The sequence below is a fragment of the Cronobacter sp. EKM101R genome (assembly GCF_963888145.1).
GTDB lineage: Bacteria > Pseudomonadota > Gammaproteobacteria > Enterobacterales > Enterobacteriaceae > Cronobacter > Cronobacter turicensis.
Genome location: NZ_CAWPHW010000006.1, coordinates 1 through 115,343 on the forward strand (window position 1 = coordinate 1; position 115,343 = coordinate 115,343).

The window sequence follows — 115,343 nt, forward strand, 5'->3', positions numbered from 1 at the left end:
GGAATTGGTAGACGCGCTAGCTTCAGGTGTTAGTGTCCTTCGGACGTGGGGGTTCAAGTCCCCCCCCTCGCACCACTTCTTTTATCAGTTCTTCTGCTTCCCTGTGCTTTTCCCTGCTTTTATTTCTCGTTGTTCCTCAACCTCTTCCCGTGCTTGTCTTAATTCAGCGCCAGATGCAGATGCGATACGATCAGCATTAATCCGCTGGCGAAAGCGATGCAGGACGGCAGTAACACATAATGTCGCAGGCGTGGATGATAGAGCATGCCGACAGTCGCCAGCAGCGCCAGTACAATAATGCCGCGCCACGCCTCCCAGCTCAGTTCCTTCCAGGCCAGCATTGCCACCAGCGTGCCCGGCAAAATGACGGCCCAACCACTTTCCAGTCGCCTGTACAACATCGTTTCGCCTCTCGTATCGATAATGATAAACAATATCATATGATATAAATTCTCATTTGTCAGCGAATATAAGTTTAGCCCTGCTTTACTTGAGTTAAGAAGTAATGACATACCGGAATGAAGGTGATAAATTAGCCGCCCTGGTTAAGAAAATTCTTACTCCCTGTTTCGCGGTATAATAAGCCTCTTTTTTATCCGGCTTTTATAAAAACCTGACAGCGCTAAATAAGTCACCAATGGATATGACTGCAAATAACTGGCGAGCCCTGACGGAAGAAAAATATCAGCTCTCACTGAAACTCTTTCTGTTTCTTAATCTTTTTTCCGCGCTGTTTAATCTCGTGGATCCGCTTTACCACTATCCGCATATTCCCTGGCCTGCCCTGGGTGTCATCGCGCTCTGCGGCGCGCTGCTACTGCCCGCGAGAACGCGCGTTTTTAGTCTGAAGGCGATTTACCTGACAGCGCTAATCACGGGCGCGTTATGGTCGGTAAATATCTGGCTGAAAAGCCCGTGGCGCGTTTTTCACGACGGCACCTGCCTGCTTATTACTTTACTCGGCACGCTGTTTATTGCGGCACTGTCCTTTATAAATATGCCCGGACCGTTTATCGCGTTTTGCCTGCCGGTTACCGCTACGATCCTGTGGCTGGATAAAGCCCAGCATCCTGTTCTTTATGCTTATACATTGATCCTGCCCGTTGTAGGGCTGGTTATCCGGCACTTCATCGCCAGTCGCAGCGATATTTCCGCCCGTAAAATGGTGCAAAAGCTAATAGACGAAAAAGCGACCCTCAACGATCTCAGCATGATGGATCCGCTGACCGGCCTCTGTAACCGCCGCGGCTTTCAGAACCGCTTCGATAATCTGCCGCCTGACGCCGGACAGCTGTTCGTACTGCTGATGGATATCGACCATTTCAAAGCGTACAACGACCATTACGGCCATATGATGGGCGACCAGGCGCTGACGCGTGTCTCGGCGGCGATCCGCGATGCTGTGCGCTCGCGGGATATTGTCACCCGTTACGGCGGCGAAGAATTTATGGTGTTGTTAACCCAGGCGGATGAAGCGCGCGCGCGCCTTGCAGCCGAGCGCATTCGCCAGCGGGTTTACGATCTGCGTATTCCGCATATGTTTAATGAAAGCGTGGCGACCAACGTCACCCTGAGCATCGGCATCGCGCCGCTGGAAAACGGCGATATTGACGACGCGCTGCGCCGCGCCGATGAAGCGCTCTACGCCGCTAAAGACCAGGGCCGCAACCACATTCTGTACCACGACGCCCGTCGCGCCGCCTGAACTCAGGCGCGGCGGCACCGGGTTTCTGGTCAAAGAACTTGCTATCGTTTCAGCCTATAGTTAGGATTGGCAATCATTATCATTTAGATTTGCTATTCAAAAAACGCTATGGCTTATCGCTCTCTTCATTCTGTTGATGAATTACTCTGGCGCGCCCCGCTGCATCGTCCGCCTTCGACGCTGGCGTTGCGTCTGCGTGACGCGTTTACGACGCACCGCGCGCATTTTCACGACATCATGAAGCTGGACGAAACGCCGCCTTCTGCGGCGCTGAGCTTTAGCGAATGGTCGCATCCCGCGACACTCACAAGCTTAATGGCGCTCTACTCCGATCACATCTACCGCAATCAGCCGGGCGCGGTACGTGAAAATAAACCGCTGAAATCGCTCTGGGCGCAGTGGTATCTGGGCTTGCTGGTGCCGCCGTTAATGCTGGCGCTGTTGACGCAGCCGCAGGCGCTGGATCTGAGCGAAGAGAATCTCGCGGTCGAGTTTCACGAAACAGGCCGTGCGGCCTGCTTTTATTTGACGGTGGAAGAAGATGCGCGCGCCACTCCCCTTTTAGCGCGCGAACGGCTGGAGACGCTGCTGCTGGACGTTATAACGCCGGTCGTTGAAGCGCTGGAAGCCTCCGGCGATATCAATGGCAAGCTTATCTGGAGCAATACCGGTTATCTCATTAACTGGTGTTTTGGCGAATGGCGCGACTGGCTCGGCGAAGAGACCGTCAGCGCGCTGCGCCAGAGCTGCTTTTTCGACAAAACCTTACTGAATGGCCAGCAAAATCCGCTGTTTCGCACCGTGGTGCTGCGCGAAGGATTACTGGTGCGCCGCACCTGCTGCCAGCGCTATAAGCTGCCTGACGTGCAGCAGTGCGGCGACTGTACGCTCAAATAGTCAACGGCGGGTCTCCCCGCCGTGTTCTCATCAGGCGGCCTGTTCGCCGGCCCCTTGCGCCTCCTTCAGCGCCTCTTCCGCTTCCTGCGCCAGCAACTGTTTCTCGTAGACTTTAAAGAACGGGAAGTAAATGATGGCCGACACCACCGCAAGCACAATCACCAGCAGCGCGGCGCGGAAATCCCAGCCCAGTGCCCAGGCCGCGCCGATCGGCGCAGGCGCGGTCCACGGCACTACAGAAATCACGCGTCCGATTAAATCAAATTTCATCGCCGCCCAGGCCAGCACCGCGTTCAGCATCGGGGCCAGCAGGAACGGAATAAAGAAAACCGGGTTCATCACGATGGGCGTGCCGAAAATCACCGGCTCATTAATGTTGAAAATGCTGGGCACGATACTCAGACGCCCTATCGAGCGCAGATGCGCGGAGCGGCTTCGCAGATAGCAGAACACCAGTCCCATCGTCGCCCCGGAGCCGCCAATCACAATAAAGAAGGTCCAGAACGCCTCCATAAAGATGTGCGGCAGCGGCGCGCTCTGCGCGAGCGCCGTCTGGTTAATCCCGAGGTTGGTCAGCCAGAACATTTGCAGCATGCCGGAGACAATCGCCGCGCCGTGAATACCCGCAAACCACAGCAGATGCCCAATCAGCACCGCCAGCAGAATAGCGGGCAGCGAATCGGCCGCCGAGACCAACGGCTTGAAGATAGCCATGATCGCCTGCGGGATCAGCAGGTCGAATTGCGACTGGATAAACAGGCTCAACGGATAGAGCGTCAGTACCACCACCAGCACCGGGATCAGCAGATCGAAGGAATTTTTAATCATTGGCGGCACCTGATCCGGCAGGCGTATGCCGATGTTATGCGCCTTCAGAAAACGCATCATCTCCACACAGTAAATCGCTACCAGAATCGCGGTGAAAATCCCCGTGCCGCCGAGGCTGTCTACTGGCAGCGTCCCTTTGGTTTTCGGCGCGGCCACCAGCATAAACGCCATCAGCGACAGCATGGCGCACATGAAAGGGTCCAGCTGATGCGACTTCACGTAGTGTTTGCCGAGGTTATAGGCGATAGCGGCGCAGATGTAGATAGACATGATCCCCATCGTCATATCAAACGGCGTGAGGATCTGCCCTTCAAACTGTTTCGCCAGATCCAGCCACGCGCGGGCAAAGCCCAGCGTGGTGTCCGGGGAAAACGGCGGGTAGGCGAACACCAGTAAAAACGAGCCGACAATCATAAACGGCATGGCGGAGATAAACCCGTCGCGAATGGCCATGACATGGCGCTGCGCGGAAATGCGGGAGGCTATCGGGCTGACATAGTTTTCAACAAAGCGAAATATCACATCAAAGGCAGCATGGTTGGCAGACATGGCGGTCTCCTGTCAGGCAATCAACGTGAATACGCGGCGAAAAGCCGACGCGCATCATCCCATAATCCATTGAACTGAAAACCGTAACCGGGTGTGTGTCTCTGCTTCCTGCGCAGTGAAATCTTCCGGGCTGCAACGGTGGTTAACTGCCTTGCCAGCGGCGTAACTGAGAAAGAAAGGTTTCATAGACGGCTCTTATTATTGGTTACAGAGGGAGGTTACTTAACCAGTATTAATCCGCTATGGCTGCTCTGCAACCGGTTACAGTAACCGGTTTCTTTGATTGTGAAGGAGATCCAGAAAACGCCGGATAGCCGCAGAAAAGCGCTTTTCCGATAATTTACAAAACCTGGTGCGGTATGCCAGATTAGGACAGCTATTTTCAGGAGAAATAAATGAGTCTGGAATCCGTGCGGCAATTTTTTGTCGAAAACGCCCCCGATATTGAAATCATTGAGCTTAACCAGAGCACCGCCACCGTCGCGCTGGCCGCCGCCGCCCATCAGGTTGAGCCAGGACAGATAGCCAAAACGCTTTCGCTGAAGGTGAAAGATGAGGTGATTCTGGTGGTCGCCAAAGGCGACGCGCGGCTGGATAACAAAAAGCTGAAAACCACGTTCGGCGCAAAAGCTCGCATGCTGAGCTGCGATGAAGTCGTCACCTGGACCGGCCATCCGGTCGGCGGCGTCTGCCCGTTCGGGCTGGAAAACGCGCTGGCTGTCTATTGCGATGTTTCACTTCGCCAGTATGACGAAGTGCTGCCCGCTGCGGGCGCCATTCACAGCGCCGTGCGTATTTCGCCGACTCGCCTGGCGGAGCTGACCCAGGCGCAGTGGGTGGATGTCTGTCAGTAAATGATGACTGTGACGCCCGACCGGCGCCCGTCGCGCCGTCAGGTTTGTCTGCGATGACGCACCTGCCGCAGGCTTAAAATAAGCCTGCGCGGTGCAAAAGAATATCCGCCGCATTCAGCAAGCCGGCATCGGTATGTACCCCGAGCTTGAGCATCGCGTTGAATTTATGTGCGCGAATGGTTTTGATATTGCGCTCCAGACGGCAGGCAATCTGCGACACCGAATAGCCATCCGTCAGGTAGCGCAGGATAATCCGCTCGGTCGGGCTCAACAGCCGCGATCCCTGGCTGGCGTACCAAATTTTATGAGGTGACTCGCTCACCCGGGCCGAATCGCTCATCGCGGACATCAGTTCATCGGTAAAGCGCGACAGCGTCTCAGATTTATCAATAATCCCCTGTAGCGGCGTCGGAGAAAGCTGGCTTATCAGTTTCGCCTCATTCACGTTATTGACCATCACAATACGTTTCATACGCGGCCAGGCTTTCGCCATTTCACTGACAAACTGCAAACAGTCACGTCGGTGCTCACGCGTACCTTCTAGCGAAAATATGACAGTGGAAAAGTGGCGGTATGTCAGCGCCTGAATAAACGCATGATGGTCGGAGAATATTTCCAGGCGGCATGACGTCGAATTATTTACCTGCAACAGCGATCGTATTCCTTCGCCGCTCATTACGCATTTTTCAATTAGCGCAACGTTTCGTTTTTCGACTCCGTGTTCCATTCAGCCTGTTCCTTATGTAATGAAAGCAAATTTAATTCCTTTAAACCCTGCAAGCTGCTTATCCATGCATACATTTCTGCATTGCCGCGCAACGATAAGCGCCGCATGGCACTGTTTTTCTGCGCGCTGATGGTTTTATTGCTTTTTTTCAGCATCTGGGCGATTTGATTTATTCCCCAGCCTTTACCGAGCAGACGTAATACTTGTTTTTCCGAGGTAGTCAGCATCGCGGCTGCCGCAGGTTCTTTTTCCTGCGCCTGACGCGGCGTCACTAACATCTGGCTTACCCGTTCGGCTTTTTCACGTCCGAGCTGGACTGCGTTAACGACGCCTTCCACCGGTTCCGCCGTGGAAAGCAGCGTCGTCTCCGGGCGCATCAGCAGTTGCACCGCCATACTGAACGACGCGGCGGGCACAAGGAAAATCCAGTGTACGCCAGGCGCCTGCGCCACCAGCGAATAGTAAGCCTCACATTCGCGGCGGGCCTCCTCCGGCGCGCAGGGCAATTCGGCCAGCACCATATCGACCGGGTTAAGTAATGGCAGCGTTATCTCCGCGCTGCTGTTGTAATGATAAAGCTCGGTTTCCGGAAAATGACGACTCATAATGGCCGCCAACCCGGTATGTACAACGGGGATCTGGCTAATGATAATGCCTTGTTTGCAACGTCCTGGTAACATATTTCCTCCGGTTATATCCTTCCGGCCAAACATATTTAAAAATCATTTATGAGATGATATAAAAATAAACCTCAACCTCTAAATAAAGAAAAAACAGCGCAGACAGCGTATGCAGATAATGTATATAAGTGGACAAAAAGAATTTCCCGTCCGGGTAAACATCGGCATTCTATGAACCCTTTATTTTACTGTCAACGACAAAAAAGGCGAAAAATACGCCGCCAGTGATTAAAGGATATTCTCATAGTAAAAAGATAAAAAATGTCTATTTATAGACACCATGTTAATATCGGTTAAATTAATTTCACCGTGCCGCCAGCGTACTTTTAATTAATCGCGTAAATAAGGATGCGGACTGCCATCCCCTCTTAAACTAGCGCCTGTGTTTGCCCATCCGTGCTCCGTGCGCCCATAAACCGTGCTGCAAAATGCAGCAAGCTTGATCTGCCTCCACGGCCGCGCCTCGCGTCGCATGTTAATAATGGACACTCCTGGCGCGCGGGCGCCTTTTCTTACCAGGACCGAATATGGAAGCGGATGCTTTAGCGCAGCGGGACGTGACCCGTTTGTGTATTCAGTGCGGGCTTTATTTATTACAGCATGGCGCGGAAAGCGCATTGATTGAAGAGCTCACCACACGGCTTGGCCGCGCGCTGGGCATGGACAGCGTGGAGAGCTCCATTTCCGCCAACGCGATTGTCCTGACCACCATTAAAGATCACCACTGCCTGACGACGACGCGGAAAAACATCGATCGCGGCATCAACATGCACATGGTGACCGAAGTGCAGCACATCGTCATCATGGCCGAACATAAGCTGCTGGACCGGCACGACGTGGAGAAACGCTTTTCGCAGTTGAAGCCCCTGCGTTACCCGCGCTGGCAGGTGGTGCTGATGGTGGGTCTCTCCTGCGCCTGCTTTTGCAAAATGAATAAAGGCGGCTGGGACGGCGCGCTGGTCACGTTTATCGCCAGTACGCTGGCGATGTATGTCCGCCAGACGCTGACGCAGCGCCACCTCCATCCGCAAATCAACTTCTGCCTGACGGCCTTTGTGGCGACGACTGTCTCCGGCCTGCTGCTCGCGCTGCCGCCGTTTGCCAGCACCTCCGCCGTGGCGATGGCCGCCAGCGTTCTGCTCCTGGTGCCAGGGTTTCCGCTCATCAACGCGGTGGCGGATATGTTTAAAGGCCATGTGAATACCGGTCTCGCCCGCTGGGCGATGGCGAGCCTGCTGACGCTCGCCACCTGTATTGGGGTGATTATGGCGATGGCGTTATGGGGGCTTCGGGGATGGATGTGATTCGTATTATTACGCTGATGCTGGAAGATATGCTGCTCTCCGCTATTCCGGCGGCGGGCTTTGCGATGGTGTTTAACGTGCCGCGCCGCGCTCTGCCCTGGTGCGCGCTGCTGGGCGCCGTCGGTCACGGTTCACGCACCGTGATGATAATGATGGGGCTGAATATCGAATGGGGCACGTTTCTCTCGGCGATGCTGGTTGGCTGCATTGGCATCCAGTGGTCGCGCTGGTATCTGGCGCACCCAAAAGTGTTTACCGTCGCGGCGGTGATCCCGATGTTTCCCGGCATCTCGGCGTATTCGGCAATGATCTCCGCCGTGAAAATCAGCCACTTCGGTTACACCGATGCGTTAATGATCTCGCTGGTGACTAACTTTCTTAAAGCCGCCTCAACCGTCGGCGCGCTCTCTATCGGGCTGTCGCTGCCAGGTCTGTGGCTCTATCGAAAACGCCCGCGGGTATAACGGCTATCATAGCGACAGCTAAAAACTAACTTGCAATTAAATCGTGCACTACTTATATTGAAAGCATGAAGACGACACAACAACAAGGCGCGGCCGGACTCACGCTGGATTTAGACAACCAGCTCTGCTTCGCGCTCTACTCGACAAACCTGGCGCTGCATAAAATTTACCGCCAGTTACTGACGCCGCTTGGGCTGACTTACCCGCAGTATCTGGTCATGCTGGTGCTGTGGGAGCAGGACGACGTTACGGTTTCTGAGATTGGCGAGCGGCTGTATCTGGACTCCGCCACGCTCACGCCGCTGTTAAAGCGGATGGAAACGGCAGGGTTTTTGATGCGCCAGCGCTCGCGCCAGGATGAACGACAAGTAATAGTGACGCTCACTGACGCAGGACGGCAGTTAAAAGCCGAGGCCCGCAGCATACCGGGTTCGGTGCTCTGCGCCACTGCATGTGACAAAGACACCTTGCTGGATCTTAAAGCTCAGCTCGACGATTTACGCCGTAATCTGCATCAGTCGTAAACGCCATCTCCGGATGGCGTGAAAGCACCAAATAAGTAGCACGCGATTAAATAGCCTAAAACTTAAATAAGGAATATTGCATGTCTTTAGAAAACGTCATCTACCGTGCCAAAGCAAAAGCTACCGGAGGCCGCGACGGCCGCGCCACCTCGTCTGACGGCGTGCTGGATGTGAAGCTGGGCGTACCGAAAGAGATGGGCGGCATGGGTGGCGACGTCACCAACCCTGAACAGCTATTTGCCGCGGGCTACTCCGCCTGCTTCCTGGGCGCGATGAAATTCGTTGCCGCTCGCGACAAAATCGCGATGCCGAAAGACGCGTTTATCGAAGGCGAAGTCGGGATCGGCCCGCTGCCGACCGGTTTTGGCATCGAAGCGAAACTGAATATTCACCTGGCTGGGATGGATGCGGCGGAAGCACAGAAACTGGTCGATGCGGCGCATATTGTCTGCCCGTACTCTAACGCGACCCGCGGCAATATCGACGTCACACTGAACATCATTGCCTGACGCTATCCCCGCTAACGGGGAAGCTTAAAATAAAAAAACGAAACTGCCCTCACCAGGGGACGCGGAGCGCGCCAGATGTCATGGCGCGCTCTTTTTTTACGTGCGTTTCCGCGCGCCAATAAGCTCAAACCCCGCCTCTGACTATGCTACTATGAAAGAATTATCGCCTCTGCTGGCCATTTATGCGCCAGTGTCTGATAACGCTTTGATTGAGAACGCTTTATGTCTTCCAGAATCCTGACCCCTGATGTCGTTGATATTGACGCCTTCCGGCGCAATCCCGGCAGCGCGCTGGCGCACGCCGAACGTGGGGCCGTGGCGGTGTTTGATAACAATGCGCCCGCATTTTATGCCGTGACGCCGGCGCGCATGGCGGAACTGCTGGCGCTGGAAAAACAGCTCGCCGCGCCCCGCTCCGATGTCGCGCTGGAAGCGCAATTTTTTGACGAAGGCAACGACGTCGCCCAGCCTGTCCCGGTGCCGATGGGCAAATTCGCCATGTATCCGGGCTGGCAGCCCGATCCCGAATTTCAGCGTATGGCCGCGCTCTGGGGCATCCCGCTGGCGCAGCCGGTGACCAGCGAAGAGCTGGCCTCGTTCGTCGCCTACTGGCAGGCGGAAGGCAAAGTCTTCCACCATATCCAGTGGCAGCAAAAGCTGGCGCGCAGCATTCAGATGAACCGCGCCACCTTTACGTCATCGGCCCGACGCGACGTCAACGCCATCGCGCAGCCGGACGACCATATTCCTGACGGCTTTCGAGGGTAAAGATGAAAAACGTCACTGACCTGATGATGCGCCTGAAGCGGCTGATGCCGCCCGACGTCACGCCCGCCTTTAAAACCGGCGAAGAGCTTATCGCCTGGCAGCAGGAGCAGGGGCGGATCCGCTCAGAGGCCATCGAGCGTGAAAACCGCGCGATGAAAATGCAGCGCACCTTTAACCGTTCCGGCATTCGTCCGCTGCATCAGAACTGCTCTTTCGATAACTACCGCGTCGAAAACGACGGGCAGATGAACGCCCTCAGTAAAGCGCGGCAGTATGTCGAAGCCTTTGACGATAACATCGCGAGCTTTGTCTTCGCAGGCAAACCGGGCACCGGCAAAAACCATCTTGCCGCCGCCATCTGTAATGAACTGCTGCTGCGCGGCAAATCGGTGATGATCATTACCGTCGCCGATATCATGTCCGCCATGAAAGACACCTTCAGCAGTCGCGAAACCAGCGAAGAACGGCTCTTAAAAGATCTGAGCAGCGTTGATCTTCTGGTGATCGACGAGATCGGTATGCAGAGCGAATCGCGCTATGAGAAAGTGATCATCAACCAGCTGGTGGATCGCCGTTCATCATCCAAACGCCCGACCGGCATGCTGACCAACCAGAATATGGATGAAATGACCAAACTTCTGGGCGAGCGCGTGATGGATCGCATGCGCCTTGGCAACAGCCTGTGGGTGAATTTCAACTGGGACAGCTACCGCAGCCGCGTCACCGGTAAAGAGTACTAAACCACGCCGTTTTTACGGGGCGCATTTTCTGCGCCCCGGCACTCCCTTTCCTGCCGTCTCGCTTGCGTTTTAATGCTTCTGTAGTGAAATCTTCGCTGTCATAAAATTTTCATAAAAGAAGCTGCTTTTTACCGTCTCCGCTTCCTGTCCATGACTAAACACCCTTTTCCGACTCACGCTCTGCGCCATGCCGCGCCACAGGCGTTGAGACACGGTTCAAAAATTTGCATTTCTAAACCTTGTCTGAACTGATCCACAGAAAGATGACGCTAAAATTGTACGAATATGACAGTAAAGTTATATTTCGCCCTTAAAAAAGCGGTTTAATGTCAACGGGCCTGGCGCCTTCGCTGCGAGGATGTGGTGTTGTCAGAGTGGCTTTCGGTACTTTTCTTTATCGCCTCCGTGGCGATTTACGCCTATAAGGCGGGTCGTAACACCTGGTGGTTTATCGCCACCCTGGTGGTATTAGGGCTGTTTGTTATCCTGAATCTGACGCTGCTCGCCAGCAACTATTTCACCGGCGACGGCATTACCGACGCGGTGCTCTATACCCTGACCAGCAGCCTTACCGGCGCGGGCGTCAGTAAATACATTCTGCCCGGGATCGGGCTGGTCGCGGCGCTGCTGGCGGTCTTCGGGCTACTGACGTGGATTTTGCGCCGCCGTCGCCATCTGCCTTATCACTTCGGCTACAGCTTCGCGGCGCTTTTACTGGCGCTCGCCTCGGTGGACGCCAGCCCGGCGTTTCGCCAGATAACGGAACTGGTGAAATCCCAGACCGCCGAGGGCAGTCCGGATTTCGCGGCGTACTATAAAGAGCCGCAAAAGCGTATCGAGAACCCGCAGCTCAATCTGGTCTATATCTACGGCGAAAGCCTGGAGCGCACCTATTTTGACGACGAAGCATTCCCGAACCTGACGCCGGATCTGGGCGCGCTCAAAAACGAAGGCATCGATTTCAGCCACACCGCGCAACTGCCCGGCACCGACTACACCATCGCCGGTATGGTCGCCTCCCAGTGCGGCATTCCGCTCTTCGCGCCCTTTGAGGGCAACGCGTCCGCCTCGATGTCGAGTTTCTTCCCGCAGAACGTTTGCCTTGGGGATATCCTGAAAAACTCCGGCTATGAGAACTACTTTATTCAGGGCGCGAACCTGCGTTTTGCCGGAAAAGACGTCTTCCTGAAATCTCACGGTTTCGATCATCTCTACGGCGCCGAGGAGCTAAAAGGCGTGGTGGCGGACCCGGCCTATCGCAACGACTGGGGTTTCTACGACGACACGGTGCTGGACGAGGTCTGGAAACAATACGAAGCCCTCTCGAAAGCGGGTAAACGCTTTTCACTCTTTACGCTGACGGTCGACACGCACCACCCGGACGGTTTCGTGTCGCGCACCTGCAAACGTAAAAGCTACCCGTTTGAAGGCAAGCCGAACCAGTCTTTCAGCGCAGTGAGCTGCAGCCAGGAGCACGTCGCGGCGCTTATCAACAAAATCAAAGCCTCGCCCTATTTTAAAAACACCGTCATCGTGGTCTCGTCCGATCATCTGGCGATGAACAACACCGCGTATAAATATCTCAGCAAGCAGGATCGCAATAACCTGTTCTTCATTCTGCGCGGCGACCAGCCGCAGCAGGATGTGGTCGCGGTGAAGCGCAACACGATGGATAACGGCGCGACGGTGCTGGATGTTCTCGGCGGGGATAACTATCTTGGGCTCGGGCGCAGCAGCCTTTCCGGGCAGTCGCTCTCGACGGTGTTCCTGAACATGAAATCGAAAGTGCTGGCGTGGAAGCCCGATATCATCAGCCTGTGGAAATTCCCGTCGAAAATAGACAGCTTCACGGTCGATACGCAAAAACAGACCATCGCCTTCTCCGGCAGCCATTTCCGCCTGCCGCTTTTGCTGCGCGTGTCGGATAAGCGTATCGAGCCGCTGCCGGAGAGCGAATACTCCGCGCCGCTGCGCTTCCAGCTGGCGGATTTCGCCCCGCGCGATAACTTCCTGTGGGTGGATAACTGCTACAAAATGGCGCGCCTGTGGGCGCCCGCGCTGGCGCTCTCTACCGACTACTGCGTCTCGCAGGGCCAGCTTGGCGGCGAGCAGAAGGTACAGCGGGTGGATAAAGCGACGTGGCAAGGCAAAGCGGCGTTTCGCGACACGGTCATCGACGCCGGGCGCTACCAGCGCAACGTCGAAACGCTCAAAGTGATGGATAACGACATCCGCTATCAGGCCGACAGCTTTATCTTCAACGTGGCGGGCGCGCCGGAAGAGGTCAGACAGTTCTCCGGGATTTCCCGCCCGGAATCCTGGGGCCGCTGGTCTAACGCGCAGCTCGGCGAGGAAGTGAAAATCGAATATAACCAGCCCCTGCCGGAGAAATTCGATCTGGTCATCATCGCCAAAGCGTTTGGCCCGAACGCCGGGAAACCGGTGCCGGTAAAAGTGGGCGACAGCGAACAGACGCTGACGCTCGGCAATGAGGTGTCCACCACCACGCTGCATTTCGAGAACCCGACGCGCAGCAACACGCTGGTGATTGTGCCGCCGGACCCGCAGTCAACCAACGAAGGCAACATTCTCGGCCATTCGCCACGCCGTCTTGGCATCGGCATGGTATCCATCAAGGTGATTAACGCGAGCGGGTGATCCCGCTCGTTACTCGATCCGCTTTCTGCGCTTCTCGGAATACATGACGTTGTCGCTTTCTTTGATCATCTCCAGCAGCGAATCGTAATTCCCCGAATCGCGATGCAGCATCCCATACGAGTAGTTGATGTTGTAAGGCTTACCGGCGCGCTGGTTATGCGCGTCCAGGCTCGCGCGCAGATTATTCAGAAACGGCTGCGTGTCGCGCTCGCGGGTCAACAGCACGGCAAATTCATCCCCGCCCAGCCGCCCGGCGATATCTTTCGGCCCCAGATGCTGGCGCAACTGGCTGGCGAACACTTTCAGCACCTCATCGCCCTCCGCGTGGCCCCACAAATCGTTGATGGGTTTAAAGCGGTCGAGATCGAAATAGAGAATGCTGAATGGCTCGGTGTTCTCCTGTAACGCGCTAAACCGTTTTTCACCGCTGCGGTAAAAGCCGCGGCGATTCGGAATGCCGGTCAGGCTGTCGGTCATCGCCATGCTGATCACGTGAAACTCATCTTCGACGATAAACGCCAGGTCTTTCAGCGTGGCGATATCCTCGTCGCTGAAATCGCGAGGCGTGCCGTCAATAATACAGAGCGTGCCGACCACCGCGCCGTCCGGCAGGCGCACCGGGTATCCCGCATAAAAACGGATAAACGGCTCGCCGGTGACCAGCGGATTATCATGAAAGCGCTCATCGAGACGGGCATCATTCACGATAAACGGCCCCTCCTGCAAAATGGCATGCCCGCAAAACGAGACGTCGCGCGTGGTTTCGCGCGTGTTCAGCCCCTGACACGCCAGCAGCCACTGGCGGTCGCGATCGAGCAGGCTAATCAGCGCTACCGGCACCTGAAACAGCTTTTTCGCCACCCGCGTTAAACGCTCAAAACGCTCGTCATCCCTGGTATCGAGCAGGTCCATCATATACAGCGACTTCAGCCGCTCTTCTTCGTTTTCCGGGATACCAGGAAATTTCATGTACTCTCTCCGCGTCAATAGCAGCGCGCCCGCCTCTCAAAAAGGGCATTCTGCCAGAAAATATATCGTGGTAAATGGATGAGTATAGGAAGGAAAAGGGGGGGTTTGCGAAACAGCGGTCCGCGCGCCGGATAATTCGCGTAACATTTTTCAACGCACGCGCGCCTGCGCCAGCCTTTGCGCGGCGTGAAATTCAGACTAACCGCAGCCGCGCCCTCAGGCGCCTGGCTTGAGCCGGTTCGCCACCACAATACGCGAGCGGCCCATCTCTTTGGCAAGGTAGAGCGCGATATCAGCGTTTTTCACCAGGCTTTCGCGCCGTGCGTGATCGGGCCAGGTGGCGAGGCCAATGGAAACCGATACCGGGCCAATCTCCTGGCCGTTATAGCGCAGCGACAGCTCGCTCACCTGCGTCAGCATGCGGGTGGCCAGCGCATGGGCCTGCGCCTGCGCCATGCCGGGCAGCAGCACCAGAAACTCTTCGCCGCCGTAGCGAAACACCTGCGCCGTATCGCCCGGCACCGCGCGGATAGTCCGCGCCACCTCTTTCAGCACCGCATCGCCCGCGTCATGACCATACTGGTCATTGAGCGCCTTGAAGTAGTCGATATCGATCATCAGACAGCTCACCGGCGAGCCGGTCGCCTCCGCCTGGCTGATACAGGCGTGCAGCGCATCTTCCAGGTGATAGCGGTTGCGCAAGCCCGTCAGCGAATCAAACATCGCTTTTTCGGTTAACTCATCTCGCAGCTTCTGGTTGGCGAGCGCCAGCGCCAGCGTCTCGGCCATCAGCTCCAGATAGACGTAAGGCGGCTCCTGCTCCTCACTGATTTTTTCAAACGACAGCAGCCCGATGGTTTCATTCTGGGCGATGAGCGGCACGCAGATAGCCCGTAAAGCGGCCGCGGGCGGCAAATGCTTACAGGGAATATCGACCAGATCGCGGCCCGGGCTGTGCGTCTGTCCGCGCCGTAGCGCCCAGCATTCATCCGGCGTAAACGCCGTGTCGCCGCCGGAAGCCTCAAGCCAGCGGGCGGCGCAGAGCATCAGATGGTCGCGCGCATCGAGCACATAGAGCCTGCCCGCCAGTCCCGGCGCGATTTGCGGCGCAAACAGCCGCACCAGCTCAATTATATCGCTGCGCGACTCGCTGCCCTGCAGACGCTGGGTCATACGCGACAGCAGCCGCCGGATGGCCCAGTCGGCGTCGCGCTCCTGCTCCAGACGCTGGCGCACCAGGCCATTTTCACGAAACACATGGATAGCCTGCGCCATGTCGCCAATCTCATCCACCTGCTGCAACAGCGGCGCTTCCACCGCGTAATCCTGCGTCGCCAGCCGGTTGACCACATCGCTCAGCTTCACCACCGGCTGCAGAATACGGCGCTTGAGGATAAACCCGAGCACAAAGAGAAACAGCAGCGCCGTCAGCGCCACCATGATTTCTGAAAGCGTGCGGAGCCGCAGCGAGGCGTCCGTCGCCGCCTGGATGGTCGCGCCGGCGCGCTGGTCCAGCAGGCTGCGGAAATGCGCGAACTGAAAATCTACCCGATCCAGCTCACGCTCATAGTTCACGCCAAACATCAGTTGCAGGGCGCGCGCGTTATCGCCTCGCGCCACCGCCTCCACCGCCTGTTGCTGTTCATCCTCAAGCTCGCGCGCCAGCGCGATGCCCTGGCGTAAATGCTCCAGCTCCTCAGGCGCGGCGCCAAGATCCCGCAGCCGCGCCAGATGCGCTTCATCTTTATCGTTCTGCGCCTTTTTCGCCTGCCAGACGGCGAGATCTTCCGGCCTGCGCTCCACCACGTAGACACGCGCCAGCTCGGTCAGCGCGTAAGTCTCCTGCTCCACCGTTTCCGTCAGGCTGTCATAGGCCGCGCTTTGACGCACAGCCGCCCGCTCCGCCTTGTCGGCGCTGGAGGCCATCATCAGCACCACGCCGGAAGCGAGGGTCAGCGCGACCGTCGCGCCATAGGCAATGTTGGTCATCGTTGCGATGCGCACAGAGGATCCTGTTGGTTAAAAAGAGAGCTGAACATGACCTGGTCGGCCTTAACAAAGAGACGCCCCGGTTTCGTTGTTTGTCTGAACAGATAAATTATAGAAGTCGTTAACCGATTCTTAATATAAATGCATGGGGCCAGGCGCACGTTTTCCAGGGCGCGTCTGCGCGCGGAATATCAGCCATAAAAAAAGCCCCCGCCGCGTGAGCGACGGGGGCTGATGACATGACAACGCTTAGAACGTTTCCCAGTTATCGCTGCTATGCGCAACGGCGGGCTTCTGGGTAACGACCGGCGCGGCGCTTGCCAGAACCGGGCTTACGCTACGCGGCTTGCCCTGCGCGCTCTGGCTGATGCGGAACACGGCGACGGACTGCGTCAGGCGGCTCGCCTGCTCTTCCAGCGCGCTCGCGGCGGCGGCGGATTGCTCCACCAGCGAGGCGTTCTGCTGGGTGACGCGGTCCATCTCGGCGACGGCCAGGCCCACCTGGTCGATACCGCGGCTCTGCTCGTCGGAGGCAGAGGCGATTTCGCCCATGATATCGGTCACGCGGGTGACCGCGCTAACGATCTCGCCCATGGTTTCACCGGCGCTTTCCACCAGCGTCGAGCCCACGTCCACTTTGCTGACGGAGTCTTCGATAAGGCCTTTAATCTCTTTCGCCGCCTGGGCGCTACGCTGCGCCAGGTTACGCACTTCGCCTGCCACCACGGCGAAGCCGCGGCCCTGTTCGCCCGCGCGCGCGGCTTCTACCGCGGCGTTAAGCGCCAGGATGTTGGTCTGGAAGGCGATGCCGTCAATCACGCTGGTGATATCGGCAATCTTCTGGGAGCTGCCGGCGATGTCGCGCATCGTCTGCACCACGTTATCCACCACTTTGCCGCCTTTCTGGGCGGTTTCCGATGCGCTCAGCGCCAGCTGGCTCGCCTGACGGGCGTTTTCGGCGTTCTGTTTCACGGTGGCGGTCAGCTCTTCCATGCTGGCGGCGGTCTCTTCCAGAGACGCGGCCTGCTCTTCGGTACGGGAAGAGAGATCGTTGTTACCGGCAGAGATTTCGCTCGCGCCGCTGTAAATCGCATCCGCGCCGTTACGCACTTCACCCACGGTACGCACCAGTTCGCCCTGCATATGCTTAATGCTGGCGGCCAGCTGGCCCATTTCGTTCGTGCCGTCGACTTCAATCTCACGCGCCAGGTCGCCGCCCGCAATATGGCGAATACTGTCGATAAGACGGTTCAGCGGGGTGATAAGGGTATTCTGGATACCGAACCAGACGCAGACAATCACGCCCAGCACGACGGCCAGCACGCCGACCAGGATCCAGATAGCCATGCTGTAGGAGCTGTTGCTGCCTTCCACGGCGATGTCATACAGGCGGTCGTTCTGCGCCATATATTCGGTGTAGGCTTTTTCGAAACCGTCCTGATATTTCTGGGTCGGCTGGTCGAAGAATTCGTTGATTTTCCCGGCCGCGAGCAGCTGAATCAACTCCGCCAGCGCACCGTGATAGATGTCGTAGTTACGCTTGATCTCCTGCGCGGATTCTTCGCTCTGACGCGGGTCGCGCGGCAGGGCCTGGTACTCCGCCCAGTGCGTTTCCGCCTGTTTCAGCGAGCTGCTGGCAATCTGCATCAGCTCCTGCACCGTGGCGCCGCTGCCAATGTTGCTCGCATCCATCATGTGACGGATACCGGCGCGGTTTAAGGTGTTACGGGTCTGGATCAGCGCGACCCAGCTACCGTTCAGCGTGGACTGCTGCTGGCGGATAGTTTGCAGAACCGTAAAATTTTCCTTGTCACTTTTGATGGCATTAAAGAACAGGCCACCGGAAGCCATTTGCAACAGACCGAACAGGGCCAGAACAAACAGCAAACTGGTTACAACTTTTATGCGGTTTAACATGGTTTCTCTTCCCGATACGACAGATGGAGAGAGTTTCGGCATGAAAACCAAAAACTTTATAAGGATAAGCACCGGTGCAGACCGATTTTTGTACTAACTTTGGTGGGGAAATCACCATAAACACGCAGTGTGTGACGCAGGTCATATTGCCGATGGCGGGAATACAAATTAAGCCGCGCTTAATTTCGGATTTAAGTATGACGAAATCGCGCCTAAGCGCAAAGTGTTAGCCATTTGCTCGAAAGTGGGGATAAGGGAAATTTATTTCGTTATCAGCTATGACTCATCGCTTGATGATTAAAGAAAGTTATAAATCAAATAGTCACACAACAAAATCATTTGATTTAAGTTTTAGTGGTTCCTCTACCTGGGGCTAGGAATATTCTTATTATATGGGTGTTCAAATGACGTTTCTCGGTAAAAATGTTACAAACATCAGGCTTTTTAGCGCTCATCATCACAATACACGTATTATTAAATTCGACACCAGGATTACTGATTTTAGCGTTCAGGATAGTATCGAAGGAACACTTCATGGAACGAATCATTGTTGCGCATACGCCGCTTCCTCCAGAAACCCTCTTATTCAAATCCTTAAGTGGGACAGAACAACTATCAACGCTCTACGAATTTGATGTTGAATTATTTAGTCCTCTGAATAATATCGATATAAAAGCTTTATTAGGAAAACCTGTTACAATAGAAATCCGTAATAGCTCACTGACGCCGCGCTTCCTTACAGGCGACATCACTCGCCTGTCTCTGGACGGCAGGGATGACACTGGCGACCGCTATTACAGTTATAAAGCTACTCTCTGCCCTGCGCTTTGGTATTTAACACAGAATCGTGATTTCCGCATCTGGCAGGAAAAGACCGTTCCTGAAATTATTCGGTATTTGTTGGATGAATACCAAATCCCATACGAACTTCAATTAAGTAGCGACTATCGTAGCTGGGGATATTGTGTTCAGTATAATGAAAGCGACTTTGATTTCATAAGCCGTTTAATGGAGCATGAAGGTATTTATTACTATTTCCGTCATGAAAACGGAAGCCAAACGTTAGTTGTGGCTGATTCCCCTTTCAAACATCAGCCACTTGCTGGTTATGAGGATATTCACTGGAACATTCCGGCAGAAACAGGTTCTATAACCGGAGAAGGAATACATAGCTGGTGTGTAAGCGGCGCTATCACCCCCTCACTTTACAGTCACGATGATTACGATTTTCGTAAGCCTCGGGCGCGTTTGTTCGAAGCAAGAGAAAATCCACGGTCATTCGCGGCTAAAAAAACTGAGATCTATGACTGGCCGGGACGTTATACCGAGCATCAGCATGGACAAAATTATGTGAAGGTTCGACAGCAAGAGCTTGAAACTAAACACGAGCAAATGAGTGGTAAAGCTACGTCCTTAGGTATAGCACCTGGCTTTACTTTTCGTTTTGCAGGCGCGCCGCGTAAAGAAGATGAAGGCGAATATTTAACGGTGCGGGCCACCTATCTTCTGACTGAAAGCCCTTATGCAAGCTCAGCAGATATGCCTGCAATACATCAGATTGATTTCGATGTGGCTTCTGCTGAGCTTAACTGGCGACCACAACGCAAGACGCCATGGCCCAGGACTTATGGGCCGCAAACAGCCGAAGTTGTCGGCCCGCAAGGCGAGCCTATATGGACAGATAAATATGGTCGTGTAAAAGTAAAATTTCGCTGGGATCGCTATAGCGAAAATGATGACTCATGTTCATGTTGGGTACGCGTTTCCAGCGCCTGGGCAGGCTGGAAATATGGAGGGATGCAAATTCCTCGCGTTGGTGAAGAGGTTGTTGTTGATTTTATCAACGGCGATCCGGATCGTCCCATCATTACCGGACGCGTATATAACGAAGAGAGTATGCCTCCATGGAATTTACCTGCTGATGCAACGCGAATGGGCTTCATGTCACGCAGTAAAAATGGTAGTCCGGATAATGCCAACTATCTGTTCATGGAAGATAGGCTGGGACAGGAAAGCTTTGACATGCATGCAGAGCGCGATATGAACATGTCCGTTGAAAATGACTTAAATGTGCATATCGAAGGGAACCGCAATCTTACTGTAGACAAACATGATAGCCAAACCCTTAAAGACAGTAGTGACATTACCGTTACGGGGTATTTAAATAAAACCATAACCCAAAACATGGTTACAAATAGCTCTGCCACTATCAGTAACGGCGCTAAAAATATTATGTTCTCTGCCTCGGAGAAAATCATATACGGGCAAACTGTAGATAAAGAAAACAAAGCTTCTATTAGCGCTGCACCTTCCGATGCAAATGCCAAAGTTTCACATATTAGCAAACCCGGTACATTTTTACCGGCTACAGCCTCGTACAAGAACCCACCGCCAGGTAGCGATGTGATTTATCGTAATGGCGTTGCAACGCATATCGAGGGGTATGAAAAGCGAACCATTGATAAAAATCAGGTTATTGAAGTAAAACAAGATGCCGTTCGTAACGTTAAAGGTGATTTGGTAGAAACAGTGGAAGGTAATATTAGCAGGTTGACGAAGGGAACCTGGAAAGAAACAGTACTGGGAGAAATAACGATCACTTCTCCAAAAAAAATTACTATCAAGAGTGATGTTGAAGTTAATATTGATGTCCCTTATTGGAGTAGTAATGCCAAGATGTTCTCAGAAAGTTATGCATTAAACTCTTTAACTATGAATGGTTCCTCTGAAACAATAGGAACTCTTTCGTTAGGCACGAATGCTATTAATGTAAGCTACAATCATATAGACGGTGGCTTTAAGCATATTGACCTGACCAAACAAAATATTCAAGTAGCAATGAATGCAAAAATCCGGCTTCTGTCAGGAGCTATATCAACATTAGCAAACAAACTTTTGATGGTTTTTTAATATGACTAAATTACTTATTGTAATAGGATGGCTCGCATTTGTTGTCGTTGCATCCTTAGGTGCCATTTTCATGTTTACGTTAAAATCAAATCAGTTACGCGAAAATGGTATCAAAGCTGAAGCGGAGATAATTAGCATGAAAGAAATCGGTCGCTCTGATGGAGGAAATATTCGATTTCTTTTCACAGTTAAGTTTACAACTCAGAAAGGGACTATAAGTGCTACTGGAAAGCAATTTCTCAGTGCGATGGATTTAATCTATGTGAAAGAGCATAAAACAATCCCTATTTGGTATGATAAAGAAAACCCTCAAAAAATACTTGTTTCCCCTGTTGATATACCTGACCTTTTAGACCAGTAACCATACTAAGGGCGTGTTACTCGCGCCCAATGCCGTCTCATAAATTAACCAAGGCTAAATTATATAAATCGAGGAAATTATAACATGACGCTGTGCTTTATAATATTTGGCGCTATCCTGTTACTTGTTTTTATTTTTGGAGGGATAGCGTTTAAAGTTACCAAGGAACAAAATTTCAAAGCGTCAGCAGTTAGAGTCGATGGTCATATCATTGATATGAAACATTCCGGTTCATCCGATACTGGAAATATACTTTATAAGATTACCGTAAAATTTAACACACCAAAAGGTGAGGTTACAGCAGTTGATACTGCTTTCTTAAGTCCTGAGCATATGATGTACGTTAAAGATCATAAGTCGATACCGACTTATTATTCCAAAGAAAATCCGAAAAAGATTCTTATTGCAGCCGAAGATATACCTAATGTGTTAAATCAATAAACTTAAATAATATATGTATGACTTAATTCAACTAAGCCATAATAGTGAATATGGGAAATATATGTTCAACTTTATTATATTTTTTACCGTTGGTATCAGTGGTACGCTTTTAGTAGTTTGGTTCATCCTCTTTGTTGTTTTTAAAGATGATGAACTTTATGAAACGGGTATTAAAGTTGAGGCAAAAATCATCAGCATGAAGGAATGCGGGCGTTCAAATGGCGGAAACATCCGGTTTACGATGATGGTAGAATTTAAAACTGAAAACGGAACCGTGAAGACCACTGCAAAACAATTTCTTAGTGTAATGGATTTAATTTATGTGAAAGAACATAAAACTATACCAGTCTGGTATGACAAAGAGAATCCTCAACGAATACTTATCTCACCTGTTGATATACCAAATATCCTGGAGCAGTAAATTTACAAAGGGCGAGATACCGCCGCTCTTTACATCACCCTAAAATTAACTAAGACATAAATCACACACACCGGGCGACTTATAACAGGGTGCTACTATTCTTATTGCGTTCGAAGTCATACATAGTGTATCAGAGCTGTAGCTTTAGAAGATGTTGAAAGCGTGTTGCATCCATCAGGCTTTCCGGGGTCTGTGAAAAGGAAACTAATAATGGCTGAGTTTTTTCTTACTCTCGCCGGCGCTGTGCTGGTGATTATCGTTATTTATTGGATCATCTCATTTCAAATGGCAAGAGAGGCAAAGTTTAAGGCCGCTGCCATCCGGGTCGATGCCCGCATCCTCGAAATGAGATACTCCAGTTCCTCGGACTCCGGAAGCGTGACGTACAAAATGAAGGTCACCTTCATGACGGAAAATGGCCCGGCGACGGCCGTGGGTTCTGCGACGTTATCGCCTCCAGGCATGATTTACGTTAAGGACCACAAAACCCTGCCGACGTATTACTTAAAAGACAACCCGCAAAAAATATTAATCGCCACGGATGAGATCCCCGACCTGCTGTCGCAGTAATACCTCCCAATAATAAAGGCGCCCTCCATGGCGCCTTTATTCATTACCGCAAGCGATGCCGGTTTATCAGAAGTTCCAGCTAAAGCCTGCGTTCACGCTGTTGTCCTGATAGTTCTCGGAAATTAGCCCGCTGTAGCCGAGCGAGAGATGCGCGTTGCGGTTCACCGCGACTTCCGCGCTCGCTTTCAGCACGGTGCCGTCGCGCGAGGCCGAAACGCTGTTGGTCACAAACGGCGTGCTGCTGCCCTGGAACTTCAGGCCAGTGGCGCGATCGAGCTCGCCATACTGATGCTGCCAGCCCACTTCGCCGCGCAGCGCCACCGTGGTTTCTGCTGTGGCGTCCCACTCCAGGCCCGAACGCAGGCCTAGCGTGGAGAACGTGGCGTCGGTGTGCTGCTTGTCGCCATGCAGCGCCGTCGCCCCGCCCTGCTCGCGGATGCGGTTGTTTTCAAAGTTCACGTAAGAGACGTTTGCAAACGGCTCGACGCTTACCATGCCTGCGGCCAGCTGATAACCGGCCTCCGCGAAGAACTGCTCGGTACGGGCGTTATATTTCGCGTCGCTATGGTCAGACTGCGTACCAAAGCTGACGGAACGGCTGGTGTCGAAACGGTGCCAGGTGTAACCCGCACCGGCGCGCAGCGCCAGCTCGCCCAGCTGTTTACCGCCGTAGACCGCCAGATGGTAGTTATCGCTGTCTGCATTCGCGCCGTAGCCGCCGTCAAGCGAGGTGCGGGTGTAGCCGGTCGCCACCCCCATGCGCCAGTCGTCGGCATACGCCGAATCAAGCCCCAGCAACACGCCGTAGGTTGATGCCTGATACCCGGTGGCGTTCGCATCGCCGGAGGCGTGATCCCACGCGCCTAACAGCTTCGTCCATGCGCCGCCGTCATCGGCCGCGACCGGCGAGACGCTGGTCAGCCCTTCCGCCTGACGCAGACGCTCATTCAGCGTATCGCGCAGATAGCGGCTGTCGTTAATCTGCGCCGAGGCGATATCCGCGTGGATCTGCCCGCCCAGTTGACGGAACGCCTGACGCGCCTGCGCCACCGAACCGGTCGAGAGCAGACTCTCATACAGCGGGTTGCCCGCGCCGAGCGTTTCCAGCGCGCCGGCGACCGCGCGACCATTGGCGGTATCCGCGACGCTCGCGAACGTGGTGTCGTTACGCGCCACATCCAGCGTTACCTGGCCGCCCGCGTAACCCAGCGAGGTGCCGAGGAACAGATAATCCGGCGCCACGCTGTCGAACTGACCGGTCACGCCGTTCGTCGCCGACAGGATGTTGTATTGCTGGCCCAGCAGGCTGCGAACCTCCGCCTGGCTCAGCAGATTGCCGCTGTTCTCAAGCGATACCGCGACTTCGCCGCCGTTCAGCGCGATAGCGCCCGTGGCGTTAATCACGTCGCTGCGCCCGTCCGGCGAGACTTCCACCGCGTAGCGCGAGCCTGGCTGGAACGTGACGTCGCCATTCACATTCAGCGTGCCGATGGAGTTGCCGGGGGCAACGGTGCCGCCGCGCGCCGCCGTGAGCGAACCGACCGTACCGTTACCCGCCAGCACGCCCTGCTGCTGCACGGTCACGTCGGAAGTGACGGAGCCGTTCACCACCAGCAGGCCGTCATTCACCAGTGTTGGGCCGGAATAGGTGCTTGAGCCAGTGAGCCACAGCGCGCCCGCGCCCTGTTTGGTCAGGCCGCCGTGGCCGGAGATATCGTTCGACCAGACATCCATCGCGCACTGAATATCGCTACAGGTGCGCGCCAGTGTGGTGCCCGCTTCCACTTCCTCGCCAATGCCCGGAATATCAGCGATAAACTGCGAGGAGCCGTAAGCCACGCCGTCCGGGTCCGGCACACGGAATTCTTCAGGAATATCGTCCACGGTGTAGAACATGCCCGGCCCGTGGATCGCCTTGCTGAGATCGATCATCCCCCAGCCATAAAGCGCGTCGATGCCCGGATCGCCCATATCCACCGTGGTGGTTTTCAGCACCTGGGCTATCTGTTCGCCGGTCATATACGGGAAGCGCTCCATCAGCACCGCCACGCTGCCCGCCACGTGCGGCGCGGCCATAGAGGTGCCGCTGTAATTGGCATAATCGGTAGTCAGCGTCTCAGGGCTGGTGCCCTCAATCACCGAGCTGTAAATCCGGCTGCCCGGCGCCGAGACGCAGAAACTTGCGGTGTAACCGCAGCGGGAGGAGAACGTACTGATGGTATACGGCACGCTGTTGGCGGAGGCTGGATCTTTCATTACGCTCGCGACAGACAGCCAGTTCGGCGCGATATCCGGCACAAAGTACGCGAGGCCTGCTATCGCATCCGGGTTGTTAAGGTTGTAGTCGTTACCGGCGGCGAAAATGGTGACGATGCCGCTGCGGGCCGCGTCGATAGCGCCCTGATACGCGCCGCCCGGTTTGGTGCCGAGGATCGCTTTGATCTGATCGAACTGCGCCTGCGCGTCGGCAACAGTGAAGTGCGGATACGCCGGATCTTTCCCGCCCTGATCGAATTTCTCGGTAATGCCGATACCCCAGCTGTTATTGATGATGCGCGCGCCGCTGTCCATCAGCGCATGCCAGCCCGCTTCATATACCGCGCCGTCATTGCCAAGAATAATCCCGTCTTCCGGGCCGGGGTCGCCGTTTTCAGCGCTGATGATCTGCGCGTTAAACGCGACGCCGTGCATCGGCCCACCGTCGCGGCTGCCTGCCGCAATACCGCCAACGTGGGTGCCGTGCGCGCCCAGCTCGCCATCGGAATCCACAGACGGCGTACCGTCATAGCGGAAAGGGTCGCCTTTTTTCACCGGAATATACGGGTCGGTATATTCGCGGATCCCTTCGGTGACGAGGTTAATGACCTTATCGGTGCCGGAAAATTCCGGGTGCTTTGCGTAAACCGGCTGATCGAAAATACCGAGCTTAATGCCTTTACCGGTATATCCCGCCGCGTAGGCTTCATCGGCGTGAATAGCGCCAAGCCCCCACTCCGCATTAAATTCGCTGCTGCGCCAGCTGGCGGCATCGCCCGCTTTGCCCTGCTCAATATAATTACTCGCGCCCGCCTGCCCGATACCGGCCAGACCTAACGCTATCGCCACCGCACTCATACGAATACGGCGCCCGCCCCGTATAGGCGAATATCCCGCCTGAACAGGTTCTGCTGCTCTGCTTCTGTTGATCATCCCAGAGACCATCCATTGATTGTGAGTTTGCAAGGGGCCAGACGCGCCAGCCCTTATTGTCATAGGTATTGCGCGCGGCCTCGGTGGCCGCTGCGAATATCAATGTTAAGCAGAATTTATTTATTTGCGCCAGTGCGGATAAAGAGGGTTGAAATTTAAAAAGGTGAGCTGCGTCATACTATTTTTCTATCGATTTCGCCGTTTCCGGCCTTTAAAAAATCCCGGTGCGGCGCTCGTTATCCCGCCCCGCGGCTTATTTGCCGCTTCGCTTATTTTTTTGCTTCTCAGAAAAGCATGTAAAATTAACCGATTACCACAAATGAACTATAAGCAGTAAAATAGTTATTTTTTGAAAATATAAACGCCGAAAACAAGCAAACATAATATTTACGATGCATTTCTCAATTATGCATAAATAAAAATTAAAAAAGCCTATGGCGCATTTTCAGCGTTTTAAGACGTTTCTTAAAAATGAATAAAAAATAAACGAATTGTTTTTATTCATGGAAATAACGCAGGTGAGAGATAAAAAAAGCGCCCGCAGGCGCTGATGAAATAAAGAGAGCAATACCGGTCTTGTTACGTATAGCGCAGCGTTTCCGGCTCACGGCGCAAAATCACCTTACCGTGGCGCACGGAATAACGCGCCTTCGCCTGGCGGCGCACCACTTCGTAATCATCCGGCGCATCCAGTATCACGAGATTCGCCGGTCGTCCTTCATAGAGGCCGTAGTTATCGCCAAGGTTCATCGCCCGTGCGCTGTTGTCGGTCACGAGATCCAGGCTGCGTTTGAGATCCTCATACCCCATCATGTGACAGATATGCAGCCCGGCGTCGAGCACGCGCAGAATGTTGCCGTTGCCGAGCGGATACCACGGATCTTTAATCGAGTCCTGCCCGAAACAGACATTCATGCCCGCGCGGTCCAGCTCCGCCACGCGCGTCACGCCGCGCCGTTTCGGCCAGGTATCGAAACGGCCCTGCAGATGAATGCTCTCGGTCGGGCAGGAGACAAAGCTTAAGCCAGCGCGTTTGAGCAGGCGGAACAGCTTTGAGCAGTAGGCGTTATCGTAAGAGCCCATCGCCACCGTGTGGCTCGCCGTCACCCGCGCGCCCATGCCGCGCACGCGCGTCTCTTCCGCCAGCACTTCCAGAAAGCGCGACTGCGCGTCGTCGGTTTCATCGCAGTGTACGTCCACGAGGCAACCAGTGCGCTCGGCCAGATCCATCAGGAATTTCACCGAGCTGACGCCCTGCTCGCGGGTGTTCTCAAAATGCGGAATGCCGCCAACCACATCCGCGCCCATCTCCACGGCCTGCTCCATCAGCGCCCTGCCCTGTGGGAAAGATTCGATACCCTCCTGCGGGAACGCGACGATTTGCAGATCGATAAGATGGCGCGCCTCTTCTTTCACTTCCAGCATCGCTTTCAGCGCGGCGAGCGTCGGATCGGTCACATCCACATGGGTGCGCACGTGCTGGATGCCGTGGTCGCGCAACATGCCGATAGTCTCATGCGCGCGGCGTTTGGTGTCCTCATGGGTGATGGTGGCTTTACGCTGGCCCCAGCGCTCAATGCCTTCAAACAGCGTGCCGCTCATGTTCCACTCAGGCTCGCCCGCCGTCAGGGTGGCGTCCAGATGAATATGCGGCTCCACCAGCGGCGGGATAACCAGCCCGCCCTGCGCATCCAGATCGTTCTCATTGGGGGCCTGCATCGCCGTCTGCGGCGTAATGGCTTTAATAATCCCGCCGTCCAGCACGAGCGTGAACCAGCCTTCGCGGCGGCGTAAACGGGCATTAACGATATTCATAACGGCTCCTTTGAGTAAGACGGTGAGAGCGGCTCACGGCGCCGCCCGCGCGCCAGGCGCACAAACAGAAGATAGCTCGTCGCCGACACCGCGATGCCCACCAACGGGGCGACCCACGGCGAAAAGTACGCGGTCAGCGCGCCGAGCGCGTAAGCGGCAAGCCCCGCATAGTTAAAGCGCGGCAGCCGGGCCTCGCTGAGCGCCGGGTAACGTCCGCGGCGGTGAAACACATAGTCGGCGATGATCACCCCGCCGACCGGCGGAATAATGCTGCCGAGCAGCACCAGAAACGGGATCAACAGCTCATACATCCCGCCGATGGCCAGCAAAATGCCGATGCCCGCGCTCGCGACGGTGAGCGTGCGGCGGCGCTCGCTGCGCAATAAATGACAGGCGGCGGCAGAAACGTTATAAATCGTCGGCCCCTGAATGGTCCACAAATTCAGACACAGCATGATGACCGCCGCCACCGACAGCCCCTGCAATGTCATGACCGCCACGATATCCGCTTGTTGATACACCACTGCGCACCATGCGCCCGCGACGACCATCAGCCCGTTGCCGATGAGGAAGCTAATCAGGCTGCCGGTAATAGCCGTGCCGCTGCTGCGCGCCATGCGCGTCCAGTTGGTGGCCTGGGTCGCGCCGCTCGCGAACGTGCCGAATACCATCGTGATGGCCGCCGACCAGCCCAGCGTTTCGGTGGGTTCAATGCGCTGCATCGCCTGCCAGCCGCCCGCGTGGCGGGTCGCTATCCACATCGAGGCCACCAGCAAAATAAACATCAGCGGCACCGAAACGCGCGAAAGCAGATCCAGCCCGCGGTAGCCCACCAGCGCCGTAACGCAGAACGCGAGGCCGAAGAAAACCATCAGCGGCGTGGTGAGCCATTCCGGCAGCGCCAGCAGTTTCACCAGCGTGATGGCGACTGTCGCGGTGCCCCACGCGTACCAGCCAAGCTCCGCGAAGCCGAGCAGGAAGTCAGAGAGCTTGCTGCCCTTCTCGCCAAAACAGAAGCGGCCCATTAATACGGTATTCAACCCGCTGCGGGCGGCTATCCAGGCAAGCGCCGCCGCATAGAGTGCCAGCAGCAGATTGCCGATGGTGGCAATCCAGAGCATCTCGACAATCGGAAAGGCGACGCCGAGCTTGCCGCCCGCAAACATCGTGCCGGTGAAAAAAGTAAAGCTGAACAGCACCATTGAAATAGAGAGCAGGCCTTTGCGCCCGGCGGCGGGCGCCTCGCTTAACGGGAATTCGGTGTTGGCTGACATAACGAGTCCTCTGCGAAAGATAAAACGCGGGTGGACAGAGATTCAGCAAGTTATGTGCCAGGAATCGGCGGGCGGAATGCGGGGCGCTTTTCGTCATAACGTAAAAACGACGCCCTGCGGTTGTGCAACGCGGCGCGCTTTGCACTGTTGGCGGGAGCGTAAAACAGACGCGCGCCGCTCTGAATGGCGGCGCGCTTTACGGTCTGAAGCTGCGATCAGTCGAGATCGGCGCCGTTACTGGCGATCACTTTTTTATACCACCAGAACGATTTCTTACGCTTGCGCTCCAGCGTGCCGCGGCCCTGGTCGTCGCGATCCACCCAGACGAAACCGTAGCGTTTGCTCATCTCGCCGGTAGAGGCCGACACCAGATCGATGCAGCCCCAGGTGGTGTAGCCCATCACCGGAATGCCGTCTTCAATGGCTTCGCGCATCGCGCGGATGTGCTCGCGCAGATAACTGATCCGGTAGTCATCTTCGATTTCGCCGTTTTCATTAAAGGCGTCTTTCGCGCCGAGACCGTTTTCCACCAGGAACAGCGGTTTCTGGTAGCGGTCATACATCATGTTCATGGTGATGCGCAGGCCCAGAGGATCGATCCCCCAGCCCCATTCGCTCGCCTCGATATACGGGTTTTTCAGCGATTTCACGATGTTCGCGGCGTTAGTCACCTGACTGTTCATATCCGCTGAGGCGCAGCGCGAGGCGTAGTAGCTAAACGAGACGAAATCGACGGTATCTTTAAGGATCTCGTCATCCTCCGGCCCTTTTTCAATCACGATGCCTTTTTCACGGAACAGGCGCTGCGTATAGGCCGGGTAGGCCCCGCGCGCCTGCACGTCGATAAAAAACAGGTTTTCGCGGTCTTTCTCCAGCGCCGCCCAGACATCCTCCGGCTTGCAGGAGTAGGGGTAGAAGTTGCCGCCCGCCAGCATGCAGCCCACCTGGTTTTGCGGGTTCACTTCATGTGCGATGCGGGTGGCGATGGCGCTGGCGATAAGCTCATGGTGCGCGGCCTGGTATTTTACCTGCTCATGGTTTTCGCCCGGCTCAAACGCCAGGCCCGCGCCGGAGAACGGGCTGTGCAGCAGGATGTTGATCTCGTTGAAGGTAAGCCAGTATTTCACCAGCCCGTCGAACGCTTCAAAGCAGGTGCGCGCGTAGCGGGTGAAAAACTCCACCATTTTACGGCTGCGCCAGGAGCCATATTCCGTCACCAGATGCATCGGCACGTCGAAGTGGCAGAGCGTCACCAGCGGCTCGATATTGTATTTTTTGCACTCGCTGAATAGCGCGCGGTAGAAGGCGATGCCCTCTTCGTTCGGCGTCTGTTCATCGCCGTTCGGGTAGAGACGGCTCCAGGCGATTGACGTGCGAAACACCGTAAAGCCCATTTCGGCCATCAGCGCGATATCTTCTTTATAGCGGTGATAGAAATCGATCGCCTCGTGGCTTGGGTAAAACTCATCGTCGCGCCATGCGACGCGCTTATCGAGCCCAAGCTTTACCGCCAGGCGGTTCGGGCCGTGCGGCAGCATATCGACCGTCGTGGGGCCTTTGCCGCCCTCGCGCCACGCGCCTTCCGCCTGGTTTGCCGCAATCGCGCCGCCCCATAAAAATCCTTCGGGAAAAGTGTTGTTATCCATACGCGTCCTCTGATTAATTCGGTTTTACTGCGGGCGCCTGCGCGCTGAAGTCCGCAGGCTGCGGGTTTTCGCGGGCGGGCTCGGGCGTTTCGACGGGAATATCGTCAAAGCCCAGCACCAGCGTCAGGATGAACGACAGCACCACCGCCAGCGCCATCACTCCAAAGACCCAGACGATCGTCATCGGGTGGGCCGGATCGAAAAACTGCACGCTGGTAAACAGCCCCGGCGCCGCCATTGAGTGGCTCGCAAGCCCCGCAAGGCCCGCCACCGCGCCGCAGACGAAGCCGCTAATCAGGCTCGCCACCAGCGGGCGTTTAAGCCGCACCGCCACGCCGTACAGCGCAGGCTCTGAAATACCCGCCACAATGGCGGATGCCGCCGCAGCCAGCGCCGTCTGGCGCAGTTCCGGGTTGCGGGTGCGCCACGCCACCGCCAGCGACGACCCGCCGAGCGACAGGTTGGCCCCGATTTCCGACGGCATCACCATGCCCTCTTTGCCGGTTTCGGCGATGGTCTGGATGATGGTCGGCGTAAACACGCGGTGCATGCCGGTCATCACCAGCAACGGCCAGAGCGCGCCCATGATCGCCACTGACAGCCAGCCCAGATAGTCATGGATGGTGTACACCACTGACGAAATACCGCTGCCGATCCAGATGCCCAGCGGGCCAATCAGCATGATGGCGATGGGCGAGGCGATCAGCACAATCAGCATCGGTTTCAGGAAGTTCTTGGTCACCGCTGGCGTGATGTTGTCCACCCAGCGTTCAATATAGGAAAGTATCCAGGTCATGCAGAGCGCCGGGATCACGGTATAGGTATATTTTACCGCCGTGACCGGAATGCCAATAAAATCCACCGGTTGCCCCTGCGCGGCTTTGGCCATCAGGTCAACAAAGTTCGGGTGCACCAGCACGCCCGCAATGGCGATCGCCAGCGACATATTGGTTTTGAATTTAATCGCGGCGGAGGCGGCCACCATGATCGGCAGGAAGAAAAACGCGCCGTCGCCAATCACGTTGAGAATGGTCAGCGTCGGCGCGCCCTTCTCCACCACGCCCGACATCTCCAGCACCATCGCCAGCAGTTTGACCATCGAGCCGCCGATGATCGCCGGGATCAGCGGCGACATGGTGCCGATCAGCGCATCGAGAATGCCCGCGCCGATGCGCCGCAGGGTGATTTTGTCGTTGCGCGGCAGCGCGCGCTCGACCCGTGCGCCTTCCGGCAGCAGTTTCAGGACCTCGGCATACGCCTGCGACACCGTATTGCCGATGATGACCTGGCACTGGTTGTCGCTGCGCACCACGCCCAGCACGCCAGGGATCGTCTTGAGACGGGCCGCGTCCACGGCGCTGTCGTCGTTCAGCACAAAGCGCAGGCGCGTCATGCAGTGCGTGACGGCCGCCACGTTACCGCCACCGCCAATCGCATCGACTACCGCGCGCGCCAGCGCTACGTAATTCTTTGACATGATGGTGAAATCTCTCGTTATCACACGCCGTAGCGTCAGAGCCGCTTCTGCGCGTTTATTATTTTAAATTCAGGTACTTGTCAGGCATCACGGCGTGAGACGCCGCGTCGCGCTGACAGGATGATGTAATAGGTAACCGGTTCCACATTAGAGTGGTTGCGGTCATAAAACAGATCAACTGAAATTTAATCGGGCTTTAAAATGTGTGATGGAGATCGCCATGAAGCAGCCGTAAGCGTGCGCGACATGTCTGCCGCTTTACGGGGAAATGTGTAGAATGTGCGGCACGTAAGCCGAGCCGGAGGGATAACATGTCGACAATGCAGGAAGTGGCCAAAAAAGCAGGCGTATCAAAGGCCACCGTGTCTCGCGTGCTATCCGGCAAAGGGTATGTGAGCGAGGAAACCCGCAAACAGGTATTCGAAGCCATCGACGCGACCGGCTACCGGCCTAACCTACTGGCGCGCAATCTGGCGACCAATACCTCCCAGTGTATCGGGATGGTGGTCACCAACACGCTGTACAGCGGCAGCTACTTCAGCGAAATCCTCTCACGCGCGGCGAAAAAGCTGGAAGAAAATGGCCGCCAGTTGATTCTGGTGGACGGTAAACACAGCGCCCGCGAAGAGCGCGAGGCGATTGAGTTTCTGCTCGATTTACGCTGCGACGCCATCATCCTCTACCCGCGCTTTCTCGGCGTTGACGACATCGACGACATCATCAGCCAGACCCGCCAGCCGGTGATGGTGGTAAACCGCAAGCTGCGTAAACATCAGAGCCACTGCGTCTGCTGCGACCACAAAGGCGCCAGCTTTAACGCCACCCGCGCGCTGCTTGAGCGCGGGCACCGCGAGATAGCATTTATTACCGGCTCTCCCGATTCCCCTACCGCGCTGGAGCGTCTGGCGGGCTACAAAGAGGCGCTGCGCCAGCACGGCGTCACGCCCGCGCCATCGCTGATTGTGGAAGGCAAATGGACGCCGGCAAGCGGCGCGCAGGCGGTGAATACGCTGCTGGAAAGTGGCGTGGCATTCAGCGGGCTTATCGCCAGCAATGACGATATGGCGGTCGGCGCGCTGAAAGCGCTGACGGACGCGGGGATTCAGGTGCCGCAGCAGGTGTCGCTGATAGGCTTTGACAACAGCCCCACCGCGCCCTTTCTCAGCCCGGCGCTCGCCAGCGTCAAAGACCCCGTCACCGACATGGTTCACGAGACGATAAACCGCCTGATCGCCATGCTCGACGGCGGTTATCTCTCACGCGACAACCTGTTCGTTTCAGAGCTTATCCTGCGCGATTCGGTGGGAAACGGGCCTTACTGTGCCCGCTCGTAAGTGGCGCTGATTTTTAACGGGAAATTCTCAGCCGTCGCGAAATGCGCGGTGAATACGCGGAGCGGACCGCCTTTAAGGCTCTGGAAATAGTAATACGCCGAATAGCGGGTGCCGGGGCGGTAACTGAAACCCAAATCGGGTAGACACTGCCCGCGCGCCACGCGGCGCCTTGCTTCGGGCAGCCGCGATTCCATTAAGGACTCTCCTTTCTCGCTGTATATCTCAACCGAGCGGATGACCTCATCAGGTTTATTCGTGACCAGTAAACAGACCGTATCGCCACGCGCCATTACCGCGGCTGGCTCTTCGAGAAATATCCTGTCCGCACCGGAAGGACACCCCGTCAGTAAACCGGTTAGCATCACTACAAGCAGGCGTTTCATCTTCCCTTTTCCTTCGCATTTCCTGATGCGCGAGAGTAACGCGTTGCTCGCGAAAGCGCCTGTCAACACGCCGAAAATCCGCCTTTTTCAGATTCGCATCAGGTGCCTTACGGCTCGCTTTTCACCACGTAACGGGTGGCGGGGAAGCGGTTTAAAATCAGGTGCACTAAAAACACCATCGTCAGCGTGATAAGCAGCGACACGGTGACGGAACTGATGCGGTAGAGATCGCTGAAAACCAGATCGGTGTCGGGGTGAAGATTCTGCCCGAACATGATGCCAAGCGTGGTGATGCTGGCGAACCCGACGCCCGCGCCGACTTTTTCCATCACGTGCAGCCGGGCGCTGAAGGCAAAGCCGAGCGCGATAAGCGGCATCATCAGCACCATATGGCTGCTGTGATCGTAGAGCACGAGCTGCACCAGCAGCACATAGAGACAGCCAATCACCACGCCGACCACGCGCCACAGCGAGCTTAACACCGCGCCGCGGTAGTGCATGGGAAAGAGGATCAGGATGCCCGCCATCAGCGCCGAGAGCGAGTCGCTCAAATCCGCCATCTGAAACACCACGAAATTGAGCGTCGCTACCGTACCGGAAAGCAGGTATTCATGGCGCACCCGCGCGGCGTCTTTTTCAATCAGCGGCGGCGGCTTGCGCGGTTCAACGTCCGGCAGCAGATAGTGCATCAGGGCGCTTAAGCCCACGGCCATGACGCTCGCTTCCATATTGGAAAACAGCAGCGTGTGCCAGTCGCTGGTCGGGTAGCTCATAAAGTTGAGCATCACGCTCTGGCAGACGACGCCCATCGAGCCGAAGAGAAACAGCGGCCCTTTGCTCATAAAGCGAAACCGCATTACGTAGAGCGCAAACACCACGCCGGTCATGATTACCGGCCATTGCGCAAGATAGCCGACAATAATTACCATTTCGACGCAGTTCAGCGCCGCGCTGAAGATAAACTGCTTCGCGACGTGGCGGTTAAATACTGGCACCAGTGACAGCAACATGATCGGGTAGATAACAAAAAAGACCCCGTAACTGGTGTTGTAGAAGCTCGAAATACTGAGCGCCGTGACACCCGCCACCATGATGCGCAGCGTCTGGCGAAAATCGTTCGCCGTGTAGACGATGTTGCCATGCGGGGTGAAGACCCGCGCCAACGTGTTAATGGACATGGTTAATACACATAATGCAGCAGGCTGATAAGGTGGATCTGTAGGCCCGAGAAGAAGCGGGCAAACGGACCTTCGCTGTTATAGAGCTGCACGGTGGCGCGCGCGCCGGTCGGCAGCGACACGGGCAACGGCTCGTCCAGCGCCACGTGAATACGCATACGGCGCGCGTCGCGCACCCAGCGGTTCGACTCCTCCGGCTGCGACAGCTGGCCGTTCACCGCCTCCTGGCCTGCCAGTATCCCGGCGTCGTGGCTGGTGACATGCGCATGGAACACCTGGCCTGGCAGCGCGTCGAACACCACCGCGGCGTCGGTGCCCACATGCGTGTGGCGCAGGCTCTTCTCGCGGAAATCCGCCACGATATCGGTGTGCTCGCTCACCAGCGCCAGCGCGGGCGTACCGGCGGCGGCAAACCAGCCTGGGCTTAATTGCAGATTGCTGACGGTGCCGTCGGCCTCAGCGCGGATCTGCGTCCAGCCGAGATTGAGCTGCGCGTCCTGCAGGGCGTTGCGGTATTTCTGTAGCGTGACGTTGCGGTTGTCGTCGCGTTCGCCGCGTTCAATGGTCAGTTCGTTAATTTTCGCCTCCAGTTGCGCCACCGCCTGTTCGCTGGTCTGCCAGGTGGTGCGCACCTTATCAAGATCCTGCTGCGAGACGTTTTGCAGCGCGCTCAGGCGCTGGTAGCGGTCAAAGGTCACTTTATCGTTGCGTGCCGTCAGGCGGGCGGTGTTGAGGCTAGCCCTGGCGGCGACAATCTGCGCGTCCAGTTGATCGTTAGTCAGCCGCGCCTGGCGCAGCGCGATATCCGCCGCCTCGACGCGATTGGTAAACGGCGCGGCATCCAGCTCAAACAGCAGATCGCCCTTTTTCACGTGGCTGTTATTGGCGACATGCACCGCCGCCACGTAGCCCGAAACACGCGAGGAGACGGGCGTCACCACGCGCATCACGGTGGAATCCGGCGTCAGCGGGATCCAGATATCGGCGAGAATGAAGTAAACGAACATCGCCAGGAAAGTGGCAATACTCACCCTTACCCAGCGGGCAAATTTTTGTTCCGGAGTCATCATAGTTATTGTGCGTTGTTAGCGTCTTCGTCGCGGATCGTGCGCAAATTACGCGCGATCTGGTTTAATGTGTCGCTGAAGATGTCCATATCCTGCGCGGGAATATTTTGTGACACGCGCGCCTGGTAGCCCTCAATCACCGTCGTGAGTGTGGCGAGCATCGCCCGCCCTTCGTCGGTAAGAGAAACCAGGCGAATGCGTTTGTCCCAGGGTGACTGACTGCGCACCAGATAGCCTTTGCTTTCAAGGCATGTCAGGGTACGCATGAGCGGCGGCAGTTCAATGCCCTGCACCTGCGCCAGTTCGCTGACCGATAGATTATCCCCCTGCTGATCGAGCTGCATCAGCACCGTCCAGCCAGACTGCGTCAGGCCGGTATCGGTAATCGCGCTATCAATAATGGCGCGCCATTGACGCACAATCATCGCCATACGCATGCCCATCGGACGGCGGGCGAACCGTTCATCTTCTGTCATCAGGGGCTCCCTTCAGTTAGCGGGAGGGCAACTTAATACTTATCAGGGTAAGTATCAAGAAACAGGCGGGAGAAAAGCATGGATTGCGAAACGAACGGGCCGCCGCTTACGCATCAGCGGCCCGTGGCGGGCGGGTTTACTGGCTGAGGCGGCTTGCGATAAGCCGCAGTTCATCGGCGATTTTGCGCATATCCGGGGTGTTGTCTTCACGCGGGCCCGTGGAGTGACGAATCACCAGCCGCGCCGGGAGAATGGAAGAGAGCCGCGAGGCGTCGCTTTCGCTCGCTTCAAGCAGCCTGCGCACCGCCTCTTTACCCTGCATATCGAGATCGAGCGACACGGTGGTCAGTGCCGGGTAGAAAAACGAGCTTTCGTAAGTGTCATCGTAGCCAATCACCGATTTCTGCCCCGGAATGGAGAGCTGCTGCTGATGAAACGCGCTCAGGACGCCTAGCGCCATCTGGTCGTTCGCCACCAGCACGGCGGTAAAATGCGGCGCTTCGCGCAGCATTTGCAACGCGCCCGCGTAGCCGCTCTGCGCATCCCAGTTGCCATGCAGTACGCTCACCGGCGTTAAACCGTAGCTCTCCAGCGTCTCCAGCCAGCTTTTGAGGCGCAGCCGGGCGGAAACCGAACGCTCCGGGCCCGACAACAGCGCGATATCGCGATGCCCTAACTCATATAAATACTTCACGCTCGCGCGCGTGCCGTCAGCCGGATTAAAAGAGACGTTAAATACCGAGCTGTACGGGTCCACGTCCAGGAACAGGCACAGGATGTCGTCGTTATCAGCGGCGATTTTCTCTGCCGCCTGCGTCTCCAGCGGTACGTTGATGATAACCTTATCCACCAGCTGCGACTTGAGTTCGTTGATGGAATCCTGAATGCCCTGGCTGACGTTCTCATCGATCATTGAGATCAAGACCTGGTAGCCATCCAGATTTGCGTAACGTTTCACCGCCGCCGCCACCTGCGAAGGCGCATGCAGCGCAAGCGACGTGGTGACCAGGCCAAGCGTCATGCTCTGCTTGCCGACCAGCTGCTGCGCCAGCCGGTTAGGCACGTAACGCAGATGCGCAATCGCCTCTTCTACCTTGCGGCGCGTGGCTTCAGAGACATTGGCAGACTTATTCAGTACACGAGACACCGTCTGGTAGGAAACCCCCGCGTGGCGGGCGACGTCTTCCAGTGTGGCGCTTTTAGACTTCATGTTCCGGTTCCTTTTTCGTGGGCTGCGCTGATTGTAACAGGGGCCCGCCGGAAAAACCTTTTCTGCACAAATCCCCGTTATCCTTCCTCTTGTTAAAGTACTACGTTCACAATACATAAAACTCGTGAGAAGCATCACCATTTGTTACAAAACTGCCTGATTTATTTGCACTGAGTCACAATTAATTAAGATCAAATTTGCCTGATATTTCGCAAAGGCGTTTTATGGCTGCGGTTATGTGAACGTAATACAAAACAATAAAAGAGGTTACTATGAACACTACGCTACGCACAGTGGCCGTTGCGTTAGCCGCCGCGCTGACTTCACCTTGCGTGCTGGCTGCGTCATCTTCTGTACCCATTGATTTTCATGGCTATTTGCGTGGCGGCGTGGGCGTCTCGCAGGATGGTGGCCAGGAAGAGTGGCAGAAAAACAAGCTGGGGCGTCTCGGTAACGAAACCGACACCTACGGCGAAGTGGAGCTGGGCTCTGAAGTCTACAAGAAAGATGAAGTCAGCTTTTATGTCGACAGCATGGTCAGCATGGTGTCCGACGGCTCCAACGACAGTGAAAGCACCCTTAACGACGACGCCCAGTTCGGCCTGCGTCAGTTAAACCTGCAAATTAAAGGACTGGTGCCGGGCGATCCGAACGCGGTGATCTGGGGCGGCAAGCGCTACTACCAGCGCCACGATCTGCACATCATCGATACCAAATACTGGAACATCTCCGGCTCCGGCGCGGGGATCGAAAACTACACCGTAGGCCCGGGCGCGGTCTCCTTCGCGTGGATCCGCGGCGACGCCAACGATCTTGATTACCGCGTGGATGGCGATAACGACGTTAACATTAACTATCTGGATCTGCGTTACGCGGGCTGGAAGCCGTGGACAGGCGCCTGGACGGAGTTTGGCATCGACTACGCCATGCCGAACCCGACCGACAAACAGAAAGAATACGGCGGCCTGTATGAAGCCGACAACGGCGTGATGCTGACCGGCGAAATCAGCCAGGACATGCTCGGCGGCTATAACAAACTGGTGTTGCAGTATGCCAACAAGGGTCTCGCGCAGAACATGGTCTCGCAAGGCGGCGGCTGGTATGACATGTGGAACTACGTCAACGACGCCACCGGCTATCGCGTCATCAACACCGGTTTAATTCCGATTACCGATAAGTTCTCGTTTAACCATGTGCTGACCTGGGGATCGGCGGATGACATCACCGCCACGACCGATAAATCGCGCCTCCTCTCGCTGGTAGGCCGCGGTCAGTATCAGTTCACGCAGTATGTGCGCCTCATCGGGGAAGTGGGCGGGTTTTACCAGAAAGAGACCTATAGCAATGGCACGCATGGCAAGCAAAGCGGCGAGAAATACACTATCGCGCTTGGCCTCGCCGATGGCCCGGAATTTATGTCGCGTCCGGAGCTACGCGTGTTCGCCTCTTATCTGAACGATTCGCAGCACAATAAAGCGTTACAGGATGGCACCGCTAACGATACCTGGAACTTCGGCGTTCAGGTGGAGGCCTGGTGGTAAGCAGACGTCCCTGACGCTAACAGCGCGTCAGGCGTCGCGGGCGGCGGCCCGAAACCGCCGCCCGCAGGCGTTGTCTCATGGCAGACACGCAGAAGTAAGCGTTGTATCTCTGAGTTATGGCACTGCCATCACGGCGTAACGGCCGCTGATGCACCCTCGTTGCCTTTTGCGGGATAACCTTTTATGCAGGGTTATCCCGTTTTTTTATCACTCGCTTCTGAAACGCTCATCCAGCAGTTTGCGCAGCGCGTCGGACTGTTTACCGAAAATCGCATGCACTTCCTGGCCGAGAATAATCACTCCCAGCGCCCCTTCCGCCTGCAACGCCTCGGTATCGACGCGGGTAAGCTCTTTGACTTTAACGCGCAGACGCGTCATGCAGGCGTCCACGCTTTCGATATTCTCCTGTCCGCCGAAATCCGCCACCAGACGCGCGATCTGCTCGCGCTCCGGGTCGGTTAACGCCTGGGTAGTGGCGGGCTGCGGGCGGGTGACGTGGTGCAGGAACGATTTCAGGCTAACCATAGCGGCTCCTTTTTCAGGCCAGATAATAAAAAAGCGCCCGTTCGGTTGAACGGGCGCGCAGGGAATAACTCAGGCGAGGCGGCGGCGCAGAATGCTGCAGCCCCAGGGGGCGAGCGACAGCTTGCCGCTCAGCGCGTCGCCGGTCAGCATATCGGCGCAGCCCTCCGGCAGCGTCACCGACTGCGGCGCGCCGGTGTAGTTTTCAACGAAGATAAACGCGGATTCGCCATCGTGGCGGGCATGCGCGGTGACGCCCGGCGGGAAATCCGCCGCCAGCGCGCGCGTCAGCGACAGCTCGTTAATGATGTTGCCGAAGAAATCGCGCTGGAAAGCGAGATCGTTACGTGAGGCCACATACCAGGCTTTGCCCGCGCCAAATGCGTTAACCGTCACCGCCGCGCGTCCGGCATAGAAATCGTCGCGGTAGGTGGCGAGCGCCGTCGCGCCTTCGGTGTGGATGAGGTCGCACAGATGACGCACCTGATACGGCCCCTGCAAGCCCGCCTCGTTGCCCGCCAGCCCCTGAATGAGGTTGCGTTCGCCGTCGGCGAGGCAGTCGATCTCTTCCGCCCAGATGCCCAGCAGCTTGCGCAGCGGGCCGGGGAAACCGCCGAGATGGCAGAGATCGGTCTCGTTGACGATGCCGCTCCAGTAGGTCGTCACGAAGTGGCCGCCCTGTTCGACAAAGGCTTCAGCGCGTGCGGCAAACCCGTCGCGCACCATGTAGAGCATTGGCGCGATAACCAGTTTATAGCCGCTCAGATCGGCGTCGGCGTTAATGATATCGACCGCGATACCCTGCTCCCAGAACGGCCGGTAGTGCTCGGCGACCGTCTTTTCATACTCCAGCCCCAGGTTGCGCGGGCCCTGCGCGTCGTCCATCGCCCAGCGGCTTTCCCAGTCGAAAATCACCGCCACCTGCGCGTCCACCCGCGCGCCGACCACAGGATCGAGCTGGCTTAAGATATCGCCAAGCTGCGCCACTTCGCGCCCGATACGGGTGTCGATATGGCCGACGTGATCCACCACCGCGCCGTGGAATTTCTCCACCGATCCACGGCTCTTTCGCCACTGGAAGTACTGCACCGAATCCGCGCCGTGCGCCACCGCCTGCAGTGAAGAGAGAATATGCATCCCCGGCTTTTTCAGCTTGCTGGTGGGCTGCCAGTTGGTCGTGCCCGGCGTCGATTCCATCAGCACAAACGGTTTGCCGTGCTTTAACGTGCGCATCAGGTCGTGATACATCGCGGTATAGCAGGCAAGCTCGGTTTCATCTTTATCGCGGTGCCACATCGGGTAGCTGTCCCAGGAGATAAAATCGAGCGGTTCGGCGAGCTGCCAGTAGTCGTAATCGTAGAAATACTCCATGAAGTTGGTGGTAGCCGGTAATTCCGGGTTCACCGCCTTCAGCGGGGCCAGTTCGTGACGACAGAAATCGGTCACCTGCGCAGTGTTAAAGCGCCGCCAGTCCAGATTCAGGCCGTGAATAGTGTTTTCGCCCTGCGGCGCCGGGGATTCAATCTGCGACCAGTCGGTAAAGGTGTGGCTCCAGAAGGTGCTCCACCAGGCCTCGTTGAGTTTATCGAGCGTGCCGTAGCGCGCTTTCAGCCAGCCGCGGAAATTCTCCTGGCACAAATCGCAGTGACACTCGCCGCCATATTCGTTGGAGATATGCCAGCCGAGCACCGCCGGATGGTGCGCGTAGCGCTCCGCCAGCAGGCGGTTGATAGTCGCGGTTTTGTCGCGGTAGACCGGTGAGCTCATGCAGTGATTGTGGCGGCCGCCATGCAGCGCCGGAACGCGGTCACGCCCGACGCGCAGCACCTGCGGGTATTTTTGCGACATCCAGGCCGGACGCGCGCCGCTCGGCGTGGCGAGAAAGACATGAATGCCGCCCTGATACAGCTTGTCGATAATCTCGTCGAGCCACTCGAAGCGAAACACGCCTTCTTCAGGCTCCAGTTTCGCCCAGCTGAAAATGCCCACCGACATCACGTTGCATTTCGCCTGCTGCATCATGGCGATATCGCTCTCCACCGTGCCGGGGTAGTTCTCCCACTGCTCCGGGTTGTAGTCCGCGCCGTGCAAAAGGGCGCTGACCTTCGGACTTAAAGGCGCAAATTTGTTCATTGACAGGCTTCCTGATACGGCATACCCGTCCGTTTTCACTCGCCAGGCGCGCGGCCTGCCAGGTGAAAGCATCAGGGTATAAATGGAATAAAAGGGATTAATTAAAGACTTTTACCGATGGCAGCACGTTGCCGTGGCAATCGAAAAACGCCTGGTTTTCGCGGGCGTTGCCGGTTTTCCATTCGTCATGGATATATTTCATGCCCGCAGGCGTCGCCCAGGTGTTCCCCGGTACGGCAATCCAGGCCGGCTCCCAGTAGAAAATGCCTTTGCCGCGATGGTTTTCGACGTTCGCCACGCTCTGCATCAGGTCATGCACGTAGTCGTACTGGCCCTGCACCGTCGCCGGGTAGCCGCCGTCTTTTTCTTCTTTCTGCTGGAAGCTGTTTTCGGCGTTGTCGCAGTTCTCCAGCGTGTACGCATAGGCGGCTTCCACCACAATCACATCTTTGTTGTAGCGCTTACTGATGTCGTCCATGTTGGCTTTAAGCGCGCTGATGGGGCCATTCCAGTAGGTGTACATGGAAAGCCCAATCACATCGAACGGCACCTTACGTTTGGTGATTTCATCGAACCACCAGCGGAAAGTGTCATTTTTGGTGCCTTCGGCCAGATGCAGCATGATTTTCACCTGCTCGCCCTGGGTCAGGTTCTCCCGCAGCCCGCTGATGGCGGCGTTCAGCAGGCCCGCGAGACGGTCAAACTCGCCGCCGCCCTGCCCCCAGCTTTTGCCTTCCGGCCACAAAATGCCGCCGTTAATTTCATTGCCGATCTGCACCATATCCGGCAGCACGCCCGCCTTTTTGAACTCAGCGATGGTGTCGCGGGTGTAGTCGTGGATCGTGGTTTTGAGCTGATCGTAATTCTGGTTTTCCCAGGCTTTCGGCTTGAACTGCTTGCCAGGGTCGGTCCAGAAATCGCTGTAGTGGAAATCGAGCAGCAGGCGCATCCCCTGCGCTTTGACGCGTTTTGCCAGCGCAAGCGTGGTGGCAAGATCGTTGCCGCCGCCGCCGTAAGGCGCGCCCGCGCTGTCTTTCGGGTCAACCCACAGGCGCAGGCGCACGTAGTTCACGCCGTTCTCGCGCAGAATGGTCAGCGCGTCCTGGGGTTTATGTTGGGCGTCGTAGAACTTCGCCCCCTGACGTTCCAGCTCCGGCAGCGTGGAGATATCCGCGCCCTTGATAAAGTCCGCCGGGAGGTTAAGCGGCTTCGGCGTTATCTGCGTCATATCGGCGGCGAAAGCGGAAAAACAGCAGGCCAGCGAGACAGCAAGCAGTGCGGGTTTACACAGTTTCATCAGATTATCCTTTGGTACTGCCGGAGGTCAGACCGGAGACGAAGTATTTTTGTAAGGCCAGATAGAGAATGGCGACCGGCACCGCAATCAGCACCGCGCCCGCAGCGTAAGTGGTGTAGCTCGCGCCCATCTTCTGCGCGACCAGGTTATAGAGCCCGATCGGCAGCGTGTATTTATCCGGCGTGCGCAGAATGGTGCTGGAGAGGATGAAATCCCCGAGCGGCCCGGTAAAAGAGAAGAGCGCCACCACCGCCACAATCGGTTTAGAGAGTGGCATGATGATTTCGATAAAAATCCGGAAGTTGCTTGCGCCGTCCATGCGCGCGGATTCGTCGAGATCTTTCGGGATAGCGTCCAGATAGCCTTTCATCAGGTAGGTGTTCATCGGGATCATCCCGGCGACGTAAATCAGCACCAGCGCCAGGTGGCTGTTAATCAGCCCAAGCAATTGCGAGAGCACGAAAATGGCGATCAGCGCGGAAAACTGCGGGATCATCTGCAACAGCAAAAACAGCATCAGCCCGTTCTGGCGGCCCTTAAAGCGAAAGCGCGAGAACGCATAGGCGGTGAAGCTGACGCTGATTAACGTCAGCACCATCGTCATAAAGCTGATTTTCATCGAGTTCCAGTACCAGGTAACGTAATTCACCTGGCCGTTGAAGAGATCGGCGTAGTGCTGGAACGAGAGGTTTTCCGGGATTATCGAGCTGCTGAGCAGGCTGTTGCCCGCGTTCAGCGACGCGCCCACCGTCCAGATCAGCGGATAGATAATGATTGTGCTGACCGTCAGGATCACCAGCCACGAGAGCGAGAGCCGCAGCCACTTTTCCTGTTTCATGCTTTGTCGTTTGGCCATGATGACTCCTTATGCCGTCTCGTCATTTTTGAACGACTTCGTGGCGCGGAACTGCCACAGCGCCAGCCCCACCACAAAAATGGAGAGCAGGATGGTTATCGTCGCGGCGATGGCGTACTGGGACGAAGACATCGTCAGCTTGTAGATCCACGAGACCAGAATATCGGTGCCGCCCGCGTTGGAGCCGGCCACCGCAGGCCCGCCGTTGTTAAACAGGTAGATGATGTTGAAGTTGTTAAAGTTGAACGTGTATTGCGTGATGATGATGGGCGCAATCGCGTAGAGCACCAGCGGCAGCGTAATGGTGCGCAGGCGCGTCCAGGTGCTGGCGCCGTCCATTTTCGCAGCCTCATACAAATCGTCCGGGATCGCCTGGAGCACGCCGGTGGTCATGGCGAACACAAACGGGAAGCCGAGCCACGTCTGCATCATGATAAGCGCCGTTTTGGTCCAGAACGGATCGGTCATCCAGGGCTTCGGCGCGATGTTGAAAAACGCCAGGATCGCGTTGTTAATCACCCCGAAACTGTCGTTAAACATCCCGGCGAACACCAGAATGGTGACAAAGCCCGGCACCGCCCACGGCAGAATGAAAATGGTGCGGATAAGCGGCTTAAAGCGCAGATCTTTCTGGTTCACCAGAATCGCCAGCAGCACGCCCACGGTGCACTGGAACGTGGTGGCGAGCAGCGTCCAGACCACCGTCCACTGCAAGACGTCAAAGAATGTCGAGCGCCAGATGGAGAGCGTGAAAATATTGACGAAATTCTTCAGCCCCACCCAGTCCACCAGCTTCGCGGGCGGCGTGTGGTAGAGGTTGTAGTTGGTGAACGCGATGGCGAAACCAAAGAGGATCGGGAACACCACCAGGAACACCAGCAGAATAAAACCGGGCGCAATCATCAGATACGGAAAGCCGTCCGAGAGCAGCAGCTGGTACTGTTTGCGCACGCTGTTAAGCGTCAGCCCTTCGTCGCGGCGCCTGCCGTTCACCCAGGCGTCGCGCAGCGAGAAGTAATAGACCGTTAGCCCAAAGCCCACCACCAGCAGGCTCAGAATGCCTTCCGCCAGCAGGAAGATGGAGTTGTCGCGCGGCACCTCTTCACCGAGCGTATAGAGCCCCCACAGCCCCACACGCAGGAAATCGTGAAACACCCCGAGAAAGCTTGCCAGCAGCACCAGAAAGGTGACGCCTTTTAGCCACTGACGGTTATAAAACTGACCCACGCCCGGCAACAGAGCGCAGAGCAGCGCGCACCAGGCGTGTCGGCCCGCCCCTCGGGCTACGGGCATCTTTTCGCTGGGACTGATAATCACACACGGCTCCTTCTGAAAACGGGAGGCGCCCCTCCCGCTTTTAACGGTTCATCCGGCGACGCCCGCAGACGCCGCCGGGTACGGCTTACTGATTACTGGCCTGCATCGCTTCGATCTGCATGGTTATCTGTTTCACCGCGTTATCGAGCGCGGTTTTCGGCTCCTGCTTGCCGGTGACGCTAAGCTCAAGCGCCGCGTTGGCAGGTGCCCACACTTCGCCCATTTCAGGAATGCCCGGCATCGCGCTGGCGCGTGCCGCCTGTACCGCCACCGCGCTGGCTTTCTGATCGCCCTTAATCACCGGATCGTCCATCAGCGCCACCAGCGGCGGGATCTCGCGCGTCGCGATATAGCGCGTTTTCACATACTGCGGCTGGTTGATGAACTCAATAAACTGCTGCGCCAGGGCTTTGTCTTTGCTCCAGGTAGAGACCACGTAGCCTTTCACGCCGAGGAACGAGCTCATCGGTTTGCCGTCCGGCAGCGTTGGCAGCGGCACCACGCCGTAGTTAATGCCTGCGGCTTCGTAAGGCTGGAACGCCCACGGGCCGTTAATTACCGCCGCCGCTTTCTTCTCGGTAAACAGCGAATCGATGGCGTTCAGGCCGTTATCGCCGATGATCCCCGCCGGGAAGACGCCGTCGGCATAGAATTTTTTCAGGAAAGTGACCGCTTCCACCGCGCCAGGCTTGTTCAGGCCGACATCCAGCGGGTTAAAGCCGCCTTTGTCGTGTTTCCCGAAGATGTAGCCGCCCATCGGGCCGATGGCGCCCCAGCTGTAGTAAATCTGATCGAACTTGGCGAGCAGGCCGTACTGGTTTTTCGCGCGTTGCGCTTTAGAGAAGTCATACCAGGCCTGGAGGCTGTCGAACGGCTTTTCCACCAGATCTTTGTTGTAGATAAGCACCAGCGTTTCGACGGCTTTCGGCACGCCGTACTGGGCGTTATCCATGCGGAACGCCGCAACGGAAGACGGCGTAAACGCGTCGGTCTGCTTTTTATCGAGCGTCAGCGGCGATAACAGCCCCTGCACCACCGCGCCGCCCAGCTGATCGTTTGGGATCACCAGCACATCCGGCCCGATCCCCGCCGGGCCATCGAGACGCAGTTTTTCGAGCTGCTGGGCGAACGGCATCTCCTGCATGTTCACTTTCACGTCGTACTGCTTTTCAAATGCCGCCACGGCATCCTTAATTCCGGCGGATTTTTTAATGTCTTCCCACACGTTAAGCTGTCGGGTCGCCGCGCTGGCGCCGGCGCTGACCATCAGAGCGGAGAGAACCAGGGCGGTAAGGATGTTCTTTTTCATTATCAACCTCATGTGAAGGTATAACAATTACGTTGTTTTTATTGAGTGCTTCACTTCTGCTTTAAAGCTCAATCGCTGTAACCATGCAGCCTGCAAAAGCCCACCCAGCGAATTTTCATTTTGTTATACGCTACGCTGACAACCCTGATAACTCTACAAAAAACTGTGCGTTGTGTGATCGTCGTTACAGAAATGAAAACCGGCGATAGGGGGCGAAATCCGGGGAAGTTATAGTCATGGCACTGATTTCAAGCCGTTGCGCATCACTCCGCTGAATTGTTACACGTAATACAAAAAAGACGTTCAGCACCCGTCAAAAACGCCAGCGGCCACCACGGCTTACACTTTCGAGGAACCCTGATGTCCAGCATAAGACTGAGGAATGTCACCAAACGGTTCGGGAAAACCGAAACCCTGCACAATATCAATCTCGATATTGCCGACGGCGAATTTGCGGTATTCGTCGGGCCGTCCGGCTGCGGAAAGTCCACGCTGCTGCGCATGATCGCGGGCCTTGAAGAGGTGAGCGACGGCGAGGTGCTGATTGGCGATGAGGTGATGAACGACGTGGCGCCCGCGCACCGCGGCGTGGCGATGGTCTTTCAGTCCTACGCGCTCTACCCGCACATGACGGTGGCGGAGAACATGGGCTACGGGCTGAAGGTCAATAAAGTGCCGAAAGATCAGATTCGTCATCAGGTGGAGATGGTGGCGAAAACGCTGCAACTCTCGCACCTGCTGGATCGCAAACCCAAACAGCTCTCCGGCGGCCAGCGCCAGCGCGTGGCGATTGGCCGCGCGATTGTGCGTAACCCGCAGGTGTTTATGTTCGACGAACCGCTCTCCAACCTTGACGCCGAACTGCGCGTCGAGATGCGTCTGCATATCGCGAGGCTCCATCAGGAGCTGAAAACCACGATGGTGTATGTCACCCACGATCAGATTGAGGCGATGACGCTCGCCGATAAAATCGTGGTGATGAACTACGGCAAAGTGGAACAGATGGGCTCGCCGATGGCGCTTTACTACAACCCGGTTAATAAATTCGTGGCCGGGTTTATCGGCTCGCCGAAGATGAATTTCCTGCCTGCCACCGTGGCGCGCTGGGAAGACGGCGCGCTGGACGTCACGCTCTCGCAGGGTAAAACGCTGCGGCTGGCCATTCACACCGCGCCGCTGAAGCCTGGCGATGCGGTGACGCTGGGCATTCGCCCGGAACATCTCTCCACCGGCGCGCAGTCGGAAGTCTCATTAACTTTTAACTGCGAAGTGGTGGAGCGCCTTGGCAACAATACCTATTTGTTCGGCCAGTGCTACGGGCATGACAATATGAAGATTTTGCTGCCGGGCGATGTGCACTTCAGCCCGTGGCAGGCGGTGGAAGTGGGCTTTCGCCCACGCGACTGTATGGTGTTTGACGCCGACGGCCTGCGCATCAGCGCCGACACCGACGTGCCGCACGCGCATTAATGTTCTCCTGCGTCGGCCTTAGCAGGCCGACGATTTTCCCGCCGCTTTTCGGATTTCACAAAGGTTCCTTCCCTTAATTACTGTATATAATACCAGTATTTTGCAGGCCAGCTTTGCTGCCCGTTTAAGGAGGAACTATGTCGACGTTATCCGTGCTCCCTGAAGTATTACCTGAAGTGCAGCCCGCGCCTGCCGCGCTCACCGAGCCGCGACGCATCCGCGTGAGCTACGCCAGCCGTTTTCATGACGGCGTCAATCTCGCCGCGCTGACGCTTCGCGGCAGATGGCTGGAGGAAGCCGGTTTCCCTACCGGCACCGATGCGGATGTGCGGGTGATGCCCGGCTGTATTGTCATCACGGCGCGCGCGCCGGAGCCGGAAGATCCGCCGCTGCTGAAATCCCTGCGCCGCGTTTGCAAGCTGTCGGTCCGCAAGCAGCAGCAGGTGCAGGAGTTTATCGAGGTGATCGCCGGCAAGCGTAAAAAGAAAGTGTGAATGCGCGCGGGCAACATGCCGCCCGCGCCGGAGGCTCAATACGTATCGTCGCGTCGCAGCCCGACATCGCGCAGCTGCGCCTCGTTCATTCTGCTGAATACTTTTCGGGTCTGCGCGCGCAGCCGCCAGGCTTTCCAGGCGCGCCAGATCAGTATGAAGCCAATAAACGGTCTGCGGGGTCGGTTCTCGTGAAATTCCATCGTCGCTCTCCTGTGTCAGGCTGAGCCTTATGATGGCCGGGATTGCCCGTAACAATACAGATTCACAAACTCTATTTGTTAGCCATACAGAAACGCGACATAAGCGGCTGAAAGGCGTATTGTGCCGTTATCTGTACCGGTTTGGTGATCTGTACTGTATCAAAGGAGCATACAGCATGACGCGTTATCAGCACCTCGCCTGCCTGCTGGCGGAGCGAATCGAACAGGGCCTGTACCGCCACGGTGAAAAACTGCCGTCGGTGCGCAGCCTGAGCCAGGAGCACGGCGTCAGCATCAGCACCGTACAGCAGGCGTATCTGGTGCTGGAGAATCAGCAGCTCATCGTGCCGCGACCGCGCTCAGGTTATTTTGTCGCGCCGCGCAAAATGCAGCCGCCGGTGCCTGCGATGACGCGCCCGGTACAGCGCCCGGTTGAGGTGACTCAGTGGGATGAAGTGATGACGCTCCTTGACGGGCGTGGCGATAAAAGCCTGACGACGTTCGGCGGCGGCGCGCCGGATATCACCCATCCGACGCTTAAACCGCTCTGGCGCGAGATGAGCCGCGTAGTGCAACACAATCAGCTGGACGTTTTTAGCTATGACGATCTGGCGGGCCGCCCGGAGCTGCGCCAGCAGATAGCCCGCCTGATGCTGGATGGCGGCGCGAACATCAGCGCTGACGAACTCATCATCACAAGCGGCTGCCACAACGCGCTCTCAGTGGCCCTGCTGGCCGTCTGCAAGCCCGGCGATATCGTCGCCGTGGAATCGCCCTGCTACTACGGCACCATGCAGTTGCTGCGAAGCCTGGATATCAAAGCCATTGAGATCCCGACCGATTCGCAGACCGGCATCAGCGTCGAAGCGCTTGAGCTGGCGCTGGAACAGTGGCCGATTAAAGGCGTGATCCTGGTGCCGAACTGCAATAACCCGCTCGGCTTTATCATGCCCGATGCGCGCAAACGCGCGGTGCTGGCGCTGGCCCAGCGCCACGACATCATCATTTTTGAAGACGATATCTACGGCGAGCTGGCGACCGACTACCCGCGCCCCCGCACGATAAAATCCTGGGATATCGACGGGCGCGTCATCTTGTGCAGCTCAGTGACGAAAACACTCGCCCCGGGTTTGCGGGTCGGCTGGATAGCGCCGGGGCGTTACCACGAGCGCGTGCTGCAGATGAAATACGCCGCCAGCGGCACCAACGTGCCCGCCACGCAGCTCGCGGTAGCGGCATTCATCCGCGACGGCCACTATCACCGTCACCTGCGCCGGATGCGCCAGCACTATCAGCGCCAGATGGAAACTTACACCTGCTGGGTGCGTGAATATTTCCCGTGCGGCATCTGCGTCACGCGCCCTAAAGGCGGGTTTATGCTCTGGATAGAACTGCCGGAGAGCGTCGATATCGTCTGCGTGGCGCGCCAGCTGACGCGCCTTAAAATCCGTGTCGCCCCCGGCTCGCTCTTTTCCGCCTCGGGCAAATACCGCAACTGCCTGCGCATCAACTGCGCGCTTCCTGCCAGTGAACATCACCGCGAGGCGCTGCAACAGATTGGCGAGGCGCTGCATCATGCGATGGAAGAGAGCTGAGACTACGGAGTTATCCCCTGTCGTAACCGCCGCATGGGTTATATGCTTAACGCATGGAAAAATTAGCTGAATTAAAGCGCGCCAAGCGTCTGGCGCTCGGCCTGCTGCTGACGGCGGCGGCGACCTTTGTCACTACCCTGTTTTTGCCGCCCGGTTTCTGGGTAAGCGGCGTTAAGGCTATCGCGGAAGCCGCGATGGTGGGCGCGCTGGCGGACTGGTTCGCCGTGGTGGCGCTGTTTCGCCGTGTTCCGATTCCTTTTATCTCGCGCCACACCGCGATTATTCCTCGTAAAAAAGACCGCATCGGCGAGAACCTCGGACAGTTTGTGCAGGAGAAATTCCTTGATACCGACTCGCTGGTCGCGCTGATCCGTCGCCACGAACCGGCGCAGCTTCTCGGCCAGTGGCTCAGCCAGCCTGCCAACGCGCAGCGCGTGGGCCAGAACCTGGTGCAGGTGATGAGCGGTTTTCTGGAACTCACCGACGACAGCCGCATTCAGGGGTTATTAAAGCGTGCGGTGCATAAGGCGATTGATAAAGTCGACCTCACCCAGACCAGCGCGCTGATGCTGGAGAGCATGACCAAAAACAACCGTCATCAGGTGTTGCTGGATGCGCTTATCGGCAAGCTGATTCGCCTGGTGCAGAAGCAGAGCACGCGCGACTTCATCGCCCGCCAGATTGTCCACTGGCTGAAGACCGAGCACCCGCGGAAAGCGAAAATTCTGCCTACCGAGTGGCTTGGCGAACACAGCGCCGAGCTGGTCTCCAGCGCCGTCAATTCCATGCTCGACGACATCAGCCAAGACCAGGCGCACCAGCTGCGTCAGGCCTTTGATCGCATCACCGTGGATTTCATCGAGAAGCTGAAAAGCGACCCGGAGATGGCCGAGCGCGCCGATGGTATTAAGGCATACCTGAAAGAGGACGAGGCGTTTAACCGCTACCTGGCGGAGCTGTGGGGCGACGTGCGCGGCTGGCTGAAAAACGACATGCAGGCGGAGGATTCCCGCACCCGTCAGCGCATCGCCGATGCCGGGCAGTGGTTCGGCGAATCGCTGATGGCCGACAGCGCCCTGCGCGCCTCGTTCAATGAACATCTCGAACAGGCGGCCACTACCGTCGCGCCCGAGTTCGCCACCTTTCTGACCCGCCACATCAGCGACACGGTAAAAAGCTGGGACGCGCGCGAGATGTCGCAGCAGATAGAGCTCAACATCGGCAAAGACTTACAGTTTATCCGCATCAACGGCACGCTGGTCGGCGGCACTATCGGGCTGGTGCTGTATCTGTTGTCGCAGATACCTCACCTGCTCTGAACCGTTATTACCGTACGAACACTTGCGCGATGCGCGGGGATTTTAAAAAGTACGGAAGCCAGCACGTGACGCCGATAAATGCCGACAGGACGCTGCGAATACTGCTGTTATCCCAGCTCGCGCCAAACAGGCTCACCGGCAGCACAGCGAACCACAGCGCGCTTACCACCCCCGCCAGATAGTAGATAACCATCGCGCGGGGCGTGTGCCGCTTACGCTGGAAGAAATGCCAGCTCGCATACGCGGTAATACTGATAAGCGCCGCTAACAGCACCACCGCGCCTGCGGCATACCACGTAATAATGCCCGAGCGGCTGAAGTACGCGCTTATCGCACTGACCAGATCAAAAAACTCTACTGGCAGAAAGATCAGGCTAAATATAAGCCCGGCGGCTGGCAAGTACAGTAATCCGTTAATTTTACTGGCTTCCGCTTTTTCGCAAGCGTGACATAGCCCCGACTCTTTGTTCGGCTCATTTTCATTGCACTGGATGCACTTCATTTTCTTTCCCTGTTAATTTCACTTAAATTAAAAAATGGCGAAGCAATGATGCGATACTGCGGGCAGCATAACGCAAGCGGAAGGCGTGGCGAAGGAGATTGATAAGTGAATGGATTAATGGTCTGACGTCGCGCAGTGTTAAAGAGAGTGATTTAAGCCATTCAGACGCGCTGAAATGAAAATAACCAATACTGAACTTAATGTCCTGAAAGTCATGACGGAAAAAGAAACCGACTGGACGTGGATAATGCTGGATCGCACGCTTGCGATACGCGGCGTTGCAGGGTTTAGCAACGTTGCGAACATCGTTACCGGCCTTGTGAATAATGGAATGGTTGAGGCTGTGTATGCCGAGAACACCTCAAAGCCTCGTTATCGCGTATCAGAACAAGGTCACCAGTTATTAAGGGAAAACAATGATAATTAACGAGACTGAACTCAGCATACTTACGCTATTAGCATCCAGAGCCGAAGTGAAATGGACCTGGTATAATCTCGATCGCGCCATGTCACAGCGAAAAATGGAGGGAGTGGGCAATATCGCAAGTCTTGTAAGGAATTTATACGAGGCCGGATTAGTCAACATAACGCCCTCAACGCCTGCGGGCATGGATCACTATCATATTTCAGCGCAAGGCATGAAATATCTGCAAGCCCTTCGTCAGAAAAGCTCAGCGCAAAAATAATTACGTATTCTGCCGGATGACGACAATTCCGTTTAATAAAAATGATTTAACGCGTTGAATTCCCTGCCCATAGGCGTGAAGCAATCGCGCCTCCTATAGATGTAGCGCAATAAACGTGCACGCCCCCGGCAGTAGAGTCAGAGATTGAGAAGTCTGAGCGAGACAAGGAAACACAGCAGGTTAACTCACTCACTGAAGGAGGAATGTTATGGATCGCATTATTCAGTCACCCGGTAAATACATTCAGGGCGCGGGCGTACTCACCCGCATCGGCGACTATTTAAAACCGCTGGCCGAACGCTGGCTGGTTGTCGGGGATAAATTCGTGCTCGGGTTTGCAGAAGAGACGCTGCGCCAGAGTTTCAAACAGGCGGAGCTTAGCGTCGAAATTGCGCCCTTCGGCGGCGAATGCTCACAAAATGAAATCGACCGCCTGCGCAACCTCGCCGACAGCGCCAGATGCACCGCTGTGCTGGGCATCGGCGGCGGTAAAACGCTCGATACGGCAAAAGCGCTGGCGCACTTTATGGCGGTGCCGGTCGCTATTGCGCCGACCATCGCTTCCACCGACGCGCCGTGCAGCGCGCTTTCGGTGATTTATACCGACAGCGGCGAGTTCGATCGCTACCTGATGCTGCCGCACAACCCGAATATCGTTATCGTCGACACGCAGGTTGTGGCGGGCGCCCCGGCGCGCCTGCTGGCATCCGGCATTGGCGATGCGCTGGCCACTTGGTTTGAAGCGCGCGCCTGCTCGCGTAGCGGTGCCACCACCATGGCGGGCGGCAAATGCACCCAGGCCGCGCTGGCGCTTGCCGAGCTGTGCTACAACACGCTGCTTGAGCAGGGAGAAAAAGCGATGCTGGCCGCCGAACAGCACGTCGTCATCCCAGCGCTTGAGCGCATTATCGAAGCCAATACGTACCTGAGCGGCGTGGGCTTTGAGAGCGGCGGCCTGGCCGCGGCCCATGCTATCCACAACGGGCTTACCGCTATTCCGGACGCGCATCATTACTATCATGGCGAGAAAGTCGCCTTCGGCACGCTCACCCAGCTGGTGCTGGAAAATGCGCCGTCAGAGGAGATTGAAACGGTTGCCGCGCTTTGCCACAGCGTCGGGCTGCCGATTACGCTCGCGCAACTCGATATTAAAGAGGATGTACAAACCAAAATGCGCCTGGTGGCGCAGGCAGCGTGCGCGGAGGGCGAAACCATTCACAATATGCCGGGCGGCGTGTCGCCGGAGCAGGTATATGCCGCGCTGCTGGTCGCCGACCAGTACGGCCAGCGCTTTTTGCAGGAGTGGGAATAAGCGCGGCGAGTGGTTTTGTTTTGAAGCGTATTGATTAAAGAAATCCCCGCTGCGGCGGGGATTTTTGTGAATTATTTCTGCTGGTTGTTTTTATCGGTATTAGCAGAACTGTTTTCAGGAATCACGAATGCAGCGTGAATAAGCTTCCGGAAGTCGTAGTCTTTATTATTCAGGCCATAATACAGCGTGTAGTTTTTGTTCGCTTTAAAGTGATATCCAAAAACAGGCAAGCACTGGTTACCCGCCGGATGAACCGGCTTATCGTTAAATACGTCATAGACGAAATCATCCTGTTCGCTACCAATCTGGACAGACGTAATATAGTCGCCTGGCGTCACCGGGTAGGTAATGCAAACATTGTTGCCAGAAAACGTCACTTGCGCAGGCACCTTATCCGGCAGGCGATCGCCAGGGCCAGGGCATCCTGCCAGCAGGAAAAGCGAAAATAACATTACACTTTTTCTAATCACTTACTCTCTTCCCGTTACGATTTTTCTATATAGCCGCGGTATGTCACGCAGGTTGTCTCTTCCGCAATACCTGCCCTGACGGTTTGGTGCATGAAAGCTTATCCATATACTGATTCTTTCTGAGGCCTGCATCCCTGAAAAGCCCTGACCAATACAACGAAAAACAGATTCAGGACTTATTCATATAACCAGCGGCCAGCTCTGGCAGAGGCGATCAACATCCCAATAGTAAAATCCGGCACCGGAATGGGTTCCGTTTTTTTAAAGATATTCCATGAGAAAGGCGAATCAGGAAAATAGGTTTTAATCGTAAACCCGGCGCGATCAACATTAAATGTCGTAAAAAAGGCATCCATCAAATCCTCTAGTTCAGCCTCGTCTATTTGCAGATCGGTATCTAAATCCGTTTCCGGCGTCAACGGGACTTCCTTCCCCGTGAAGAGATACGTACCGGCGTAAGGCCGAATGAGTTCGTAAATCTGCTTTTCGAGGTTGTCTACCATATTTTGTCATCTCCTCTGGCGATAGCGTTGTAATCGCGTATCGTACAGAAAATAATTTGTGAGACATCTGCCGACAAAATAATAACACCGAGCAAAGGAATAGTCCGGCCAATAAAAGGGGCGATATTGCGAACCATCACCCGGCGCGCTGCCCATGGCGTATAACCGCCTGGCCATGTAGATAATCTGACTGGCTATCATGAATATAATAGTGGTGCGAAGAGAAAACATAGCGGTGGTAAGAGACTCGCAACAGTTAATCAGCCATCTCGACCATATGGTATCAACCTCAAGCTACCCTTCTCATCCTGCTCCAGCGAGAATCTCGCAACATACGTCTTGCCCGGCTCAGTAGTGTTTTTTTCTATTTGATAAAAAGCCGCATACCTTTTTCCAGGCTTAAACTCAAAGCCAAAGGCGGGAAGGCACTCCCCCTGGACGACGACAGGTTGCTGCGCATAACGACCGAAAGTTTTATATATTTCCTGCCCGGCACCATTGCTTATATGTACAGAAAAGATCTTTTCACCCGTGCTGGCTGGAGTGGTGATACATACCTGATTGCTGATAATTCTGACCTGTGCAGCTTCCTCAACAGGAACAGCATCCATCGGACCCGGGCAGCCAGTCAACAGAAACACCATTGCAATTAATGTATATTTATTCATCCTACCCTCGTCCATAAATAATTTTTCTATAAAGCATTGGCACATCTTTTAAAGAGTCTATTCCCCTATAATTTCCTAATAGATTGGGCCCTTGATTATCACGCCATACCTTCATTCCATAGGTTAATAAAAACCAATAATCTGCGATAATTGCTGCCTGTTGTTCGAGGGTATAGTCTGTAATTTTCTCTTTATCAAGTCTGTACGAATAATCAGCAGCCCAGCTGAGCGACCCGCGTAATCTAACCCACCTGCCGGTCTGGTGCTGCCAGACATGTCCCATCTCATGAATAAATAAGTGCTTAGCGCCTGGAGTAACCGATGTGTCTGAGTAATCGGCTGCATATTTCTCTTTTCTGAACCACAATTCACCATTTGGCGTCATTGCAAACCTGGTACTCTGCAATCCAAAAGGTAAATAACTATCACAATGTATCCATACCCGGCTATACACAATACTGTGACCAAAAACACGCTTCGCCATCGCAATTTCACCAAGCGTCATCAGCCGTAATGATCCTTCTACATCGTTTTGCATCGTCTTGTCCCTGAAACGCAAATATGATTTTGCATTTAGTATTTACCAGACAAGAGAAGCAAGAAACGGGTGAGTGATTAGTTGATTCAATAAAAGAACTATTATAACAACTCGCAACCCATTATTAATCAAATGAAAACCCTATTGATTAGGTTAAACCTGAAGTTTTCATTTTCAGATAATTAATTAAGGGTTGAGTTAATTAAACTGAAAAAATTTATTTAATATGACTCAGGATGGCATTTTTAGCGTCTTGATCCAGCTGCTTCCAGCGGAGCAGCAACTCTGCAAGCTCATCGTCTTCAGTGTAAAAGTAAGCCAGTGGAACCGCTAAAGCGTCCGCCAGTTTGCGTGCGATTTCGATACTTGCCTGATGAACGCCCTTTTCGTAGCGGTTGATGCGCGCACTCGCGACGAACTCATCTATCCCGGCCAGGATGCCAAGCTTCTTCTGAGAAAGGCTCTTCGCTTCACGCGCCGTTTTCAGGCGTTTGCAAAAGACAGTTGGGATATTAGTGGTTTCGCTCATAACTACGATAGTCGTAGTTTTAGAATCATCGCGATACTACGATAAACGTAGCAACACGCCGTGTGTATGTTTCGTAACGGTTGCAGAGAAAATTGTGCTCGATCGCAAAGCTACGAATTACGTAGTTTTTACTGTTTAAACTGAACTACGAATAACGTAGCATCAATTTATAACGTACTCATTCATACAAACTCGTCAGGAGGGAATCATGACGACAGACTGGCATCCGGCAGACATCATTGCGGCCTTACGTAAAAAAGGAACTTCACTGGCGGCGCTTTCACGCGCTTCAGGGCTGGGTTCTTCGACGCTCGCCAATGCGCTTACCCGCCCCTGGCCTAAAGGTGAATATTTAATCGCTGAAGCGCTAGGCGTTCACCCTTCCGCCATCTGGCCGAGCCGGTATTTTAAGGATGGTGTGGTTATTTACAGTGTCAAAAAATAGCGTCACGCTGCATCCAAACTTCGGTCAATTAGATAGTCATCCGCGCCAATTTTTGTAAGCTGAGCTCGGACTGCACGACTAAATGGTGCATCAGCTCGAGTCTTCATTCGCAATTTTTCAATTTGGCGTTCTATAGTTTTCATTGGTGCATTATCGCCAAACTGCTCTAATTCTAAAGCAGACTGCTGAATAATTTCGAATAACTCCTTTGCATCCCTCATGACCTCAAATCGAGCTTCTCGCATCTTTTCCAGATTAAGTCCATAAAAAATAGCAGATTTTCTAACTCTCACCGCAGGGATTCCAACACAAAGTTGGCTTGGTTTAAATCTACCATTATCATTATAATCTATATAAGTTAGATCCGCTTCAATAACTGGGTCTAACAAAACGACCATTTCATTCTCAATACATCGATTATCCCATGAGGCTTTTGGACTACCTTCAATTAGTGGAAACCAACTACCTTTGCCGTGAGTTTCCCCAGAGTCGTCAGTATTGAGTCGATTACAATTTTGTGCAGAAAGTCTAAAATTATCCCAATCAAATGCCAGCCATGCATAGCCTTCTAAATCAACTATCTCTTCGGTTCTTTTTGCTTCAGCTTTAGGTCTGAAATGATCGACATCAAAATTTGCACCTGCATCCTTCGCCTCTGAATACCAACACTTTCCATAAGACATTTTTGCCAGATATTTTGAAAATCCTCTCCAAATATGTGACTTTTTCTTAATGAATTCTTTTCTTTTTTCAGGTGATAATTTCTCAAGCGCGCTTTGTGCTCGCAGGGCAACATCCAAAACCTTCTGGGGAATAAGAGCTGCATCACGTCTAATGAAAATCATGATTCATCCTTCTTAGTTAGCATCGCCTCAATTACTTTTTTCATCGCTAAGCGACGTTGAGCAGCCTTATCTGGTGTTAACAGAGGTTTGTCCGAATACCGTAAATCCTGCCAAGCCAAAAGAAAATCACTGTATAGAGGATCTCTGTTTTCAAACGAAAAGCCTAATCTATTCAAATGGTCATTAATTAGGTCAAGTTGATTGTTGTCATCCTCTGACCGATTTTCTATGTGGGCAAGTTCGTTTCTCTGATCCAGTAAGCTTTGTGTTTCTAGGTCTAATGTAGTGTTGAGACCGAAAATCTCAGTAAGAGTTGCCATAAATCCGGCACCACGAGGATCAATATAGGGCTCTTGTGAGTGGACTTTATAATCATCATCACGCCACATAACCTGTACTTGTTGTTTTTTTAGCTCTGCGACTGCAAGTGGATGATGCGTTACCATTAGCAAATGACTAGTTTCATGATTAGGTACGAACTCTCGCAAAAACTTGAGGTATTTAACAGCCCAAGACGGATTGAGATGGGTATCGGGTTCGTCCAGGAGAAATAATGAATCCTTACCACCAGTAAATTTGAGTAAACCCAAAACGGTAAGCAACTGTTGTTCGCCTTCACTTAATTCACGAAAGGTGAGTGGCTCTTCACTACTAGATACCCTAACCCGAATGCTGACTTCAGAAATAATTTCAGACAACAGTGTGCTCTCAAGCATTTTGAACAGTTCGTCAGCGCTGAGGTCCTTAGCGAAATCACGTAAAGCATATTGGTCAGGTAAGAAAAGATGCAAAAATTCATTACGAATATTACTTCCTGTTAATGAAGTATCTTCCTGTCGTGTAATTTTCACCGGTGATAGTGTGTATTTAATCAGCTCATCTAAAAAACGGCGTACCACGCCACGAGCCCCCCAAAATAACTCCCCCTTTTCCTTGGCCCAACCGGGCTGACGCATCACAAAGTGTATGCTGTCCAAACCGTCGATACCTAAATGCTCACGTAAAAATGCTTTTTCTTTGCTGTCTTGTTCTGATAAGAAAAAAGCCAGCAACACAAATTGACTATGATGAGGTTTGGCGTAGAAAAGTGGGCGAATATCCCCCTTTAAATCTAATTCATTTTTTAATAAGCTTCGATAAAAATCTGTTCTATGTTTTCTAAAATACTTTTCTAGCCTATCGCTAGGCCCAGAATAATAAGCAAAGACATATTTTGGAAGATAAGATGCACACCCCTCTTTGTCACGTTTAACCTTAGAAAAAGGTATAGTTATCCCTTGTGGTCTTTCAGCAAACATATCCGCAGGTGTTTCACCACTTAATAAGTCTAGAACACAAACTTCATATTGCTTCGCCAGAGTGCTACGAGTTGGGTCGGCATCGATGATTACCTCCAACCACCGGTCACTGGGTTGGTCTATACGGTGCGGCTCACCCAGTCTATAAACCAACTTATAAGAAAACGGTGGTGCCTCTCCTAAATCTAGATTGCGAAATATGGAAACCAATGCTTCTAACACATTGGATTTTCCCGAGCCATTACGGCCAACAATTACCGTCATTAGATGGTCTTGATCAAAGTCCACCGTCACGTTCTCGAGATTTTTAAAGCGCGAGCGAATGTGCAGTTTATCGACTTTCATAAGCCTACCTTAGAATTTGACGTTATTCATTAGAGCCCACCTCTGCCAAGGAAAACCAATCCTGACCATCTTCGCTACGCTCCAGTTTCACAATAGACTTTTCGACTATAAGCGCCTGACGGATATCGAGAAAGAACTTTTCTAGATCGTCTGTATTGCTATCGTCAGGATAGCCTGCAGCAGCTAACAATTGTTGGCCACTCAGAGGTTCACCTGCTTGTGTCAAGGCTTCGACCACTTTGATGATTTGTTTGCTCATGCGTTTACCTGTCTTTTTATTTATGACGGAGCGCTTTGGTTTAGGAAGTCTTTTTATAGCTTCCCGCTCGTCCTTAATTTTTTTCAGCAAAGCAGCCGCGCTGTTTTCACCGCTGATCAGATCCGGGTTTTCAGCACGCCACTGGGCGGTAAGCTCGCCGCGGAAGGCCTTCGCCAGGATCGACCGGGTGAGCTTGTTGACGCGGGTGAGAGCGTTGTTGACCTGTTTTTCAATGGTATCGGCGTAGGCGAAGAGTTGTTCGACGCGGCGGACGATTTCGTGTTGTTCTTCTAAAGGTGGTAGAGGAATTGCTAAACTGCGTATATCGTTCAGACCAAGACCAACTTTGGTAGCCCCTCTTTTAAGCGATTGAATTTGCTTTACCCCTATATTTTGTGCCGCAATACATAAAGCAAAATATTCGGAGTTAATATTATTATTTGGTCTCAATAATGCAAGGTGTTGATTAATATATGCCTCACCTAAGTCTTTATCTATTCTGGCAACGCGCCCAACATCCGCGGTAAGAGAGATAATCAAGTCATCAATTTTGACAAGTGAGCGTTTACCTTCCACATGGCTAGGAAGATTTACGAATTGCAAATCTTGTAGATCTAGTCTTGTTGTGTTGTAACGAACATTACTCATACGAAGAAAGAGAGCGCCTTCAGTAGAATAATAATTTGCCCAACCTCTTGAACCACTGGTGACATACTCTATTAAATGGGCGGATGGCACTATGCGCCAGCTTCGAGGTATATCCGGGAGAGATTGCTTAGCTTGTTTGAAAAGATTATCTGTTGGCTTATATTTGCTTACAACTAAATCTATTTCTTCTTTTGGAGTATAGCGCTCTCTCCATTTATTTGTTAAGCATCCACTTACTGCTGTAGAAAGCACTGCTTGACGAAAACGTTTCAGGATTTGCGGGATTTGCTCAAGACGTGCTTTGGTGTTGTGTACTTGTGCCAGCAGCGTATCGAGTTTTTCTGCGATGATTTTTTGTTCAGCGAGCGGTGGTAACGCAATATTCAAATCATAAGCATCATCCCTGTTAAGACCCGGGATTGCCGTTGAACGGTTGAGTTTGGTTAAAGGTAAAAAAGATAAGTAGTAAAATAAAAACTCTAACGGCTGATTGTAGAAATCATCAATATAGTATGTTGTATCAATTGGGAAGAATGGCCCAACCGATTTATTTACCACACCGTAGGACCCTTTCCGACCAACAATTAAACCGCTCTTGTTAATCAGAGGAATGGAGTGTTTGCCTACAACGCCATTAGAGCCATAAACAGGGAACCCAAACCCATCACGGGTTTGTGCGGCCAGTGATTTACCATATTTGAGTTCAATAATATTGCCTAATTGAGTATCAATCCACCCTTCCGGCAATTTCCCTCCATTCATGCCTTCACCTCACCAAACGCTTCTTCCAGCAACTGACGCTGCGCATCCGCCTCATCGCTCGCGCCCAGCTCGCGCATCAGCGCATCCAGCTCGCCCAGCGCCTGCACCAACTCCCCCATCGCCTCTGCGGCCAGCACGTCCGGCTCCGGCAGGCTGTCGGCGTCGATACTGTCTTTATCTTTCAGCCAGGAGATATCCAGCGAATCGGATTTTGCGGTGCGGATCCACTCACGGCTGAACTTGCGCCAGCGGCTGGTGGCAAGGTGCTGGTCGGTGTTTTTGTTCTCTTCGCTGTCCGCAACCTCACTCTCTTCGGCGTTAAAGCTCCACTCACCCTCGGTACGTGGGCTTAAGCCGTGGGGATCTTCACCGTAGACATTTTCAAACGGCTGCAAATGCTGTTCGGTAAACGGCGTGCGCTTGCCGAAACTCGGCATATTGGTACGCAGGTCGTACACCCACACGTCGTCGGTGCAGTTTTTATCCTGGTTCGGGTTCACCACCGTGCCTTTGGTAAAGAACAGCACGTTGGTTTTAACGCCCTGGGCGTAAAAAATGCCGGTCGGCAGACGCAGGATGGTGTGCAGATGGCATTTGTCCATCAGGTCGCGACGAATATCGGTGCCCTTACCGCCTTCAAACAGCACGTTATCCGGCACCACCACCGCCGCGCGGCCACCGGGGTGCAGGGTGTCGATAATATGCTGCATAAAACACAGCTGTTTGTTGCTGGTCGGGTGCACGAAGGTGCGGGTAATATTGGTGCCCGCAGCGCTGCCAAACGGTGGGTTGGTGGCAACAATATGCGCCTTCGGCAGGTTTTCGCCGTCGCTGCCCAGCGTGTTGCCCAGACGGATGGCACCGCCGTGGTCGAGGTTGCCTTCAATGTCGTGCAGCAGGCAGTTCATCAGCGCCAGACGGCGGGTGCCGGGCACCAGTTCAAGGCCGATAAACGCGCGGTGGATCTGGAAATCCTGGGTGTCGCCATCAAGGTCGTCTAAATCGTTGGTCTGCGACTTCACGTAACGGTCGGCTTCAATCAGGAAGCCCGCCGTACCCGCCGCCGGATCCTGCACCACTTCACGCGGCTGCGGTTTCAGCAGATGGATAATGGTTTTGATCAGCGGACGCGGGGTGAAATACTGGCCGGCGCCGGATTTGGTTTCGTTCGCGTTCTTCTGCAACAGGCCTTCGTACATATCGCCAAAGTCATCACGAGATTTGCCGTGACTGCCGTTGTACCAGTCCAGAGAGTCCATGTTGCTGACCAGCTCCGTCAGCTGTTTAGGCTGGGTAATTGTGGTGTTGACGTTCTGGAATACCGCCTGCACCAGCTTTTGTTCATCCGCGCCCAGGTGGACCAGCAGATTACGGTAGAACTGCAACTGCTCCTGACCAATGCGCGATTTCAGGTCATCCCAGCGGTAGCCTTCCGGCAGGTAGTCCGCTTCCTGGCCAGTCTCTTTGCACATTTTCAAAAACAGCAGCGATGCGAGTTCGTTAACGTAGTTTTGATAGGAGACGCCGCCATCGCGCAGGTTGTCGCACAGCTTCCACAGCTTCGCGACCAGATCGTTGTTGTTCATTGTAGGTTCCGTAAATAAGCAGCGGCTCTTATCGGGGCCGCAGAAGAAGAATTTGCCGGGGATGATAACGCGTTAAGCCAGCTCGTCCCAGATGTAATCGCTGAACTTATCCAGCAGATTATCGAGGTTATCGTCGAACGTTTTTTGCAGCATCGCTTTACCGCCGCGACGGTGAAAATTGCCGGTTTTGAAGACATCGTCGTCAAGCACCACTTTCTCTTTCAACGCCTGCGCTAAACGATCGAGCCAGGTTAATTGCTCGCTGTTCCAGTCATTTTCGCCTTTAATTTTCTCTAGCGCGTGGTCGACACGCTCGTCGAACGGTTTGAGCGCATCGCCCACCGCTGCGCGGCGGATATGGCCAATCAGCCGGGCGGCGATATCTTCATTTCGCGTCTCTTTCCACGCTTTACGCAGAGAGGACTCCTCAAAGTGCTGGCGGTCAAACCACTCCTGGAGTTCGACCAGCCCTTTGCGGGTGAGATCGCGCGGGCGATTAATAACCGCCTGCAATGCGGGTTGCGCGTTCGGGGAACGTTGTACCAGCGAGTCAAAGGCTTCGAGGAAATCCTGCGGCGTGTCGTAATCGCCGTAGAGCGATTTAACGCTTACCACCTCATCGTCTATATCGAGGAAAATTGGCGCATCATTCAGGTTATTAATCTCTGTTTTTAACTTTTCCAGACGGGCAATAAAGCCAGGCAGTTTGTTAAAGACCTCCGCGCTCCAGTGCGGACCTTTTTCACGCAGGCGCGCGGCGAGGCCGCCGAAGTTAACGCCCGCTGCATCCAGACAAAGCTCGTCCAGACGGCGGACTTGCTTATCCACCGCTTCGCTGCGATCGCGGTTAAAGGTGGCGAGGCCAATAATACGCTGGAGCTTCGCCACCAGCTGTTCATGGCTGTGCTCGGCAAAACTGCGCCCATCCGCTTCGATGGTTTTATAGGTTTCTGAATCGGTAATTTCGTTGACCAGCGTTTGCAGCTCCACCTGCGGACGCACAACCACCGGACGCATGGTATCGACGCTTTCCAGCGAGCTGTAGATATCAACGCAGTCGAAAATTTTAAAACTGGTTTTTGCCACCGCCGGGCACAGACGCGTCGCTCGGCCTTTCATCTGCTCGTAGAGAATGCGGCTACGTACTTTACGCAGGAAGACAATGTTACAAATCGATGGAATATCCACACCGGTCGTCAGCAGGTCGACGGTCACCACGATATTGGGCAACCGCTCTTTGTTGAAGCGGGTGATCATGGTTTGCACTTTCTTTGCGTCTTTATCGGCATCCCCGGTGATCTTGATGATCGCGTCATGTTCCAGTTGCGGATACTTTTTCTTGAACGCAGTACGCAACTCTTCCACCACCATATCGGCATGCGCATTAGTGACGCAAAACACCAGCGTTTTTTGCTGACCAGTGGGATCAAGGTATTTGGTGAGCTCGCCACATACCGCACGGTTAAACGCTGGGATCACCAGACCACGGTTAAAATCAGCGACCTCAAAATCCTGATCGTCTTCCAGGGTGTCGTTAATGACTTCACCCTGTGAGCTGATGCGCTCAACCTGCTCGCCTTTAGAGAGATAAACACCATCCTGCGCGTTACGGGTAGTTATCTGAATCGGCGGTTCCTGATCGATCAGGTAACCATCGATCACCGCCGTACGGTAGGTGTAGCGGTAAACCGGTTCGCCAAAAATATCCACTGTATGCAGCGCCGGTGTAGCCGTAAGGGCAATTTTTACCGCATCGAAGTGATCAAGAATGCGACGATAGGCAGAGACGTAATCCAGCTGGCTGCGGAACTGCAGCTCGCCTTCGGTCTGCTCTTTATCAAGAATGTAGCCGCGGTGCGCTTCGTCGACGACAATGCAGTCGTAGCGGGCGACCGGCATCGGTTCATCTGATTGCAGCGTGCGTTTAACCAGCGACTGAACCGTGGCGACGTGGATTTTAGTGCTGTCTTCCGGGAACTTATCCGTTAGCCCTTTGATATCAAAAATACTGTTGAAGGTATCGCCGTTGATACGTGTGTCTTCAAACGCGCCCAACGCCTGCTCGCCAAGAGAACGACGATCAACAAGAAACAGAATACGCTTGAAACGCTGGGACTGGATCAGGCGGAACATCATGGCGATCGCGGTACGCGTTTTACCAGTACCGGTCGCCATCGCCAGCAGGATCGCTTGCTGGCCCTTAACAATGGCCTTTTCCACTGCGCGAACAGCATCTTCCTGATAATAACGCAGCCCCAGTTCGTTCATGCCAGGGTTATCGGTAAACCACTGATTTTGTTTCTGCGGGTCACTGCCGAGCATGTTCAGCAGCTCTTCCGGGCGATGCCACTCCGGCAGCGCTTTCGCCATGTTAGTTGTGTGTCGGACGTCACGATACCAGATACCGCTTTTGGTCTTCATCGCCGCGCGGTATTCGCGTCCGTTGGTGGAATAGCAGAAAGGGATTTTAAAGCGCTGTGTGCCGCTGGTGTCCTGCCAGCTAATTTCGTAAGAAGGTACCGCTTCGTATACCTCATCGGGAACGTAGTGCTCCAGCAGCGTATCGCGTAAAAACGCGTTATCGAAGTATTTACTGTAGCGATAAGACTCATTGAGCTTACCGGGAACATCGATATTTTTACGTTTCGCTTCAACGACAGCAATGGGCTTTAGTCCGACGAACAGAACATAATCTGCAAAGCCTTGCTTCCCGGTTTCATCTTTACCCGTAGGCCATTCGGCAATGGCTTTGTTAATGCCCTGTTCCGGACGCGCACCGTTGGCGAAGCGTAACGTTTTGCTGTCGGCCTGCCAGCCTGCTTTACGCAACTGGGCATCAATCAGGAAGCGGCTCTCTTCTTCACTAAGGTTAAGCGTACGCTTGATAGCCTGATCGGTAATCTCTTTATGGTATGCCTTACGTTCCAGTTCAGTCTGTTTCTCCAGCTCGGCATTTTTCTCGGCTAACTGAGATTCAAGTGCCGCAAGCCGTGCCTGTGTTTGCGCCTGCGTTTCCTGCTGCTTACCTTCCAGAATGGCGATATAGCCGTTCAGGGTAATCAGCTTCTGCTGCTGTGCTTCCAGTTCAGCCTGACTCTGCGCTTTTTCGCGTGCTTGCTGTTCAATCTGCTGTTTCAGCGTCAACACTTCCTGGTGATAGAGATTTTCACCGCGCTCCGGCAAAACAAAAGCAGGCACCGGAAACTCATAATCTTTCGTTACCAGACGGTAATACCAGACACCCAGACGGAAACCGAGCCGTAAGCACATCTGAGCATCGTCAAGATCGTTATGGTATTCGTGTACCGCCTGGTTACCGATACGGCGCAATTTATGGAACACAGAAAGGATGTTGTCATCAACGAAGGCGATTTTGCCCAGTTCACGCAGAAGATCGTGTTGATTCTCACAGGATGGAATACCCAGCAGTAAGCCAAGATGTTTAGCCGTCGCTTCACCAAACATGCGCATTTTAACCAGCGTGGTATTGGGATCATCCGGGTAATTATTTTCCGCCGCGCAGGCGATGGCATAGGTAAAGTCGTTGATGCCCTTCAGGAACTCAAAATTGGATTTAGTCATCATTAAATTTTAATCCATCGCTGTGCAAGCCTATTCATATAGTTAAGGCTCATAATAATTTATTTTAGCTTTCCACATCTTCCCGAGCAATGACCAATGTCACTGCAACTGACTAATACTTAAGGGTTCGTCTATTTTGTAGTGCTGTGCTAAACACAACAACTCTCAAACTCTTTAACCAAGTCAGCTGACCATATTGAGCGCGCACTTTAAAATTATAAAATCGATAAATAATTACTTCATGTCACTATATGACCATTATTCCCAAAATCAAAAGGACTCCCCTCTTCTCACGGTTCGCATCCAGGTAATCCGCCCACCACTGCAGCATTTCCCCCAAATGCTCGGCCTTATGAATATAAGCCGCACGCACAGAGTTACGCTCCTGGTGACTCATCTGCCGTTCTACCGCATCCTTCGACCACAATCCCGATTCAATCAAAGAACTACATGCCATTGTCCTAAAACCATGCCCACAAACTTCCGTTTTCGTGTCATAGCCCATCACTCGCAAAGCCTTGTTCACCGTATTCTCACTCAGGGGTTTACACGGATCGTGATCGCCAACAAAAATCAGCTCTCGATTCCCACTCATGCTTTTGATCTTTTCCAGAATAGCTAAGGCCTGACGCAATAGGGAACAATATGGGGCGTTCGCAACTTTGAACCACGCTGAGAATGCTTAACACCTTCCAACGGTTCACGCTCACCAGGAATCGTCCACATGACTGTTTCAAAATCTACTTCTGACCAGCGTGCAAAACGCAGTTCGCTTGAGCGGATAAAGACTAATAAGGTAAGTTCGACAGCAAGTCGGGTTAATGGTCTTCCGGAATAGTGATCAATGCGATGAAGTAATTCTGGTATACGGTTAAGCTCCAGTGCCGCACGATGATGTCTTTTCGCCGTAGCAACCGCACCGGCAATCTCTTGCGCAGGGTTGTAATCAATTAAGCCGCACTGCACAGCAAAACGCATAATCGTGGTAGTTCGCTGCTGTAAACGGGCGGCGACTTCAATACGCCCGGATGACTCGACTGCTTTAATGGGTAGAAGCAGATCCCGTGTCTTCGTGTAGGTACAAACATTATCGAACCAGGATATACCCGCAGTTGTACCCGCATCAGTAAGTTGATGTAGATTGAATCAGGTTGACTTAGGTTGAGTGAAAAAGCGAGGAAAGCCTTGCGGATACTGGATTTTAGGCACAAAAAAAGACGTACTTTGACGTCTATTGATGTTCCGATGGTGCCGAAGGCCGGACTCGAACCGGCACGTATTTCTACGGTTGATTTTGAATCAACTGCGTCTACCGATTTCGCCACTCCGGCACGGAAGGGATGCGGAAAACGTTGGGATTATACCTGTCAGGGGCCGCCATGCAAGCAGCGCTCTTGCGCCGTCCTGTCGAGTGCTGAAAATTTCAGCATAACGCATTCTCCTTTCTCCATCCTTTCCTTCTTCTTCCCGCTCACAAATTCATCAAAACAATCATTTGCAGGTTTACATCACCTTTCATTTGTTATGTGATCCCGTAACGGGCTTCACTACCCATGCGGCTCGCCCTCTCCTCCCCTGACAGGACAACATATGGATTTTTTCGAGAAAGATCCTACGCCGGAAAACTACTGGCGCGGCGTGATCCTTTTTGGAAACAACTTCGCCACGTACAAGTTCGCGCTGGCGCAGGCGCTGTATGAGGTTAAGCGCGAAAACAGCCTCGTGAAGCTCGAAGACCTGGCGCTGCCGTTCAGCGCGCATATCTGCGCGCACCTCAGAGAAGCGCCTAAGCAAATCCTCAACATCAAGCGTCCTGGTCAGTTCATCCTTGCCTGTCAGCAGTTTAACCAGCAGGAGATAACGCAGGGGCAGCTTATCGAGGCGACGGTCAGGCACGGGTTTAACGTCGTGCTGAAGGCGTTTCACAATGTCAGCGGCGGGCCGATCGCGAAACCGTTTTTCATCAACGAACCGCGCGCTCATAAAGCCATCCGCCTGACCGATAACTTTTATCGCCTCACGGAAACCACGCAGTTCGCGAATCTTACGCATGAAACGGACGCCCGCTGGCGGCTGGTCGAAAAAGCCTGGCAGATGAACCTGCCGCCGCAGTTGCTGGATGTCCATTACGACCCTGAGCAGGAAACCCTCTTCACCCGCTTAAGCTCATCGCGCATCGCGCTGACGAGCTGTCGCAACAGCCTGAACGGCTACCAGAAGGGCCACTGTTTTTACTGCAACGCGCCCATCAGCCTTGAGAAACATCACCCGACGCTTGCCGATGTCGACCACTTTCTGCCGCTTGCCGCTCAACTGCCGGGCGTGAATCTCAACGGCGTCTGGAATCTGGTGCTCGCGTGTCGCAGCTGTAACCGCGGCGAAAACGGCAAATCCGCCCGCGTCCCGACGCTTGCGCTACTGGCACGGCTGCATGCCCGTAACGAATATTTTATTAACAGTCGTCTGCCGCTGCATGAGGCAATCATTAACCAGACGGGTAATAATGAACGCCAGCGTAAAACCTTCCTGCAGGACGCCTGGAACGCCGCCTTTGCGAACCGCCTGCAACAGTGGGCGCCCGAGCAGCAACAGGAGCTGATTTTCTGATGACGCAAAATTATTACCAGGCCCACGCGCATGAGTTTTTCGAGGGCACCGTCGCGGTCGATATGTCCTCGTTATATAACGCATTCACCCCGCACCTGCCTGCGGGCGGGCGCGTTCTGGACGCGGGCTGCGGCTCCGGGCGCGATGCGCTCGCATTCCGTCAGATGAGCTATGAAGTCGAGGCGTTCGACGCCTGCGGCGAACTGGTCGCGCTGGCGCGGGCGCACAGCGGCCTGCCGGTAAAGGAGATGACCTTTAACGAGCTTGATGCGGTTGAACGCTACGACGGTATCTGGTGCTGCGCGTCGCTGCTGCATCTCTCGCATGACGAACTGCCCGCTGCCATGCAAAAGCTGTCGACCGCGCTGAAGCCCGGCGGCATCTGGTATCTCTCATTTAAATATGGCGAGGGCGAGCGCGAACAGCAGGGGCGGCGCTTTACCGATATGAACGAAGCCCGCCTGACGACGCTGCTGGCCGCCTTTCCTGCGCTGTCGCCGCAGGCGTTGTGGGTGACGCAGGATAAACGCCCGGAGCGCCGCGAGCAGTGGCTGAATGGGCTGCTTGTAAAGCGCTAAAACGCATTTCATATTCAGGTTGTGACGCTATTCACATGCCGGGATCAATGTCCCGGTGAGCTGAATAATGCCGCAGCCTTTAAACAGGCGTATCCGGTTTGGTTAATAACAGATAAATCGTTAAATACCCTTTTTATCTTTCCATAAAAATCAGCCACAAATAAACAGACAAAAATCCGCGCCGCTCTATATATGATATTTCTTTTAATATCCTTACCCTTTTCAATTATGCCATTGATGCCATCGGTAAAAAGACCTAGGGCAAATAGCCTCTTTTATTTTTTTCGTCTCATTGAATACTCTTTCTGCTAATAGACTCCCCAACGAGCGCTACTGCATGGAGATTCACAATGAATGTGTTAATGGTTGATAAGCAATCAATATTTATTGAAGGAATGGCATCGGTGTTGAAGCAGTTTATTCCAGAAATAACCATCTGCGGATTAAATAATCCGGATGAAATTGATACTACACTCGGTTATTTTCCGGCCTCGTTGATTTTGCTGGATGGTGATGCAGGCAAAAGCGTAAACATCGATTTGCTGGATGATTTAGCGCAGCGTCACCCGGCCATTCCGGTCGTGCTGCTGGTAAATCAGTGCCAGCCTGCGCTGCTGCGGCTGTTTCTGCGTCATCATGTGGCGGCGTTTGTACGGCGCGATTCGCCGCCGGAAGCGATCGTCCAGACGCTGCGCGCCGCCGCAATGGGGATGTTGTGCTTCCCGCAGGAGAGTATCTCGCTGCTGGACAGCGGGCCCGGCGCGCTGGCGCGGCTGAGCGAGCGCCAGCGTGAAATCCTTAAGCTGCTGGCGGCGGGGGAATCGAACAAGCAGATCAGCCGCCATCTGAACATCAGCGCCGGCACCGTGAAGGCCCATCTGGAGTCGATATTCCGGCGTCTTAACGTCACTAATCGCACCCAGGCGGCCATGTTGTATTCCGGGGATGAATAACGCTCTGTTGATTTGTTGACTGACTACATACGATGAGTTTTTACCAATGATTAAGGGGCATTATGCGCTGCACAATGCCCCTGTTTATTTACTGCGGATAGCTGGTTAATACGTGCCACTGCCCGTTCACATTTTGCATGACGGTAATCGCGGTACGGTTATTGGCAATATTAAACGCGCCGTTGTTATTAACGCCCAGGCCAACGTTGGCCGCGCCATTGCCATTCATCTGAGTATTAATCACAAAGCGGTTCTGATTCAGTGTCTGTCGTGCGCAGAACGCCTGAATGTCGGCCCCCACCTGCGTCCACATCGCCTGCGCCGAAAGCCAGGCCGACGCGGTCGCCGTCTGCTGGCATCCAGGCTGGCCGCCATTAACGCGCTGCGTAAGCCATGCCTGATTCTGCCCGATATGGCACTGCACCAGATGCCCGCCCGCGTTATCCTGCGCGGCTGCCCAGGCAGCCTCTCCCCCCGCCTGCGGGAAATTACATGCGGGACCATTCAGGGCCCAGCTACTAAACGAAAACGCCATTAATGTAGCGGCAAAAGCGCCGGACATTACGCGGGTTTTGGTCATACCTGAAAACAGATTAATAGTAAACATATCTCTCTCCTGCTCGTAAATAAAAGGGAATGCGAACTCGCAGGGATAAAATAAATTCAGGCGGACAACAGTCATATTCGCCGGGTGGCAGAGAATCAGCGACGTTTAGCCTGGGCCATTTCCCGGAATAACCTGTTTAGCTACTCCGGGAAACGGTTATGGCGTGGTCTTTTTACGGGGCGAACGTGTCGGAGATTTTTTGCGGGCAGGTGTGATAGCCTTTTTACGCCCTGGCGGAGGTGCGGTTGTTTTTCGGCTTTTCATGACGTTCCAGAAATAATAAATCGCCACCAGTCCAACGCCCATATCTTTTAATATCCAGAAGGGCAAGGTCTGCACCATGATGTTTTTATCCAGCAGTAAATACGGCAAATTAAGCCCACTCTGGGCTGCGAAACCAAATGCGGCGACTAATAACCCGAGCCGATACCACAGCGGAATTAACAGCATTCTTGTATTCAGCGCGCTGATAAAAATCACAATCGCCACGGTGACATCAATCAGCGTCACGGCCCAGAACAGTAATTTTATGGATGGCATTATGTTTCTCCTGATTTCGGGCGTCGGGGCGAGCGCTTACGCGCGGGCGCGCGTTTCGCCACGCCACGGGCGACGCGCTTAAGCTCGCCCGCCACCTGCAAAATGTCGTGCCCTTCGCGACGGTTAAAAAAGTTGGCGACCCAGGCGATCATCCCGACGCTCAACGCGCCGACGAAATACCCGATCCCCATGGCGATATCGCTGTCCCGGAAGTTCATCCCCAGCCAGTGCGAAATAAACCCACCCAGCGTAAACGTGGTGCTGACGCTAATGGCGCCGATAATCACCCCCGCCGCCAGTCGGCCATGCTGATGCAGTTTTTTAGGCTGCCAGAAGAACGACACGCTCAGCCCGCCAAACAATCCGGCGAGCGCGGCGAGACACTGGCTTAACAGCTCATGAATGTTTTGATCCGCCATAACGGCACCTCGGAAAAGCGGCCCCGGCGCACAAGGCGCTGAGGCCGCGGCGGTTACTGGCAGGGAGGAAGTACAACCGCGCTGACATCGTTATCCGTCGAGAGATAGCGCGTCATACTCTGCGCGCTGAAGATAAGATGCCGACCGCTGCTGATGCCCCGCACGCTGTCGATATCGGCGGTGTACCACACGCCCGGCTCCGGCAGCGGCGCGCCGGTGTAGCGATCCCCACCCAGCTGCTTTTTATTGAGCGCCCAGACGTTCCACAATGAATCCTGCGGGTTGCCGCTCCAGCCAAGTTTTCGCGCCTCGTCGCGCGTCACATATTCACGGGGCAGCACGTCGTCTTTATTCAGCGTGCGTAATAACACGGTGAGCTTAGCGACATCCTTAACGGGCTTTTTATTTTGCGCCACCAGTTCCTGATTCGCGTTATTCACCACCACATCGCATTCCGGCAGGCTGGCATAACCCGGTAACGCAAAAAGGCATGCAGCAAGCCCCATGCCGAACGGCATATATTTAAAACGTTTCATAAGTTATTCCTTAAATAAGCGCGTCAGAGGGCGGTCAGAAATAAAAGACGCTCGGCTTCGCGGCGACGGGTTAATCCGGCGAGCACATTACCGCCTGCTTTATTCCAGCGTAAAAGCTGATCCGCCGCCTCGCGATAACTGCCCTGATTCAGTAATCGCAACAGCGTGCTGCTTTGCAGATTGCCAAGGCCGACGTTAAAGGCGAAGCTCACCAGCGCGTCAAACTGGTTCTGATTAAGATCCACTTTCACCATCTGGCGAATACCGCGCTCGGTCATGCCTAAATCGGCGCGCAGGAGATCTTCCGCCTCCTGAAGCGTTAAGGCGCGGGTAAAATTTTCATTCGGCAAAATAAGATGGCCGTAGCCGATGGTCCATTTGCCGACGGCGTCCTGATATTTATCCAGGCGCAGCCCTTCAAAGGATTTAATTAATTCCACGCCGGGCATGCCGGTATTGTTAGGGATATTAGCCATTGTCGTTACTCCTGTCTGTCGGTTTAGGGAGAACCTGATTGGTGTATTCCTCAATCAGGCGCATCACGCTTTCAGGCGGCTCCAGAACGGTGAACTGCATTTCGATATCCACGTGGTCGCTGTCGCGCCCGTGGTTATCCCGGCTTTGCGGCGACATGCTGACGTGAAAACGCCCTACCGCCTCATCAGAAACGCCTGCCGGCGCGCTTTGCTGTTCCACCGCATCCGTGCGCACCGTCAGGAACACTTTCATTTTTTCGAGCATCAGCCCGCGCGGCGTCGAAAGCGCCACCAGCGGGAGTTTGAAGTGGTGGTTGTCGTCGAGCTCCATCTCAATGACTTTCGGCACCAGCCGCCCGTCGTCGCTGTGCTCGAAGAACGGATCCAGCGCCTGCATATACTGATGCGCGATGAGCTGGTTCGCGGAGGTCGCCGCGTGCTGCATCCCGCGGGTGATATCCGCAAGCGTGATGGGCATACCGCGCGGCGACGGCCCTGACGGCGGCGGCGTGCCTCCTCCTGGCGGAGGGCCAGGCGGAACCGGGTCCGGCGGTGTGATATCCGGCGCGGCGGCGTGGTTCACAACCGCATCGTCCGGCGAATCCACCGCGGCGGTGCCCTGAGTGGGCGCTGCGCCTGATGACGCCTGACCGCCTCCCGCCCCCGTTTCCCGGTTGCCGCGTATCCAGTCTTTCAGTGACATAGTGCGCTCCGTGAGAAATGAGGCTGCAACGCAGCCTCAGGGTTAGCTATCAGGGCGCCCGGTTGGGGGCAGTGTTGTTATTTCCCGCAGGCGTCGCCGGGGCGACCGGCGTGACGGGGTAGGCGTCGAGCGTTTTGTCATCCAGCTTTTTGGCTTCGGACGGCAAAATGGCCGGGCGCGTGGCCGCATCGGTCAGGAAGTCGATCACGCGCATCAGCGCTTCCGGCGGCGGCTGACGCTTCACCTGGGTGTGGATGCTGTATTTCGCGCGGGTATCGGTGGAGCGGGTTTGCTGCGCTTTATGCGAGACGCGCCCGCTGATTTTCACGCTGAACGGGCCCCAGCCCACAGACGCCTCCAGCGACGCTTCCGCCGCGGTTTCGCTGTTGCTGGATTCGCTCTGGGAGACTTCCAGCTCGAAGTCGATGGTCCCTTCTTCGATGCTGATGTTCGGGTGAGAAATCGCCGCCAGCAGCGGGATGCGCATGGTTTTTTTCACCACGCCCTGAATCACGCCTTTTTCATCGACCACGGTTTCGTCGTAGTCAAACTGCACCGCCTCCGCCTTACCGTCTTTAATACAGACGGAAAGCAGGAAGTCGGCATACGCTTTGCTGGCCTGCACCTGCGCTTTGATCATGGCCTGCAGCGGCCCGCCAATCATGTGCTCCAGCGGCAGCGCATTAATGACCGATCCAATGAATTGAGAATCCATAATGCTTACTCCTGTGAGTGTGTAAGAACGTCGCGATGCGAATTCGCAGGAGTCACATTACCGGGCGGGAAACCGGCGACATATTCGCCGGATGGCGGGCGCTGGCGCGGGAAAATGGCCCATGACATTGGAAATAGTCCCGCTTAATCGTTCGAATGTTAACGATATGAGCGGTCAGGGCCGGGCGGGGCTGCGCCGGGGTAGCGTAATGCTCTACACTCCTTGTCAGTGTCCACAACAAAGGAAACCGCGATGACCATCATCAAAAGTTACGCCGCGCACGACGCTGGCGCAGAGCTTGAGCTCTATGAGTACGACGCAGGCGAGCTGAAGCCTGAGGATGTGGAGGTTGAGGTTGAGTACTGCGGCATCTGCCACTCCGATCTCTCGATGATCGATAACGAATGGGGTATGTCGACGTATCCGCTGATTGCGGGCCACGAAGTGATTGGCCGTGTGAGTGCGCTGGGCGGCAGCGCGCAGAACAAGGGCCTGAAAGTGGGCCAGCGCGTCGGTATCGGCTGGACGGCGTCAAGCTGCGAGCACTGCGATGCCTGTATCAGCGGCAATCAGGTGAACTGCCAGCACGGCAGCGTGCCGACGATCCTGAACCGCGGCGGCTTCGCCGATAAAATTCGCGCGAACTGGCAGTGGGTGATCCCATTGCCGGAAGGCATCGACGCCGCGTCCGCCGGTCCGCTGCTGTGCGGCGGCATTACGGTGTTCAAACCGCTGCTGAAGCATCACATTACCGCCACCAGCCGCGTCGGCGTGATCGGCATCGGCGGTCTCGGCCATATCGCCATCAAGCTGCTGCGCGCGATGGGCTGCGAAGTGACGGCGTTCAGCTCGAATCCGTCGAAAGAGCAAGAGATCCTGGCGATGGGCGCGGATAAAGTAGTGAACAGCCGCGATCCGCAAGCGCTTCAGGCGCTGGCCGGTCAGTTCGATCTGATTATCAACACGGTGAATGTGTCGCTCGACTGGATGCCGTACTTCCAGGCGCTGGCCTGGGGCGGGAATTTCCATACCGTCGGCGCGGTGATGAAGCCGTTCGAAGTCCCGGCGTTCTCGCTGATTGCGGGCGACCGCAGCGTATCCGGCTCCGCGACAGGCTCGCCGCACGAGCTGCGCTCGCTGATGAAGCTGGCGGCGCGCGCCAAAGTGGCGCCGCAGACCGAAGAGTTCCCGATGTCGCGCATCAACGAGGCGCTGCAACATGTGCGCGACGGCAAAGCGCGCTACCGTGTGGTTTTGAAAGCAGATTTCTGATCGGTAAGCGTAAAAAGCAAAGGCGCCGTGAGGCGCCTTTTTTGATCGTTTGAGATGGTGGGTGCGCTACGCTTACCCACCCTACAAAACCCCGGGCTCACCGTAAGGCGGGTAAGCAAAGCGCACCCGCCATGAATCCCACCGCCGCTTCCACGTAGGGCGGGTAAGCCACGCGCACCCGCCATGAATCCATCGCTGCCTCCACGTAGGGCGGGTAAGCCACGCGCACCCGCCATTAATCCACCACCGCTTCCACGTAGGGCGGGTAAGCCACGCGCACCCGCCATGAATCCATCGCTGCCTCCACGTAGGGCGGGTAAGCCACGCGCACCCGCCGTTAATCCACCGTCTTCCGCAATGCGTTTACTGCCTCAACGCCACCACTTTCTGAATCACCTCATGCACCGGCACCACGCCATAGAGCATCTCGTCCTGCGAGATCCAGACCGGGGCGACCAGCAGCAGCGCAGTGGCGATAACGATAGCGAGCACCGAGCCAAGCAGCCAGCGGCTGCGCAGCCGCCCTTGCTGTTTGCCCCACGCGGCGAGCGGTTTGCCGAACTGGCGACGGAGCCAGTTGCGTCGCCACAGATAACCCATCAGCGTCCCGACCAGCGCGATGCATAGCATCGGTATGCCATGCACCAAAGCAATCCCCTGCAGCCCCGCCTCCACGTTCCACACGCCATTGATATGGCTGGGGGCCGTCAGGTAAATGCGCCCGGTATCGAAGTTCATCATTCCCTGCCGCTGCCAGGTCGTTACTACCGGCAGCAGCAGATAGATCATCAGCGCGGTAAAGAGGCTCCACTTCGCCAGCGACCAGCGCTGCACCGCGCTGACGAGGCTCCCCAGGCTTGCGATCGCCTCGTTAAGATATGGCGTGGCGAAGGCGCGGTTGAGCGATTCACGCAGCGCATCGCCGCGCTTGCCGCGGCTATGTTCGATAAGCATCGCCTGGTGCGCTTCCGATTCCATAAATGTCTGCACCGTTTTGCGGCTGACGCCGCCCACAAACGGGTTGCGCCGTTTCCCCGGCGTCGCCTGGCGCACCAGCATATCGAGATCGTTTTTGAGCAGCGCCTGCAACACGTGCCCGGCGTCGAGAATGTGCGGCGTCACGCCATAGAGGATCCAGCGAATGGGCTCCTCGCCTGCTTCCGGCAGCGGGCTTTCCAGGCGGCCAAAGGGGACGTTCGCGTCATACATGACATGCACGTCGCGACGCGCGTAATCCACATCGTTGTACGTCAGCGCAACGGGGCCGTAACTGCCGAGCGACGGTACGCCCGCCTTGTATAACCCCTCGCGGATATACTCCGGCACGTCCGCCTGCGGGTAGACGAGCTGGTAGTCCGGCGTGGCGGTCGCTTTCAGCGAGGTGATGTGTGAAATAATCCCTGTGCCGCTACACGGCGAGCACTGTTTGTTGCCGGAGCCGCCGCAGCTGCTGCAGGTCACCCTGCCGCCGTAACAGGTGGGGCAGCTCTCGTAGTAGTTTTCGGTACGGTTTTGTTTAGTGTAACTATCGTAATAGCTGCGCTGGCGCATCACCTGGCCGCTGCCGCCGCAGCCATAGCAGGAGGTTTTCCCGGAGCCGTGGCACTGGCCGCAGTTGACCGAGCCGCTGCCGTGGCAGTTATTGCAGTTTTCCGTGAGGCAGACCTGCATCGGGTGAAAGTAGACGACCTCTTCATTCTGCCAGTCGCCATAAGGCCGCGAGAGCAGCGACGCCCGCGCGTCATCCAGCGTTTTGTCGCGGGCGAGGATGGCGCTGGTCTGCATCTGTAAGGCGCGCTCATACTCCGGGCGCGAGTGGCAGACATCGATATTCAGGCCCGCGGAAACCCGCCCCGCCTGGCTTGCCGTGTCGGTCCGGACGTTAAAAATCAGCCGCAGGCTTATCTGGTAGTGGAAATCGATGTAGTCGACAGGCACCACGCTGAGCTCGCCTGGCTCAAGGCGCGTGGAATCGCGAACGAAGGTCTGAATGGTGGTATCGCAGGCGGCAAGCCAGGCGTCTTTCATGATGTATCCTCAGGCGAAATGATCCGTCAAAATGCAGGCCGCCGTCAGATATGGCCGCTCATCGCTTTTTAAGGGGGAAGAAGCGAAATGGTAGCATAGCGAGGCGTAAGGCTATGCCCCTGATTCTGGTGGGGAAGTGGGCATTGCGGTGGTGGGTATTGAGGTGGTGGGTGCGCAAGCTTACCCACCCTACGGAAAACAGTCAGGTGATGTGGTGGGTGCGCGAAGCTTACCCACCCTACGAAAAACGATCAGGTGGCGTGGTGGGTGCGCTGCGCTTACCCACCCTACAACAAGGTGCAGGGTTTTGTAGGGCGGGTAAGCGAAGCGCCCCCGCCTTAACATCAAACCTCACGCCCGCCTTAACCTCAAACCTCACACCCGCCTTAACACAAACCTCGCCCCCCGCCGCTGAAACTCACCTGCCCTGGGTTATCGCCTTAAACACCCCTGCGACCGCCACGGCGCCCGGATCCTCCACCCCTTCAAGGTTATCGCTCCCCACGTAGGACGAACGCCCGGCCCTGGCTTTGCCCATCTGCGCGGTGGCTTTTGCGCCCTGCTCCGCGGCCTGCGCGGCGGCGGCAAGCCCCGCGTTTTTCAGCGCTTCCAGCGCCGGTTGCAGGGCGTCGATCAGCGTCCGGTCGCCAGGCACCGCGCCGCCATAATGCTTCATCTGCGCCAGGCCCGTCAGCAGCGCGTCGGGCAACGCGGCGCCATCGGCCACCTTCTGCCCGGCGGCGGTAAAGAAAATCGACATCAGCACACCGCTTGAGCCGCCCATCACCGTCGCCAGCCGCTCGCCGATAAGCTGCAACAGCGCGGCGGCGTCGTTCAGCGGCAACTGGTTATTCGCAAGCTTCTTCGCGATATCCCGCGCGCCTTCGGCAAAGGTGGAGCCGGTATCCCCGTCGCCCACTTTCGCATCGAGCGCGTTCAGGCGCGCCTCTTGCGCGATAAGGGCGGCCGTGGCGCGATCCAGGAGCGTGCGCACGTGCGGGTTGTCAGAAGGCGTGGCCTCAACGCTGTCACGCACCAGCGGCAGCGACTGCGCGTGCGGCTCGCCAAACGCCACCGGCGGCAGCCAGCCCACGGTCTCCACCGGCGCGTTCAGCGCCTGTACGACGTTATCATTCAGCGGCAACACGGAGAGCGAAAAGCCTTTCATGTCGAGCGCGCTCACGAGCGGCGCAGGGCCGATAAGCCAGTCGATACGGTCTTTCAGGGCCGAGCGCGACAGCTCGCGGGTCAGCAGCGCCATCTCCAGCGCAGACGTGCCGCCGAGATTGTTAATCAGCACCGCGAGCCGCGCGTCGGCGGGTACTTCCGCCGTCAGGCGCTCCACCAGCGTCGCCACAATTTCCCGACTGTTCTGGGTGTTGATGGTGCTGGCGCCGGGCTCGCCGTGAATACCGAGCCCCAGCTCCGCCTCGCCCTGTTTAATGCGCCCGTCTTCGGTGCTTCCCGGCAGGCTACAGGTCTGTAGCGCCACGCCGAGGCTTTTCACCGCGTCGCTCGCCTGCTGCGCCAGCGCGCGTACGTCGCTTAACGATTTGCCCTGCTCGGCGGCGAAACCGGCGATTTTATGCACCAGCGCCGTGCCGGCGATGCCGCGCGGCTGCTTGTTATCCGGCAGCGCCACGTCGTCGGACACAATCACCATCTCCACTTTCAGCCCGTGGCGTTTGGCTTTCTCTGCCGCCAGGCCAAAGTTCAGACGGTCGCCGGTGTAGTTTTTCACGATGAGCAGGCAGCCGCGATCGCCGGTTACCGCCACAATGGCGTTCAGCACCGCGTCCACGCTCGGCGAGGCAAAGAGATCGCCGCAGACGGCGGCAGTGAGCATTCCCTTACCCACAAAGCCCGCGTGCGCGGGCTCGTGGCCGGAGCCGCCGCCGGAAATTACCGCCACTTTGCTTTTATCCCAGTCGCGGCGGGCCACGATGCGGATAGCCGGGTCGATATCAAGGCGGGTGAGGTTCTGGTGGCGGGCAGTGAGGAGAAGCCCGTCGACAGCGTCGTTGATAAGGCTTTTACGGTCGTCAAAAAAGAATCTGGACATGGTTTCCTGCGAATCAGTGAACGGTATGGAAAGCATAGCCGTTTCGCAGGCACGCGGCGGTCAGAGCCCGTATTCGCCGTAGCCGCGCCGCTTTTGCAGGCGATCCAGCCAGCGGCCAGCAAAGTGAACACCCACTAACACAGCCGCCAGAAAGGCGGTGTGCAGCCAGAAGGCGACGCGCCCGTCGAAGATGAGAAAGCTCACGATGAAATACGGCAGCGTGGCGCTGGCTATCGCAAAGAGAAGGTGGTCGCCGAGCGAAAACAGGCGCAGCACATCGTCGGCGTCTTTCTCCTGTGGAGAGCCTGCCGTCACGATGCCCACCGCCAGGCTGCGGCGGTCTGTGTGGCGCGCGAGCAGCGCGAAAAGCAGCCCCAGCACGGCGAACACGCCGCCCTCGAAGGCCAGCCACGACAGCGGATCGCGAAAATAAAAGTAAGCGCCCACTATCAAAATCAGGAGCAGTGCCTCAGGCAAAAAAGCGAGATGGGCGAAGAAAAGGAGTAACAGCGAGGCGAATCTTTTCATGGCTTCCTGCAAACGTGAAAAGAGAGGAACCGCATTCCCCTTTGCGGGGGAATGCGGCAGGCGTCAGGCGCGTTTCATCAACAGCCAGAGGCTTATCAGGAAGAAGCTGGCGCTTGGCAGCAGCGCGCCGATAATCGGCGGAATGCCATACACCAGGCTCAGCGGCCCGAAGATTTGGTCCAGCACGTAGAAGATAAAGCCGAAGCTGATGCCCGTCACAACGCGCACGCCCATCGGCACGCTGCGCAGCGGCCCGAAGATAAATGACAGCGCCATCAGCATCATGACCGCGACGGACAGCGGCTGGAAGATTTTGCTCCACATGTTGAGCTGATAACGGCTGGCGTCCTGGCCGCTCGCCTTCAGATACGTGACGTAATTACGCAGGCCGCTAATCGACAGCGCATCCGGATCCAGCGCCACGACGCCAAGCTTATCGGGCGTCAGGTTGGTTTTCCAGGTGCCGGTCAACGTCTGGGAGCCGGTGATCTGCTGCGGGTTTTTGAGGTTCGACTCATCCACCTGCGACAGGCGCCACAGCTTATGCTCAGCGTCAAACTTCGCGCTGGCGGCGTAACGGACGGATTCCAGACGACGCTTATCGTTAAAGGCGTAGATGCTGATACCGCCCAGCTCGTTTTCACCCTTCACGCGTTCGATATAAACAAAGTTGCTGCCGTCTTTCGCCCACATCCCCTGCTGGGTTGAGAGCAGCGACCCGCCATACATCTGCTGCGCGCGCAGGTTACGGGCCATCTGTTCGCCCTGCGGGGCTACCCATTCGCCGATAGCCATCGTGAAGATGACCAGCGGAATGGCGGTTTTCATGACGGAGGCGGCGACCTGCATACGGGTAAAGCCGGACGCCTGCATGACGACCAGCTCGCTGCGCTGCGCCAGCATCCCTAAGCCCAGCAGCGCGCCAAGCAGCGCGGCCATCGGGAAGAAGATCTGGATATCTTTCGGCACGCTCAGCAGCGTGTATGTTCCCGCGCCAAGCGCGGTGTAGCTGCCTTCGCCGGTCTTTTTCAGCTGATCGACGAATTTGATAATGCCCGACAGCGACACCAGCATGAACAGCGTCATCATTATGGTGTTGAAAATTGTTCTGCCGATGTACCGGTCGAGAACGCTAAATCCCAGCATCGATCACTCCCCGACGAGCAAAGCGGGCGCGGATGCGGCGCACCGGCACCGTGTCCCACAGGTTCAGCGCCACGGCGAGCGCCAGATAAAGCAGGTTAACGGCCCACATCCAGATCAGCGGATCAAGCTTGCCTTTCGCGCCGTTGGAGCGCAGCGAGGTCTGGAGCAGGAAGAAGATAAGGTACAGCAGCATCGCGGGCAGCATCGAGAGCACGCGGCCCTGACGCGGGTTCACCACCGAGAGCGGCACGACCATCAGCGCCATCACAATCACCGCGAACACCAGCGTCAGGCGCCAGTGGAATTCGGCGCGCGCCGATTTGGAATCGGCCTGCCAGAGCGTTTGCATGTCCATCTGCTCGGCGTCGTCCGGGTCCAGCGCCACGGCCTGATGACCGATAATCGCCTGGTAATCTTTAAAGTCGGTGATGCGGAAATCGCGCAGCATCGCAGTGCCCTCAAAGCGGGTGCCCTGGTTGAGCGTCACCACCTGTGAGCCATCTTTACGCTGCGAGAGTTCGCCGGAGTCAGCGACGACCACAGAAGGACGCGCGTTGCCTTTCGGGCGCAGCTGCGCCAGGAACACGTCTTTGAATTTGCTGCCGTCCACGCTTTCAATGAACAGCACCGCGTTACCGTCGGTCGCCTGCTGGAACTGGCCCTGCGCGAGCGCCGCCATGCCGGGGTTGGCTTTCGCCTCCGCGAGCACTTCGTCCTGATGGCGCGACGACCAGGGGCCTGCCCACATCACATTCACCGCAGCGACAATGCCGGTCATCAGCGCGAGAACCATCGCGGCTTTCACCAGCACCGCTTTACTCAGCCCGCAGGCGTGCATGACGGTGATTTCACTTTCGGTATAGAGCCTGCCAAGCGTCATCAGTAGCGCGAGGAACAGGCTTAACGGCAGGATGAGCTGCGCCATTTCGGGCACGCCCAGGCCAAGGAGCGCGAGCACGAGGTTTGTCGGAATATCGCCGTCCACCGCCGCGCCAAGAATTCTCACCAGCTTCTGGCAGAAGAAGATCAGCAGCAGGATGAACAAAATAGCCAGTTGGCTTTTGAGCGTCTCCCGAACCAGATATCTTATGATTATCACATTAAATACGCCTGTGAATACGAGTCTTTTTGCAGGAAAATCGCTTGTTTCATGGCTTAAACGTCATTTATTCTCTTGAGTCGTCGAAAAGATCGCTAAGATTACATATCTTAACGGCTTCGCGCTTCAAGCGTTGCCGACGAGCCGAAACCAAAACAACATTCGTTAAGATTAACACGAAGTCATCGCAACAGCGGAGCAAGAGTTACGAAGTGGTCAATTCTATCTGTAGCCGCCGCCGTTGTCTTTAAGATTCAGGAGCGTAGTGCATGGAGTTCAGTGTAAAAAGCGGGAGCCCGGAAAAACAGCGCAGTGCCTGCATTGTCGTAGGCGTTTTCGAACCGCGCCGTCTCTCTCCCATCGCCGAACAACTCGATAAAATCAGCGACGGCTATATCAGCGCCCTGCTGCGTCGCGGTGAGCTGGAGGGCAAACCGGGCCAGACCTTGTTGCTTCATCACGTTCCGAATGTGTTGTCAGAACGTATCCTTCTGATCGGCTGCGGCAAAGAGCGCGAGCTGGATGAGCGTCAGTATAAGCAGGTGATTCAGAAAACCATCAATACTCTGAATGATACCGGCTCTATGGAAGCGGTCTGCTTCCTGACCGAGCTGCACGTCAAAGGCCGCAACACGTACTGGAAAGTGCGCCAGGCGGTAGAAACGGCGAAAGAGACGCTCTACAGCTTCGATCAACTGAAGACGAACAAGAGCGAGCCGCGTCGTCCGCTGCGCAAAATGGTGTTCAACGTGCCGACCCGCCGTGAACTCACCAGCGGCGAGCGCGCTATCCAGCACGGTCTGGCGATTGCCTCCGGCATTAAAGCCGCTAAAGATCTGGGCAATATGCCGCCGAACATCTGTAACGCCGCGTACCTCGCCTCTCAGGCGCGCCAGCTGGCGGATTCCTTCAGCAAAAACGTCATCACCCGCGTGATTGGCGAGCAGCAGATGAAAGAGCTGGGGATGCACTCGTACCTCGCGGTCGGCGAAGGCTCGCAGAATGAATCGCTGATGTCGGTGATTGAATATAAAGGCAGCAGCGAGCCGGACGCCCGGCCGATTGTACTGGTGGGCAAAGGGCTGACCTTTGACTCCGGCGGCATCTCGATTAAACCGTCCGAAGGGATGGACGAGATGAAATATGACATGTGCGGCGCGGCGGCGGTGTATGGCGTGATGCGCATGGTGGCCGAGCTGAACCTGCCGGTGAACGTCACCGGCATTCTGGCGGGCTGTGAAAACATGCCTGGCGGACGCGCGTATCGTCCGGGCGACGTGCTGACGACGATGTCCGGCCAGACGGTGGAAGTGCTCAACACCGACGCCGAAGGCCGTCTGGTGCTGTGCGACGTACTGACGTATGTTGAGCGCTTCGATCCGGAAGTGGTCATCGACGTGGCGACGCTGACCGGCGCCTGCGTGATTGCGCTGGGCCATCACATTACCGGCCTGATGTCGAACCACAATCCGCTCGCGCATGAGCTTATCGGCGCGTCTGAGCAGGCGGGCGACCGTGCCTGGCGTCTGCCGCTGGCGGACGAGTTCCAGGAGCAGCTGGAGTCGAATTTCGCGGATATGGCGAATATCGGCGGCCGTCCTGGCGGGGCTATTACCGCCGGGTGCTTCCTGTCGCGCTTTACGCGTAAATATAACTGGGCGCACCTGGATATCGCCGGTACCGCCTGGCGCTCCGGCAAGGCGAAGGGCGCCACCGGTCGCCCGGTCGCGTTGCTCTCGCAGTTCCTGTTGAACCGCGCCGGGTTTAACGGCGAAGAGTAAGGCGCTGACAGACGGTGGGTGCGCTTCGCTTACCCACCCTACAGAATATCGTCAGGTATGCTGGCGATAAGGCAAACGGTGGGTGCGCTTCGCTTACCCACCCTACAAAATATCGTCAGGTATGCTGGCGATAAGGCAAACGGTGGGGGCGCTTCGCTTACCCGCCCTACCAAACATTTTATGTACGTGGCGATAGGGCAACATCCCCGTAGGGCGGGTAAGCAAAGCGCCACCCGCCATCTCCCGACAACACACTCGCCCGCCCCCGAATCCGGGTGAAGACAGGCAGCCAACAACGAGGCAACGTGAAAGACCACGGGTATCGCTTATGAAGAACGCAACGTTTTACCTGCTGGACAACGACGACACCGTGGACGGCCTGAACGCCGTCGAACAACTGGTGTGCGACGTTGCCGCAGCGCGCTGGCGCGCAGGGAAACGCATCCTGATTGCCTGCGTCGACGAAGCCCAGGCGACCCGCATCGACGAAGCGCTCTGGAAGCGCGACCCCGACAGCTTCGTGCCGCACAATCTTGCGGGCGAAGGGCCGCGCGGCGGCGCGCCGGTGGAGATCGCCTGGCCGCAAAAACGCGGCAGCAGCCCGCGGGAGCTCCTGATAAGCCTGCTGCCGGAATTCGCAGCTTTTGCCACTGCTTTCTATGAAGTGGTAGACTTCGTACCTTACGACGAATCCCAGAAACAACTGGCGCGCGAACGCTACAAAGCCTATCGCGCCGCCGGTTTCCACTTGACCACGGCCACCTTCACGGCGCCCGGAACGACACAGTAGAAATGGAAAAGACATATAACCCCCAAGATATCGAACAGCCGCTTTACGAGCACTGGGAGCAGCAGGGCTATTTCAAACCCAACGGCGACGAGAGCCAGGAAAGCTTCTGCATCATGATCCCGCCGCCGAACGTCACCGGCAGTTTGCATATGGGTCACGCCTTCCAGCAAACCATCATGGACACCATGATCCGCTACCAGCGCATGCAGGGTAAAAACACCCTGTGGCAGGTCGGCACCGACCATGCCGGTATCGCGACCCAGATGGTCGTCGAGCGCAAAATCGCCGCTGAAGAAGGCAAAACCCGCCACGACTACGGCCGCGACGCCTTTATCGAGAAAATCTGGGAGTGGAAAGCGGAATCCGGCGGCACCATTACGCGCCAGATGCGTCGTCTGGGTAACTCGGTGGACTGGGAGCGCGAGCGCTTCACCATGGATGAAGGCCTCTCCAACGCAGTGAAAGAGGTGTTCGTCCGTCTTTATAAAGAAGATCTGATCTATCGCGGCAAGCGTCTCGTGAACTGGGACCCGAAACTGCGTACCGCCATCTCTGACCTGGAAGTGGAAAACCGCGAGTCGAAAGGCTCCATGTGGCATATCCGCTACCCGCTGGCGGACGGCGCGAAAACCGCCGACGGCAAAGATTACCTGGTGGTCGCCACCACGCGTCCGGAAACCCTGCTGGGCGATACCGGCGTTGCCGTGAACCCGGAAGATCCTCGTTATAAAGATCTGATCGGCAAATATGTCGTGCTGCCGCTGGTTAACCGCCGCATCCCGATCGTCGGCGACGAACACGCCGATATGGAAAAAGGCACCGGCTGCGTGAAGATAACGCCAGCGCACGATTTCAACGACTACGACGTGGGTCGTCGTCATCAGCTGCCGATGATCAACATCCTGACTTTCGACGGCGATATCCGTGAAAGCGCGGAAGTCTACGACACCAAAGGCAACGAATCCGACGTTTACTCAAACGAGATCCCGGCGCAGTTCCAGAAAATGGAGCGCTTCGCGGCGCGTAAAGCGATCGTGGCGGCGGTGGATGAACTCGGCCTGCTCGAAGAGATCAAACCGCACGATCTGACCGTGCCTTACGGCGACCGCGGCGGCGTGGTTATCGAACCGATGCTGACCGACCAGTGGTACGTGCGTGCCGACGTGCTGGCGAAACCGGCGGTCGAAGCGGTAGAAAACGGCGATATCCAGTTCGTGCCGAAGCAGTACGAAAACATGTACTTCTCCTGGATGCGCGATATTCAGGACTGGTGTATCTCCCGTCAGCTCTGGTGGGGCCACCGTATCCCGGCCTGGTATGACAACGAAGGCAACGTCTATGTAGGCCGCAGCGAAGAGGAAGTGCGTCAGGAAAATAACCTGTCCGCGGACGTCGCGCTGCGCCAGGACGACGACGTGCTGGATACCTGGTTCTCCTCCGCGCTCTGGACGTTCTCGACCCTCGGCTGGCCGGAAAACACCGACGCGCTGCGTCAGTTCCACCCGACCAGCGTCATGGTCTCCGGCTTTGACATCATCTTCTTCTGGATTGCCCGCATGATCATGATGACCATGCACTTCATCAAAGATGAAAACGGCAAGCCGCAGGTGCCGTTTAAGACCGTCTATATGACCGGCCTTATCCGCGACGACGAAGGCCAGAAGATGTCCAAATCCAAGGGCAACGTGATTGACCCGCTGGATATGGTTGACGGCATCACCCTGGACGCGCTGCTGGAGAAACGCACCGGCAACATGATGCAGCCGCAGCTGGCGGAGAAAATCCGCAAGCGCACCGAGAAGCAGTTCCCGGACGGCATCGAGCCGCATGGCACCGACGCCCTGCGCTTCACCCTGGCGGCGCTGGCCTCTACCGGCCGCGACATCAACTGGGACATGAAGCGCCTGGAAGGCTATCGCAACTTCTGCAACAAGCTGTGGAACGCCAGCCGTTTCGTGCTGATGAACACCGAAGATCAGGATTGCGGCTTCAACGGCGGCGAGAAAGTGCTGTCGCTGGCGGACCGCTGGATCCTGGCGGAATTCAACCAGACGGTGAAAGCGTACCGCGAGGCGCTGGATAACTTCCGCTTCGATATCGCGGCGGGCATTCTGTACGAGTTCACCTGGAACCAGTTCTGCGACTGGTATCTGGAGCTGACCAAGCCGGTCATGAACGGCGGTTCGGAAGCTGAGCTGCGCGGCACCCGCAACACGCTGGTGACCGTGCTGGAAGGTCTGCTGCGTCTGGCGCACCCGATCATTCCGTTTATCACGGAAACCATCTGGCAGCGCGTGAAAGTGATTGCCGGTATCGACGCCGACACCATTATGCTCCAGCCGTTCCCGGCGTTTGACGCGTCCCGCGTGGACGACGCGGCGCTGGCGGATACCGAATGGCTGAAGCAGGCTATCATCGCCGTGCGTAATATTCGCGCCGAGATGAACATCGCGCCGGGCAAACCGCTTGAGTTGCTGCTGCGTGGTTGCAGCCAGGACGCGCAGCGTCGTGTTAACGACAACCGCGGCTTCCTGCAGACGCTGGCGCGCCTTGAAAGCATTACGGTGCTGCCTGCCGATGACAAAGGCCCGGTGTCAGTGACCAAAATCATCGACGGCGCCGAGCTGCTAATCCCGATGGCGGGGCTGATTGATAAAGACGCCGAGCTGGCGCGCCTGGCGAAAGAAGTGGCCAAAATCGAAGGCGAGATCGGCCGCATCGAAAGCAAACTCGGCAACGAAGGCTTTGTGGCCCGCGCGCCGGAAGCGGTTATCGCGAAAGAGCGCGAAAAACTGGCGGGCTATCACGAGGCGAAAGCCAAACTGATAGAACAACAGGGCGTCATTAGCGCGCTGTAAGTCATGTTGAATAAAAAGCCGGGGCGACCCGGCTTTTTTTATGTCTGTATTTTGCAAAAAAACGGCGCTCATCTGAGCGCCGTTATGCTTTTACCAGGCCGTAGCCCGGAGCTTATTTTCAGAGTGCGAAAGGCAGAATGGAGAAACCGCGGCCCAGCACGCTTGCCGGATCGTTACGCGGCTGCTCGTCGTGATCGACCAGCGCCAGGTTATCCAGTTCGCCGTCAACATGGGTGTTTTCCAGCAGGTAACGGGTCAGACGCACTTTTGCCCACGGCCACGCCAGACCAAAGGTGATACCGCAGACCATGAAGTTACTCAGGATCAGCCAGACGAACGTACCGACACTCACGGTGGAGCGGAAGGTAATACCGCCTTCCAGCGACATCTGCTGATAAGCGTAGTTACGCAGTTTCACAAACGCGAAACTAAAGCAGACCAGGATGCCGACAAGATAAACCATATAAGCCATTACTATGGTGGAGATCATGGACAAGCCAGCGCTCAGCATCGCTTCTTCGCTTGCCGCACCGTACAGGCTTTGCTGCAAAATCTGGGTCATCATCGGGACTACCATCACCATCACGATAACGATAAACGGCACAAACAGCAGCATCGCCTTCAGATAGATGAAGGTACAGGCTTTTATATTCAGGTTAATCGCAAAACGGTGTTTGCCATATTGCAGGTTATTGACCAGCAGGCCATACCACTGCGCGGCGTAAATACCCTGCATCAGCGCGGTACCGCCAAGGCTCACCACGATCGCCAGCACGATAGCCACAATAATGCCGGTGATGCTGCCGCTGGTGCCAGCAAGGGTCATGACGAGAGAAAGCACGATAAACACCAGAATCGCAATCAGCAGCGGGCAGCCGAGCATCACCCACCAGGCGCGCAGGGGGCTGGCTTTAAAGCTAAAACGCAGACCGTTAAGCTTCGTCATCAGCAGCTGATAGCGCAGGCCCTGCATAATGAGGAACGGCGCAAACGCGATAAACAGCAGCACCATGCAGACGGTTAAAAAGGTATTTTCAAAGACGATATTAATCAAAAATACGACGTAGAGAAGCGCAAGGCAGATCCAGCCGACAAAAATCGCGCCGCCCGTGGCATGGTAAGAAAAACGGGCACCTGCCAGTTCAGTATTTTCATAAAAATAACGGCGCGCGCGCACCATCGCCCAGGGCAAAAACAGCCCGGCAGTGAACACCGTTAACAGTATGTTGACCAGCCAGACGGGGAAATAACCGCCGCCGCTGCCCTGAAACGAGAATGCGTGTGTCTTATTCCCTGCCAGGAATTTATTATCGTCTGACATAACAATCCTTATTCTATAAAAAAGAAAAAAGCGCCGTTATAACCGTTAATATTTTAGGGTTAATCCAGTGCGTACTTTAGTGTAATAAAGCCCGGAGAAGAATAATAGCAGCCAATATTCCTGGGCTTGCGTCACTCTTCTTGTAGTGGTATTAAGCACAACACTATGTTGAACAGATGACATCAGAGCAAATGATGAATGTTGAGGCGCCAGTAGACATTATTATGCGCCGGATGACGGCGGCGGATAACGCTGCTGTCGCCCGGGTGATCCGCCAGGTTTCCGCAGAATGCGGGCTGACCGCGGATAAGGGCTACACCGTCGCGGATCCGAATCTCGACGTGCTTTATACGCAATACAGCAAGCCAGGCTATGCGTACTGGGTGATTGAACTGGACGGCGAAGTGGTAGGCGGCGGCGGTATCGCTCCGCTGGTCGGTAGCGAAACGGACATCTGCGAGCTGCAAAAAATGTATTTTCTGCCCGTGGCGCGCGGCAGGGGGCTTGCGAAAAAGCTGGCGTTACAGGCCATGGATTTCGCTCGCGCGCAGGGCTATCGCCGCTGCTATCTCGAAACCACCGCCTTTTTAAAAGAGGCGATTGCGCTGTATGAACGCTTAGGCTTTGCGCATATTTCCGAGCCGCTCGGCGCGACGGGTCATGTGGATTGCGAAGTACGGATGTTAAAAACGCTCTGAACGCGTGAAACCGCGAAATAAAAAAGCCGGGCTAACCCGGCTTTTTTATTATTGTTGCATAGAGACGCGAATAGCCGGCCCGGCTTTTTCCGGCGGTAGCGCCAGCACGTTATGCCAGAGCTCCTGCACCATATTGCAGACCTGCTTTTCCTGTCCGACGCCTTTTTGCGGATCGGTAAAGACCTCAATCGTGTCGCCATATTTCGCCGCCAGCGCCTGACCAATCGGGGCCAGCGACTCTTCCGCCAGTTTCTGCTCTTCCGGCGTCACCTTATGCGTATTCGGGCCGTAGCTTGCCGACAGCAGCTTCATCTCGACATCCATACGCTCCGCGATGACCTCTTTCGATAACATCTGGATCGGGTTTACGCCGCCTTTCACCTGCGGCATCAGGAAGCGGAAACAGGCGTCATCGCTGTGCTGCTGCATCTCACGGGTCTGTTTCATATTGACGCGCATATACGCCACCACGTCATCATCCGGCGCGAACTGAATGCGTTGCATCTCAAGCTCAGCCATATTGGCCTGCATCGTGTCGATAATATCCTGCTGCGTTTTGCCCTGTTTCGCCATATCCAGCGCCTGACCACGCATGCGCGCATAGAAAGCCGGATCGTTTTCTTTAATCAGCTTATACAGCGGCATGCTGTTAAACGCCTCGTCAAAGCCCTGCTCCGGCGAAGTCTGACCGCTTTTCAGCCAGGCGATATCCGCGATATTCCACAGCACGATGCCGACGACAAAAATCGCGACGGCAGCGAGTTTATTCACTTTGCCCTTTTTATAGAGCGTTGATGCCACCACGGCGAGCACGACGCCCACCAGCGCGGAGAGCATGACATGATTCCAGTTCATCCTTTATCCCTTCGGTATTGATAGTTTTTATAACGCCCAACGCTTTACGCGTGCGCCGGTACGCCGCTGTGGAAACGGAATTCTGCATCAGGCTGATTAATCAGCCGCGCTTCCGCCTCGCCCAGCGCCTGCACCCGCGGCGCGATGTCGTCCGGCGAAATCTGCTGCGCCAGCGTGAGGTAATCTTGATAGTGACGCGCTTCCGAGCGCAGCAGCGACAGGTAAAACTTCTGCAAGTCGTCGTCCAGATACGGCGCCAGCGCCGCGAAACGCTCGCACGAACGGGCTTCGATATACGCCCCGCAAATCAGCTTGTCGATCAGCGTCGCAGGCTCATACGTGCGCATTTCGCGCCGCATCCCGCGCGCATAGCGGCTGGCGGTGATTTTGACATACGGGATGTTACGCGCCTGCATCACTTCGCGCACCTGCCAGAAGTGGTGTAATTCTTCTTTGATGAGCAGCACCATGCTGTCGATGAGCGCCTGGCCCCACGGATCGTCGGTATGCGGCATCACGCTTTTACCGATGCGCTTATGCAGCGCCAGAAAATCGGGCTCCGGGCCTTCACGATAGGTGAAATCTTCATAGGGCTGTAGCCAGCCGAGCAGTTCGTCAGAGCCGCTTTTATCCGCGACATAGCGGCGAATGAGCAGCATCGCGGTTTGCGCGGCTTTCAGCTCGCAGATCATGTGGTCGGTCAGCAGCAGCGGTAAGTTTTCCGGCGCTCTGGCTTCATCTATCCAGGCTTGCGGGGTGGCGCAGTGAAGGAAATTTTTAACGGGGAGGAGGAGTGCGTCGTAATTCATGCGGGGTTCCTGAAATGCGGCAGCATCGCGCTGCCGCAAAGTGCGACTTAGTGACGAACGCCGTCGTCGTCTTCATCCATGCCGTCGTCGTCTTCGTCTTCGTCTTCACCGTCCGGGTCTTCAAAGTAAGTGCCCCAGCCGTCATATTCGACGTTAAACTTCTCCGCCATGTTCATCAGCTGTTCGACCTGAGCGTCGATAAGCTCGGCGTTCAGCGCGCACTCGCTCAGCGCGTCACAGCAGATGACGGTTTCACCGCCCTCTTCCAGCTCCAGCTCTTCCGGGTCTGTCACTTCGTAGCCAAGCTTGAACACTTCTACCGCCAGTTTCTCCAGCGTGTCGAAATCGTCTGCCGAAAAGTGGTGTTCAATAGTGTACAGCGCTTCAGGATCGCTACCATCTTCAAGCAGCTCTTCAATAATCAGACGCGTCTCTTCGCGCTGCTCTTCCAGTAATTCCGGGTTTGCCATGGCTCGTTCCTCAGTGTGTGGCAGATACCTTCTATTTTCACACACCCGCGGGAATGCCTCCACCTTTCACCGCAAAGTTTTAACACCGGGGGTTGCAAATGAATATTCATACATATATGTTGAATATTAATTCAATAAGTGGCGTCAGCCAGCGAGGGGATCATGTCTGCGTTGTACCAGAAATCGTTTTTAAAACTGCTCGATTTTACGCCCGCTCAAATCCGCATGTTGCTGGAGCTTTCGGCGAAGCTTAAAAAAGATAAGAAAAACGGCGTTGAAGTTCAAAAGCTTACCGGAAAAAATATTGCGCTCATCTTCGAAAAAGACTCAACCCGCACACGATGCTCTTTCGAAGTTGCCGCATATGACCAGGGCGCGCGCGTCACTTATCTCGGGCCAAGCGGCAGTCAGATTGGGCATAAAGAATCAATTAAAGATACCGCCCGCGTGCTGGGCCGCATGTATGACGGCATTCAGTATCGCGGTTTTGGCCAGGAGATCGTCGAAACACTGGCGCAGTTCGCCGGTGTGCCGGTGTGGAACGGCCTGACCGATGAGTTTCACCCGACGCAATTACTGGCGGATCTGCTCACCATGCAGGAGCATCTGCCGGGCAAAGCGTTTAACGAGATGACGCTGGTGTACGCGGGCGATGCGCGCAATAACATGGGCAACTCAATGTTAGAAGCCGCCGCGCTGATGGGGCTGGATTTACGGCTTGTTGCCCCTGAGAGCTGCTGGCCCGCCGCAAAACTCGTGACCGAATGCCAGGCGCTGGCCAAAGAGACCGGCGGGCGGATCACGCTGACCGAAGATATCGCCGCGGGCGTGAAGGGCGCGGATTTCATTTATACCGATGTCTGGGTGTCGATGGGCGAAGCCAAAGAGAAATGGGCGGAACGTATCGCGCTGCTGCGGCCGTATCAGGTTAACAGCCAGATGCTGGCGCAGACCGGCAACCCGAACGTGAAATTTCTGCACTGCCTGCCGGCGTTTCACGACGACCAGACCACGCTCGGCAAGCAGATGGCGCAGGAGTATGGCCTGAAAGGCGGCATGGAAGTGACCGACGAGGTGTTTGAGTCGGCCCACAGTATCGTGTTCGATCAGGCGGAAAACCGGATGCATACGATCAAAGCGGTGATGGTGGCGACGCTCTCAGAGTAAGCTCGCGGGGCGGGTAGTGGATTGATGGTCGATTGGTGGGTGCGCTTCGCTTACCCACCCTACGAAACGACAGCACAACGCTCGCCGTAGGGCGGGTAAGCATCGCGCACCCGCCTTGCCGGATGGTCTACGAAACGACAGCACAACGCTCACCGTAGGGCGGGTAAGCATCGCGCACCCGCCTTGTCGGATGGTCGGTTGGTGTGCACGCTTCGCTTACCCACCCTACGAAACGACAGCACAACGCTCACCGTAGGGCGGGTAAGCATCGCGCACCCGCCTTGTCGGATGGACTACGAAACGACAGCACAACGCTCGCCGTAGGGCGGGTAAGCATCGCGCACCCGCCTTGTCGGATGGTCGGTTGGTCTGCACGCTTCGCTTACCCACCCTACCCCATCTACAAGCCACTCACGCCATCAACATCTTCACGACCACTTTACGCACCGGGGCCGGGTCGCCCACCGCGCACAGGGGTTTATGCACCTCGCCTGGCCAGAAAATCACGAAATCGCCCTCTTCCAGCACCACGGTTTTCTCCTGTGCGCCTTCAGGCAGGAACGCGATATCTTTATCCGCCAGCCAGTCGGTGTCGGGCGCGCCCGGCGGCAACGTGCTGAAGGTCATCCCTTCGCGGCCCGACAGCACAATCTGAATGTCCAGATAACGCGCGTGATATTCGGCGCGGCGTTCCGCCAGCGGCTCCGTCGTATCTTCTGAGAGCAGGAAAAAAAGGCGATCGCCATCCAGATCGTACTTACCCGGCGCGGTCTGCGCCGTCACCTGCTGCTTCACCTGCTCAATCGCCTTGCGAAACGGCGCGGGCAGCCATTCGCCCAACGCGTGAATATTACCGATAATCATGCCATCTCCTTATATAAAACAGCGTTTCATTTTGTTGTGTTATACGAGTAATTACGCCGGTGCGCCACTGGTTTATGGGTAAAAGCTGTTCTGGCGCATGGTTATCGAACGAAGCGTTACCGGCTTGTTAATACCCGTCAGGCGTTTATGCATCTTTTATGCATAACCCTGGCGAATACCACTTACAGCTTCGCTGTATCTATCTGTTTTATCAGTTTTTATCTGAAAAAAGACAGGGGAATCACGTTTTACTTACCTCACAAACACGCACGGTTACGTCATAGTTATTTGCTTTATTTTCAGCAATTCAAAATAATCGCGCACCATAAATGCATAATAATATTTAGGACCAAATAAAAACATTTAATATCAATGAGTTGATTATTTGTCTATTTGTTGTCCAAAAACAGATTTTTAACAACGCTGCATAAGCGCCGTGTTTTCTGCGTAGCGATTCATAACCCCCGACAAATTAATTAAACTTTCCATGAAATAAATCATCATTATGGCGGAATAGTAAAATCCCCGCGTCGCCCGTGATATTCATCACACAATAAACCCTGCACTCCATTACTATTAATTTCGAATTCAATCTGCACGGTAACTCGTTATGCGAATATCTTTCGCATAATGCCGCCGTTTTTATTCTGAAAATTAGCCAAGGAATAAATATGGAAAAGCATTACGTGGGATCGGAAATTGGACAACTACGCAGCGTTATGCTGCACCGCCCTAATTTAAGTCTGAAAAGACTGACGCCGTCTAATTGCCAGGAATTACTTTTCGATGATGTATTATCCGTGGAGCGCGCGGGTGAAGAGCACGATATTTTCGCCCGCACGCTGCGCGACCAGGGCGTTGAAGTCTTATTGCTGACGGATCTCCTGACGCGCACGCTGGATATCCCGGCCGCCAAAGACTGGCTGCTGGAGACACAGGTGTCTGAATACCGCCTCGGCCCCTCTTTTGCCTCGGATGTCCGCGGCTGGCTTGCCGATCTGCCGCACCGTGAGCTGGCGCGGCGTTTAAGCGGCGGCCTGACCTTTAGCGAAATCCCGGCCTCCATTCATAATATGGTCGTGGACACGCACGGCGCCAATGACTTTATTATGGAGCCGCTACCCAACCATTTATTTACCCGCGATACGTCCTGCTGGATATATAACGGCGTGTCGATTAACCCGATGGCGAAACAGGCCCGCCAGCGCGAAACGAATAACCTTCGCGCGATTTATCGCTGGCATCCGGCCTTCGCCGATGGCGAGTTTATTAAATATTTCGGCGATCAGAATATTAATTATGACCACGCGACGCTCGAAGGCGGCGATGTATTAGTGATTGGCCGCGGCGCGGTATTAATCGGCATGTCTGAGCGCACCACGCCGCAGGGTGTGGAATTCCTCGCGAGCGCCCTGTTTAAACACCAGCAGGCGACGCGCGTTATTGCCGTTGAATTGCCGAAACACCGCTCCTGTATGCACCTCGATACCGTAATGACGCATATCGATATCGACACTTTCTCCGTTTATCCGGAAGTCGTACGCCCTGATGTGAAGTGCTGGACCTTAACGCCGGACGGGCGCGGCGGCATCGCACGTACCGAAGAAAAAACGCTGGTATACGCCCTGGAGCAGGCGCTCGGCATCGACCAGATACGGCTCATCACCACCGGCGGCGATGCGTTTGAAGCCGAGCGCGAGCAGTGGAACGACGCCAACAACGTGCTGACCGTGCGCCCAGGCGTAGTAATCGGCTATGAGCGCAACACCTGGACCAACGAGAAATATGACAAGGCCGGCATCACCGTGCTGCCGATTCCTGGCGACGAGCTGGGCCGCGGACGCGGCGGCGCGCGCTGCATGAGCTGCCCGCTGGAACGCGACGGCATTTAAGGAGAACCCCATGGAAATGAAACCCACCCTGGTCGTGGCCCTTGGCGGCAACGCGCTGCTGAAACGCGGCGAACCGCTGGAGGCCGATATTCAGCGTCATAACGTCGAACTGGCGGCCCACACCATTGCTCAGCTCACCCGCCAGTGGCGCGTGGTGCTGGTGCACGGCAATGGCCCGCAGGTCGGGCTGCTGGCGCTGCAAAACAGCGCCTATCTGAACGTCACGCCTTATCCGCTCGACATTCTGGGCGCCGAAAGCCAGGGGATGATTGGTTACCTGTTACAGCAGTCGCTGAAAAACCAGCTGCCGGATCGCGAAGTCAGCGTGCTGCTGACGCAGGTGGCGGTGGATGACGCCGACCCGGCGTTTAAGAACCCGACCAAATACATCGGCCCGGTATATGACAAAGCCCAGGCGGACCAGCTCGCCGCGGAGAAAGGCTGGACGATGAAAGCCGACGGGCCTTATTTCCGCCGCGTGGTGCCTTCGCCTCAGCCGCAGCGGATTGTCGAGAGCGACGCCATCAAAGCGCTTATCGAGCGCGACCATCTGGTGATTTGCAACGGCGGCGGCGGCGTGCCGGTGGTGGATAAAGCCGACGGTTACCACGGCATCGAGGCGGTTATCGATAAAGATCTCTCGGCCGCGCTGCTGGCGCGCCAGCTGCACGCCGACGCGCTGCTGATCCTGACGGACGCCGATGCGGTGTATGTCGACTGGGGTAAGCCGACCCAGCGCCCCATGACCCACGTAACGCCCTCGCAGCTGGCGGAGCTGCACTTCGATGCAGGCTCCATGGGGCCGAAAGTGGCCGCATGCTGCGCCTTCGTTGAGCAGTGCGGCGGCATCGCAGGGATCGGCGCGCTGGGTGACGGCCCGGCCATCCTCGCGGGCGATAAAGGCACGTTGATTCGCCAGTAAGTTTTCTCACCGCTTTTACGCAAAAAGGATTTAACCATGACTATCAACCTGAAAAACCGCAACTTCCTGAAACTCCTCGACTACACCCCGGCGGAGATCCAGTACCTCATCGATCTGGCCATGCAGCTGAAAGCCGATAAAAAAGCCGGGCGCGAGAAGAAAACGCTGGTGGGCAAAAACATCGCGCTGATTTTCGAAAAAACCTCCACCCGCACCCGCTGCGCGTTTGAAGTCGGCGCATTTGACCAGGGCGCGCAGGTGACATACCTCGGGCCGAGCGGCTCGCAGATTGGTCATAAAGAGTCAATGAAAGATACCGCCCGCGTGCTGGGGCGCATGTATGACGGCATCGAATATCGCGGCTACGGCCAGGAGATCGTTGAGGAGCTTGGCAAATTCGCGGGCGTGCCGGTATGGAACGGGCTGACCAACGAATTTCATCCGACGCAAATCCTGGCCGACCTGATGACCATGCTGGAGCACTCGCCAGGCAAAACGCTTCCGCAGATCCGCTTTGCGTATCTTGGCGACGCGCGCAACAACATGGGCAACTCGCTGATGGTAGGCGCGGCGAAAATGGGCATGGAGATCCGCCTGGTGGCGCCGAAAGCCTTCTGGCCGGAAGAGGCGCTGGTCGAACAATGCCGCGCACTCGCCGCTGAGACCGGCGCGCGCATCATTCTTACGGAACATGTGGACGAAGGCGTGGACGGCGTGGATTTCCTCTACACCGACGTCTGGGTATCGATGGGCGAGCCGAAAGAAGCCTGGGCCGAGCGCGTCGCGCTGATGAAACCCTACCAGATCAATCAGGCGGTGGTGAAAGCGACCGGCAATCCGCACGTCAAATTTATGCACTGCCTGCCGGCGTTTCATAACGAGCACACCACCGTCGGCCGCGAAATCGAAGTCGCTTATGGCCTGAAAGGGCTGGAAGTGACAGATGACGTGTTCGAGTCCCCCTGCTCCATTGTGTTTGATGAGGCGGAGAACCGTATGCACACCATCAAAGCCGTGATGGTGGCGACGCTTGGCGAATAATCTTTGCGGGCGCGCCGCCGGTGCGCCCGCCGCTTCGGAGATACCCTCATGCACAGGTTCAAATTTCCTTCCGCTTATACGATTTTGTTTGTGCTTATCGCGCTGGTGGCGGCGCTCACCTGGGTAGTGCCTGCCGGGAAATACCAGATGGCGATGAACGATACGCTCGGCAAAGAGGTGCCGGTCGCGGGCACTTACGCCCCCGTCGAGGCGCATCCGCAGGGCATTACCGCCATTCTGCTGGCCCCGGTGGATGGCCTTTACAACCACGTGACCTATACCGCAGGGGCCATCGACGTGGCGCTGTTTGTGCTGATCATCGGCGGCTTTCTGGGCGTGGTGAATAAAACCGGGGCCATCGACGCCGGGATCGAGCGCGTGACGGAGCGGTTGCACGGCAAAGAAGAGTGGATGATCCCGATACTGATGGCGCTGTTCGCCGCGGGCGGCACCATCTACGGCATGGCGGAAGAGTCGCTGCCGTTTTATACCCTGCTGGTGCCGGTCATGATGGCCGCGCGCTTCGACCCGCTGGTCGCCGCCGCTACGGTGCTGTTGGGCGCGGGCATCGGCACGCTCGGCTCCACCATTAACCCCTTCGCAACGGTGATTGCCGCCAACGCCGCCGGTATTCCGTTCACCAGCGGCATCTGGCTGCGCGTGGCGCTGTTGGTTATCGGCTGGGTTATCTGCGTGCTGTGGGTGATGCGTTACGCCCGTCGCGTGCGTCGGGACCCGTCACTCTCCGTGGTGGCGGACCAGTGGGAAGCCAACCGCGCGCACTTTCTCGGCAACCGCTCTGCCGACATGCTCCCCTTTACCATGACGCGCAAAATCATCCTGATCATTTTCGCCGCCTCGTTTGCGGTGATGATTTACGGCGTGGCGGTGCGCGGCTGGTGGATGGGTGAGATTTCCGGCGTGTTCCTCGCCGCTGCGATTATCACCGGCGTGGTGGCGCGCATGAGCGAAGAAGCGTTCACCAGCACCTTTATAGACGGCGCGCGGGATCTGCTCGGCGTGGCGCTCATTATCGGTATCGCGCGCGGTATTGTGGTGGTGATGGATAACGGCATGATCACCCACACGATTCTGCACAGCGCGGAAAACCTGGTGTCGGGGCTTTCCACCACGGTGTTTATCAACGTGACGTACTGGATTGAAGTGGTGCTCTCGTTCCTGGTGCCGTCGTCATCCGGTCTTGCCGTGCTGACCATGCCTATCATGGCGCCGCTCGCGGATTTCGCCCATGTAGGGCGCGATCTGGTGGTCACCGCCTATCAGTCCGCCTCCGGGATCGTGAATCTGATTACGCCCACCTCTGCCGTGGTGATGGGCGGTCTGGCTATCGCTCGCGTGCCTTATGTGCGTTATCTGAAATGGGTTGCGCCGCTCATACTGATCCTGACGGTGCTGAACATGGCCGCCCTCAGTCTTGGCGCGCTGTTTTAGCCTGACATGGCGTTGCGGCGCGGTCAGCCAGGGCGTTGCGCCGCATAAAATGCCAATCATTTCAGCAAAAGCCCGTAAATTGTCAGGTTATTGCGTTTTCCCCCTGGACGCGGGCCGGGAAAACCATATCGTTTTTCTTCAACTTTCATCAACGTAAGGAGTGACTGTCCATGAAGGATTACGGTGATTATTCCGGAAAAGAGCAGGAGCAAATGGCGGTATGCCAGCGGCTCATCAGCAACAAAACCTACTGCTCTCAGGAGGAGATCCGGCGCGATATGCAGCGCCAGGGGTTCGACAATATCAGCCAGTCCTCCGTCTCACGCCTGCTGAAACTGCTCGGCGTGATTAAAATCCGCAACGCCAAAGGACAAAAAATTTATTCCCTGAATCCGCTATTACAGCCCGCGCCGGACGCCGCACGCTCGATCGCGGAAATGGTGGTGAGCGTTGAACATAACAGCGAATTTATCCTTGTTCATACGGTGGCGGGCTATGGCCGCGCGGTGGCGAAAGTGCTGGATTATCACGCTTTGCCGGAGGTATTAGGCGTAGTGGCGGGCAGCAGTATTGTCTGGATAGCACCGCGTGATGTGAAGCGCACCGCGCTGGTTCACAAACGTATTAATTATTTACTTTTAATGCATTAATATTCACAGCAATCGATTCCTGAGCGCAAAGTGTGCATTTCCTGCTTGTCAGCTAAACGCACATGCGTATAATGCCGGGCAATTTGCCGGAGGGAAGCATGGTCCAGTGTGTTCGACAATTTGTCTTACCGCGTCGTCAGAAAGCTGACGGCCAGGCCGTTGCTCTTTCCGTTCCCGAATTGCTGTTAAAAGCCCCTCAATGAGGGGCTTTTTTTTGTCCAGCGTTTGTCCGCCGGCCTAAAGAGGAGACAAAAATGGCTAATCCGCTTTATCAAAAACATATTATTTCCATCAACGATCTCAGCCGCGCCGAGCTTGAGCTGGTGCTGGAGACGGCGGCGAAGCTGAAAGCGAACCCGCAGCCGGAGCTTCTGAAGCACAAAGTGATCGCCAGCTGCTTCTTCGAAGCTTCGACCCGCACCCGCCTGTCGTTTGAAACCTCCATGCACCGTCTGGGCGCGGCGGTGGTCGGCTTCTCCGACAGCAGCAACACCTCCCTTGGCAAAAAAGGTGAAACGCTGGCGGACACCATTTCAGTCATCAGCACCTATGTGGACGCCATCGTGATGCGCCACCCGCAGGAGGGCGCGGCGCGTCTGGCGACCGAGTTTTCCGGCGGCGTGCCGGTGCTGAACGCGGGCGACGGGGCCAACCAGCACCCGACCCAGACGCTGCTGGATCTCTTTACCATCCAGGAGACGCAGGGACGCCTTGAGAACCTCACCATCGCAATGGTGGGCGACCTGAAATATGGCCGCACGGTGCATTCGCTCGCGCAGGCGCTGGCGAAGTTCAACGGCAACCGCTTCTGCTTTATCGCCCCGGACGCGCTGGCGATGCCGCAATACATTCTCGATATGCTCGATGAAAAAGGCATTCCGTGGAGCCTGCACAGCGCCATCGACGACGTGGTCCAGGAAGTGGATATTCTCTACATGACCCGCGTGCAGAAAGAGCGTCTCGACCCGTCGGAATACGCCAACGTGAAGGCCCAGTTTGTGCTGCGCGCCGCCGATCTTCAGGGCGCGCGCGACAACATGAAAGTGCTGCACCCGCTGCCGCGCATTGATGAAATCACTACCGACGTGGATAAAACGCCCCACGCCTGGTATTTCCAGCAGGCGGGCAACGGCATTTTCGCCCGTCAGGCGCTGCTGGCGCTGGTACTGAATCGCGATTTAGCTCTGTAAGGAGAAGCCCATGACCCATGACAATAAACTTCAGGTAGAAGCCATTCGCCGCGGCACGGTGATTGACCATATTCCGGCGCAGGTCGGCTTCAAGCTGCTTTCCCTGTTTAAGCTTACCGAAACGGATCAGCGCATCACCATCGGCCTTAACCTGCCCTCCGGCGAAATGGGCCGCAAAGATTTAATCAAGATTGAAAATACCTTCCTGACGGACGAGCAGGTCAATCAGCTCGCGCTCTACGCGCCGCAGGCGACAGTAAACCGCATCGACGATTATGAAGTGGTGGGCAAGAGCAAACCGAGCCTGCCGGATCGTATCGATAATGTGCTGGTCTGCCCGAACGGCAACTGCATCAGCCGTACCGAGCCGGTCGCCTCCAGTTTTGCCGTGAAAACGCGCGGCGACGCGGTGCAGCTGAAGTGCAAATATTGTGAGAAAGAGTTCGCGCGTCACGTCGTGCTGGCGGATTAATTGTGGCTGGCAATGGCCTTGCGGCTCCCTATAATGAGCGGGAGCCTTACCGCTGTTAACTTCAGGAGAAATTATGTCCCGCACTATCGCCACGGAAAACGCCCCTGCCGCTATCGGTCCTTACGTTCAGGCCGTCGATCTGGGCAACATGGTTATCACCTCCGGTCAGATCCCGGTTGACCCGAAATCCGGCAGCGTGCCGGACGACATCGCCGCCCAGGCGCGTCAGTCGCTGGATAACGTGAAAGCGATTATCGAAGCCGCTGGCCTGAAAGTCGGGGATATCGTGAAAACCACGGTATTCGTCAAAGATCTGAACGACTTCGCCACCGTTAACGCCACTTATGAAGCGTTTTTCACCGAGCATAACGCGACTTTCCCGGCGCGCTCCTGCGTCGAAGTGGCGCGTCTGCCGAAAGATGTGAAAATCGAAATCGAAGCGATCGCCGTCCGTCGCTAAGCGCGGCCCTGGCATAAAGAAAAAGCACCGCGAGCGGTGCTTTTTTTATGGGCTCAGCGCGCCGTTTTCTTCGTTTTCGGCAGGCCCTGGCGCTGGTGGCTTACCGGGGTGTGTTTGGTCAGCGCGGGCTGCGTGTGGCGATACTGCCGTTTCGCCGCGCGCATCTCGTCGATGGTCGCCGCGGGCACTAAGCAGTCGCTGCGCGAGCCAATCAGATGCTTTTTGCCCATCGCCTCCAGCGCCTCGCGAATAACAGGCCAGTTGGCCGGATCGTGATAGCGCAGCAGCGCCTTGTGCAGGCGGCGCTGGCGATCGCCTTTCGGCACCACCACGTCTTCACTTTTGTAGCCGATTTTCCCGAGCGGGTTTTTGCCGGTGTAATACATGGTGGTCGAGTTGGCGAGCGGCGATGGATAGAAGTTCTGCACCTGATCGAGCCGGAAACGGCGCGCTTTCAGCCATAGCGCCAGGTTCACCATATCTTCATCGCGCGTGCCGGGGTGCGCGGAGATAAAGTACGGGATCAGGTACTGCTCTTTGCCCGCCTGTTTTGAATAGGTGTCGAACAGTGCTTTAAAGCGGTCATAGCTGCCCATGCCCGGCTTCATCATTTTTGAGAGCGGCCCCTCTTCGGTATGCTCCGGGGCAATCTTCAGATAACCGCCGACGTGGTGCGTCGCCAGCTCTTTAATATAACGCGGATCTTCCACCGCCAGATCGTACCGCACGCCGGAGGCGATCAGGATCTTCTTGATGCCCTTGAGATCGCGCGCGCGGCGGTAGAGGTTGATCGTCGGCGTGTGATCGGTATCCATATGCGGGCAGATCTCCGGGTAGACGCACGACAGGCGACGGCAGGTCTGCTCGGCGCGCGGCGAGGTGCAGCGCAGCATATACATATTGGCCGTCGGCCCACCGAGATCGGAAATCACGCCGGTAAAGCCCGGTACCGCGTCGCGGATCGCTTCTATCTCATTAATGATCGAATCTTCCGAGCGGCTCTGGATAATGCGTCCTTCATGTTCGGTAATCGAGCAGAACGAACAGCCGCCGAAGCAGCCGCGCATAATGTTCACCGAGAAGCGGATCATCTCCCAGGCCGGAATGCGCTTTTTGCCGTACGCCGGGTGCGGCACGCGCTGGTACGGCAACGCGAACACGCTGTCCATCTCTTCGGTCGAGAGCGGGATCGCAGGCGGGTTGATCCAGATATAACGATCGCCATGCTTTTGCATCAGCGCGCGGGCGCAGCCGGGGTTGGTTTCGTGGTGCAGAATGCGTGAGGCGTGCGCGTAAAGTACTTTGTCGCCCTTCACTTTTTCATACGACGGCAGCAGCACGTAGGTTTTCTCCCACGGCTTCGGGCGCGGCGGCTGAACGGTGACGGTTTTCGCCGCCGGTTTTTCCGGTTTATTGCCGTCAGCGCACGGCAGATCGTCGCCATACGGATGCGGGATCGGATCAATGCGCCCCGGCGTGTCGAGACGCGTGGAATCCACGCCCGTCCAGCCCGGCAGGGCTTCTTTCAGCATGATTGCCGTATTACGCACGTCGCGGATCGTGGCGATAGCTTCCCCCATCGCCAGACGATGCGCCACTTCCACCAGCGGACGCTCGCCGTTGCCGAAAATCAGCATGTCGGCTTTGGCATCCACCAGCACCGAGCGGCGCACGGTGTCAGACCAGTAATCGTAATGCGCGGTGCGGCGCAGGCTCGCCTCAATGCCGCCCAGGATAACCGGCACGTCGCGCCAGGCCTCTTTACAGCGCTGGGTGTAGACCAGCGTCGCGCGATCGGGGCGTTTTCCGGCTTCGTTATCCGGCGTGTAGGCGTCGTCGTGGCGCAGTTTGCGATCCGCCGTGTAGCGGTTGATCATCGAGTCCATATTCCCGGCGGTCACGCCGAAAAACAGGTTCGGTTTGCCAAGGCGCATGAAGTCGTCTTTGCTGCTCCAGTCCGGCTGCGCGATGATCCCGACGCGAAAGCCCTGCGCCTCCAGCATGCGGCCGCAAATAGCCATGCCGAAGCTCGGGTGATCGACGTAGGCGTCGCCGGTGACGAGAATAATATCGCAGCTGTCCCAGCCGAGCTGGTCCATCTCCTCGCGCGACATCGGTAAAAAGGGCGCAGGCCCAAAGCAGGCCGCCCAGTACTGGGGCCAGGAGAACAGATCGCGATCCGGCTGGATCAGGCTCAGGGAACTCATAGTGCTTCCGGAAAAAGGCAAAAGATCGACAAAGGGCGGCGATTATACGTCCGGAAGTGACAAAAAAAGAAGGGTTATTCTGCGGAAAAAAACGCCAGCGCCCTTCTTTGCCGATCTACGCGATTACTTGCTGTGCCAGTACGCCGCGGCGCGCATCAGCTGCGGGTTCAGGCGCCCTTCAAACGGCTCGCTTAAGCGTTTAACGACTTTTCCTTCGCCGGTTATCCAGAGGTAGTAATCGTCCTGCGGCACCGTCAGCGCGGCCAGTTTCTCTTCCACCGCCTGCACGTCATGACCAACCACCCACTGAAGGTTAAAGTCGCCGAGGTGCGCCAGATAGCCTTTCAGCGCGTCATCCGTCACCGTCACGATAGCGTTCACCTGCACCGGTTTCGCCTGCGCGCGGAGCGCCTCAAGACGGCGGCGCAGCGCAGGCATCCCGGACTCATCGCACACGTAGAGCTGCCAGGCGTAATCTTCCGGCACCACTAACGAACCGCGCGGCCCGCCGATGCAGAGCGTATCGCCAGGTTTTGCCGCAACGGCCCAGTCGCTCGCCACGCCAGATTCATGCACGTAAAAATCAAGCGTCAACTCCTGGCGCGCCTCGTCAAACAGCGGCGTGTAGTCGCGTGACGGCGGGCGCACGTCGCCTGCCCAGACGATGCCGTCATCGGTGACGTCAGGCGGCACAAACGGCGCGCCGTCCTGCGGGAAAAAGACTTTGATATGGTCGTCGAAGCCGCGTGAACTGAAGCCCGCCAGCGCGTCGCCGCCAAATACAAGGCGCTGAAAGCCGCTGATGCGCTCGCTTTTCAGCACGGTAATTTCGCGAAAACGCAGCGCGTTACGCACGCGCTGCGGAAATTGAGTTGTCTGATTCATCATCAACCTGCCAACGTAAAGGGTAAATTAGATATATCTAAATAGTCGTAAATGATAATGATTGCCAACAACGCAAATGGCAAGCGATTTTTCGATAGCCTGAACAAAAACCGCACATCGCGCAAAATTGTGAGTTTTATCTTTTTATAAACAATGACCTGTATTTCAAGCGCTGTTAGAAAAGACATTCAACCATAAAAAAGATATAGTTAAGATATATCTGTTTAACCCGGAGTTCCCTTATGCGTTCAGACGACCGCCATGCTTCATCCCCTCGCCGCGAAGGCCGCCATGGGCCAGAAGGTCATCGCCGCCCGCGCTTTTTCGGCAATGGCGAACTGCGTCTCGTCATGCTGGATATCCTGTGCGCTGGCGCGAGCCACGGTTACGAACTTATTAAAGCCATCGAAACGCTGACCGCAGGCCACTACGCGCCGAGCCCAGGCGTGGTCTACCCGACCCTTGACGCGCTGGAGGCGCAGGGGTTTGTCGTGCTGCACGACGAAGAAAACGGTCGGAAGAAAATCGCGATTACCGACGCAGGCCGCGCGTGGCTTCTGGAAAACCGCGAGGCGCTGGATCATATTCAGGCGCGGATGCGGGCGCGCGCCATCGGGCACAAGCTGCGTAAAGATCCGCAGATGAAACGGGCGCTTGATAACATGAAAGCGGTGCTGGATTTAAAAGTGAATCAGGCGGAAATCAGCCCGGAGACGTTAAAGCAGATTATCGGCATCATAGACCGCGCGGCGCTGGAGATCTCCCAGCTCGATTAACGGCAACGGCGGCGGCAGGCCACCGCCGTTGGGTTATCAGGCGCTGAGACGGAACACTTTAATCATCTCTTTCAGGTTGTGCGCCTGGTCATTAAGCGACGAGGCCGCCGCGACCGATTCCTCCACCAGCGCGGAGTTCTGCTGCGTGGTGGTGTCAATCATGCCGATGGCGCTGTTGATCTGCGAGATACCGTCAGTCTGTTCACGGCTCGCCTGAGCGATTTCACGCAGGATCGTGTCCATTTCGCTAACGTTCGCGACCATGCCATGCAGCAGGCCGCTCGCTTTTTCTACCAGCTCCATGCCTTCGCGCGTCTGACCGGTCGAGTCCTCAATCAGCGCGCGGATCTCGCTCGCCGATGAGGCGCTCTTCTGCGCCAGCTGGCGCACTTCGCCTGCGACTACCGCGAAACCGCGGCCATGTTCGCCCGCGCGCGCCGCTTCCACGGCGGCGTTAAGCGCCAGGATATTGGTCTGGAACGCGATGGCGTCAATCAGGTTGATGATGTCTGACATCCGGTCAGACGTGCCGCGAATGACGCGCATTTTGTCCGTCACCTGCTGCATCATCTCGCCGTTGCGCTTCACCACACCGGCGGCGTCGGACGACAGCCGCGTCGCCTCGCTGGTGTTATCGGCGGTGTTTTTCACCGTCGAGGTGATCTGCTCCATCGAGGCGGCCGTCTGCTCTACGGAGCTGGCCTGCTCTTCGGTACGTGCCGCCAGATCCTGGTTGCCCGCGACAATCTGCGACGCCGCGCTGGAAATGCTTTCCGCGCTGTACTGCACCTCCTGCACAATCGCCTGCAGCCGCTGTTTCATATCCATCAGCGCATGCAGCAACACGCCGGTTTCATCGCGCGACTGGATGTCCACCGAGCGGGTGAGATCGCCTTCGGCAATCGCGCCGGCAAAGCGCACCGCCTGGTCGAGAGGACGCGTAATGGCGCGCACGATAAGCCAGCCCATCAACGAGCCCAGCACCACGCACAGCAGCGTCAGGCCGATGGTTAACGCGCGGTTGCTGCTGAAATCTTTCGCCACCGTCACGCCCGCCTCGCGCATATGGTTATCCTGAATTTTAATCAGCGCCTGTACCCGCGATTTATATTCATTCTGAAGCTCCACCGTGGTGGACATCATCTCCTCCAGCGCCGCGTTGCGGTCGTTGCGTTTTACCGCATCGAGAATGCGAAAGCGCGAAGCCAGATACTGCTTACGCACGTCGGCGATTTGCGCCAGCGCCTGACGCGAGGCGTCGTCGGTCAGCGTTTTATTCAAATCGGCAAGCAAGGCGCTAATACGCCCGCTGATGGCGCTAAGCTGCGCCTCCGACTGCTTTGTCCAGCGCTGGTTCTCGTCCATCAGCATTAATTGCTGCGTACTGACGAAGCTCTGGAAATTTTCGATAAGCTGATTGGCTTTTACGGTAGTGGGATAATCCTCAGCGATAACCTGCTGAATATTATTATTGGCCTGGCTCAGACTGCCGAGTGATAAACCGGCGCTGATAAGTAACAAAACAATAAAAAAAGCAAAAGCGAAAATAAGCTTTGTGCGGATTTTTATATCGCGGATGGACATATTCACTCCGTTGAACGGGTTATTTTGCGCTGACGAAACGGAAATCGCAGCGATGGATAACGTGATCCGCCGAACCTGCGGGGATCGACAAAGGTCGTTATCGTCAGGCCCTTTTGTAACTTTATGAGTTTGATCGTTTTTTTCTTTTATAAACCCCGAAAACAATAGCTGCTGACTATTAATAAACGGCTATTGATCGGCCAAATGTGCGCCAGATCACTTAATTGCGCAATTAATTACAGCGAAGCGGAAAGACTTTTTTGTGTGGGTTCAGGAAGATGGGAAAAACAATTTAAAATGAAGGGGTTAAATTAAATACATTTATTTAATTTGATTTTAACATTAAAACAACAAATAAAAGTAACCCCTGAAAGGGCACAAATTGATAAATTTTTGGCGTGAAGCAGAGGCGTGAAACAAAAAGAGAAAGGCGGCATGGCGCCGCCCTTAACCAAAATTAATGCAATACCGTCACCGCATCCTGAAGGCGGCCAGCACGGTGTTTTACCATTGACGAAACCTGCGCGCCTTCATCGACCAGCGCCGCGTTCTTGCGGGTGATGGCGTCCAGCTCCGCCACGGCGCGGGTGAGATCGGACAGCCCGTCGGCCTGCTCAGTGGTCGCCTGGCTTATCTGCCCCAGCAGGCGCGTCACATTCTCCACCTGGTTGACGATATCCTGCATGGTGCGGCCCGCGTCATGCACCTGCACCGTACCGGACGCCACCTTGCTGGCGCTGGCATCAATGAGTTTACGGATATCGTTGGCGGCGTTCGCGCTGCGGTTCGCCAGATGGCGCACTTCGCCCGCCACAACGGCAAAGCCTTTGCCCTGCTCGCCCGCGCGCGCCGCTTCGACGGCGGCGTTGAGCGCCAGAATGTTGGTCTGAAAGGCGATGTCATTAATAAGCGCCGTGATGGAGCCGATGCGCTGCGTGCTGTCAGCAATCTCATCCATGGTCTGGACCACGGTTTGCATTGTCTGCCCGCCGAGACGCGCCGCGTCGCTCGCCTCGCTGGAGAGCTTATCCGCCGCCGCCGCCGTGGCGGAGTTGTTCTGCACCGATGCTGCCATCTGGTTCATGGTGGTGACGGTTTGTTGCACGTTAACCACCGTCTGGCGGGTGCGCTCGTTAAGATCCTCATTGCCGCGCGCCAGCGTTTCGCTGCCGCTGCGTACATTGCTGACCTGACCTGAAACATCATTCATCAGCCAGCGGCACATCAGGCCCAGTTGCCCGATGGCGCGCAGCGTCACGCCGACTTCATCGACGCGGTTGATATGCGCGATGCTTTGCGACTCGCCTGTCGCGATGCGCAGCGCCTGACGCGCCACGTTTTCAATCGGGCGGACAATCTGCCACTCCAGCACCGCGCCGCCAAGCAGCAGCATCACCGCTGCCATAAGCGTCGGGGCCAGCAGGGGCGTGCCGGTACAGGCCATGACCACGGTCCAGGCCACAAACAGCGCGGCCATCACGCCGCGCAGGCGCCAGCGTAACGGCAGCGTCGGGAGTTTGCCCCACACGCCGTTGCGCAGCACCAGTCCTTTAAACAGACGGCGCGGTTTACGCCCTTCGCGCAGCGCTTTATAGAGTGGTTCGACCGCGGCTATCTCTTCCGCGCTGGCTTTGGTGCGAATCGACATAAAGCCGGTAATTTTCCCGCCGCGCACCATCGGCGCGACGTTGGCGCGCACCCAATAGTGATCGCCGTTCTTGCAGCGGTTTTTCACAATGCCGGTCCAGGGCTCGCCCTGCTTCAGCGTGTACCACATATCAGCAAAAGCCGCTTTCGGCATATCCGGGTGGCGCACCAGGTTGTGCGGGCTGCCGGTCAGCTCCTCAAGCGTATACCCGCTCACCTCGACGAAAGCGTCGTTGGCATGGGTAATATAACTTTGCAGATCGGTGGTAGACATAAGCGTGGTGTCGTTAGCGAGCGTAACTTCACGCTGCGTAACGAACGGCTGAGAAGACATAACGGCGTCCTTAGGCAGGTTATCCAATTGTTAATCTTTTTTCTGCCTTGTTATGTCGGCGATATATAAATTATCTTTAGCTGTTAAATACGATTCAGCTCGCAATTTATGCATTTACCCATCATTTCTTTCTGCATAACGCCGATAATTTATATCCGCAATTATTTACCACGGTAAATAATTAATACGAGTTACTTTAGCGTTTTCAGCGTGCCGTCGTCGAGCGCAAGAATACAGCGGTTGCGTCCGTTATTTTTGCCGAAATACATGGCATCATCCGCGCGACCAATGGCCTCATGCAATGTTTCGTCACGCCGGACGCACGTCAGGCCGCCCGTCACGGTCACGTTCAGCGTCTCGCCATCGAGCGTAAGCGGAAGCTGGCCTGGGCACCTACACAGCCGCACGCCAGCTTCGCGCGCCTCTTCCTGCGTATGAGACTCCAGAAGCGCAATGAACTCCTCCCCGCCGAAGCGATACACCTGTTCGCAGCAACGCGCTTCGTTTTTAAACCGTTGCGCCACCTCGCGCAGCACATCGTCACCCGCGTTATGCCCATAGGTATCATTCACTTTTTTAAAACGGTCGATATCGATAATCAGCAGCCACAGCGTCTGTTCACGCGCGTGGGCGTGCAGGAACTCGAAATCTTCATACAGCAGCTGGCGCAGCGGCAGACCGGTGAGCGTATCGTGCCGGTTACGCAGAGAAATGAGCTGCTGGCGGTAATCATCAATGCTGGCCACAAACTGCTGTTGCGCCCCGTGGTAGGCATATAACGCCGCGGAATCCACCTGATTACTGGCAATCGCGTTTATTAAGTGTCGGGCTTTATCATGCATCGCTTTATGCGTTTCGCTAATCGCTTTCGCGAAATGAAGGTAACGGAAAGCGATATTCTGGTGGGCCGTCATCCATTGACAGAAACGACAATAAAGATGGGACTGCGGATGCATAAACGTGTTATCTGGCTCATTTCCTAATAATACGAGCTCTAAGAATTTGCCGGTCCATTCATAATGTAATTTAACAGCATAATTTAATTCTTTTAACGATAAATCTATCTGGTGCAAATCCATGCTGACCTCATAAAACAACAACCACCCCGGTTATCGGGCATATGCGCCAGAATAAAGAGGCGCGTCAAAAATAACCTGGCGGCAAATCAGTAAATAGCGTGATTACCTCACGAAAATATATTTTCTGTGAATTATATACAGAAACGCCTGTGTTGAAATATCTGCACGCAGATGCGCCACTACCGCGCACCGCTGCCCTGTCAGGGTGCAACGCCCTTTATCCTCTCTCTGACCCGTTCGCGGGCGGCAGCATTAAGCGCCGCAATGGTTTTTTAAGAATGATTTCGTACCGCGTCTCCCGGCGCTTCACAGCGGTTTATCCCGATTTTCATGGCCTGCGGCGATGTGGCGCAAAGGCTGCAATACTTAAAATCGGTATCATGTGATACGCGATCCAAAGGGGCACATTTTGAACAGGTTACCTAACAGCGCCTCGGCTCTTGCCTGTACCGCGCACGCACTGAATCTCATCGAAAAGCGCACGCTGACGCATGAGGAGATGAAAGCACTTAACCGGGAGGTGCACGATTACTTCCAGCAGCATGTAAACCCAGGTTTCTTAGAGTATCGAAAATCAGTCACCGCTGGCGGGGATTACGGAGCCGTAGAGTGGCAGGCGGGAGGGCTTAATACGCTTGTCGACACCCAGGGACAGGAGTTCCTTGATTGCCTGGGTGGATTTGGCATTTTTAACGTGGGGCACCGTAATCCAGTTGTTGTATCCGCCGTAGAAAATCAGCTCGCGAAACAGCCTCTGCACAGCCAGGAGCTGCTCGATCCGCTAAGAGCGATGCTCGCCAAAACCCTCGCCGCGCTGACGCCTGGCAAACTCAAGTACAGCTTCTTTTGCAACAGCGGAACGGAATCGGTCGAGGCGGCGATTAAGCTTGCCAAAGCGTATCAGTCGCCGCGCGGCAAATTCACCTTCGTGGCCGCCAGCGGCGCCTTTCACGGCAAATCGCTCGGCGCGCTCTCCGCCACCGCGAAAGCGGCGTTTCGCAAACCGTTTATGCCGCTGCTGCCCGGCTTTCGCCATGTGCCGTTCGGCAATATCGACGCGCTGCGCGAGCTGCTGAGTGAATGCAAGAAAACCGGCGATGACGTGGCGGCCGTGATCCTGGAGCCTATCCAGGGCGAAGGCGGCGTGATCCTGCCGCCGCCGGGCTATCTGCCGGCCGTGCGCAAGCTCTGTGATGAATACAGCGCGCTGCTTATCCTCGATGAAGTGCAGACCGGCATGGGCCGCACCGGCAAAATGTTCGCCTGCGAGCATGAAAACGTGCAGCCGGACATTCTCTGTCTTGCCAAAGCGCTTGGCGGCGGCGTGATGCCGATTGGCGCGACGGTCGCGACGGAAGAGGTGTTTTCGGTACTGTTCGACAACCCGTTCCTGCACACCACCACGTTTGGCGGCAACCCGCTCGCCTGCGCGGCGGCGCTTGCCACCATTCATGTGCTGCTGGAAGAAAACCTGCCCGCCCAGGCGGAGCAGAAAGGCGACATGTTGCTGGACGGCTTTCGCCAGCTGGCGCGTGAATACCCGCATCTGGTGCAGGAGGCGCGCGGACGCGGGATGTTAATGGCCATTGAGTTTGTCGATAACGAAACCGGCTACCGCTTCGCGAGCGAAATGTTCCGCCAGCGTGTGCTGGTGGCGGGCACGCTCAACAACGCCAAAACGATCCGCATCGAGCCGCCGCTCACGCTGACCGTTGAGCAGTGCGAGCAGGTGCTTGCCGCCGCGCGTACGGCGCTTGAGTCGCTCAGCATCGCCCACAGCGATACGGCGGTCGCCACCGAAAGCTAACCCTCAGGCAGCGCGTCTTCGCTCTCGTCCGGCGAAGGCGCGACGCCTTTTCCACGCCCCCTGAAATTTGATTGCCATCACAATCAGCAGATTGTCTCTTTCCCTTTTGGCCGTCGATCGCTTAATCATTAACTCATCCGACCACATAACAATTATTTTATACTGGATGAGTGCAATCATGAGCTACCCGTCGCTGTTCGCCCCGCTCGATCTGGGCTTCACCACGCTTAAAAACCGCGTCCTGATGGGCTCGATGCATACCGGGCTTGAGGAGCATCCGGACGGCGCGCGGCGGCTCGCGGCCTTTTACGCCGAGCGCGCCCGTCACGGCGTGGCGCTGATCGTCACCGGCGGCGTGGCGCCGTCGCCCGCTGGCGTGGCGATTCAGGGCGGCGCGGTGCTTAACGACGCACATCAGCTTCCTCATCATCGCGAGATCACCGACGCGGTGCATCGCGAAGGCGGCAAAATCGCGCTGCAAATTTTGCATACCGGGCGCTACAGCTATCAGCCGCACCCCGTCGCGCCGTCGCCTTTACAGGCGCCGATCAACCGCTTTGCGCCGCATGAACTAACCCACGACGAGATACTCGCGCTGATTGACGATTTCGCGCAGTGCGCGTCGCTGGCGCGCGAGGCCGGTTACGACGGCGTGGAGATCATGGGTTCGGAAGGTTATCTGATAAACCAGTTCCTGGCGGCGCGCACCAACCAGCGCGAGGATGAATGGGGCGGCGACTACGCACGCCGGATGCGCTTCGCCGTTCAGGTGGTGCGCGCGGTACGCGAGCGCGTGGGCCAGGACTTCATCATTATTTATCGTCTCTCGATGCTGGATCTCGTCGAGGGCGGGTCGACTTTCGCCGAAACCGTACAGCTTGCCCGCGCCATTGAAGCGGCGGGCGCCACGCTGCTGAATACCGGCATCGGCTGGCATGAGGCGCGCATTCCGACTATCGCCACTCCGGTGCCGCGCGGCGCGTTTACCTGGGTGACGCGCAAGCTGCGCGGGCAAACCACCCTGCCGCTGGTGACGACTAACCGCATTAACGATCCGCACGTGGCGGAGGCGATTCTCGCGGCGGGCGATGCCGATATGGTTTCCATGGCGCGGCCGTTTCTGGCCGATGCCGAACTGCTCTCCAAAGCCGCAAGCGGACGCGAGGCGGAAATTAATACCTGCATCGGCTGCAACCAGGCGTGCCTCGATCAGATTTTCGCGGGCAAAATCACGTCCTGTCTGGTGAACCCGCGCGCCTGCCATGAAACGGAGATGGTTTCTGTGCCTGCGCGCACGCCGAAACGGCTGGCGGTGGTGGGCGCAGGCCCCGCCGGGCTCGCCTTTGCGGTGAACGCCGCGCAGCGCGGCCACGCGGTGACGCTGTTTGACGCCAGCGCGGAGATTGGCGGGCAGTTTACTATCGCCAGACAGATCCCCGGCAAAGAGGAGTTTTACGAGACGCTGCGCTATTTCCGCCGGATGCTGACCGTCACCGGCGTGACGCTCGCGCTCAACACCCGGGCCGACGCCGCGATGCTGGCGGAATTTGACGAGGTGGCGCTCGCGACAGGCATTGTGCCGCGCGTGCCGGATATTGCGGGCATTGATCACCCCAGCGTGCTGACTTATCTCGACGTGCTGCGCGATAAAGCGCCGGTCGGCCAGCGGGTGGCGATTATCGGCTGCGGCGGGATCGGGTTTGATACCGCGATGTATTTAAGCCAGCCGGGCGAGGCCACCAGCCAGAATATCGCCGAATTTTGCGTGGAATGGGGCATCGACACCAGCCTGAACGCGCCCGGCGGCCTGCGCCCGGAAGGGCCGATGTTGCCGAAAAGCCCGCGCCAGATTGTGATGCTGCAACGCCGCGCCGGGAAACCCGGCGACGGGCTTGGCAAAACGACCGGGTGGATCCATCGCGCGACGCTTCTGGCGCGCGGCGTGAAGATGATCCCGGCGGTGAGTTATCAGCGCATCGACGATCGCGGGTTGCATGTGTTGATCAACGGCGAGCCACAGTTGCTGGAGGTGGATAACGTGATTATCTGCGCAGGCCAGGAGCCGCAGCAGGCGCTGGCGGCCCCGCTGCGCGCGATGGGCAAGCCGGTGCATTTGATTGGCGGCTGCGACGTGGCCCTGGAGCTCGACGCCCGCCGCGCCATCGCCCAGGGCACACAGCTGGCGCTGGCGATTTAAG

At 56.0% G+C, this 115,343-nt stretch carries 103 protein-coding genes, 1 tRNA gene and 2 pseudogenes; 46 read left to right on the forward strand and 60 right to left on the reverse strand.

Features of this window, described 5'->3' with window-relative positions; all coding sequences use genetic code 11:
* Positions 1-158: 158 nt before the first annotated feature.
* Positions 159-440, reverse strand: coding sequence for a DUF1435 domain-containing protein (locus AACV31_RS06370; RefSeq protein ID WP_075197439.1), 282 nt, complete (start codon positions 438-440; stop codon positions 159-161).
* 197 nt (positions 441-637) lie between these two features.
* Between AACV31_RS06370 and AACV31_RS06375 the strand changes: the two genes are divergently transcribed.
* Positions 638-1,705, forward strand: a complete 1,068-nt coding sequence (locus AACV31_RS06375; protein ID WP_165155782.1) for a GGDEF domain-containing protein — start codon at positions 638-640, stop codon at positions 1,703-1,705.
* 108 nt (positions 1,706-1,813) lie between these two features.
* Positions 1,814-2,602, forward strand: coding sequence for a siderophore-iron reductase FhuF (fhuF, locus tag AACV31_RS06380; protein WP_165155774.1), 789 nt, complete (start codon positions 1,814-1,816; stop codon positions 2,600-2,602).
* 30 nt (positions 2,603-2,632) lie between these two features.
* Here the strand turns inward: fhuF and AACV31_RS06385 are convergent, their stop codons facing one another.
* A complete protein-coding gene (locus tag AACV31_RS06385; RefSeq protein WP_075197436.1) occupies positions 2,633-3,979 on the reverse strand; it encodes a PTS sugar transporter subunit IIC in 1,347 nt (448 codons plus the stop codon).
* A gap of 395 nt (positions 3,980-4,374) precedes the next feature.
* Here AACV31_RS06385 and AACV31_RS06390 point away from each other — a divergent pair, with 395 nt between their 5' ends.
* Positions 4,375-4,833, forward strand: coding sequence for a YbaK/EbsC family protein (locus tag AACV31_RS06390; protein WP_007767211.1), 459 nt, complete (start codon positions 4,375-4,377; stop codon positions 4,831-4,833).
* A 73-nt stretch (positions 4,834-4,906) separates the two neighbouring features.
* Here AACV31_RS06390 and bglJ read toward each other — a convergent pair whose 3' ends face one another.
* On the reverse strand, positions 4,907-5,560 hold the full coding sequence (bglJ, locus tag AACV31_RS06395) for a DNA-binding transcriptional activator BglJ (RefSeq protein WP_007767208.1): 654 nt from the start codon (positions 5,558-5,560) through the stop codon (positions 4,907-4,909).
* Entirely contained in the window at positions 5,524-6,240 is a 717-nt protein-coding gene (locus AACV31_RS06400; RefSeq protein WP_199778678.1) for a helix-turn-helix transcriptional regulator, read from the reverse strand. The genes bglJ and AACV31_RS06400 overlap by 37 nt, the downstream gene beginning before the upstream one ends.
* 527 nt (positions 6,241-6,767) lie before the next feature.
* Here AACV31_RS06400 and AACV31_RS06405 point away from each other — a divergent pair.
* The 7 genes from AACV31_RS06405 to opgB all read left to right on the forward strand — a co-directional run bounded on the left by AACV31_RS06405 (position 6,768) and on the right by opgB (position 13,207).
* Complete coding sequence (locus tag AACV31_RS06405) at positions 6,768-7,544, forward strand: threonine/serine exporter family protein (RefSeq protein ID WP_075197433.1); 777 nt, start codon at positions 6,768-6,770, stop codon at positions 7,542-7,544.
* Positions 7,535-8,008 carry a threonine/serine exporter gene (locus AACV31_RS06410; RefSeq protein ID WP_007767205.1) on the forward strand — a complete coding sequence of 158 codons (474 nt, stop codon included), beginning with the start codon at positions 7,535-7,537 and terminating at the stop codon, positions 8,006-8,008. Before AACV31_RS06405 ends, AACV31_RS06410 begins: the two co-directional genes overlap by 10 nt.
* A gap of 65 nt (positions 8,009-8,073) precedes the next feature.
* On the forward strand, positions 8,074-8,532 hold the full coding sequence (locus AACV31_RS06415) for a MarR family winged helix-turn-helix transcriptional regulator (RefSeq protein ID WP_165155772.1): 459 nt from the start codon (positions 8,074-8,076) through the stop codon (positions 8,530-8,532).
* Between the two features lie 80 nt (positions 8,533-8,612).
* Positions 8,613-9,041 carry an organic hydroperoxide resistance protein gene (locus tag AACV31_RS06420; RefSeq protein ID WP_165155770.1) on the forward strand — a complete coding sequence of 143 codons (429 nt, stop codon included), beginning with the start codon at positions 8,613-8,615 and terminating at the stop codon, positions 9,039-9,041.
* 222 nt (positions 9,042-9,263) lie between these two features.
* Positions 9,264-9,809 (forward strand): primosomal protein DnaT, encoded by a 546-nt coding sequence (gene dnaT, locus AACV31_RS06425; protein ID WP_012815170.1) that lies wholly within the window; start codon positions 9,264-9,266, stop codon positions 9,807-9,809.
* Between the two features lie 2 nt (positions 9,810-9,811).
* Positions 9,812-10,549: a DNA replication protein DnaC gene (gene dnaC, locus AACV31_RS06430; protein WP_007767201.1), complete on the forward strand. Its 738-nt coding sequence runs from the start codon at positions 9,812-9,814 to the stop codon at positions 10,547-10,549.
* Between the two features lie 366 nt (positions 10,550-10,915).
* Entirely contained in the window at positions 10,916-13,207 is a 2,292-nt protein-coding gene (opgB, locus tag AACV31_RS06435) for a phosphatidylglycerol--membrane-oligosaccharide glycerophosphotransferase (protein ID WP_165155768.1), read from the forward strand.
* Between the two features lie 9 nt (positions 13,208-13,216).
* Here the strand turns inward: opgB and AACV31_RS06440 are convergent, their stop codons facing one another.
* The 3 genes from AACV31_RS06440 to tsr form a co-directional block, all read right to left on the reverse strand.
* Positions 13,217-14,176, reverse strand: coding sequence for a GGDEF domain-containing protein (locus tag AACV31_RS06440; protein ID WP_007767184.1), 960 nt, complete (start codon positions 14,174-14,176; stop codon positions 13,217-13,219).
* Positions 14,177-14,392: 216 nt separating this feature from the next.
* Positions 14,393-16,180 (reverse strand): diguanylate cyclase, encoded by a 1,788-nt coding sequence (locus AACV31_RS06445; protein ID WP_165155766.1) that lies wholly within the window; start codon positions 16,178-16,180, stop codon positions 14,393-14,395.
* Between the two features lie 234 nt (positions 16,181-16,414).
* Positions 16,415-18,082, reverse strand: a complete 1,668-nt coding sequence (tsr, locus tag AACV31_RS06450; RefSeq protein ID WP_165155764.1) for a methyl-accepting chemotaxis protein — start codon at positions 18,080-18,082, stop codon at positions 16,415-16,417.
* A gap of 534 nt (positions 18,083-18,616) precedes the next feature.
* On the opposite strand from tsr, the gene AACV31_RS06455 reads away from it, so the two are divergent.
* From AACV31_RS06455 to AACV31_RS06475, 5 genes are all read left to right on the forward strand, one after another.
* Positions 18,617-20,992 carry a type VI secretion system Vgr family protein gene (locus tag AACV31_RS06455; RefSeq protein ID WP_165155762.1) on the forward strand — a complete coding sequence of 792 codons (2,376 nt, stop codon included), beginning with the start codon at positions 18,617-18,619 and terminating at the stop codon, positions 20,990-20,992.
* 1 nt (position 20,993) lies between these two features.
* Positions 20,994-21,353, forward strand: a complete 360-nt coding sequence (locus AACV31_RS06460; protein ID WP_165155760.1) for a DUF3592 domain-containing protein — start codon at positions 20,994-20,996, stop codon at positions 21,351-21,353.
* Between the two features lie 84 nt (positions 21,354-21,437).
* Positions 21,438-21,794: a DUF3592 domain-containing protein gene (locus AACV31_RS06465; protein ID WP_165155758.1), complete on the forward strand. Its 357-nt coding sequence runs from the start codon at positions 21,438-21,440 to the stop codon at positions 21,792-21,794.
* 61 nt (positions 21,795-21,855) lie between these two features.
* Entirely contained in the window at positions 21,856-22,215 is a 360-nt protein-coding gene (locus tag AACV31_RS06470; protein ID WP_105537875.1) for a DUF3592 domain-containing protein, read from the forward strand.
* 210 nt (positions 22,216-22,425) lie between these two features.
* The gene (locus AACV31_RS06475) at positions 22,426-22,785 is read left to right on the forward strand and encodes a DUF3592 domain-containing protein (protein WP_165155756.1); all 360 of its coding nucleotides are present in this window, start codon (positions 22,426-22,428) and stop codon (positions 22,783-22,785) included.
* Between the two features lie 66 nt (positions 22,786-22,851).
* Here AACV31_RS06475 and AACV31_RS06480 read toward each other — a convergent pair whose 3' ends face one another.
* From AACV31_RS06480 to ascF, 5 genes are all read right to left on the reverse strand, one after another.
* Positions 22,852-25,899 (reverse strand): autotransporter serine protease, encoded by a 3,048-nt coding sequence (locus AACV31_RS06480; protein ID WP_165155754.1) that lies wholly within the window; start codon positions 25,897-25,899, stop codon positions 22,852-22,854.
* A gap of 654 nt (positions 25,900-26,553) precedes the next feature.
* Positions 26,554-27,789 carry a cytosine deaminase gene (codA, locus tag AACV31_RS06485; RefSeq protein ID WP_165155752.1) on the reverse strand — a complete coding sequence of 412 codons (1,236 nt, stop codon included), beginning with the start codon at positions 27,787-27,789 and terminating at the stop codon, positions 26,554-26,556.
* Entirely contained in the window at positions 27,786-29,063 is a 1,278-nt protein-coding gene (codB, locus tag AACV31_RS06490; protein WP_165155750.1) for a cytosine permease, read from the reverse strand. The genes codA and codB overlap by 4 nt, the downstream gene beginning before the upstream one ends.
* Positions 29,064-29,278: 215 nt before the next feature.
* On the reverse strand, positions 29,279-30,709 hold the full coding sequence (locus tag AACV31_RS06495; protein WP_075197423.1) for a 6-phospho-beta-glucosidase: 1,431 nt from the start codon (positions 30,707-30,709) through the stop codon (positions 29,279-29,281).
* A 13-nt stretch (positions 30,710-30,722) separates the two neighbouring features.
* A complete protein-coding gene (gene ascF, locus AACV31_RS06500; protein WP_105537878.1) occupies positions 30,723-32,186 on the reverse strand; it encodes a PTS cellobiose/arbutin/salicin transporter subunit IIBC in 1,464 nt (487 codons plus the stop codon).
* Between the two features lie 311 nt (positions 32,187-32,497).
* Between ascF and AACV31_RS06505 the strand changes: the two genes are divergently transcribed.
* A complete protein-coding gene (locus tag AACV31_RS06505) occupies positions 32,498-33,520 on the forward strand; it encodes a LacI family DNA-binding transcriptional regulator (protein WP_165155748.1) in 1,023 nt (340 codons plus the stop codon).
* Here the strand turns inward: AACV31_RS06505 and AACV31_RS06510 are convergent.
* From AACV31_RS06510 to AACV31_RS06530, 5 genes are all read right to left on the reverse strand, one after another.
* Entirely contained in the window at positions 33,502-33,903 is a 402-nt protein-coding gene (locus AACV31_RS06510) for a putative T6SS immunity periplasmic lipoprotein (RefSeq protein WP_165155746.1), read from the reverse strand. The genes AACV31_RS06505 and AACV31_RS06510 overlap by 19 nt on opposite strands.
* 107 nt (positions 33,904-34,010) lie before the next feature.
* A complete protein-coding gene (locus AACV31_RS06515; protein ID WP_075197419.1) occupies positions 34,011-35,081 on the reverse strand; it encodes a DUF2955 domain-containing protein in 1,071 nt (356 codons plus the stop codon).
* A gap of 2 nt (positions 35,082-35,083) precedes the next feature.
* Positions 35,084-36,151, reverse strand: a complete 1,068-nt coding sequence (locus tag AACV31_RS06520; RefSeq protein WP_165155744.1) for an HlyD family secretion protein — start codon at positions 36,149-36,151, stop codon at positions 35,084-35,086.
* 2 nt (positions 36,152-36,153) lie between these two features.
* Positions 36,154-36,624, reverse strand: a complete 471-nt coding sequence (locus AACV31_RS06525) for a MarR family winged helix-turn-helix transcriptional regulator (RefSeq protein ID WP_007767089.1) — start codon at positions 36,622-36,624, stop codon at positions 36,154-36,156.
* Positions 36,625-36,760: 136 nt separating this feature from the next.
* Positions 36,761-37,834 carry a LacI family DNA-binding transcriptional regulator gene (locus AACV31_RS06530; protein WP_007767072.1) on the reverse strand — a complete coding sequence of 358 codons (1,074 nt, stop codon included), beginning with the start codon at positions 37,832-37,834 and terminating at the stop codon, positions 36,761-36,763.
* A 272-nt stretch (positions 37,835-38,106) separates the two neighbouring features.
* Between AACV31_RS06530 and AACV31_RS06535 the strand changes: the two genes are divergently transcribed.
* A complete protein-coding gene (locus AACV31_RS06535; RefSeq protein WP_165155742.1) occupies positions 38,107-39,375 on the forward strand; it encodes a maltoporin in 1,269 nt (422 codons plus the stop codon).
* A 207-nt stretch (positions 39,376-39,582) separates the two neighbouring features.
* Here the strand turns inward: AACV31_RS06535 and AACV31_RS06540 are convergent, their stop codons facing one another.
* From AACV31_RS06540 to AACV31_RS06565, 6 genes are all read right to left on the reverse strand, one after another.
* Positions 39,583-39,900: a glucose PTS transporter subunit EIIB gene (locus AACV31_RS06540; RefSeq protein ID WP_165155740.1), complete on the reverse strand. Its 318-nt coding sequence runs from the start codon at positions 39,898-39,900 to the stop codon at positions 39,583-39,585.
* A gap of 69 nt (positions 39,901-39,969) precedes the next feature.
* Positions 39,970-42,030, reverse strand: coding sequence for a beta-galactosidase (locus AACV31_RS06545; RefSeq protein ID WP_165155738.1), 2,061 nt, complete (start codon positions 42,028-42,030; stop codon positions 39,970-39,972).
* Positions 42,031-42,127: 97 nt separating this feature from the next.
* Positions 42,128-43,327 (reverse strand): glycoside hydrolase family 53 protein, encoded by a 1,200-nt coding sequence (locus AACV31_RS06550; RefSeq protein ID WP_075197414.1) that lies wholly within the window; start codon positions 43,325-43,327, stop codon positions 42,128-42,130.
* A 4-nt stretch (positions 43,328-43,331) separates the two neighbouring features.
* Positions 43,332-44,183, reverse strand: coding sequence for a sugar ABC transporter permease (locus AACV31_RS06555; protein ID WP_007780942.1), 852 nt, complete (start codon positions 44,181-44,183; stop codon positions 43,332-43,334).
* A 9-nt stretch (positions 44,184-44,192) separates the two neighbouring features.
* Complete coding sequence (locus AACV31_RS06560; RefSeq protein WP_085959958.1) at positions 44,193-45,476, reverse strand: carbohydrate ABC transporter permease; 1,284 nt, start codon at positions 45,474-45,476, stop codon at positions 44,193-44,195.
* Between the two features lie 109 nt (positions 45,477-45,585).
* Positions 45,586-46,809: an extracellular solute-binding protein gene (locus AACV31_RS06565; RefSeq protein WP_165155736.1), complete on the reverse strand. Its 1,224-nt coding sequence runs from the start codon at positions 46,807-46,809 to the stop codon at positions 45,586-45,588.
* Between the two features lie 360 nt (positions 46,810-47,169).
* Between AACV31_RS06565 and AACV31_RS06570 the strand changes: the two genes are divergently transcribed.
* Together AACV31_RS06570 and symE are read left to right on the forward strand one after the other, a co-directional pair.
* Complete coding sequence (locus tag AACV31_RS06570; RefSeq protein WP_165155734.1) at positions 47,170-48,279, forward strand: ABC transporter ATP-binding protein; 1,110 nt, start codon at positions 47,170-47,172, stop codon at positions 48,277-48,279.
* 137 nt (positions 48,280-48,416) lie between these two features.
* On the forward strand, positions 48,417-48,773 hold the full coding sequence (gene symE, locus AACV31_RS06575; protein ID WP_161577525.1) for an endoribonuclease SymE: 357 nt from the start codon (positions 48,417-48,419) through the stop codon (positions 48,771-48,773).
* Between the two features lie 35 nt (positions 48,774-48,808).
* Here the strand turns inward: symE and AACV31_RS06580 are convergent, their stop codons facing one another.
* The gene (locus AACV31_RS06580) at positions 48,809-48,973 is read right to left on the reverse strand and encodes a DUF1127 domain-containing protein (RefSeq protein WP_007767046.1); all 165 of its coding nucleotides are present in this window, start codon (positions 48,971-48,973) and stop codon (positions 48,809-48,811) included.
* A 176-nt stretch (positions 48,974-49,149) separates the two neighbouring features.
* Between AACV31_RS06580 and AACV31_RS06585 the strand changes: the two genes are divergently transcribed.
* Together AACV31_RS06585 and AACV31_RS06590 are read left to right on the forward strand one after the other, a co-directional pair.
* Complete coding sequence (locus tag AACV31_RS06585) at positions 49,150-50,568, forward strand: aminotransferase-like domain-containing protein (protein ID WP_075197410.1); 1,419 nt, start codon at positions 49,150-49,152, stop codon at positions 50,566-50,568.
* 53 nt (positions 50,569-50,621) lie between these two features.
* Positions 50,622-51,887 carry a DUF445 domain-containing protein gene (locus AACV31_RS06590; RefSeq protein WP_165155732.1) on the forward strand — a complete coding sequence of 422 codons (1,266 nt, stop codon included), beginning with the start codon at positions 50,622-50,624 and terminating at the stop codon, positions 51,885-51,887.
* 7 nt (positions 51,888-51,894) lie between these two features.
* On the opposite strand, the gene AACV31_RS06595 is transcribed toward AACV31_RS06590, so the two are convergent.
* A complete protein-coding gene (locus tag AACV31_RS06595) occupies positions 51,895-52,389 on the reverse strand; it encodes a DUF2569 domain-containing protein (protein ID WP_075197408.1) in 495 nt (164 codons plus the stop codon).
* Between the two features lie 175 nt (positions 52,390-52,564).
* Between AACV31_RS06595 and AACV31_RS06600 the strand changes: the two genes are divergently transcribed.
* From AACV31_RS06600 to gldA, 3 genes are all read left to right on the forward strand, one after another.
* On the forward strand, positions 52,565-52,816 hold the full coding sequence (locus tag AACV31_RS06600) for a MarR family transcriptional regulator (protein WP_185155300.1): 252 nt from the start codon (positions 52,565-52,567) through the stop codon (positions 52,814-52,816).
* On the forward strand, positions 52,806-53,075 hold the full coding sequence (locus AACV31_RS06605; protein ID WP_185155301.1) for a hypothetical protein: 270 nt from the start codon (positions 52,806-52,808) through the stop codon (positions 53,073-53,075). Before AACV31_RS06600 ends, AACV31_RS06605 begins: the two co-directional genes overlap by 11 nt.
* A gap of 208 nt (positions 53,076-53,283) precedes the next feature.
* Positions 53,284-54,387 (forward strand): bifunctional L-1,2-propanediol dehydrogenase/glycerol dehydrogenase, encoded by a 1,104-nt coding sequence (gldA, locus tag AACV31_RS06610; protein ID WP_165155730.1) that lies wholly within the window; start codon positions 53,284-53,286, stop codon positions 54,385-54,387.
* 71 nt (positions 54,388-54,458) lie between these two features.
* Here gldA and AACV31_RS06615 read toward each other — a convergent pair whose 3' ends face one another.
* The 6 genes and pseudogenes from AACV31_RS06615 to AACV31_RS06640 form a co-directional block, all read right to left on the reverse strand.
* Positions 54,459-54,857, reverse strand: a complete 399-nt coding sequence (locus tag AACV31_RS06615; RefSeq protein ID WP_255491288.1) for a putative T6SS immunity periplasmic lipoprotein — start codon at positions 54,855-54,857, stop codon at positions 54,459-54,461.
* A 176-nt stretch (positions 54,858-55,033) separates the two neighbouring features.
* Positions 55,034-55,360 carry a DUF1493 family protein gene (locus AACV31_RS06620; protein ID WP_165155728.1) on the reverse strand — a complete coding sequence of 109 codons (327 nt, stop codon included), beginning with the start codon at positions 55,358-55,360 and terminating at the stop codon, positions 55,034-55,036.
* Positions 55,354-55,551: pseudogene (locus AACV31_RS06625) on the reverse strand (STM2901 family protein); the annotation flags it as partial. The pseudogene AACV31_RS06625 and the gene AACV31_RS06620, both read right to left, overlap by 7 nt.
* Before the next feature lie 69 nt (positions 55,552-55,620).
* Positions 55,621-56,028, reverse strand: coding sequence for a putative T6SS immunity periplasmic lipoprotein (locus tag AACV31_RS06630; protein ID WP_255491287.1), 408 nt, complete (start codon positions 56,026-56,028; stop codon positions 55,621-55,623).
* Position 56,029: 1 nt separating this feature from the next.
* Entirely contained in the window at positions 56,030-56,566 is a 537-nt protein-coding gene (locus AACV31_RS06635; RefSeq protein WP_185155302.1) for a type IV secretion protein Rhs, read from the reverse strand.
* Between the two features lie 217 nt (positions 56,567-56,783).
* On the reverse strand, positions 56,784-57,095 hold the full coding sequence (locus AACV31_RS06640; RefSeq protein ID WP_165155724.1) for a helix-turn-helix domain-containing protein: 312 nt from the start codon (positions 57,093-57,095) through the stop codon (positions 56,784-56,786).
* Positions 57,096-57,303: 208 nt separating this feature from the next.
* Between AACV31_RS06640 and AACV31_RS06645 the strand changes: the two genes are divergently transcribed.
* Positions 57,304-57,540 (forward strand): helix-turn-helix domain-containing protein, encoded by a 237-nt coding sequence (locus AACV31_RS06645; RefSeq protein WP_165155722.1) that lies wholly within the window; start codon positions 57,304-57,306, stop codon positions 57,538-57,540.
* A gap of 2 nt (positions 57,541-57,542) precedes the next feature.
* Here AACV31_RS06645 and AACV31_RS06650 read toward each other — a convergent pair whose 3' ends face one another.
* From AACV31_RS06650 to AACV31_RS06680, 7 genes and pseudogenes are all read right to left on the reverse strand, one after another.
* Positions 57,543-58,385, reverse strand: coding sequence for a hypothetical protein (locus tag AACV31_RS06650; protein WP_165155720.1), 843 nt, complete (start codon positions 58,383-58,385; stop codon positions 57,543-57,545).
* Positions 58,382-60,028, reverse strand: coding sequence for an AAA family ATPase (locus AACV31_RS06655; RefSeq protein WP_165155718.1), 1,647 nt, complete (start codon positions 60,026-60,028; stop codon positions 58,382-58,384). Before AACV31_RS06655 ends, AACV31_RS06650 begins: the two co-directional genes overlap by 4 nt.
* Positions 60,029-60,050: 22 nt before the next feature.
* Positions 60,051-61,697 (reverse strand): restriction endonuclease subunit S, encoded by a 1,647-nt coding sequence (locus AACV31_RS06660; RefSeq protein ID WP_165155716.1) that lies wholly within the window; start codon positions 61,695-61,697, stop codon positions 60,051-60,053.
* The gene (hsdM, locus tag AACV31_RS06665) at positions 61,694-63,283 is read right to left on the reverse strand and encodes a type I restriction-modification system methyltransferase (RefSeq protein ID WP_165155714.1); all 1,590 of its coding nucleotides are present in this window, start codon (positions 63,281-63,283) and stop codon (positions 61,694-61,696) included. Before hsdM ends, AACV31_RS06660 begins: the two co-directional genes overlap by 4 nt.
* 72 nt (positions 63,284-63,355) lie before the next feature.
* A complete protein-coding gene (gene hsdR / locus AACV31_RS06670) occupies positions 63,356-66,868 on the reverse strand; it encodes a type I restriction-modification system endonuclease (protein WP_165155712.1) in 3,513 nt (1,170 codons plus the stop codon).
* Between the two features lie 236 nt (positions 66,869-67,104).
* Positions 67,105-67,936 (reverse strand): annotated as a pseudogene (locus tag AACV31_RS06675) (tyrosine-type recombinase/integrase); the annotation flags it as partial.
* A gap of 175 nt (positions 67,937-68,111) precedes the next feature.
* Positions 68,112-68,196, reverse strand: a tRNA-Leu gene (locus AACV31_RS06680).
* Positions 68,197-68,455: 259 nt separating this feature from the next.
* Here AACV31_RS06680 and AACV31_RS06685 point away from each other — a divergent pair.
* The 3 genes from AACV31_RS06685 (at position 68,456) to AACV31_RS06695 (ending at position 71,003) form a co-directional block, all read left to right on the forward strand.
* Positions 68,456-69,472: an HNH endonuclease domain-containing protein gene (locus AACV31_RS06685; protein WP_165155710.1), complete on the forward strand. Its 1,017-nt coding sequence runs from the start codon at positions 68,456-68,458 to the stop codon at positions 69,470-69,472.
* Positions 69,472-70,050: a class I SAM-dependent methyltransferase gene (locus AACV31_RS06690; RefSeq protein WP_165155708.1), complete on the forward strand. Its 579-nt coding sequence runs from the start codon at positions 69,472-69,474 to the stop codon at positions 70,048-70,050. Before AACV31_RS06685 ends, AACV31_RS06690 begins: the two co-directional genes overlap by 1 nt.
* Positions 70,051-70,400: 350 nt before the next feature.
* A complete protein-coding gene (locus tag AACV31_RS06695; RefSeq protein WP_075197397.1) occupies positions 70,401-71,003 on the forward strand; it encodes a helix-turn-helix transcriptional regulator in 603 nt (200 codons plus the stop codon).
* An 88-nt stretch (positions 71,004-71,091) separates the two neighbouring features.
* Here AACV31_RS06695 and AACV31_RS06700 read toward each other — a convergent pair whose 3' ends face one another.
* From AACV31_RS06700 to AACV31_RS06730, 7 genes are all read right to left on the reverse strand, one after another.
* On the reverse strand, positions 71,092-71,610 hold the full coding sequence (locus AACV31_RS06700; RefSeq protein WP_165155706.1) for an RNase A-like domain-containing protein: 519 nt from the start codon (positions 71,608-71,610) through the stop codon (positions 71,092-71,094).
* 156 nt (positions 71,611-71,766) lie between these two features.
* Positions 71,767-72,150 carry a hypothetical protein gene (locus AACV31_RS06705; protein ID WP_165155704.1) on the reverse strand — a complete coding sequence of 128 codons (384 nt, stop codon included), beginning with the start codon at positions 72,148-72,150 and terminating at the stop codon, positions 71,767-71,769.
* Entirely contained in the window at positions 72,150-72,569 is a 420-nt protein-coding gene (locus AACV31_RS06710) for a hypothetical protein (protein WP_012815114.1), read from the reverse strand. The genes AACV31_RS06705 and AACV31_RS06710 overlap by 1 nt, the downstream gene beginning before the upstream one ends.
* A 53-nt stretch (positions 72,570-72,622) precedes the next feature.
* Positions 72,623-73,105, reverse strand: a complete 483-nt coding sequence (locus AACV31_RS06715; protein ID WP_161589632.1) for a ribonuclease — start codon at positions 73,103-73,105, stop codon at positions 72,623-72,625.
* Between the two features lie 23 nt (positions 73,106-73,128).
* Complete coding sequence (locus AACV31_RS06720; RefSeq protein WP_007767158.1) at positions 73,129-73,581, reverse strand: lysozyme; 453 nt, start codon at positions 73,579-73,581, stop codon at positions 73,129-73,131.
* Positions 73,574-74,284, reverse strand: a complete 711-nt coding sequence (locus tag AACV31_RS06725; protein WP_165155702.1) for a DUF2589 domain-containing protein — start codon at positions 74,282-74,284, stop codon at positions 73,574-73,576. Before AACV31_RS06725 ends, AACV31_RS06720 begins: the two co-directional genes overlap by 8 nt.
* Positions 74,285-74,333: 49 nt before the next feature.
* Entirely contained in the window at positions 74,334-74,999 is a 666-nt protein-coding gene (locus tag AACV31_RS06730) for a DUF2589 domain-containing protein (RefSeq protein WP_007767154.1), read from the reverse strand.
* 252 nt (positions 75,000-75,251) lie between these two features.
* On the opposite strand from AACV31_RS06730, the gene ahr reads away from it, so the two are divergent.
* Positions 75,252-76,271, forward strand: coding sequence for an NADPH-dependent aldehyde reductase Ahr (gene ahr / locus AACV31_RS06735; protein WP_165155700.1), 1,020 nt, complete (start codon positions 75,252-75,254; stop codon positions 76,269-76,271).
* A 363-nt stretch (positions 76,272-76,634) separates the two neighbouring features.
* On the opposite strand, the gene AACV31_RS06740 is transcribed toward ahr, so the two are convergent.
* From AACV31_RS06740 to lptF, 5 genes are all read right to left on the reverse strand, one after another.
* On the reverse strand, positions 76,635-78,299 hold the full coding sequence (locus tag AACV31_RS06740; protein WP_165155698.1) for a DnaJ-like cysteine-rich domain-containing protein: 1,665 nt from the start codon (positions 78,297-78,299) through the stop codon (positions 76,635-76,637).
* Between the two features lie 418 nt (positions 78,300-78,717).
* The gene (locus AACV31_RS06745; RefSeq protein ID WP_165155696.1) at positions 78,718-80,361 is read right to left on the reverse strand and encodes a dihydroxyacetone kinase subunit DhaK; all 1,644 of its coding nucleotides are present in this window, start codon (positions 80,359-80,361) and stop codon (positions 78,718-78,720) included.
* A gap of 60 nt (positions 80,362-80,421) precedes the next feature.
* The gene (locus AACV31_RS06750) at positions 80,422-80,889 is read right to left on the reverse strand and encodes a hypothetical protein (RefSeq protein WP_105538285.1); all 468 of its coding nucleotides are present in this window, start codon (positions 80,887-80,889) and stop codon (positions 80,422-80,424) included.
* Positions 80,890-80,952: 63 nt separating this feature from the next.
* A complete protein-coding gene (lptG, locus tag AACV31_RS06755; protein WP_075197388.1) occupies positions 80,953-82,035 on the reverse strand; it encodes an LPS export ABC transporter permease LptG in 1,083 nt (360 codons plus the stop codon).
* Positions 82,022-83,134 carry an LPS export ABC transporter permease LptF gene (gene lptF, locus AACV31_RS06760; RefSeq protein ID WP_075197387.1) on the reverse strand — a complete coding sequence of 371 codons (1,113 nt, stop codon included), beginning with the start codon at positions 83,132-83,134 and terminating at the stop codon, positions 82,022-82,024. The genes lptG and lptF overlap by 14 nt, the downstream gene beginning before the upstream one ends.
* A gap of 269 nt (positions 83,135-83,403) precedes the next feature.
* On the opposite strand from lptF, the gene pepA reads away from it, so the two are divergent.
* The 3 genes from pepA (at position 83,404) to AACV31_RS06775 (ending at position 88,563) form a co-directional block, all read left to right on the forward strand.
* Positions 83,404-84,915 carry a leucyl aminopeptidase gene (pepA, locus tag AACV31_RS06765; RefSeq protein ID WP_165155694.1) on the forward strand — a complete coding sequence of 504 codons (1,512 nt, stop codon included), beginning with the start codon at positions 83,404-83,406 and terminating at the stop codon, positions 84,913-84,915.
* Between the two features lie 328 nt (positions 84,916-85,243).
* Complete coding sequence (locus AACV31_RS06770) at positions 85,244-85,705, forward strand: DNA polymerase III subunit chi (protein WP_012815104.1); 462 nt, start codon at positions 85,244-85,246, stop codon at positions 85,703-85,705.
* A gap of 2 nt (positions 85,706-85,707) precedes the next feature.
* Positions 85,708-88,563, forward strand: a complete 2,856-nt coding sequence (locus AACV31_RS06775) for a valine--tRNA ligase (RefSeq protein ID WP_165155692.1) — start codon at positions 85,708-85,710, stop codon at positions 88,561-88,563.
* A 118-nt stretch (positions 88,564-88,681) separates the two neighbouring features.
* Here the strand turns inward: AACV31_RS06775 and AACV31_RS06780 are convergent, their stop codons facing one another.
* Positions 88,682-89,884 carry a YjgN family protein gene (locus AACV31_RS06780; protein ID WP_165155681.1) on the reverse strand — a complete coding sequence of 401 codons (1,203 nt, stop codon included), beginning with the start codon at positions 89,882-89,884 and terminating at the stop codon, positions 88,682-88,684.
* A gap of 191 nt (positions 89,885-90,075) precedes the next feature.
* Between AACV31_RS06780 and AACV31_RS06785 the strand changes: the two genes are divergently transcribed.
* Positions 90,076-90,582 carry a GNAT family N-acetyltransferase gene (locus AACV31_RS06785; RefSeq protein ID WP_105538288.1) on the forward strand — a complete coding sequence of 169 codons (507 nt, stop codon included), beginning with the start codon at positions 90,076-90,078 and terminating at the stop codon, positions 90,580-90,582.
* 48 nt (positions 90,583-90,630) lie between these two features.
* Here the strand turns inward: AACV31_RS06785 and AACV31_RS06790 are convergent, their stop codons facing one another.
* From AACV31_RS06790 to rraB, 3 genes are read right to left on the reverse strand one after another with little or no spacing between them, the layout of a single operon-like run.
* Positions 90,631-91,437, reverse strand: coding sequence for a hypothetical protein (locus tag AACV31_RS06790; protein WP_165155679.1), 807 nt, complete (start codon positions 91,435-91,437; stop codon positions 90,631-90,633).
* Between the two features lie 44 nt (positions 91,438-91,481).
* Positions 91,482-92,246 carry a tRNA isopentenyl-2-thiomethyl-A-37 hydroxylase MiaE gene (gene miaE / locus AACV31_RS06795; protein ID WP_165155677.1) on the reverse strand — a complete coding sequence of 255 codons (765 nt, stop codon included), beginning with the start codon at positions 92,244-92,246 and terminating at the stop codon, positions 91,482-91,484.
* A gap of 47 nt (positions 92,247-92,293) precedes the next feature.
* Positions 92,294-92,716, reverse strand: a complete 423-nt coding sequence (gene rraB / locus AACV31_RS06800; RefSeq protein WP_165155675.1) for a ribonuclease E inhibitor RraB — start codon at positions 92,714-92,716, stop codon at positions 92,294-92,296.
* A gap of 162 nt (positions 92,717-92,878) precedes the next feature.
* Here rraB and argF (AACV31_RS06805) point away from each other — a divergent pair, with 162 nt between their 5' ends.
* Entirely contained in the window at positions 92,879-93,883 is a 1,005-nt protein-coding gene (gene argF / locus AACV31_RS06805; RefSeq protein WP_075197383.1) for an ornithine carbamoyltransferase, read from the forward strand.
* A 411-nt stretch (positions 93,884-94,294) separates the two neighbouring features.
* Here the strand turns inward: argF (AACV31_RS06805) and AACV31_RS06810 are convergent, their stop codons facing one another.
* Positions 94,295-94,747 carry a YhcH/YjgK/YiaL family protein gene (locus AACV31_RS06810; RefSeq protein WP_165155673.1) on the reverse strand — a complete coding sequence of 151 codons (453 nt, stop codon included), beginning with the start codon at positions 94,745-94,747 and terminating at the stop codon, positions 94,295-94,297.
* A 671-nt stretch (positions 94,748-95,418) separates the two neighbouring features.
* Here AACV31_RS06810 and arcA point away from each other — a divergent pair.
* The 8 genes from arcA to ridA all read left to right on the forward strand — a co-directional run bounded on the left by arcA (position 95,419) and on the right by ridA (position 102,826).
* Entirely contained in the window at positions 95,419-96,639 is a 1,221-nt protein-coding gene (gene arcA, locus AACV31_RS06815; RefSeq protein WP_105538292.1) for an arginine deiminase, read from the forward strand.
* A gap of 10 nt (positions 96,640-96,649) precedes the next feature.
* Complete coding sequence (gene arcC, locus AACV31_RS06820; protein WP_075197379.1) at positions 96,650-97,561, forward strand: carbamate kinase; 912 nt, start codon at positions 96,650-96,652, stop codon at positions 97,559-97,561.
* A gap of 36 nt (positions 97,562-97,597) precedes the next feature.
* A complete protein-coding gene (argF, locus tag AACV31_RS06825; RefSeq protein ID WP_007766999.1) occupies positions 97,598-98,602 on the forward strand; it encodes an ornithine carbamoyltransferase in 1,005 nt (334 codons plus the stop codon).
* A 48-nt stretch (positions 98,603-98,650) separates the two neighbouring features.
* A complete protein-coding gene (locus AACV31_RS06830; RefSeq protein WP_075197377.1) occupies positions 98,651-100,054 on the forward strand; it encodes a YfcC family protein in 1,404 nt (467 codons plus the stop codon).
* A gap of 170 nt (positions 100,055-100,224) precedes the next feature.
* Positions 100,225-100,704: an arginine repressor gene (locus AACV31_RS06835; protein ID WP_007766995.1), complete on the forward strand. Its 480-nt coding sequence runs from the start codon at positions 100,225-100,227 to the stop codon at positions 100,702-100,704.
* A 254-nt stretch (positions 100,705-100,958) separates the two neighbouring features.
* Entirely contained in the window at positions 100,959-101,894 is a 936-nt protein-coding gene (gene pyrB, locus AACV31_RS06840) for an aspartate carbamoyltransferase (protein WP_075197376.1), read from the forward strand.
* 10 nt (positions 101,895-101,904) lie between these two features.
* Positions 101,905-102,366, forward strand: a complete 462-nt coding sequence (gene pyrI, locus AACV31_RS06845; RefSeq protein ID WP_007766991.1) for an aspartate carbamoyltransferase regulatory subunit — start codon at positions 101,905-101,907, stop codon at positions 102,364-102,366.
* A gap of 73 nt (positions 102,367-102,439) precedes the next feature.
* Positions 102,440-102,826 carry a 2-iminobutanoate/2-iminopropanoate deaminase gene (gene ridA / locus AACV31_RS06850; protein ID WP_004388683.1) on the forward strand — a complete coding sequence of 129 codons (387 nt, stop codon included), beginning with the start codon at positions 102,440-102,442 and terminating at the stop codon, positions 102,824-102,826.
* Positions 102,827-102,879: 53 nt separating this feature from the next.
* On the opposite strand, the gene AACV31_RS06855 is transcribed toward ridA, so the two are convergent.
* Both AACV31_RS06855 and AACV31_RS06860 read right to left on the reverse strand, forming a co-directional pair.
* The gene (locus AACV31_RS06855; RefSeq protein ID WP_165155671.1) at positions 102,880-105,033 is read right to left on the reverse strand and encodes a YgiQ family radical SAM protein; all 2,154 of its coding nucleotides are present in this window, start codon (positions 105,031-105,033) and stop codon (positions 102,880-102,882) included.
* A gap of 123 nt (positions 105,034-105,156) precedes the next feature.
* Entirely contained in the window at positions 105,157-105,921 is a 765-nt protein-coding gene (locus AACV31_RS06860) for a siderophore-interacting protein (protein WP_165155669.1), read from the reverse strand.
* Between the two features lie 239 nt (positions 105,922-106,160).
* On the opposite strand from AACV31_RS06860, the gene AACV31_RS06865 reads away from it, so the two are divergent.
* Positions 106,161-106,694, forward strand: coding sequence for a PadR family transcriptional regulator (locus AACV31_RS06865; RefSeq protein ID WP_165155667.1), 534 nt, complete (start codon positions 106,161-106,163; stop codon positions 106,692-106,694).
* Between the two features lie 36 nt (positions 106,695-106,730).
* Here AACV31_RS06865 and AACV31_RS06870 read toward each other — a convergent pair whose 3' ends face one another.
* The 3 genes from AACV31_RS06870 to AACV31_RS06880 all read right to left on the reverse strand — a co-directional run bounded on the left by AACV31_RS06870 (position 106,731) and on the right by AACV31_RS06880 (position 111,338).
* Positions 106,731-108,278: a methyl-accepting chemotaxis protein gene (locus AACV31_RS06870; RefSeq protein ID WP_075197372.1), complete on the reverse strand. Its 1,548-nt coding sequence runs from the start codon at positions 108,276-108,278 to the stop codon at positions 106,731-106,733.
* A gap of 457 nt (positions 108,279-108,735) precedes the next feature.
* Positions 108,736-110,259 carry a methyl-accepting chemotaxis protein gene (locus AACV31_RS06875; RefSeq protein ID WP_105538297.1) on the reverse strand — a complete coding sequence of 508 codons (1,524 nt, stop codon included), beginning with the start codon at positions 110,257-110,259 and terminating at the stop codon, positions 108,736-108,738.
* A 191-nt stretch (positions 110,260-110,450) separates the two neighbouring features.
* Entirely contained in the window at positions 110,451-111,338 is an 888-nt protein-coding gene (locus tag AACV31_RS06880) for a diguanylate cyclase (RefSeq protein WP_165155665.1), read from the reverse strand.
* A 149-nt stretch (positions 111,339-111,487) separates the two neighbouring features.
* Here AACV31_RS06880 and AACV31_RS06885 point away from each other — a divergent pair, with 149 nt between their 5' ends.
* The 3 genes from AACV31_RS06885 (at position 111,488) to AACV31_RS06895 (ending at position 115,342) form a co-directional block, all read left to right on the forward strand.
* The gene (locus tag AACV31_RS06885) at positions 111,488-111,724 is read left to right on the forward strand and encodes a hypothetical protein (RefSeq protein WP_165155579.1); all 237 of its coding nucleotides are present in this window, start codon (positions 111,488-111,490) and stop codon (positions 111,722-111,724) included.
* Between the two features lie 23 nt (positions 111,725-111,747).
* On the forward strand, positions 111,748-113,145 hold the full coding sequence (gene ygjG / locus AACV31_RS06890; protein WP_165155663.1) for a putrescine aminotransferase: 1,398 nt from the start codon (positions 111,748-111,750) through the stop codon (positions 113,143-113,145).
* A 178-nt stretch (positions 113,146-113,323) separates the two neighbouring features.
* Positions 113,324-115,342 (forward strand): NADPH-dependent 2,4-dienoyl-CoA reductase, encoded by a 2,019-nt coding sequence (locus tag AACV31_RS06895; protein WP_165155661.1) that lies wholly within the window; start codon positions 113,324-113,326, stop codon positions 115,340-115,342.
* The last annotated feature ends 1 nt before the right edge of the window (position 115,343 follow it).

Bases quoted from the DNA above. Each gene is read 5' to 3' on its own strand.
- AACV31_RS06370 (WP_075197439.1), bottom strand. From the start codon at position 440: ATGATATTGTTTATCATTATCGATACGAGAGGCGAAACGATGTTGTAC.
- AACV31_RS06375 (WP_165155782.1), top strand. From the start codon at position 638: ATGGATATGACTGCAAATAACTGGCGAGCCCTGACGGAAGAAAAATAT.
- fhuF (WP_165155774.1), top strand. From the start codon at position 1,814: ATGGCTTATCGCTCTCTTCATTCTGTTGATGAATTACTCTGGCGCGCC.
- AACV31_RS06385 (WP_075197436.1), bottom strand. From the start codon at position 3,979: ATGTCTGCCAACCATGCTGCCTTTGATGTGATATTTCGCTTTGTTGAA.
- AACV31_RS06390 (WP_007767211.1), top strand. From the start codon at position 4,375: ATGAGTCTGGAATCCGTGCGGCAATTTTTTGTCGAAAACGCCCCCGAT.
- bglJ (WP_007767208.1), bottom strand. From the start codon at position 5,560: ATGGAACACGGAGTCGAAAAACGAAACGTTGCGCTAATTGAAAAATGC.
- AACV31_RS06400 (WP_199778678.1), bottom strand. From the start codon at position 6,240: ATGTTACCAGGACGTTGCAAACAAGGCATTATCATTAGCCAGATCCCC.
- AACV31_RS06405 (WP_075197433.1), top strand. From the start codon at position 6,768: ATGGAAGCGGATGCTTTAGCGCAGCGGGACGTGACCCGTTTGTGTATT.
- AACV31_RS06410 (WP_007767205.1), top strand. From the start codon at position 7,535: ATGGATGTGATTCGTATTATTACGCTGATGCTGGAAGATATGCTGCTC.
- AACV31_RS06415 (WP_165155772.1), top strand. From the start codon at position 8,074: ATGAAGACGACACAACAACAAGGCGCGGCCGGACTCACGCTGGATTTA.
- AACV31_RS06420 (WP_165155770.1), top strand. From the start codon at position 8,613: ATGTCTTTAGAAAACGTCATCTACCGTGCCAAAGCAAAAGCTACCGGA.
- dnaT (WP_012815170.1), top strand. From the start codon at position 9,264: ATGTCTTCCAGAATCCTGACCCCTGATGTCGTTGATATTGACGCCTTC.
- dnaC (WP_007767201.1), top strand. From the start codon at position 9,812: ATGAAAAACGTCACTGACCTGATGATGCGCCTGAAGCGGCTGATGCCG.
- AACV31_RS06440 (WP_007767184.1), bottom strand. From the start codon at position 14,176: ATGAAATTTCCTGGTATCCCGGAAAACGAAGAAGAGCGGCTGAAGTCG.
- tsr (WP_165155764.1), bottom strand. From the start codon at position 18,082: ATGTTAAACCGCATAAAAGTTGTAACCAGTTTGCTGTTTGTTCTGGCC.
- AACV31_RS06455 (WP_165155762.1), top strand. From the start codon at position 18,617: ATGGAACGAATCATTGTTGCGCATACGCCGCTTCCTCCAGAAACCCTC.
- AACV31_RS06460 (WP_165155760.1), top strand. From the start codon at position 20,994: ATGACTAAATTACTTATTGTAATAGGATGGCTCGCATTTGTTGTCGTT.
- AACV31_RS06465 (WP_165155758.1), top strand. From the start codon at position 21,438: ATGACGCTGTGCTTTATAATATTTGGCGCTATCCTGTTACTTGTTTTT.
- AACV31_RS06470 (WP_105537875.1), top strand. From the start codon at position 21,856: ATGTTCAACTTTATTATATTTTTTACCGTTGGTATCAGTGGTACGCTT.
- AACV31_RS06475 (WP_165155756.1), top strand. From the start codon at position 22,426: ATGGCTGAGTTTTTTCTTACTCTCGCCGGCGCTGTGCTGGTGATTATC.
- AACV31_RS06480 (WP_165155754.1), bottom strand. From the start codon at position 25,899: ATGAGTGCGGTGGCGATAGCGTTAGGTCTGGCCGGTATCGGGCAGGCG.
- codA (WP_165155752.1), bottom strand. From the start codon at position 27,789: ATGAATATCGTTAATGCCCGTTTACGCCGCCGCGAAGGCTGGTTCACG.
- codB (WP_165155750.1), bottom strand. From the start codon at position 29,063: ATGTCAGCCAACACCGAATTCCCGTTAAGCGAGGCGCCCGCCGCCGGG.
- AACV31_RS06495 (WP_075197423.1), bottom strand. From the start codon at position 30,709: ATGGATAACAACACTTTTCCCGAAGGATTTTTATGGGGCGGCGCGATT.
- ascF (WP_105537878.1), bottom strand. From the start codon at position 32,186: ATGTCAAAGAATTACGTAGCGCTGGCGCGCGCGGTAGTCGATGCGATT.
- AACV31_RS06505 (WP_165155748.1), top strand. From the start codon at position 32,498: ATGTCGACAATGCAGGAAGTGGCCAAAAAAGCAGGCGTATCAAAGGCC.
- AACV31_RS06510 (WP_165155746.1), bottom strand. From the start codon at position 33,903: ATGAAACGCCTGCTTGTAGTGATGCTAACCGGTTTACTGACGGGGTGT.
- AACV31_RS06515 (WP_075197419.1), bottom strand. From the start codon at position 35,081: ATGTCCATTAACACGTTGGCGCGGGTCTTCACCCCGCATGGCAACATC.
- AACV31_RS06520 (WP_165155744.1), bottom strand. From the start codon at position 36,151: ATGATGACTCCGGAACAAAAATTTGCCCGCTGGGTAAGGGTGAGTATT.
- AACV31_RS06525 (WP_007767089.1), bottom strand. From the start codon at position 36,624: ATGACAGAAGATGAACGGTTCGCCCGCCGTCCGATGGGCATGCGTATG.
- AACV31_RS06530 (WP_007767072.1), bottom strand. From the start codon at position 37,834: ATGAAGTCTAAAAGCGCCACACTGGAAGACGTCGCCCGCCACGCGGGG.
- AACV31_RS06535 (WP_165155742.1), top strand. From the start codon at position 38,107: ATGAACACTACGCTACGCACAGTGGCCGTTGCGTTAGCCGCCGCGCTG.
- AACV31_RS06540 (WP_165155740.1), bottom strand. From the start codon at position 39,900: ATGGTTAGCCTGAAATCGTTCCTGCACCACGTCACCCGCCCGCAGCCC.
- AACV31_RS06545 (WP_165155738.1), bottom strand. From the start codon at position 42,030: ATGAACAAATTTGCGCCTTTAAGTCCGAAGGTCAGCGCCCTTTTGCAC.
- AACV31_RS06550 (WP_075197414.1), bottom strand. From the start codon at position 43,327: ATGAAACTGTGTAAACCCGCACTGCTTGCTGTCTCGCTGGCCTGCTGT.
- AACV31_RS06555 (WP_007780942.1), bottom strand. From the start codon at position 44,183: ATGGCCAAACGACAAAGCATGAAACAGGAAAAGTGGCTGCGGCTCTCG.
- AACV31_RS06560 (WP_085959958.1), bottom strand. From the start codon at position 45,476: ATGCCCGTAGCCCGAGGGGCGGGCCGACACGCCTGGTGCGCGCTGCTC.
- AACV31_RS06565 (WP_165155736.1), bottom strand. From the start codon at position 46,809: ATGAAAAAGAACATCCTTACCGCCCTGGTTCTCTCCGCTCTGATGGTC.
- AACV31_RS06570 (WP_165155734.1), top strand. From the start codon at position 47,170: ATGTCCAGCATAAGACTGAGGAATGTCACCAAACGGTTCGGGAAAACC.
- symE (WP_161577525.1), top strand. From the start codon at position 48,417: ATGTCGACGTTATCCGTGCTCCCTGAAGTATTACCTGAAGTGCAGCCC.
- AACV31_RS06580 (WP_007767046.1), bottom strand. From the start codon at position 48,973: ATGGAATTTCACGAGAACCGACCCCGCAGACCGTTTATTGGCTTCATA.
- AACV31_RS06585 (WP_075197410.1), top strand. From the start codon at position 49,150: ATGACGCGTTATCAGCACCTCGCCTGCCTGCTGGCGGAGCGAATCGAA.
- AACV31_RS06590 (WP_165155732.1), top strand. From the start codon at position 50,622: ATGGAAAAATTAGCTGAATTAAAGCGCGCCAAGCGTCTGGCGCTCGGC.
- AACV31_RS06595 (WP_075197408.1), bottom strand. From the start codon at position 52,389: ATGAAGTGCATCCAGTGCAATGAAAATGAGCCGAACAAAGAGTCGGGG.
- AACV31_RS06600 (WP_185155300.1), top strand. From the start codon at position 52,565: ATGAAAATAACCAATACTGAACTTAATGTCCTGAAAGTCATGACGGAA.
- AACV31_RS06605 (WP_185155301.1), top strand. From the start codon at position 52,806: ATGATAATTAACGAGACTGAACTCAGCATACTTACGCTATTAGCATCC.
- gldA (WP_165155730.1), top strand. From the start codon at position 53,284: ATGGATCGCATTATTCAGTCACCCGGTAAATACATTCAGGGCGCGGGC.
- AACV31_RS06620 (WP_165155728.1), bottom strand. From the start codon at position 55,360: ATGGTAGACAACCTCGAAAAGCAGATTTACGAACTCATTCGGCCTTAC.
- AACV31_RS06630 (WP_255491287.1), bottom strand. From the start codon at position 56,028: ATGAATAAATATACATTAATTGCAATGGTGTTTCTGTTGACTGGCTGC.
- AACV31_RS06635 (WP_185155302.1), bottom strand. From the start codon at position 56,566: ATGCAAAACGATGTAGAAGGATCATTACGGCTGATGACGCTTGGTGAA.
- AACV31_RS06640 (WP_165155724.1), bottom strand. From the start codon at position 57,095: ATGAGCGAAACCACTAATATCCCAACTGTCTTTTGCAAACGCCTGAAA.
- AACV31_RS06645 (WP_165155722.1), top strand. From the start codon at position 57,304: ATGACGACAGACTGGCATCCGGCAGACATCATTGCGGCCTTACGTAAA.
- AACV31_RS06650 (WP_165155720.1), bottom strand. From the start codon at position 58,385: ATGATTTTCATTAGACGTGATGCAGCTCTTATTCCCCAGAAGGTTTTG.
- AACV31_RS06655 (WP_165155718.1), bottom strand. From the start codon at position 60,028: ATGAAAGTCGATAAACTGCACATTCGCTCGCGCTTTAAAAATCTCGAG.
- AACV31_RS06660 (WP_165155716.1), bottom strand. From the start codon at position 61,697: ATGAATGGAGGGAAATTGCCGGAAGGGTGGATTGATACTCAATTAGGC.
- hsdM (WP_165155714.1), bottom strand. From the start codon at position 63,283: ATGAACAACAACGATCTGGTCGCGAAGCTGTGGAAGCTGTGCGACAAC.
- hsdR (WP_165155712.1), bottom strand. From the start codon at position 66,868: ATGATGACTAAATCCAATTTTGAGTTCCTGAAGGGCATCAACGACTTT.
- AACV31_RS06685 (WP_165155710.1), top strand. From the start codon at position 68,456: ATGGATTTTTTCGAGAAAGATCCTACGCCGGAAAACTACTGGCGCGGC.
- AACV31_RS06690 (WP_165155708.1), top strand. From the start codon at position 69,472: ATGACGCAAAATTATTACCAGGCCCACGCGCATGAGTTTTTCGAGGGC.
- AACV31_RS06695 (WP_075197397.1), top strand. From the start codon at position 70,401: ATGAATGTGTTAATGGTTGATAAGCAATCAATATTTATTGAAGGAATG.
- AACV31_RS06700 (WP_165155706.1), bottom strand. From the start codon at position 71,610: ATGTTTACTATTAATCTGTTTTCAGGTATGACCAAAACCCGCGTAATG.
- AACV31_RS06705 (WP_165155704.1), bottom strand. From the start codon at position 72,150: ATGCCATCCATAAAATTACTGTTCTGGGCCGTGACGCTGATTGATGTC.
- AACV31_RS06710 (WP_012815114.1), bottom strand. From the start codon at position 72,569: ATGGCGGATCAAAACATTCATGAGCTGTTAAGCCAGTGTCTCGCCGCG.
- AACV31_RS06715 (WP_161589632.1), bottom strand. From the start codon at position 73,105: ATGAAACGTTTTAAATATATGCCGTTCGGCATGGGGCTTGCTGCATGC.
- AACV31_RS06720 (WP_007767158.1), bottom strand. From the start codon at position 73,581: ATGGCTAATATCCCTAACAATACCGGCATGCCCGGCGTGGAATTAATT.
- AACV31_RS06725 (WP_165155702.1), bottom strand. From the start codon at position 74,284: ATGTCACTGAAAGACTGGATACGCGGCAACCGGGAAACGGGGGCGGGA.
- AACV31_RS06730 (WP_007767154.1), bottom strand. From the start codon at position 74,999: ATGGATTCTCAATTCATTGGATCGGTCATTAATGCGCTGCCGCTGGAG.
- ahr (WP_165155700.1), top strand. From the start codon at position 75,252: ATGACCATCATCAAAAGTTACGCCGCGCACGACGCTGGCGCAGAGCTT.
- AACV31_RS06740 (WP_165155698.1), bottom strand. From the start codon at position 78,299: ATGAAAGACGCCTGGCTTGCCGCCTGCGATACCACCATTCAGACCTTC.
- AACV31_RS06745 (WP_165155696.1), bottom strand. From the start codon at position 80,361: ATGTCCAGATTCTTTTTTGACGACCGTAAAAGCCTTATCAACGACGCT.
- AACV31_RS06750 (WP_105538285.1), bottom strand. From the start codon at position 80,889: ATGAAAAGATTCGCCTCGCTGTTACTCCTTTTCTTCGCCCATCTCGCT.
- lptG (WP_075197388.1), bottom strand. From the start codon at position 82,035: ATGCTGGGATTTAGCGTTCTCGACCGGTACATCGGCAGAACAATTTTC.
- pepA (WP_165155694.1), top strand. From the start codon at position 83,404: ATGGAGTTCAGTGTAAAAAGCGGGAGCCCGGAAAAACAGCGCAGTGCC.
- AACV31_RS06770 (WP_012815104.1), top strand. From the start codon at position 85,244: ATGAAGAACGCAACGTTTTACCTGCTGGACAACGACGACACCGTGGAC.
- AACV31_RS06775 (WP_165155692.1), top strand. From the start codon at position 85,708: ATGGAAAAGACATATAACCCCCAAGATATCGAACAGCCGCTTTACGAG.
- AACV31_RS06780 (WP_165155681.1), bottom strand. From the start codon at position 89,884: ATGTCAGACGATAATAAATTCCTGGCAGGGAATAAGACACACGCATTC.
- AACV31_RS06785 (WP_105538288.1), top strand. From the start codon at position 90,076: ATGATGAATGTTGAGGCGCCAGTAGACATTATTATGCGCCGGATGACG.
- AACV31_RS06790 (WP_165155679.1), bottom strand. From the start codon at position 91,437: ATGAACTGGAATCATGTCATGCTCTCCGCGCTGGTGGGCGTCGTGCTC.
- miaE (WP_165155677.1), bottom strand. From the start codon at position 92,246: ATGAATTACGACGCACTCCTCCTCCCCGTTAAAAATTTCCTTCACTGC.
- rraB (WP_165155675.1), bottom strand. From the start codon at position 92,716: ATGGCAAACCCGGAATTACTGGAAGAGCAGCGCGAAGAGACGCGTCTG.
- argF (WP_075197383.1), top strand. From the start codon at position 92,879: ATGTCTGCGTTGTACCAGAAATCGTTTTTAAAACTGCTCGATTTTACG.
- AACV31_RS06810 (WP_165155673.1), bottom strand. From the start codon at position 94,747: ATGATTATCGGTAATATTCACGCGTTGGGCGAATGGCTGCCCGCGCCG.
- arcA (WP_105538292.1), top strand. From the start codon at position 95,419: ATGGAAAAGCATTACGTGGGATCGGAAATTGGACAACTACGCAGCGTT.
- arcC (WP_075197379.1), top strand. From the start codon at position 96,650: ATGGAAATGAAACCCACCCTGGTCGTGGCCCTTGGCGGCAACGCGCTG.
- argF (WP_007766999.1), top strand. From the start codon at position 97,598: ATGACTATCAACCTGAAAAACCGCAACTTCCTGAAACTCCTCGACTAC.
- AACV31_RS06830 (WP_075197377.1), top strand. From the start codon at position 98,651: ATGCACAGGTTCAAATTTCCTTCCGCTTATACGATTTTGTTTGTGCTT.
- AACV31_RS06835 (WP_007766995.1), top strand. From the start codon at position 100,225: ATGAAGGATTACGGTGATTATTCCGGAAAAGAGCAGGAGCAAATGGCG.
- pyrB (WP_075197376.1), top strand. From the start codon at position 100,959: ATGGCTAATCCGCTTTATCAAAAACATATTATTTCCATCAACGATCTC.
- pyrI (WP_007766991.1), top strand. From the start codon at position 101,905: ATGACCCATGACAATAAACTTCAGGTAGAAGCCATTCGCCGCGGCACG.
- ridA (WP_004388683.1), top strand. From the start codon at position 102,440: ATGTCCCGCACTATCGCCACGGAAAACGCCCCTGCCGCTATCGGTCCT.
- AACV31_RS06855 (WP_165155671.1), bottom strand. From the start codon at position 105,033: ATGAGTTCCCTGAGCCTGATCCAGCCGGATCGCGATCTGTTCTCCTGG.
- AACV31_RS06860 (WP_165155669.1), bottom strand. From the start codon at position 105,921: ATGATGAATCAGACAACTCAATTTCCGCAGCGCGTGCGTAACGCGCTG.
- AACV31_RS06865 (WP_165155667.1), top strand. From the start codon at position 106,161: ATGCGTTCAGACGACCGCCATGCTTCATCCCCTCGCCGCGAAGGCCGC.
- AACV31_RS06870 (WP_075197372.1), bottom strand. From the start codon at position 108,278: ATGTCCATCCGCGATATAAAAATCCGCACAAAGCTTATTTTCGCTTTT.
- AACV31_RS06875 (WP_105538297.1), bottom strand. From the start codon at position 110,259: ATGTCTTCTCAGCCGTTCGTTACGCAGCGTGAAGTTACGCTCGCTAAC.
- AACV31_RS06880 (WP_165155665.1), bottom strand. From the start codon at position 111,338: ATGGATTTGCACCAGATAGATTTATCGTTAAAAGAATTAAATTATGCT.
- AACV31_RS06895 (WP_165155661.1), top strand. From the start codon at position 113,324: ATGAGCTACCCGTCGCTGTTCGCCCCGCTCGATCTGGGCTTCACCACG.